This is a genomic window from Blautia sp. HCN-20427, from assembly GCF_037890365.1.
Classification (GTDB): domain Bacteria; phylum Bacillota; class Clostridia; order Lachnospirales; family Lachnospiraceae; genus Blautia.
On sequence record NZ_JBBKBX010000005.1, the window covers coordinates 1 to 115,343 of the forward strand.

The following is a 115,343-nucleotide window of genomic DNA, read 5'->3' on the forward strand; positions in this document are numbered from 1 at the left end:
CCTTTTCTGTCCTTTTCCCTTCTTGTTTTTAATTTTTTCCCAAGTATCAGCCGGGGCAGTCCCCCGTAAAGCTCTGCTTCTGCCAGGATTTCATAACCTGCTCCCTGCATATTCTTCAGGCTAAAGCGGTTATCCGGGTGCACGGTACAAAGACAATACCACTGACTTAAGTCCCCGCGCTTTTTCAATGCTTCTTCTGCCGCCTCAAGCATCTTCCTCTGCAGTCCGTTTCCACAGAAAACTTTCTTTACAGCCGCCGTATCCATGTATACCAGATGTTCCCGCTCTTGTTCAGAAAGGGCTGTATACTCTGCCATGTATTCTTCCTTTTCCTCAGGAAAGAGCACGGCAAAAAAGCCTGCCGCTTCCCGACTTTCCCGCTCTCTGGCCAGAATGACAAAACTGTTTCCCAGAAGCGCGTCTAACAGACAGGCTCTGTCTCCCGCTGCAAACCATTCCTTTTTCTGTACGTTTCGGGCAGCGTCTTCCATAATTTCCACCAGTTCCTCTATCTGCTCTGCCCCTGCCATTTCCATGACAAATTCCATTTTTCCGCCTTCCTCCTTGCTTTTTTCATCTGAAAATTATATGATACTTTTAGCTTTTCATCAAGAGAAGCCTGACTGTTTTTTCATTCAGGATTTACCGCACCGCAGCTATGCGGAGAAAAGGAGTTTTTATGGAAATCGAACGCAAATATCTGATTCATCAACTTCCCAAAGAACTGGAAACCTTTCCCTCCAGAAAAATCCAGCAAGCCTATCTCTGTGTCAATCCGGTTGTCCGTATTCGCAGACAGAACGACGATTATTATCTGACCTACAAAGGAAAAGGCATGATGGTACGGGAGGAATACAATCTCCCCCTGACCAAGGAAGCCTACCAGCATTTAAAAGAAAAGGCGGATGGCCTTGTGCTCTCCAAAACCAGGTATCTGCTTCCCCTTCCCAATGACCTGACCATTGAACTGGACGTTTTTGACGCTCCCTATGAAGGGCTTTGGCTGGCAGAGGTAGAATTTCCCACAGAAGACGAGGCAAATGCCTTTGTTCCCCCTGCCTGGTTCGGGGAAGATGTGACTTTCTCCTCTGCCTATCACAACAGCACCTTATCTTCAGGCAAAAAAAGGGGCTGACTTCAGCGGCTATCTGCTCCAGGCCGTATCCACGGAATGCGATCCGAATACAGCCTGGGCAGATAACTCACCAAACCACGTTTCACCAACGGCTTTACTTTGCCGCTTTCTCGGCGTATTCTGTCAGTACCAGTTCTTCATACGGCGCCGGCTGCTCCAGTTCCCCTGCGCTTTCCAGAATATCTTCCAGAAGTTCAAAACTCTCCTGTTCAAAAATAAGATTTTCTTTCCAGGTATCCTGTTCCTGATAACGCTTCACAATAGCCGTAATGGTTTCCAAATCGTTTTCTTCAAACTGAGGTTCAATCATAGCAGCAATTTCTTCCGGGGTATGAGAATTCACATAATCCATCCCCTTTTGCAGCGCCCGGACAAATCCCTGAATCAGCTCTGGATTCTCTTCAATATAACTCTCTTTTGCGCTGTAAGCCGTATAGGGCACATAACCGGATTCCACACCGCAGGACGCTACCACATAACCGGCTCCTTCCTGTTCCAACATGGTGGCCGAAGGTTCAAACTCCACGCTGAATTCCCCCTGTCCACCGGAAAAAGCCGCTGCCGTAGAGCCAAAGTCTATACTCCGGTCAATGTTCATATCTTTTTCGGGGTCCATACCTTTTTCTTTCAAAATATATTCAAAAACCATTTCCGGCATACCGCTTTTGCGTCCTCCCAGAATATCTTTTCCCTTTAAGTCCGTCCATTGAAAATCCGGCATTTCTTCTCTTGCCACAAGAAAATTTCCGGCTCTCTGGGTAAGCTGGGCAAAATTCATCACCTTGTCATTCGCCCCCTGCTGATACGCATAAATCGTTGCTTCAGAACCCATAAAACCAATATCAGCCTCTCCTGACAACAGTGCAGACATGACTTTATCAGCGCCGAAACCGGTTACCAGTTCCAGTTTAATGCCCTCTTCCACAAAATATCCCTCTTCGATGGCCACATACTGAGGCGCATAGAACACAGAATGAGCCACCTCATTTAATGTCACCTTTGTCAATTCTTCCTTTGTATCCTCTTTCCCGTTCTCCTTGTTTGTTCCGCAGCCTGTAAGTCCCATGCTCAGGCACAAAAGGGCTGCAAAAAGCATGCTTACTTTCTTTTTCATAATCTCTCCCCCAAAATTCAAAAATCCCGCAAAACCTGCCGTAGATTCTGCGGGTATACTATACTCTATGATACGGGGAAAGATTGGATACAAAGACTACAGTTTCGGCACCTTTTTTTCCTTTTCTTTCAAATATCTTTTTACGCCCTCCACATCCGTATAGGCAAAGTGACGCAGTTCATTTTCCGCAAGCTGTCCCAGTTCTTCCAGATCAGAACTTCCGGTAAAGGGACAGATTGGTTTCAAATCTTCTTCTGTCAATCCTAATTCCTCCATCTGTTCTTTGGTAATATACTGGCTCACCTCAATTTTGTTGCAGGCTTTGCAGTGGTACACCGTAAAAATCTCTCTGCTTATCATGTTTTCTTACTCCTTTTTTCTCACTTTTGGTTCTTTGTCTTATTTTAGTATATTTCCTTCTTTTTGTACAGACCGGAACCTTCAGAAAACAGGCTCTATTTTTTTCCGGGAAATCTCTTCTCCGGCAAAAAAAACTGTGCTAAAATAGAACAAATCCTGTATATTTTATCTCAGAAAGGAAGGGTTCTTTATGACATTAGGTTTTATCGGATGCGGTAATATGGCCTCCGCCATTATTTCCGGCATTCTGGAAAAAGAAATTGTAAAAAAAGAGGAAATTTTCGCCTCCACAAAATCCGAAGTTTCCGCCCAAAAAATCACGGACGCTCTGGGTATCTCCTGCTCCACGGATAATCTCGCAGTGGCAAAAAAAGCCGATTATCTCTTTCTCTGTATCAAACCCCAGTTCTGTGGGGATGTAGCGGAAGAAATCCGGGACTGCCTGCCTGACGGACAGGTTCTGATTTCCATTATCGCCGGAAAAAATCTGGACTGGCTGCAGGAAAAATTCGGAACAGACAAAAAAATCATCCGCACCATGCCCAACACCCCTGCTCTGGTGGGAGAAGGCATTACCGGCGTCTGCCCAAACCAGTTTGTATCCCCGGATGAAATCCGTCAGGTGCTGACCCTGCTGCGCTCTTTCGGACGTGCTGACGTAGTGACAGAACCGATTCTGGATGTTGTGGGGGCTGTCAGCGGAAGTTCTCCCGCTTTTGTCTTTCTGTTTATTGAAGCCCTTGCAGACGGGGCTGTAGCGGAAGGAATGCCCAGAAAACAGGCTTATGAATTTGCCTCTCAGGCTGTTCTTGGAAGTGCAAAAATGGTGTTGGAAACAGGAATCCATCCCGGCGCTTTGAAAGATATGGTATGCTCACCTGCCGGAACCACCATTGAAGGCGTAAACGTGCTGGAAAAGGAAGGCATGCGCAGTGCAGTCATGGACGCTGTACGGGCTTGTATTGCAAAGACAAAAAAGCTGTAAGACTGCAAAAAGGGGCTGCGCACTATAATTCGTGCGTCAGCCCTAAAATCAGATTGTGAACCAAGTCGCTATTCGCCAACAATTGCTGCCCCAATCTGGCTGTATATATTCTCTGCGTCCAGAATATGAAAGGGCTCTGTATCATGATTTCCCTCTGCACCGGCAGTCACCAGAATGTATTCCTGCCCTTCCACTTCAGCCAGACTGGCCAGGCACAGTCCTGCTGCAGAAGTAAATCCCGTTTTTCCACCTAAAATTTCGCCGTCTGTCACTTCCAGGCTGTCTTTTTTCTCATACATGGTACTTTCAAAGGTAATCCCTTCCGGGTACTCCTGGGTTGGAGCTGTGGTATAGGAACGAGTGGTAAAGACCTGATAAAAAGTCTCGTTCTTTAAAGCGTATTCCAGTAAAACCAGAATGTCCTGTACCGTAGAATAGTGATTCTCATCATGGAGACCTGAGGCATTGACAAAGTTCGTATTTGTCATTCCCAGCTCTTTTGCCTTCGCATTCATTTTTTGTACAAATCCCGCCTCATCCCCGGCTATTTCACAGGCCAGAGACATACAGCAGTCTGCGCCGGAGGGCAGCATTAACCCATACAGAAGGTCTCTTACCGAAACCGACTCTCCCGGCTTGAAGCCAGCCATAGAAGCCCCTCTTTCGTACAGGGCCAGTACCTCATCTACGGGAATCACAATACTTTTATCCAAATCCTCGAATTCTTCAATGGCTACCAACGCTGTCATAATTTTCGTCATAGAAGCCGGATAAATCCTCTCCTCCGGGCTTTTAGACGCCAGCACCTTCTGATTCTTCAAGTCTTTTACAATAGCCGCCTTACTGTAAATATTCATATCAATTTTTACATTCAGACGCTCTTCCAGTTTTCTCTTTTCCTCTGCTTTTCGTTCTTCCTCTTCCTGCTTTTTCTGCGCTTCTTCCCTTTCTATCCGCAGCTTTTCCTCCTGCCTCTGGTCATATTCCCGCTTTAGGGAAATGCCTCCGAATATGGCTGCAAAACCTGCCAGTGAGCAGGTACACACTATGGCCAATTTTCTTCTTAACTGCTTCTTTCGCTGTTCCTTCCTCATAATTCTCCGCCTCTTTTTTGTGCGAAAACACCCTTTCCACACAACCGTCTTGTGCAAAAAGGGCATTCTCCTAGTAAATAGCGAGAGGGGGATTCGAACCCTCGACACTACGGGTATGAACCGTATGCTCTAGCCAACTGAGCTATCTCGCCATGTTCTGTTCTTCTGTTTTTTGGCAAAAGAATGGGACCTATAGGGCTCGAACCTATGACCCTCTGCTTGTAAGGCAGATGCTCTCCCAGCTGAGCTAAGATCCCATTTGATTTTATGTCTTTCGACAAGTAGCGAGAGGGGGATTCGAACCCTCGACACTACGGGTATGAACCGTATGCTCTAGCCAACTGAGCTATCTCGCCATGTTTTGTTCTTTTGTCTTTTGGCAAAAGAATGGGACCTATAGGGCTCGAACCTATGACCCTCTGCTTGTAAGGCAGATGCTCTCCCAGCTGAGCTAAGATCCCGTTCCGTGTCAGCTGTATCGCTGACTGCTTTGCTATTATATACTGAAATTCCATGAATTGTCAATACCTTTTTTCAATTTTTTTCAAAAACTTCAATTTTTTTAAATTTATCCCCTTTTCAAGGGGCATTCCTTCGCCGGCAATCCGCAAGACTGCTGCATTTTCAGCCAATGTGTCTGTCTTTCGGATTGCCTTGTGAAGGCACAGCCCCGTATTTTTTATTCCTCCTCCCGCATTCTTTCCACCACGCTCTTCTTCTGGCTCTGACGGTAAGCGACCAGCAAAATTCCTCCTGCCACCAATGCAAACACCGGCAGCATTATCAGAAACGGAATGGCTGTATAGCGATAGGCAAAGCACATGATTACATTGTTTAGGGCACTGACAGCGAAATAGGCGATGATGCTTCCTGCTGTCACACTGATAACGCCCGAAATCAACAGATGATACCCACTCTCCCACAAGAGCATTTTCCGTACCTGTTCCTTTGTCATGCCAATGCTCTGCATGACGGCCAGCTCCTGCCGTCTGGACAAAATACCCGTCAGCATCGAATTGGCAAAATTCAGAATTCCGATTATGGCAATTGCGGCACAAAGCCCGTATCCCACCGCCGACACTCCGTCAATCATGCCGGAAAAGTCTGCTTTCACACTTTCTTTGGACAGATACCCCATGGACGTGTTCTCCTCTTCTGTATAGTATTTCAGATATCTGTCAAAAGCTTCTGCATTCTCTGACTCCACGGTATAAGATTTTGCAAACATGACGGCTTTGGGGCACTTCTTCATTTCTTCCAGCGGAAGAATGGTGGTAATGGCATTGATGGAATACGCATGGAGGTTCATACTGCCTGGAAGGGCTTCCACGATGGCCATAACCTCATACTCTTTTTGTTCCAGGTTGGTAAGACCAGACCCCAGTGCCTCTCCGTTTTCATCATATTCTATTTTCTGTTCTGTCCGAGAGGTGGGTGTCTGCAGCACAAGTTTATCTCCCGGCTCATAAAAGCTGTCGCCCTTTTCCGCATTGTCTGTGCAGACACTCTCCTGTAAAATCACATACTTTCCGCTTTTGAATTTTCCCAAATCAATGGTGCCTTTTATTGCTTTCAAATGTTTCAGCATGGATTCTGAATATCCATAGCGGTTCTCATTCAGAGCCATTTCTCCCCTGCCCATTTTTTCTTTATCTTCCTCTCTCGCTCTGTAATAAGAGCCTGTATCTATCTTTCCCTCTTTATCCAGCTTCCGGAATTCCTCCTGCCCTTTTTCGGACAAAAGATGTTCGGAATTCAAATACCAGAGTTCCGAAGCGCCTGTAATTCCCTGCTGACTGTCTGCCCCCTGCACATAAGCTTCATCAATCTGAAAGTCCATGACTCTGAGAGAAGCGCTGGTCCAGTTGGTATTTCCAATCATGTAATCTCCTGCTATCCGCTCCTCCAAATACTGTTCTATCCGAAAGCTGCCCAAAACCGTCATAACCAATTCCAGCAAAATCACGCTCAGAGAAATCGAGGTAATCACTAACACGGTTTTCTTTTTGTTTCTTCCCAGATTGGAAAAGGCCATTCTGGCAATTTGGGCACCCTTTTGGGACTTCTTGATTCGTTTTCGTTTCAGGCCGCCTTCCGTATAGCGCACTGCCTCTATAGGAGATACATTTCCTGCAATTTTTACTGGTTTGCGGCAGCTGACAAACACGGTCAGCAAAGAGAACACACCGCCGAACACCAGTATCCAAATGTTGAAATAAAAGCTGCCGCTGCCTGTGAATGTACTGATTTTTGCCAGCATGGGAAGCAAAAGTTGTCCCAGAAAATACCCCAGCATCACTCCTAAGGGAATCCCCACACCGCACAGCTTCCACACCTGCCGGTAGACCAGTTTCTGCAGCTGCTTTTTCGTAGTTCCAATGGTTTTCAACAGTCCGTAAAACCGGATGTCCCGGAGAATGGAAAGCTGAAAAATATTATAGATAATCAGGTATCCTGTCACCAGAATCAAAGAGAAAACTGCCGCAAACAGAACCATACTTTCCATATCCAGCTTCTCTGTTCTGGAAGTCATATAGGCCCAGTTGACCCCATAGCGAATGGTATCTGTACCGGACATTTTCGTCTCATTTTCCGGTGTATAGCCTGCCTCTTTGATAGCCCGGATAACCTTATCCTCAATATTTCCGGCATTGTGAAAATACAGATTGCCATTTACCAGTCCCTGCATATCTCCGGTTTTTTCATAATGTTTTAAAAAGTCTTTTTCTGTATAATTTCCCTTTACCTTTTCCCAGTATGCCTTTGAAATATAAAGTTCACTGGCATGGGAAATCTCGCTTCCTTCATACCAGCCGGAAAGAGTAAATTCCTGCTTCATGTTCTTATCCATAAAGGTATATTCAAGCGTTACCTTTTCGCCGACTCTGGCCGGGATTTTCAGTTCCTTCAGGGTAATGGTATCCATGAGAATCTCGTCTTCCTCCTCCGGATAAGTGCCTTCTTTTATCTTTACAAAAGCCCCCTCCAGCTCTTCTTTGCTTCCTGCCAGACGGATTTCCCCCTGCCTCTTTTTCAGGTTATCTGCTATTCCAAGAAAAATGTTCCAGGACGACGAATCCACCTCAGAAGACTGGGAAATCTTCTCATACTGTTCCATGGTCACGGCTTTTAAACCTGCGTGAAATCTTCCTCCTACCTCCTGCATGGTCTGCTCCTGCAGCATCTGCATCATGCCGAATCCCATGGAAAAAACGGCGGTAAACAAAAGGGTAGTCAGACAGATAGCCGCAACGGCGAAAAGGTTCCGCATACGGCTCTGCTTCATAGTTCTGATGGAAAGCTTCTGTATGATTTTTTTGTTGTTATTCCTCATAAATCCTCACCCCCGGATTTGACGATTTTGCCGTCCTCAATGCGGATAATCCGGTCACAAAGCTGGGCCAGGGTTTCAGAATGAGTAATCATGACGATGGTCTGGGAGAACCTGGAATTGGTCAGTTTTAAAAGACCCAGAACCTCTTGCGAGGTCTTCGAGTCCAGGTTTCCGGTCGGTTCATCGGCCAGCAAAATACTGGGTTTTGAAGCCAGCGCCCTGGCAATGGCCACCCTCTGCTGCTGCCCGCCGGAAAGCTGATTCGGCAGGCTGTAGCGCTTCTCTTCCATACCTAAGGTGCGGATAATTTCATCCACATACGCTTTATCCGGCTCCTCCCCATCCAGTTCTATGGGAAGTACGATATTCTCATACACATTGAGCACCGGCACCAGATTGTAGTTCTGGAATACAAAGCCGATGTTGCGCCTTCTGAAAATTGTAAGCTGGGTTTCATTCAGAGAAAAAATGTCCTTTCCGGCCACAAATACTTTCCCTTCTGTAGGATAATCCAGACCGCCCAGCATGTGAAGAAGGGTGCTTTTTCCCTATCCTGTCAAGTAATATCCAAAAAAAATATTGAATTTACACAAAAAGAAAGACTGCCTATTTCAGCAATCTTTCATAATAGTTTGAGTTAATCAGAATTACTCGTCTTTTAAAACAATTTTCTTCTCCACTCGATATTTAACCCCATCTTGAAAAACATAATTGTATTCCAGCTTCTGAATATCAAACCAGTCCGTAAAATATGTCAATTTAGGATAAGTATCCCATAAATATTCATCTATATAATCATATCCATCAGAACTGTACTCCATGTTTGGCCCACAAAAAAATACATAACTTTTTCCTCTCCCTACACTGCTATTAAAACATATTCCGTCATATCCTAGGCTTCTTATATATTCTGCTATAACCTGAGTTGCTACATATTCATAGGAATGATCTTCTTTTTTATCATCCACTGGAGAGGTTATCTCTTTAATAAATGCATCAAGAAAATTATTTATCCAACGTAAATCATGATCATATTCTTCGCTGAATATACTTTTGGTAGTAACAAAAGCAACTTGAGAAAAATCAATAATTGTCAATTCTTCTTTTAATACATATTCAGCAACCATTACTGTTGCATCTTTATATCGACATTCTTTATATGCCGTTTCTCTATCTGATGCAACATATAGATATGAAATACCTGCTGGACTCATTCTATTTGTTGTTGCATATTTAGGGGGTGCAGGAGCCATTTCTTTGTAAACCCCTGCATAATCCAGATCATGTAATTTCTCATCGTTCAATTTCCTTGCTCGATAATAAATCGTTCCTGCTTTTATAACAGTATCATATTCTAAAATATATGGTACTAATTCTTTTAAATAATCTCTTCTCTGGCAATCCTTATCTATATCAAAGAATCTATTATAGTATTTTGTAATATACTTGAAAAATTCCCATGTATAATACATTTTTGTTGCCTCAAGGCCATATAAATCATCTTTAAGTACCAAATTACAATTATCTATATCTTCAAATACATCTGATTCCCCTTGCTTTTTTTCTTCAAAACTTAACCCTGAATCTGAAAATATATCTTCCAATATAGTCGTATCTATAACAGCCTCGTTTAAAACATTTTCTTCTTCTACTAAAATATCTCTGATTGAATAAGGAGCTACACTCCTTCCTGTCCGATTGCAATATTGTTTCTCTTCTGAGTCCCAATACGCCCCTGTACCATTTTCTATATCTTCATACGCTTTTTTTAAACACTCTCGGATATAGGCTCCTATTTCTCCTGTAGAAATAATGTTTACTCCATTGGAATTACAATAATCACATTTTCCTACATTCCTCTCCGATAAGATATATTCTTTTAAATACTTATTAGAAAAACATTTTTCACAGCAATACCTCATATCGTTCCCCCGATATTCTTATAAATTTTATTTATATCTTATCAAATATTACTAATCATCACAATCTTATTTATTTCTACTATCCTTGTTCTCAATCTACCGCTGTTTCTGTTGCATTTGAAAGACAAATTTTCCTTTAATATCCTGTCCCTGCATTTCCATCTTTTTTATAAAGATGTGCTGCTGGCTGTCAGTTTCATATTGAATTGCCACACCAAGACCCTTCTTCATAAATGCGGCAACTCCCATATCTACAAAAACCTCCTGCCCTTCTTTCTTCTGAAAACTGATTTTAGGAAAAAACCCTGATAATTTTTCCATAACATACCGTTCCATTTTTTCCAAGCTCTCAAATGGCATAGCCTGTATCCTTTGTAATATCTCCTGCAAACGTTCCTCTCTCATAACACATTTGCAATGATCTACACCAAACACCATAGCAAGGCTGTATCCACAATCCCAGGATACATGTATCTGTCCGCCATCATCTACAAACTGTACAGTTCCTAAATCACCGGGGCTCAGTTTTACATACGGATCAGCTTCCATATCTTCCAACTCTACCCGACACCCCGGTGGGTACATATTTCTTAACACAATTCTTTCCGCATTACTTATCACTGTTTTCTTCCTTTCTCCAATCCGGCTACCGTCCCAAAGACTTCTCTGGAACATTTCCCTCCAACAAATACTCTCTTTCTTTATTCCATTCCAGCACCTTTTCCATAGCAGCTTCCAATTGGTCTTCTGTCGGTTCTCTTGTATAGGTTCTATATTCCTGAAAATATTCTTCCAAGGTGTTCTGCTGTATCTCCAGTTCCTCTTTATCATAACAATCCGGCTCTTCCAGATCCTTCAACTCCTGCAAGATTTCCCAGCATTCCAAAACACTGTCTATCTCCCGCATTTCAAGCAGATAAGATAAAAATGTTTCCTCTGGCATAATACTGAAATAGCACCGGTCAAACCATTGCTCAATATACATGCGTTCATCAGAACCATTGGTATGTGTACCACAAATCAAATCTGCAACAAAGTTTTCAAACAGTTCACCGATTGACAGCCCAACTTTTCCAGACTTCCTACAGAGTTCTTCTACTTCGTCTTGATATAACCTGATAGAAATGGTCCGCTGCAGGCTTTTTTCATAGGGCTCTATATCCTCCCCTGCCTCACAAAAATGCAGATGGGTATCCATATAAATGTCTTCCATATCGCAAAATCTCCGGCTCATTGCTACATAGTCTTTATTTTTCAAATCCCACTCCAGCCGGTAATGATGTTCTCTTGCGTGTTCTTCTAAGTCTTTTCTTATGATGTTTCTGGTCGCTTCCGGCAGTTCTGCAATAAAAATGCTTGTATCCGGAACCGCCAATACTCTTTCTTTTACCACATTTGTCCTCCCTGTTTGTAAGCATTCCTTGCCACTGGCTGATTCCCCAGTACATCCATATAGAGGATAATTCCCTGCGGGTCCAGATGTACGGTAATAAATTTCTGTATTTCCTGTAACAGATCATGATCAGAAAACCCAGCCTGACAGCCTATAAAATTCCTGATTTTTTCTACAATATCCTGTTTCCGGAACTCTTGCAATACCAGAATCGGAATCGTGTGCTGACCTCCCATAGCATCATAGGGCAACGCTTTCCGCAATTCTTCCAAGAGATACCTGTAATAATCAACTACCACCTGGTCTGTTTTCCACGCTTTTTCCTTACAATCCCGGAGTAAAAAATCATACTCTTTTTTTGCCTGTTCCATTTCTTTCAGAATTTCTACTGCTTCCACAGAACAATATCCTTTCTCTTCTATCAGTTCCATCAATTCTTCCATAGAATATGTTTCAAGATACATGGCTCTTCCCCCATCTTCTTTGCCAAATTTTCTCCTAATACAAAGAAGAGGAAGACACCGTAGCGTTTTCCTCCTCTTTTATGAAATCTTCTTCTCTACTGGAATCCAAGACAATAAGCTCTCCCGGTTCTTTCTTATCCTATTGCTTCCAGAAATTCGTCCCTGTATTTCCATACAATTTCAATATGTTCCGGATCATAAAAATTTATGACTTCAATCAGCTCATGCAGAACTTCATAAGACAGCTCTTCCAATCCCTTATATTTTACAAAAAGTTGCAGTCCCTCTGATTTCTCCTTTTGTTTTTTCTCCTCCCCTTTTAAAATTCTTGCTTCTATCTCCTGTATCTTTTGCTGATAAACTGCTGTCTTCTCCATACAGGTTTGTTTTCGTGCCAGGTAATCTTTCAAAGAAATCTGTTCTTCTGCATATTGTTCATACAGTTCCATTTTCTCCTGTTTACGAAGCGCCAGCTTCTTTTCATATTGCTTTTTCCGATATCGGAGTTTCGGAATATTCAAAGTCTGATTGGCTTTCTTTAACTGCTTTATGGTATCCTCTGCAAGGGCTACCTGCTGTCTTATCATAATTAGCACCAGTTCTTCCAACTCTTTCTGCTTATATTTCTTTGGATAACAGGAAGCATTGGGGGCTGTCGTAACACTTTTACAATAAATCGGCTTTTCTTTGTATTCTGTCCGTATCCGCATTTTCCGACCACAATGTCCGCAACGGATCAAACCTGAAAAAATATTCTCAGAAGACGGTGTCCGCCCATAATATTTTCTGTCCTTCTGTACCATGTCCTGGATCTTCTGAAGCTCCTGCTCCGTTACAATCGCTTCGTGTCCTCCTTTTACGCAAATCCAATCCTCTCTTGAAATATATCGGTACTCTCTTTTTGACGGAACCCTGGTTTCTGTTTTCCCTCTTACCGTCAGTCCTGCATAAACCGGATTAAACAAAATCAGCTTTACTAAATTTCCGTCCCAGAATTTCACAGATTTCTTTGCTTCCGGCGCCCAGCCTTTCCTTTGAAGGTATACGGTAGGTGTTTCAACTTCTTTTTTATTCAGGTCCCTGGCAATGTCTGCATAGGTCTTTCCTTCCAACCTTTGGTCGAAAATCCCCCTTACAACGGAAGCTGCCTCCATATCCAGATGAAGTTTTGTATGAACACCGTCATGGAAGCAATATCCGTATGTTGGGATTGAACCATGATATTGTCCCATTTCAGCCTGTTTCCTCATAACTTTTTTGATATTGTTGGAACAAATCTGGGGATAAATCCCATTGATCAGGTTCTTAAATTTAATCTCCGTATCCTTTCTTTCGGAAGGTTTCTGGCTGCTGTCATAAAAATCATTGATTGAAATGAAACGCACCCCAAGGAACGGAAATATTTTTTCGATATAGTTTTGTGTTTCTATGGTATCCCTTCCCAGGCGGCTCAAATCTTTGACAATGATACAGATCCGTTTTCTCCTGGTAATCAGCCCCATCATGCGCTTAAATTCCGGGCGGTCAAACGTTGTACCGCTGTAACCGTCATCTACAAAGAAGAAAAACTTTGCCCCTGCAAACTCCGGCTGGTTTTCTACAAAGTGCTGAATTAAAAGCCTTTGATTTTTAATGCTGTTGCTTTCCTCCATTTTTTCTTTATCATCTCTGGAAAGACGCAGATAAGCAAAAACAAAATCACACTGCATACGGAAGACCTCCTTCCATATTGTCTAGTTCTTTTTCCAGCTCCTTTTCAAATAAATCCCCAAACCAGAACACGATTTCCACATAGTCTTTGGAATATACCGTAATCTTTTCAATAAAGCGGTCCGCAATTCCTTTCTCTATCTTCTGAAATCTTTGGTACTTTAGAAGTTCCTCTGTCCAATCCATTCTTGCCTTCACCTGATCTAACAGGTGCTGTCCACGAAGCTGTATCTGCTTCATATTCTGCCTGGCTGCTTGCTGTTCTTCCTGATAGATTGATTTAATCTCCTGATATTCCTTGCAGTCCAACAGCCCGGTAGCATAATGCTCAAACAAGGTTTCCAGTTTTCTTCCATATTTCTCATACTTCTGTCTGGCATTTTTTATTTTTTCTGCTACCTCCTGCTCCAGCTTTTGATAAAACTCTGCACCATAGGTTTTCTTACTTTCTACAGCAAGCTGGATCTGGTAGCGGAGTGCTGCCTTGACTGCCTGATTGATGTAGATTTCATTCACCGTCCGGAAACATTCCGTATGATCTGTAAGGGAAAAGGAAGGGCATTTATAAACCATATATTTGTGTTTCTCATTACCTCCGCTCCTGCTTCTTCCAAGACGTCTTCCGCAATGCCCGCAGAAAATCCTTCCCTTAAAAGGGCCATCTGCCCCCTGTTTTTCTTTTGGGTTTGCAGCCCAGTTATCCAACGTATCTTTCCAGCGTTCCTTTGCAATTTCCTGTGCTTTCTCATAAATCGCCCGTTCCACAACTGCTTCCCAGGCATTTTCACACACTTCCCACTGCTCTTTTGGTATCATCTGAAGGGGAATATTCTGCGCAAGCATCTGTTTTGTTTTCCCATAAACAGCAGCACCTATATAAACGGGGTTCTGTAAAATCTTCCTGATACCGTCTGATCTCCATAACCGCCTTTTTTCCGGCTCCTTTCCCTGTTTCCTTTTCTGGTAGCTGTCCTCCGGTCCTAATACCTTTTTACCATTCAGTTCCCTTGCTATATCATAGCTTGACATTTCTTCAAACACATACCAGTAAAAAATCTGCCGGATTATTTCTGCTTCCTCTGGTTCCGGCACCAGCTTCTTACTGTTTTCCTCTGCTCTTTGGTATCCATAAGGAGGTCTGGAACCCCAAAACTCTCCCCGTTCCCTGGACAGCCGGTGCGCCTGTACCAGTTTCTCTGAAACTTCCCTGGCATAATAATCATTCATAAAGTGTTTCAAAATATTGGTGGTCCGGTCTTCTACACAAGCCGGGTTTGCACTGTCATATTCGTCCATAACGGAAACAAACCGGATATTTAAGGTTGGGAAAATCACATCAATCAAATCTACAGCATCTAAGGCGTCCCGTCCAAACCGGGCAAAATCCTTTACAATGATGCAGTCAACCTTTTTATTTGCCACATCTTCCATCAACTCTTCAAATGCGTCCCTTTGGAACGTTGTACCTGTCACACCATTATCTGCATAGACTTTTACCACCAGCATTTCCGGGTGTTTCTTTGCGTAGTCTTCACAGATCTGTTTTTGGATATAAATGGAATCCCTTCTGCCATGCCCTCCGTCCTTTTCGGAAAGCCTTACATAAATATAGGTTCTCAGATACTTAACTTCCGGCTTGCTGCTTTGTCTTCTCTGTCCTCTTTTGCTTACCTTAGGCACTTGCTTCCGCCCCCTTTCCTTTCAGGAAGGCTTCCACACGCTGATCCGGCTTTGCCCTGTTTACCGTTTCCAGCAGTCCCAATACCTTTTCAAATTCATCTTCAAACCAAAAATGAATGATAATACGCTTCTGCTCATATACCTCAATCCGTTTAACCAGATTTACCAGCATTAAGCGGTCCACTTCCGTCCGGTCCCGGTATTCCAGAAAATACTCCAGCCACTCCTGCTGTTTTTCAAGGGTTTCCTGCAAGTTTCGGATTTCCCTTTGCTGGCACTCCATTGCCTGCCGGATTTCCTCTAAAGACTGGTCATACTTTGCTTTGAAGGTTTCAAATTCTGTCCGGTCCAGGATTTCTTCTGCAAAACTGTCATACAGTTTTACTTTAATGTTTAAAATCCTCTGGCTCTCCTTTTCCAGCATCTCCAGTTTTTTGTCTTCTTCCAAAAGCCGCTGTCTTGGGATTGAGGCAGTTTTTACATACGCCAGTATCTCCTTCAGCTCTACCAGAACAGAAATATAATGCAGGATTGCTTCTGTCACAGCCCCTACCAGTTTTTTCTCACTGATACTATGGGAACTGCACTGCTTTTCATAAAGGGAAGTCGAACATACATAATAGTGGTGGACTTTATCCGGGCTTTTCAGCACCATGCTTTCTTTACAGTCCCCGCATTTTACCAGACCGGAAAGAAGCGCCAGCCCCTTTGCCCCTCTCATGGTATCCATGTTCATCAGGTTGCCCACCACTTCATATTGGTGTCTGTTGATAACCGGCTCAAAGGCATTTTCATACCGTATCCACTCAGCTTCCTCTTTGTGGATCACAACCTTTACTTTATGGTTTGGCGTTGTGGTTTTTCCCTGTATCAACACTCCGGTGTAGCGTTCATCAAGAAGGATACGGCGCACCATAGTTGGCATCCAGACCGGTTTTTCCGTCAGACGGAACCCTGTCTTTAATTTCTGTTTTAAATATACCTGCTTATACCGAAGGGGCGTCAAGATCCCACGCCGGTTTAATTCTTCGGATATATCCGTTAGGCTGCAGCCCTGCATTTTCATGTGGTAAATATCCCGTACAACCGAAGCTGCCACTTCGTCCATAACTAGCTTATGTTTATCCTCTTCGGATTTCAGATAACCATAAAAAGCAAAAGGCGCTACACACTGTCCGGCTGTCATTTTGACATACAAATGAGAACGCACACTTTTGGAAGTATCCGCAGGATAAAGGTCATTGATTAAACTTTTAAATCTCAGGGTAAGGAAATCACGATTTGGCGTGAGGCTGTCATAATTGTCATTGACAAGGATCAGGCGCACACCCATTTTCGGCAGGATACGTTCCACATACTGTAAAACACCGGAAAAGTCCCTTCCATAACGGGAAAGGTCTTTGACAATAATACAGTCTGCTTCCCCCTCTTCCAGCATACGCAGCATTTCCTGAAAACCGGGGCGGTTAAAGTTTGTGCCGGTATATCCATCATCTACACATTCTTTTACCACCTGAATTTCAGGGTGGCTCTTTAAGAAGCTATGGATTAGTATCCTCTGGTTTGATATGCTGTCGCTTTCCCTGTTATCACCATCTTCGTCAGAAAGGCGTAGGTAAACAACCGCACGATAGATTTTTTTAAGTATTTGATTCTTCATTGTATTCGCTCCTATCATTTAGATTCGTCAGCCGATTCCCTAAATGATAGAGGCTGCTGGGTCCTTGCCATCATCCTACCATAGTCCAGAAGGTTTGTCCACCCTGTAATCTGCCAACAATCCGCTTTCTTCCCTATCCCTGTCGTAGCTTTACCATTTCATCTGCACAAGGCTTTGCATGGCTTCCTCTATGGTACGGTTGGTAGAAGCAAACCCAATCTTTATGGTGATCCCTTTATATTTCAGAAAATAAGGGTTCTTTCCGGACTCCAGGATTTCCCGGACCTTCTCCGGTTTGCTTTTTTTTACATCAATCTTCAGTTTCTCTACATCTTGTATCTCTTTCGGGTCAATGTCCTCAAACGTCATTTCCCGCATCTTCAGCAGTTCTTCCCGCGAGAACATTATATCCCTTCCCTGGTACAGCAACTGCACAGATGCGCATCTAAGTCCTGCTCAAATTGTTCCTGTTTCTCCCAGGTGTGCATTAAATATTGTTTCAGTCTGGCATAATCTAAAATCCCATAACCGATACAGTCTATCTGCACCTGGAAAGCCTGGAGCAGTTCCATAGTCTGTAAAATTTCCTCCGGACAATAGGATAACCTGCTAAGCCCGGATACCACAATCACGTCAATCATGCCTTTTCCTGCAAGCACTGCCAGCCTCTGCCAGTTTTCTTTTTCTATGGAATTACCACACCCTACACCTTCCAGGATCGTAACTACATGGTATGTCTGCTGTTCACAGTAATGCAGGCTTTTTTCTTTTTCATAATACAAAAGCCCGGCACAGGGAATGGGAATATCCAGATACACTGCTGCACGCTGGGGAATATTCCTATTTTCTATCTCTTCTTTTCCTTTGCAGATCCATGTAGGAAACAGCATTCCTCCATGAAAGATCTCTTTATCTTCTGAAAACAGTTTCTGTAACCTCTCTCTCTTCATTGCTCTGCCTCCTCTTTCTTTGGCTCCTGTTTTCATTCCAGGGCTATAAAGAAACCGGCGTTTCCCCATAGCCCTAAAATGAACCCATTTTACACACCATACCGGCAGGGCCTTCCCTGCCAGCATGTTTTTTATTTTCTCACCCCGGTGTGAACGGGAGCATGTAGGACCGGCCCGGCTGGCCGCCTGACACCCTGCAGCACCCTTTCCCGCTGCAGCATGTCCCAGACGCTACCCTGGTTGCAGTGTTTTATGCAAAGGTATCATTATCATTCGGCTTTCAGACTGCCTGCCACCCACAGCCTATGTCCGGGCGCTGCTCACACTTTTCCTTCATCTTCTACGATTCCTTGTTTGATCCGCTTCTTTTCTGCCTTACCTGCTGTCAATGCGGACAAATGTATCTTCGCACAGCTCATGACCCTGCATCACACAAAATAGAATGTGCCGAAATGTTTTGTGTCCTTTAAGATATTTCTATATTTTAGCGTCAGAAATGACACGTTTGTTTCAAAAAAATATCACCATACCGATATTCAGTTTTCAAGGTTCTCTCCGGCTGAAAACATCAGCCTGCCAAAAGACACCATAACCCTGATGTGTTTTGGCAGACTGTTTTCTGTCTGCATTTCTCTTTATTTCTTTAACCGGATAATCATATCTGCCCAGAATTCTGTGTATGCCTGCCGCATTAACTCCAGAAGCCGGGCTTCGGTAATTCCTGTAATTACATTTTCTTCTTTCTTTTCCGGTTTTGGTTCCTGTACTTCCAGTGCTTCTTCCCGTATTTTCATCGTAAGCATGGATAAGGAAGGGGAATTGGCACAGTTAATAAAACCGATATAATGGTTCACCACATCATAATCACCTCTGCAGCTTCGGACAATATCAAACGCATGACGGATTGCCCGTTCTACCCTCTGTCCTGTCGTGCCATGTTGCTGGGCCACCTTAAAATACAGATATGTCGTTTTAATCTTGCTGTCTTCTTCCAGAAGCAAAACACCGTCTACGATATAACCAAATCCTTTTACATTGGCAGGCATTCCCATTTTAAATAATACTGCTTCCACCTTTTCTCTTGATAACATTTCCCTTTTCCTCCTCTATCTGTATTCTCACTTCCTGCTGTCTTGCTGATATTTCTTTAGCCCTTTCTTAATTCCCTCTATGGAATAAATCAAAAGGCTAGTTTCCCTTTCATCACAATCCTGTACCAGATACCAGATTTTTTCTTTCAGCATCATATCTTTTTTCGCTGTCCCCATGTGTATAAAGTGTTCTTTTATGGGAATATCCATAGCTTCCAACAGCCGGATATAGGTTTTCATACCCATAGCTCTGGCATGTGTTTCGATTTTGGCCAGATGGGATACAGAAATATCCGCTTTCTCTGCAAGCTGCTCCTGAGTCAGTCCCCTGGATTCCCGCAAGGCTTTTATAGCATCTGCTACAATATAAAGTTCATTCTGCATTCTTTTATCTCCTCGTTGATTACACGCTCTATTATAATTACAAATCCTTTCCCTGGTAATGGACTATGGAGGCAAGATTTCCCAGTTTCATTACCATTTCTTTCCTTTTTTGGTTTTAGAGATTTATTATATCTGAACGAGTTGAAAACGATTTTTGCACCATTTACGAAAAAGCACTGCATTATCTCTTCATTTAGACATAAAAAAGGAGAGAACGTCACATATCGACTCCTCTCCAATAGCTTCTATTCATCTAAGATATTTGCCAATACATAGGCTTACTTGTTTTTTTCTTTCCAGGAACCTCCGTATCTCTTTCACACTATCTAATATGGGAATGGACGGGGCAGACGGGCTGCATACTGGATCTTGACTGGACATTTCCAGTGCGTTAATAAATGCTTCTGCCTTTTTGGGGTCTTCAATCACAAGCTCTGTAAGGATACTTGATGTAGCCATATAGAAAGAACCTCTTTTCTATCTTAAAAAATTCTTTCGTAAGAAGATCCTGCAGTATTTTCTATACGCCAAGACCTGTACTCTCCATTTTTATTTATGTAATAAAGTTTGATCCAGCATGTTTTTAATTTCATCTGGAAGACCGTCTATCGTTGCATTTTCATCTAAAAACAGTAAATTTGTATATTTTTTCGCATCATTCGGCGCTGAAAAAATATGAGTTACTGTATATGCTGTTCTACTTTTAGAAAAGCAATCTTCATCTCGCAGCGATTCTACTACAAAGCAATCGCCCTTTTGCTGCCCCTTATCATCATACTCTTTATTTAAGCATAGAGTAAAATTAAGATCTGTTGTGCCAAACTTATAAGTTCTCGTGTCTGTAACAATCTCTTCCAGCATAAATCCTTCTGAGCCAGCCAGCATTGCAATCTGTCCGATATGCTTAATCTTACGCTTACACAATGAAAAAGGGTGCTGCGGTGTAAAAAATATCTGCGAAGCCTGAAGCATCTTTTTTGCTGCATAACTATAAAACTTTTTTGCTGAAAGGTTCGTGGCCACACCTGTCAAGTGCCTAAAATTGGCAGCTTTATAAAGCACCTCAATATATCTGCCTTCAAATACATATAGAAATCTTTTACCTACTAAATGCTTCCTATACAGATCAGCAGCCACTTTAATCTCCTGTACAATTTTCTCTCTATCCTGTTGTTTTCCCATCTATCTTTTCCCAATCATCACTATAGTATAAAAAAACAGCACTGGACAACTTTTTTGTTATCCAGCGCCCATAATCTTAAAAAGCGGTTTTATGCTGGCTGTCAGCCGCGACATCCTTCCGAATGTCTAAAATGTCGCCGGTATCATTGAGTCCCCGGCGCGGACTCACCGTATCTCCCTGGTGTGGGCGTAATACCCTTCCGAGTATCAAATAGTCCCAGTAATTACCCTGCCCGGGCACAGTACAGCTTTTACGTGCCGCTACACGAAACCTTTTGGCTTAATTATATTATATGCGATACCCTAAGAAATATCAATAGTTTCCACAAAAAATTGATTGGTTGTATCTTATTATAACCCGTTACTTACCGTTTCAATAAACGCTCCCTAGAAGCTGTATCCAATACTATTTTATGAAAATCCAGCATTGCGTGCTCTTGCATCAGTTTCTCACCAAGTTTCACAAGAGGATTGGTTTCCCATTCCGAATCAATTCCTGTTTGATGATAGTATCTTGCATAAGCAAATCCCTCAGCTACCGCATCTGAATTTTCAAATATTCCCACTATTGCATCTGTAAACTGTACAATGATTAAGCTCCCAAAAATCCCCTGCAATTCTTCCGCATTCGCATCATCATATTTCTCTACATCAAAAGACAAAGAGAAATCATACGTATTCTCTTTTCCGTCTTCTGTTTCATAAGAAATTGTTCCAAAAATATCTCCCTTGCCAGACGGAAGTTCGATTGACTCTGAAAGCTCTAATTTATATTCAATGTTATTGAACACTGTCGTTGCTTCAAACATTTGTGATATACAGGTACCTTCTTTTTCATAAATATCTTTCTGTAAAAAGGAAATAGGATTATACTCCATATTTTCCCATATCTGTTTTCCCTCCACTGTCCGTTTACACAAGGAATCTAAAAGCAACATCATTGTTTCCTGATCTATTTCTTCATATACGTTCATAGTCAGCCTCCTTTTTCTTTGGATAGTCCACAAAAGCTCTGTAAGAGTTTATCTCAATTTCTAGTTACAACGTGATATTTAGTCAAATGACGTATGTACGCGCTTTCTTATAGTTGCCAATATTATATGGCGTATCTCCCAAAAATTCAATCAGAATATAAAAACTTTTACTCACACTATCCTGCCTTTACATCTTTTTTAGTCTATACCCTACATTGATCAATGTTTCTATAATATCATGCCCCATCTTTTTTCGTATCTTCCATACTACGTGTTCCACTGTTTTGTACGGAATCTGATCATCATAATAATTACTCTCCCAGACCGAACAATAGATATTCTTCTTTGGAATAACCCAATTTGGCCTTTGGGCTAAAAGATACAGAACTTCAAATTCCCTGGGCGTTAAATCTATTTCCTTTCCTTCGTAAATAACCTGATAGGACATTGGATTTAACTGCAGTTTTCCATCGCCCAAAACTACATTCTCTTTATATTCTGGAAAAACATACTTCATCTGTATGCCTCCTCTTGATTTATAAATTTCTAACTGTTCCCATTCCAGAAAGAAATACCGAACGAAATATCCAACATCCGGCACTTTTTTAGTTATTTTTACTTTTTACATAATTTCTATCTCTGCCATCTTTTCTATAATTGTGAACTTCCTGAAAAATTAACTCTCATTTTCTAAAAATAGTTTATTTCAGCCGTTTACAGTGAATTTTATAAATTCCTCGTAGAGTTAATTAACTCTCAGAATTTTACTTTAAATCCGATGGAAACATTGAAAACACTCAGTTGTTTCAATCGAGCGTTAATTTTCACAGAAGTTCACAATAATATGAATATGCTTCTTACTTTTCAGATTAGATATGTTCCGTTTTATGCAAGCGCCTAATTTTAAAGTTGTGCATATCCACCGAATATTCATCCTATAAATAATTGTTGGGAAATGTTAGAACAGCAGCATTTCTCTCTATTTCCAAAAGGAGAGTAGGCATCATGCATTACCCTTTATTTTTTAGGTTCTCTTGATTATATAAATCTTGATATACACTACAATTTTTCAATAACTCTGCATGTGTTCCTATACCTACTATTTTACCCCCATCTAATACAATTATTTTATTAGCATCCTGTGCAATTTTTACTCTATGGGTTATATATATTGCTATCTTATTTTTACTCACCTCAAAAAAACTCTTAAAAATTTTGGTTTCTGCTGTTACATCTAATGCGGAACTAGGCTCATCCAACAAATATAAATCTGCATTTTTATAATAGGTTCTTGCTAACGCTATTTTCTGCCATTGACCACCTGATAATTGACCTCCTTCATCAAACCAATTTCCTAATCCTCTTTTTAGTTCGTATCCTCTTTCGGTTTTTAAAAAATCAACGTTTGCTTTGCACAATGAATTTTTAATTTTATTTTCATCGACTTCTGTACTAATATCTCCTATATAAACGTTCTCTTCCAATGTACCTTCATACTTTAAAAAATCTTGAAAAAGAACAGATATACAATTCCTGTAACTCTTTACATCAATATTCTCCAAATCAAGATTATTAACAAATAGCTTCCCACTAGTAGGTTTATATAACCCACATAAAATTTTAAATAAAGTGCTTTTCCCAGATCCATTTTTTCCTACAATTGCAATCTGTTCGTTTGATTTAATTTTTAAATTAATGGTAGATAGTGCCATTTTACATTGAGGATAATCGAAAGATACGTTTCTTAGTTCAATTGTCTTTATATTATCTACTTTTGTACCACCTAACGCATTCTCCCCTTCTTTTATTTCTAAAAAATCTTTTAGTAATTGTATATATAAATTTGCGTTATAAATAGAATAAACATTAGAGGCAATGCTATTTGTAGCATTTTGCATCATGGACACAGCATTTAAATATGACATAGTGGTTCCTATCATTTTTTTCCCTACGTAAGCCAAATATATTGCAATAATCATTATAATTATACAAACTATATCTTGTATAAACGAAATAATCATATTTAAAACAGCTCTGGTTTTTTCAATTTCATTGGCTTGTTTTATGAAAGTTTTGACTAAGCTACAATATTTATCCAGCAAATATTTTTTTAATCCATATGCTTTTACCTCTTTAAATGCTGTATCATGTGTAAGTAAATATGTATAATACCACGCTTTTCTTTCTTTTCCACTGCGCTCATATCTCATTAGAAATTCTTTATTACCAACATAAATTTGTCCTATAAACATTAATATTGACACAGCAATCATTATAATCACAAGAATTGGATTCCATGAAAGTAGTATCATTGCGGCTGAAAATAACGAAACTAAATTAGATGCTAAGCCTAATACCCCTTGCATGGTCTGATATGGTTTATTTCCAATTTCTTGTTCTAAACGATTTATCATATCATATGTTTCTGTTCTCTCTAACATTTCCAATGATAAATCCCCACATTTTTTCATAAGAATGTAATTTATTCCATAAACTAAATGATTGTTTAAATTGTTTAAATTATAGCTTGCTAAATTCTGTAAAAGCGATTCCGAGATAATTAGCCCGAAATATAAAATCAAAAGATACACCACATATTGATATGATTGTGTCTTGTTTTGTATTTCATTTAACAACTGTTGCATTACCAATAAGGACGAAACAGGAAGAATTCCATTTATTATAGACAAAATAAATGCCAGAATAAATTTTGCTTTACATATTTTACAAATTAATCTTATCGTATAATAAATCAAAAAAATATTCCTTTTTATTTTTTTTAGCATGATTTTTCTCCTATATAGTGAAGGCGTAGCACATATAGTACTACGCCTTCGTTTTTACTACCTCTTAGAGAGTACTAGAACGGAATGTAGCAACAGCATTTACTCTGTTACCTGTACGATACTCTCCTTCGCCACCACAGCCACAGCCACAATGAACACAACCATCATCATTGCCTCTGTAACCTGCATATCCATCAGTACACATGCATGCTCTCGGCTGCACTCCTGATCCAGGTGTTCTTCCAATTGGATTTACAAACTTCATAACGATTCCTCCTTTCTTTGTAATTTAAATACATCTATGTAAATATAAACGTATTTACCTTTGTTAATGAATTTCCATTTCATTATATTGTTCCAATTCGCTTGGATTTGCCTCCATTAATGCATGATATCGTCTTAAATTGTCTTCCAAATACTTTCTTTCGTTTCGACATGAATTATGTCGATATGAAAGATGTAATCCATTAGCATCGTAGCAATTAACATAACATAATGTACATAAATTAACTGCCCAACATTCTTTACAATACTCTTTTGCTTCTTCTATAAAGTCTTCAACATAAAGTTTCTTAATTTTTTCTTTATCAAATCCCTCATTCACATTGCCTAAACAAGGTATATTTCCTACTTTTTCACAATGTAAAAATTCACCTTTTGTAGTGACATAAATCCTTCTTTGTCCCGGCACGCAGCATCCATTCATTCCATACTGTTGAATAGGTGTTTCTGTCAACAAGCGTTTGTGTATAATCATCATTCCCTTATCCATATAACCATCCGTAAACAAAGTTTTTTCTGTATTATCTGGATTTGATTTATACACTTCTTCCCATTTCATTAAAGGTTCATAAAACTCTTCCATAAACCATCTATCTTCTTTTCCTTGCGGTAAAAAGTAATCACTCTCTGACGGTCCATGATCTACCGTTGCAGTCAAAATCATAACGTCTTTGGGAATCCATTCACTTTTTTCGATAAACTCCTGAATTTTTGTATACTGTTCAAGATAACCTGGTCCCGATACAACCATATTAAATCCAATCTTAGAACTCTTTCCTTCCTTATGGAATGCTTCAAATAGTTTTTTTGCTCCCATAACTGTTTTTTCAAAGCTACCTGTCCCATTAACCATAAGCCGATTTGCATCGTGCATTTCCTGAGGACCATCCAAGCTAATAATAATATTGAAATTATTTTTGGCAAAATACTCTGCGATCTTATCATTTACCAATGTTGCATTTGTAGTGATTGCAAAGGACATATCCTCGCCAAATAATTTTTTAGCATATTCAACTGCTCTTTCAATAAGTTCAAAATTTAGTAAAGGTTCTCCACCATAAAATCCAATGTGCCTATTTTCTGCATTTTGGGAATGCTCTTTTAAAAAATCAATAGCTTTTTTTGCAACATCCCATTTCATGTTTTCATGTCCGAACGCCCTGTATTCTGGATGAGAAGGATGATAAATACAATATTTGCAACGTAAATTACATTTTTCAGTAACTTCAAGAGTAACATTCTCAACCTTATTTTCAAGAATATCATCTAACTCTGTTACTGCATCACCTGTCAGCGTTTTTAATGGTGGAGCTTGTAAAATATGTTCATTTTCCATTGCCGACTTAATTTCTGAAATTGCATCCTCAAACTCACTTTTACTTAATTGAAGATTTTTAATATCTTCGACTGGCATTCCCTCCAATAAACTTTTCAGTACAATGTAAACGTTCGAATTTAATTTGGCAACTTTTCCAGTTCCTGTATCATAAAAATAATAATTTTTTTCTGTCTTAAAAACTTTACCCAAGCGCCCAATTCTTCCATTTTTTTCGATTTCAGATACCAGCGATTCTAAAGATATTTTTTTCTGCTCTTTCACTCTAAACACTCCTTTCATTTGGATTTTTTATTATGAACCGATTATATCAATAAATCCCCCAAAATATATTTTGATGTAACAATTTCGATACTTGATGTAATAAATCCTCTATACTTTATGAATATAGCCCTTTTTCCTTATATTTACATCTGGTGCCTACAATAAGTTCGAACTGTAAGAAATAAGAAAACAGGAATCTCAATCAATGCGGAAATTAATATAGTATACGGTGTCCAAAAACTCATTCCCCCAATATGTAGGTAATTAAAATTGATAAGTTGATACAGAAAATTATTTTGCATACCAAGTCCCGCAGATGGAAAAATAGCTGAAATCCAATTTACCCCTAATGCTGTGTAAGCAAAAGTCGGAATAAGGACTATGCCAATAGCAATCAACAATACCGTCAATGTATCTTTGCATTTTGCTGATAAAAAAAAAGTACAGTAAACACAAGCTAAAACAGATATCAACCCTACTAACGAAATAACAATCTGCATCTGTGCTAAGTCCCAGTTTGGCAAGTTAATAATAGAAAACAACATTTGAACAGAAGATTGTAAACAATTTGTTCCAAATGTGATATCTGAAATTGCTAAGTGCAGTGTAATACACATAGTATACACAACCATCACAATCATACTGGAAGCCAATATCTTTGTAATAGCTAATCTGGTACGACCATGCTTTGCACAACGCAAAATACTATCCGCGCCTGATTGATATTCACCAGAAAAAATAGGCGTGATAATGGAAACACATAAAATTGCCAAAATCATAATATAAAGCTCAACATAGTCAAACGCGTCTTTGGAATATCCTGCATAAAGTTGAAATGGCATATCGACTTTTTTATATTGTTCTAAGGCTTGTTGTTGTGCGGCCGGATGATTGCGTTGCTCATTCCTCATAACATCTGCCAGATGAGTTTCACATTTCTGATAATAATTTTGTGCAACATCTTCTGGATCAATATCCATAAGATCAGGTCCTATTCCAGTTAACGGATCAGCATATAGTTCTGGCAACGCTTTAAGCAATGGACGAATAGGTACAATCTGTTTAATACTGACAGAAAGCGGAAATGTGTCACTTTCCATAGGACCATATTCGTTTATCAAACTTTGATAAATTCTCAAAGCCTCACTCACTTTTTCTGGAGTAACTTCGCCATTTATAGCAGAATATAAATCACGCTTAAATTCGATTGCCTCCATACCATCAAGTTCTGTTTTTGTTCCATCTGGGTTTGGACGATTTATGGACTCAAAAGCAATCGGCAGATATGCCATAACAACAGACATAACCAGAGCCACAGCAATTAAGATAAGTGTGCGTCGTGATTTCAGGACACGCTTTACTTCTAAACAAAATAAACGCATATTATTTTTCCTCCCTTTCGACATCTTCTTGTGGAAACAACCATAAATACAAATCTTCCAAACGCGGCTCCGCAAGAATGGAACCCTCTACTTCGGAGTGCTCTGCAAGATAACGAATAGATATTTGATTATTGTCCTCGCCTCGCTGATTGATAATCCTCAGACGCATTTCATAGTCCATCATCTTATGAGCAGGAATCGCACAGCTCCATACTTTCCCCTCAATCTGTTTTACCAAATCGCTTGTTGTTCCCACATCAATAATCTTTCCAGCTTTCATAATCGCATTACGAGTTGCAATATATTCAATATCAGAAACAATATGCGTAGAAATCAACACAATACGGTCATGGGAAAATTCCGAAATGAAGTTTCTAAACCGTACTCTTTCTCCAGGGTCAAGTCCTGCTGTTGGCTCATCCATAACAAGAATTTTAGGGTCATTCAGCATGGCCTGTGCAATTCCTACACGACGTTTCATACCACCAGATAGTTGTGCAATTTTTTTTCGCTTCACATCAGAAAGGGTAAGAATATCCAACAGATAGTTGATTTTCTTTGTGGTTTCTCTGAGCGGCACATCCTTTAGTGCAGCAACATATTCCAGATAGTCTTTGACCGTAAAATCGCGGGAATAGCCAAAATCTTGTGGCAAAAAGCCAAAGATATTGCGATAATCTGCTCCCATTTTATGAATGTCTTTCCCATCCAAAGATATACGACCACTACTAGGTGTCATAATGTCTGCAAGTATTCGCATGAGAGTGGTTTTTCCAGCCCCATTTGCCCCCAATAATCCCCATACGCCAGTTGTTAATGTAAGGCTGACATCATCGACTGCAGTTTTATCTTTGAACTGTTTGCTGATGTGTTCAATCTTTAATTCCATAGGTGTACTCCTTTCTCTTAAACAAAAAACTGTCCTTGTTCAGTAACTATTGTACCGAACAAAAACAGTTTAATCTCAAAGATATGGAACAAAATCTCCTAAGAAATTCCTAAGATTTTACTTCTAAATGCCTAATCAGAAATGGGAAGCATAATCACAAAAGACACCATCTCATTTTCGCTAAACGCAGTAATGGTTCCACCATGTAATCGTATAATTTCCTCTGCAATCGACAGTCCTAATCCTGCACCGCCTGTATCAGAAAGGCGGGCTTCATCCAAGCGATTGAATTTTTCAAATATGCCAGAAATTTGTTCAGGTTCAATAGTCCGTCCATGATTTTCAAAGTTTATTTGAACGCTATTACCACAACGCTTTGCAGTTATAATAATCTCTGTATTAGGATAGCTGTATGCCGCTGCATTTTTCAAAAGATTACTAAAAACCCTTGCCAGCTTTTCCGGATCAGCATATACAACTAAATCATCATCAACCGTAAAAGCAGCCGAATTGCCTTTTGCAGATAAAGAGGGATATATTTCATCAACTACCTGTGCCAACAAACACTGTAAGTCTACCTTTTCTTTCTTTAACGAGACAGTGTGTGCATTATATTTTGTAATTTCAAACAATTCATTGATAAGCTTTTCAAGTCGTTCAGCCTTACTTAATGCAATTTGAACATATTTTTCTTTCTGTTTTTCAGGCATATCCGGTGCTTCGTGGAGTAAACTTAAATATCCAATCACTGTTGTTAGGGGAGTGCGTATATCGTGGGCCAGATACATAACAATTTCATTTTTCCTATCCTCAGCTTCTTTTGCTACCTGTTTGCTTAACAACACAGACCGTTTAATCTGGTTAAGTTGTTCCTCTAATTCTTTAAGGGGATCAGACAATGCTACAGGATGATCATTCTGCTCATAAACTGTCTGTGTTGCGGAAATAACTTCATCCAAATATCCCCATGGTTTTTTCCAGAAGTAATTAAATATACATACAAAACCAATGATTAGATAGAAAATAAAAATCATATCTATACGCCAGTATAGCCATGATAAAATTTTGCTATCGAATTTCGGAAAAATGAATTGTGCCAAAATTTCCAGTCCTATACCAGTTACAGTATATAAAAATAGTACTAAATATAATTGTACTCCAAGCCGCTTTTCCGTAGTAAGTTGCTTTTTTTTCATAAGCACGCCTCCAATCAATTTAAAAATAAAAGAAGTGCCAACAGACCGATTATGAAGGTGCTCACAATTACAGCAATAACCAAAAATAATTTATCTGCTTTTTCTCGACTTTTTAGCAATCGAGCCACAATAGAATATAAAGCAATACCCAAAAGACCGCCTGCTGTGTTAGTAATCAGGTCGGTAATATCAGAACTACCAATAGCAAGTATATACTGTGTAATTTCCAGCAATAGACTTATTCCAGCAATTATCAATAATTTCAAATAGGATTTGCTCTTAAACAAAAGCATTTGCAGATATATGCCCATTGGGACAAAAATCAATAAATTTTCAAGAACTTCTTTTATGTGAAAATCTACTCCAATCTCTTTATCGTAATAAAATGGAATAATATTTATCTTTCTTACAGTGTCTAAATCATTGATATTGAATTGCAGCTTAAATAATATTATCCAAACCAAAAGTGCCAGATAAATCAAAAAAAGAACTGACACCCCAAATTTTCGCTTTCTTTTCATGGGTTCTCCTTTCAGATTTTATAACCTACTCCCCAAATTGTTTTGATATATTTCGGGGTATCAGAAGTATCTTTTAATTTTTCACGCAAATGTCGGATATGCACTGTGATAGTGCTGCTATTTTTTGAATAATATTCCTCTTTCCATACTGCATGAAATAAATATTCAATGCTTACAACCGTCCCGGCATTTTCCAACAAAACATTAAGAATTGAAAACTCGGTCGGAGTCAGCGACACATTCTCACCATCCAATAGACATTCATGTGTCTGCACGTTCAATCGTAATTTATTGTATGAAAGTTCTGGCTTTATTCCTTCTTCACTTGTAACGGATGAATATTTTTTGTAGCGTCGTAGCTGGGCTTTTACTCTGGCAACCACTTCCAAAGGACGAAATGGCTTTGTCACATAATCATCGGCACCTAATGTAAGTCCAGTAATTTTATCTGTTTCCTCAATTTTGGCAGTTAGCATAATAATGGGGTAAGTATATTTTTCACGAATACGCTGACATAAGGAAAAACCATTTATATCCGGGAGCATAATATCAAGAATAGCAAGATCTATATCGCCCTTTTCAATACAAGGTATTGCATCTTTAGCACAGTAATATTTATAAACAATGTAATTTTCATTTTGCAAATAAACTTCCAGTAAATTTGCTATATCCTTCTCATCATCTATAACTAATATTTTTTCGCACATACCATCATCACCCTCTTTCCATAATTTGAATTATAACAAATTTCCTTTATTTATTCATTATGATTTTCATTAAAAACTATTAAGATTTTCATAAGAACTTTTATATATACAAACACTTCTGCCTTTTCGTGCTATTTAATTATAATCCTATTAAGAATTCTTGATATCGTTATATAAAGCTCTATTACTTACCAGATGTTTTTTGTACAAGTCAACATCTATCTTAATTTCCTCTATAATTTTTTCTCTATCTTGTTATCCCATGTCCATTATCTTTCAAAGCAATTTTATGCTGACTGTCAGCCGCGGCATCCTTCTAAAATTGATTTTTAAGCTAAAAGGTATAAAAGCAAGCTAAAGTTTTCCCTTTCTTTTCTCAATATTATGTGTTAGTGATTTCATGAGATGTCACAAGATTGCTCACATCAGTTGACGCTCGTTTGGTTAACTTTCTGTCACCAGTCAGTTAGGCAATACCGCCTGTTTCCAGGCGGTACCTGCTTTATGAAGTTACCATCCTAAGCATCTCGTGTTCCACAACGAACTTGATCATATAATCATCGATCAATCGTTTCTGATTTTGAAACGCATACATCAAAGCTTTTTCACAGACACGGTTGATCATCCGTGGGATTCCTGCAGATGCCTTATGGATCTCATCCAATGCCTTGGTTGTAAATATCTCTTGCTTACATCCTGTACAGTGCATATCGATGCGTTGACGGATGACTAACTGTTTCTTCACACGCTTTCCTTTTGTATGCTGATGGCAGTATACAGGTTAATTCAGAGACAGGCAAGTAAATCAGTTGTTTGATGATTCATGAGGTCAACAACAATTATGGTATCTTTGTATTCCGAAAAAATATTCTGCATCTTTTCCTCCCACAACAGTCTTTTCTATATTTCTGTACAGTTTTACCATTTTAAATAAAAAACGCGGAAACAATAATATTTTATCATTCCCGCTAATTTTTCTCTTTTTCAACTTTATACTTTATGATGCCGATACATTGTGATATAAAAACGGTCAACGCTGTCAACGCAATCAAGGATAAATATTTTTTCATACCTAAAGCTGTACAACAGCCAGCAGCAATGAAAATAGCTCCTAGTATTTTACCTGTTACTTTTCGGCAATGTTCCTTTTCTTCTTTTTTCAACTCATGGTTAATGTTTTCTACAGGAGAAAGTTTCCATATACAAATGGAACTGACCAAAATAATCCCCCAAGCCACAAACAGCTCTAATGGATATTTGTTATTAATTTGCAAAATCATAACTTGAACAGTAACAGAGCATATAAAACAAGCCTTAAAGCTATTCAGATGTACACCACCAGCATAGGTTCTTAAAAACATAAAAACACCTGTAGACACAAGGAATTCTGGGATTGTATGCAAGTATATCGCTATACTCATACAGACGAATAGGCAAATTAACATCTCTAATCCAATCTGAAATCCATATTGATATACTGCATACAATTCCTCTGAAACTGCACCGGCATCAATAACGTATCTTGTTATTTTTTCCGATAATCTTCCCATGAAATTAAAGTTTCTTCATTTTTTTCAATGCTTCTGGCATCTTTGGCTGATGATAAATATAACAGCAAGCACTGTCCGCTGACATTTTACCAAGTTTCAGAGATAAATTTGCTAATACTTTTGCTGGCTGATTTTTTAAATTTTTAGATTTCATAATTAAAATCTCCTTTCATTTGTTTACCAATACATTACTACAAAAAATCTCCCATTCGGTTCTCTTGTAAAAAAACCGAGTATTGATGTAATTTTTCCCAAAAAGGCAGCAAAAAAGAAGCAATGTTTCTCCGGTTCTTTCTCAACATTGCCTCTTTTTTGCTGATGTATGTTTTTTTATATACCAATTCCATAAAATCAGGTTCTCTATCTTTTTCTTATATTTTCGTGTGTTATCTATTGTTTCTATATAATCGTAAGCTCCTGCTTTCAGTATAGAAAAAATATCCTGTATTGATCCCCCTTCGCTAATAGCAAGAATAGGCGTTAAATGCCCCAAACTCCCTTTTATTTTTATAATAGCCGCAAATGCCCTTTCCCTCTCTATTATCTCTTTAGTAAAATGGAAAATCACAACATCTGCCGTTGGATATCTATTGTTTTCCAACTGTTGATAAGTACACCATTTTAATTGGTGTTTTTTCCCAATAATCCTTTCAGTACTGTTATACAGTTTCTCATCATCACTAAACAGCAATATTTTCACGCTATCCATATATCAGTCCCCATACCGCATACCAAATTTATCTTTCCATTTTACCATTCTTTCCTTTCTCATTATTTTTTATGTAATTATTTCGAGTGTTCATGTAATTATTCCTGCACATTACTATATAAGACTATCCGAATTTTAAATTTTCCTGGTTCTGAATCCTCTATTACCACTGATCCATGATATTTTGCTACTGCCCGATACACAGAGGCTAAACCTACTCCATGATTTTCTGCATCTGACTTTGTAGATTTCAAGCGGTTATCTCTTGTTTTTAACAGCTTCCCTTTATAACTATTGTCTACGAACAATAATAGATTATTTTTATCAAATTTCATTTTGACATTTATATATCTATTTTCTTCAACCTTCTCTGCTGCTTCCACTGCATTTTCCAGTAAATTTCCCAATATCAGACTCAGATCAGCTCCTTTAAAAGGCATTATCATCGGAATACAAATATCCGTTTTAAAAATTATTCTTTTGTTTTGGGCAGTTACATACCAATATCCAATAAGTGAATCAATCACAATATTCCCACTATTCGATATTGAGGCAATCACCATACCGCCCTCTCCCATAATTTCTTCAATAAAACCTGTCATTTTTTCATATTCTTTATTTTCTGCATAAGCAAGAATGGAAATAAGATTATTCTTCATATTGTGTTTTATATCCCGCAACTGCAACATTGAAAGTTCTCTTTCTTGCTGATGACGTTCGCATAATTCCAGTTGCTGTTCATATACTGCTGCCATTCTCCTTAACCGCAAATCATCAGCCAACTTCATATAGACATAAAATATCAATATGTTCATACCAAGTAAAATAAGTACAGTAAATGTAGAGTTTATACGAGTACGTCCATTATTATTTGCAAATCCAAGCATAAATATATTGTTCATGATATAAATGCTTCCTGTTGGGATCAACACAAGTAAAATACTGTATCTGACCGGCAATTCCTTAATATCATCATCTGTGAACACTTTCTTTAATGCAAGAATTACTGCATTAAAAAATATTTTTGAAACGAAAGAGCCTACTTGGCGAACTGCAGCATATTGAGGGCAGTATGTTAGCAAAATATAGTTGCACAGGGTTTCCATCAACATCCAAATCGCATTAAAGGTAATTACAAATACACCTTTGTTCCACCATCTACCTTCATAAGTCATCATAACTGCCAAAAACGTAAACATAATCGTCACAGCAATATTGATGTAGGCAGGAAAACTAATAATCGTTGTTATTCCAAATTGCCAAATCACGAACAGCGTTATACCGATCACCGACAAATACCTTTTTCTCTTACGAGCAAAAAATATATCGAAATAAAAAAAGAATAAATATACTGCCCAAAGGCAAAGCAATATATCTATCCCACACATTAATACCCTATTCGTCCACATAAAACGTATCCTCCATAGAACAATATTGTTCACTAATTATCTTTCTCCGGTCTTCACTGATTGAAATTTTTTGTCCATTATCCATTACTACAGAATCATAAGATTGTCCGGATATATGTTTATAATTCACCAGAAAAGACTGATGAACTCGCAAAAAAGAAATTTTACATGTTTTAAGGGTTTCTTCAATCTCATTAAGTTTTCCGTACAGTTCAAGGATTTCTTGTTCCGTTACAATAAATATTTTTCGTTTGTTGCTTTCAAAATATAAAATATCCTTGATTGGTACTTTATGATTCATACGTTGATAACTATAGCGAAAATAAAAATCTTCACTATTAATGTCTTCATATACCGACTTAAAGCACTTTTCCATTATTTTATCTGTTACAGGTTTTACAAGAAACTGAAACGGTCTTACCTCAAAGGATTCCCTCATATAACTTTCATGGCTCGTAACATAAATAATTCGCACATTTTTATCGTATGTTCTAATTCTTCTAGCTGCCGAAATACCATCTTCTTTATCCATTTCTATATCCAGATAAATAACATCATACCTCTCACCTGCTGCGATAGCATCTGCTAAACTCTTTCCATTCCAGAATACTTCTATTTCAGTATCAACAAAATTTCTTTTAGCTATATCCTGGAGAAGTCTTTCGATTTTTCCAGTTATTTGAATATCATCATCACAAATTGCTATATTTAACATTCACTCCACTCTCTTCTGCATGTTTGCTGATTTTTTCTTCTCACTCGTTTTTTTTACTATTTGTATAATTGACCAAATCATCTCCTGATCACATGGATCTAACTCTTTATACACTTCCACTAAATCGTAATATTCGTCTAGTACTTCGTTCATTTTCATCTGCCCATTCAAATCTCTTTTTACATCTGAAACTCCCAGCAAATAATCTGTTGTTACATTGAAGTAAGCAGCAATCTTTTTCAGAATATCTACTTTTATTAACGTAACATCTCTTTCGTACTTACTCAACATTTGCTGTGTTATCCCTAATTCTACTGCAAGGATTTCCTGTATTAACCCTCTTTTCTCACGTAATTGTTTAATACGACTTTCCATAATTGCCTACCTCTTAATCATGTTGTACTATCATGCTACCCTATTTCATTCATAGCGATACAAATAATAGAAGTAATCAATTACGCAAAATATGCAAAATACGAAGACGAGCAGTGCAATCGCACTGCTCAAATCTTATTCATGTAGCCATATAAATGATGTTGTTGCGGAATATATTTCCTGATAAATAATATCCGCCATTTCACTTTCAGAAGCTTCTTTATTTTTTTCTCCTATTTCTCTTCCCACTTCATTGTTATGTAAGTCCATATCTCTATGTGCTGTTTTTGGATATCCGTCTGATTCTGTTCCTGTAACATCTTTGTCTTCATGAGCAGTTGCAAATAACTCTGCTCTTTCTTTTCCTATTAAAACAGTCATTTCAGCATTCCAAATTCCATGACGAAAAGCATCACTTCTATTTCCTAAACCATTTGTCCCAAATTTTGCCTCTGTCTGCGAAGTAGCAATATTTTTTGCTTTATTTACCTTTAGGGCATCAAAAGGATAACGAATACATAGTTTCTTTTCTGAATCTGTAAGCGCATTCCAAATATCTATAATCCCCCTTTCCACATCTTGATGATTGGCTTCCAAAAAAGACATGAGCATTTCTTCTGAATAATCTGGGTGAGTGGCCTTAATGTTCTGGATTTCTGCAATCAATTTTTCAAAATCCCTTTCTTCTGCACCAATCAAATCACTTCTTTGCTGGTCATTTTCGCTTGCCATAACAGAGAATGGAAAAGCCATTATCACCACCAGCATTAGGCTGAATACTTTAAATAGTTTCTTCATAGAATATACCTCCGATCTCATATTATGATTATATTTTACCATATTTAATGTACTATCCCATCTACATGTAATTTTTTCGATTCCCTGTGTAATAATTCCCATAGAGGCATTTTCAAAAAAAAGAATGGCAGTATTAAACAACCGCCATTCCACTCTTCATATACTTTTTACCACAGTAAAATGCAACCAAACCTGTATCTTCCAAATTTACCCATTTTTAGCATTTTCTATCTTTATTTCACTTCTATTTTTACTGTTCCTGAAAAATCATTACCTACAATCCCGATATAATTACTGCCATCTGGTAATGTTATTGTATTTTCATAAGTACCTGTTGTTTTTATTAAAGTTTTAGGTTCATTGCTACCAGAAATAATGAATATTTCAGCTTCTCCTTTTGTTATTTCTAGGTTACAAAACAATTCAACCTGCTTCCCTGCCGCTCTTTCTATTGTTGTTCCTCCAAAAAGATATTCTGTATCAGAAAATTTTTTGTACTCTGCTTGATATGTCCCCGTATAATAATCTTCCCCATAATCTCTTTTCCCTTGCAGGTTTATATCATTGGTTAATTGTACTTCTCCCACCTTTTCGACTACTGCATTATATTTTTCCAACACCTCCTCTTTTGAACACCCAGACAATAACAAGCAAAACATTAGAATAAAGAAACAACTTTTTTTCACTTATAACCACCCTTTCTTTGGTTTGACTTTTTTTGTTTTTGTACGAGTTTTTTTGTTCTCCTTTTCTTTCATTGTTGCGACTAAAATTACAGAAATAGCGACAATAATTATCAAGCTACATAAACACAATGGAAAACTCCATTGTACGGATGTATCATAACTTCTATACCCAATTAATCCCAGACTTGCAGTAATAGGATATATATTAGCCAATGTCATATTTCCTGCTGCAAACATACCTCCATATCCATACACAAAAGCAACAATGACACCTATCATAAAGCCGCCTGATAGTCTGCTTGTTATAACAATAATTGGTAATACCGCTAGATACAAAAGTAAATTTTCCAATGTTATTTGTACTAGCCCTTGGATTACCAAATTTACTGTAAATCCAGGAAAACCAACTATACACTCTGCAATTAACGTAAATATCGTACAAATAAGCCCAAATAATATTGATAACATTGCACATACAATAAGTTTTCCTACCAACAACTTTTTAAATGAAATTGGAATGGTAATAATATTCTTCAAAACATCGTCTTTTTCTTCCCGCGATATAATATATCCAGCAATCAAAGCTATGCACATTGGGAAAATCATTGACATATTATTTTTGATTACCTGCTCTATTAAGTATCGAAAATCCCATACAGATCCATCATTAGCCATAGAAGTAAAAAGTGTCAATAGAACAGAGAGTAGCATAAGAGCTATCCCCGCCCATATAATATGATAACGTTTTAATTTCAATAATTCTGTTTTTACAATAGTCCTCAATTTTATTCCCCCCTTTTCTTGTACAAACAGTCAATTAATAGTATTGAAATTCCTGCCATAATCCCAAGAATTAATATTACTTGAAAAGTTGAAGGAATTAATCCATTCATTTGTACAAGGTTCATATTAATTCCATGTCTTTTCATATCTCCAGCACTCCAAAATGTTGTAAGCGGCGTAGGAAGTAACCATAATATTGTCTTTGGTAATGCATCGAAAAGTGCTGTTGCACTCATATTTAAAACGCTATAAAAAATACATAATAAAACAGAGAAAACATAAGTACGACTAAAAAATACCACTATAACAATCAATGGTAATGTTCCTGCGGTAATAAATATTCCTGTTTCAACCGCCAGAAATATTTTGTATCCTAAACCGTATACATCTAACGTAAACATACCAACCAGAACTGTTGCTACCGTTGATGCTATGCAAAATACAACGCCTATAATAAATAGCACTATAATTTTTGCTGTAACTACTTGCGTACTGGATAGTGGGATTGTTTTAATATTTTTAAATGTATCATTATCACGTTCAATAAAAAACAACATAGCAGCTACTACTCCGATAATACAGGGTAATAAAAATTGGATTCCATACCCCAATACCATATTAAATAGTCCGTCAAATGCGTCCGCTTTATCAATATATTGCTCCATCATAGCTGGTGTTGTCATTAAATAAGCCAATGGAAGCGGAAACATAAATGCAGCTAAAGTTACTAAAAGAATAAACTTTTTTCTTTTCAGTTTTTGAAATTCAACCTTAACTAATTTAAGCAATTCCTTCACCTCCGGTCACCCTTTTAAAATAATCTTCCAATGTTTCTTCGCATAAATGAACTTCTGTAATTTCCAATCCTTGCTTTACAAAAACATAAGTAATTTCTGATCTAGGGATTGTTGTATTATATAATTGAAGTCTATTTTTATCACATATTTGAAAATCATCACATTCAAATTCTTTTCTTAAAATTTCCGCTGCGCGCTGGCTATCCGATACCATAAAATTGACATAGCGACTATTTTTTTTCGCCAATTCTTTCATACTTTCTTCTTCAAGTAAAATTCCCTTATCAATAATCCCTATATCATCTGCCAGTAATTCTATCTCTGATAATATGTGACTAGAAATCAAAATAGTTTTTCCCTGAACATCACATAACTCTCTAATAAACGAACGTACCTCTGCAATACCTATAGGATCCAAACCATTAATAGGCTCATCTAATATCAGCAAATTGGGATTGTGCATAACTGCCAATGCAATGGCCAGTCGTTGTTTCATCCCAAGTGAATATTCCGCAAATAACTTTTTATCACGATAGGGCAAACCGACAACTTCCAAAGCATCTCTTACACACTTACTTTTATTTAATCCTCTAAGCTCCGCAAAAATACGAAGATTTTCAGTCCCAGTCAAATTAGGATAAAATCCTGGTGATTCTATTAAACTACCTATATGCGGTAAAATATCTTTACTATTGGTTTCCATACTTTTCCCAAATATTTTTATGTTTCCCGATGTCGGTTTTGTTAATCCTAACAGCATTTTCATTGTAGTCGTTTTTCCTGCTCCATTACGTCCCAACAGTCCATAAATTCTTCCTTTTTTCACATGCAAGTTCATTGCAGAAACACTCTTTTGCTCTCCATACTGTTTTGTTAAATTATTGGTTTGAATAATATATTCACTCATTTTTTTATACCTCCTTTTTTTATACTGTAATTATATACCAACTACATTGAGATTTCCTTGAAGTAACCTTGAGGTAACCTTGAGATTTTCCTCTTTCTCTATACTTCTTTTTCCACAAGATGTATAATAATTTAAACTATAAAATTTTAGGAGATAAAAATATATGTATGATAAATTTATACTTATCGTTGATGATGAACAAGAACTACTCACCCTTATTAAAACAATATTTGAAAGAGCAGGCTATACAAAAATAATGACCGCAACATCTGGAGAAATGGCTTTACAAATAATAAGAGAAACTCTACCTGACATGGTTATTCTTGATGTTATGTTACCTGGTATGGACGGATTTGAGGTATTGCAAGAAATCAGAGCCCTCAGTAAACTTCCGGTTCTTATGCTGACCGCCAAAGATGCAGCCGAAGATCGTTTTTCTGGTTTTGAATTGGGAGCAGATGATTATTTAATCAAACCATTTTTGCCTAAAGAACTATTGTTACGTGTTCAAGCTATTTTAAAAAGAAGTTATCCTACAGAGAAACGAATTATAGAATTAGAAAATTCTTTTATAGATATTGATAAGGCAGAAATACATCGTGAAAATAAAATTATTCCTTTGACTGCTAAAGAATACAATATATTATTAAAACTTGTAGATAATGCCAATCACATTGTAACAATAGGAACTCTTTGCCAAACTGCTTGTGGTGAAATGTGGCAAGGGTATGAAACTACCCTCATGACACACATTCGGCATCTTCGAGAAAAAATCGAAAAAAATCCTTCTTCTCCTGTTTCACTGCTAACAGTTAAGGGGCTAGGATATAAATTGCTAGTGAAAGGAGTAAAATAATGAAGCTTGCCAAGCGTTTTTTTAAAAAATATCTTCTTTCCACCCTTATTATATTGATTTTATTTTTTGTACTAAATATTATTTTAATATGTGGGACTTTACTCATGGCATGGAATAATTCTACTGATCCAGATATACCCGTCCAAACCATTAGCAAAAATATCACGCTCAATGTAGATGGAACAATTTCTTCTACTGATTATATAGAAAATATTCTAAAAAATAAAAGTGCCTGGGCGATGATTTTAAACGAACAAGGAAATGTCATTTGGGAAAAATTTTTACCCGAAGAATTGCCAAGAACCTATTCAAATTTACAAATAGCCAAGTTTAGTCGGTGGTACTTACAAGAATATCCTGTTTTTATCCAAGAACATTCTGCCGGCTTATTGGTTATCGGGTGCGAACCTAATAGTATAACAAAATACAATTTTTCAATAGATATTAATTATATTCACAGCCTAATAGTCGGTATCTTTTTAATGATTTGTTTTAATATATTACTGATATTTATATTATTCTGGCGTAATACACATAAAATAGAAAAATCTATAGTGCCAATCATTGACGGTATTGACTCTATTGCTCAGGGAAAACCCATTACCCTTTCAGAAACAGGTGAACTTTCAAGTATAAATGCTGAACTAAATAAGGCTGGAAAACATCTTCTACAAAAAGAACAGGCGCGTGCCGAATGGATTAATGGTGTTTCGCATGATGTCCGGACACCTCTTTCTATTATTTTGGGATATGCTTCTGAAATCGAAAAAAATGAAGATGCTTCGCAACCTGTACAACTACAAGCAAGTATAATTCGTAAACAAAGCGAAAAACTCCGTAGCCTAATCGCAGATTTAAATTTAACTTCAAGACTAGAATACTCTATGCAGCCTTTAATAAAAACCAGTTTTTCTCCTGTGGAAATTGCCCGCCAAGTAATCATTGGCTTTATGAATGGACCAATAGACAACAAATATTCTTTTGACTTTCATTCATCATCTGATACGATTCCAGTATTGATCAAAGGAGATACGGAACTTTTTTCAAGAATGCTAAGCAATCTAATTCAAAATTGTATTAATCATAATCCTCATGGTTGTGAAATAACAGTTGAAATTTTAAAAGAAAATGATACCTGTATTATTTCCGTCATTGATAATGGTGGCGGTATGACTTCTACACAAATAGAAAAAATGAATAGTGGTATTTTTCCTAATAATATGTACAATTCAAATGGGGAGTCTGTTCATGGATTTGGTCTAAAATTGGTTTACCAAATATTAACCGCCCATAACGGAAATATCAAATATGAAAATATACTTCCTCATGGCTTAAAGGTCATATTAGAGATACCTATTGAACATATTGATCCGTATGAAGAAAAGATCTCTTAAAAGAACAGGTGAAAGCCATTATCTGACTTTCACCTGTTCTTAATTATTTACACTATCATAATATGCGCCCTTTAACTGAAGTAGTTCCACATGTGTTCCGGATTCAATTATTTTTCCTTTTTCAACTACGTATATTGTATCAGCATCTTGTATGGCATTCAGTCTATGTGTAACTACAATCTGGGTAATATGTAGTTGTTTCAAATTATTACATATTCTTCGTTCTGTAAGAGGATCTAAGTTGCTTGTGGCTTCATCAAAAATAATAACTTCCGGTTTCAGTGCCAATGCTCTTGCTATAGCAATACGCTGTTTTTGTCCTCCTGAAATGTTCTGTCCATTTTCTCCCACAAATGTATTAAGTCCCAATGGGAATTTTTCTATATCATCTTTCAGTTCTACTAAATCTAAATAATGATATATTTCCTCATCTGTCAACGTATTTGTAATATCCACGTTTTCTCTAATTGTTCCATTCATTGCCATTGGAACCTGAGTAACTATGGCAAATATCCGATCTATATCCTCTTTGCATATTTGTTTTATATCTTCCCCGTTTACTAAAATTTGTCCTTGATAATGAGAAAAGACGTTCAATAATAATTTTGTAATTGTAGTCTTTCCACTTCCTGAACTTCCTACAAATGCTATCTTCTCCCCCTTTTTTAGCATCATACTAACATTCTCTACATCTGGCTTCGTGCTTCCATAGTAAGAAAATGTTACTTGCTGCATTTCCATAGACTCAAATGAATTAATATGCTGAGTACCATTTTTACGGTTAGATTTATAATTCATTAACTCTTTTAAACGAATCATTGTTTCCTTTAAAACATTAATTTGAGGTACCACCAAAGATAGAGTTTGAAATGGACCTGTAAAATATCCGGCAAGTGTGACAAAGGCTATTAACGTTCCTAATTCCAACCTATTATCACAAACCAAGTATCCTCCTATAACGTAAAGTATCAATGAAGAAGCTATTGAAAAAGCCCCCACCACCGACTCCATAATATCACTTATTTGTACACGCTCACGTAATCTCTTAATTAAATGCTTATAATCCTGTTTCAGACTATCACTCAGCATATTCTCTATTCTCATGCACCTTATTTGCTGGATATTAGTCAAAGTTTCTACCATTCGTGCCTGTAATGCACTCTGATCTGCAATATAATTTTTAACCTTTATTCTAGCTTTTTGATTTAAAATCATTACTATTGTTATCTGTATAACAGTCATTACTATTATAACTGCAAACAATGGTATTGACTGTGTTATCATCATTATTCCGCAAAAAACAGCAGTAACCACATCTATCACTGTTGAAATTAGAGCTGTTGATATAAATTCGTATATATCACTGACACTATTAAAGCGATTTTCAATATCTCCTGATGAATGGCTTTCAAAATAACTTAAATCAATATCAAATATTTTATTCAGCATTAAAAATATAGTATCTTTGTATATATTATTCTGTAAAATAAGTATTACCCTTTTTTTAGCTAAATTTGCAAGTAAATAACTTAATGCCACTGATAATATCAGTAACGCATATTTTACAAAATTGAAGCCTAATGTATCATACGTTATTTCATTGACTATTTTTTTTATAATGAGCGGTGGAATCAATATAATTCCCTGTGTAACCAACGTTAGAATACTTGCCAGAAATAATTTGCTTTTATTTATAGGTATAAGAAAAGACTCACGTTTCTCACGTTTATAATTCTTTTCTGTTGGTCGAACACATACAAGTACATCTAAAAAATTCTTTTTAATAGATGAATAATCAACCTTTTCTTTTCCTTTTAAAGGATCTAAAAGTATATATTTCCCATATTTTTTCTCCGCAACTACAACATAATGATTTTCTTTTGAACACATGATAATCGGTAAACATTTTATCAAATTTTCTTCGGTTTCGTAGTTTCCATACGCCTTGAATGAAAAATTATGTTCTTCCGTAATTTCTTTCATTTTTGCTAAAGACATACCATTTCTTCCAATACTTGTTGTAGCTTTTAATTCACTAATATCTATCTTATATTTATAATATTGGAAGATCATTGTCAATGCTGCTATACCACAGTCTGTTGTCCCCATCTGGCGAATCAATGGCACACTTTTTTTGTGCATAAATACACCTCCCTAGTATAATAAATTAGTATTGGAAATAATAAATTCTATTATTTCCAATACTATCATTTTAGACTTCCAGAGCAATTACACAAGGTAAATCTTTTTTTATATCTCGCAGCAAAGAATATCCCATGCCACATAGTCCTGTCATAAATCCTTGCAATTTATATCCATATAGATACGCATTATCGCAATCAAATACACCATTACATACATTCTCAGCAATAATATCACGAATATCTACATAATATTTTTCTATCTTTTTATCTGAATGGTCTTTTAAATATTCAAATAAAATTTCTGTATTACCTAAATTACCATGACATAGACAATTGTTTCCTAAAATTCCCTCTTTTAAAATTGTATTCACTGCTACTTTTATATCATTTTCTATCAAATCCGAATACCGCCCATTCAATATGACATTTACTTTAGATCGGCTAAGCAATATGCCTGCAGCGCCATGACACCAAGCAACGGTAAAACTTCCTCCATCAGATGCTTTTTCTCCTGCATATACCCTTTCGTCTTTCCAATTTCCTTTTTCTTTCACAAATAAAGAATTTTCAAATTTAATGCCATCGAGCAGTGATAATAAATACTCCTCTTTCTGAGTCACCTGCCATAGTTTTGCCAGTGCTAAAACTATTCCAGATGCTCCATGTGAAAATCCCGCTAACGGCGAAGTTCTTCCATCTCCATTCCATCCGCCTTTAATAGAGCCTTCCTTTTCCTGAGCATTTACTATTATATCTCCTGCTATTTCTGCCGAAGCGATATACTCTTTATTTCCGGTTAGCTGATACATATTGATCAATGTAATAACTGCGCCTGCATTACCATAGACAAGATCAAAACTGTTATCTCTGGTAATCGCTTTCTTTAATATTTTATAGTGCTTTTTTGCATAATCCAAATATTTTTCTTTATTTGTAATTTTATACAGTACCTCATAAGTGTACATTATAGACGCTTCTCCACCAAAGGCGCCACTGCTTTCATTTTCTATTCCCTCATTTCGTTCACACATCTCATCTGTGTATGTAAATAATTCCTTTTCAATCGCATTGCATATAATAAGGTACTCCTTTTGGGGATCAACAGTATACAATGCGTTAAAGAAAATTGCTAGCCCAGACATTCCTTCATATAAATAGGTACCAAGTGGTCTTATATCCCATGAGCAGTCATCTTCATTTCCTATTAGAGTAACACCAATCCAATTAACTTCTGTTCTATCTTTATTAAAAACAGCAGTTTTTATAAGAGAATCAGCCAATTTCTGAACAGCTTTTAACAGATGAGCCTTATTTTTTTCTCTGTGCGGAATCATTTTCATTTGTTGAAGCTCTATCTTTTTATCCTCAACCTGAAATTCGTTTATCTCTGTCAGAATAATATTCATGAACATTAATTGCCTTTTTAAATCATCTTCATCTAACAATACTATCTTTTTCTTTAAGTGTTCCAAACTGGTATATTCAAAATAGTCTTCGATTTTCTCACCTTCTGATCCGAAAAGAGATTTACCTGATGTATTGAGATAAAAATATGGAATGTCCATGTTTAACATGTCTTTTATCTCACATTTCACAACACCTTTATCTCCTTGTGTAGCTTCATACTGTTTAAATAAACTACACAAAAACATTTGTCTATCTCTTCCATCTTGCATAAAATCCGGATGAAAAGATGTGTGTAATAACATAGAATATCTTTGGGTATCCTGAACTAAATGGCGAATATTTAAATTACCAAACATATCGGCATATTCAAGAAACTTTTCTTTGTTCTCCAAAACATATTTATACGCATCTTCAAATCCTGCATTTATTTCTTTTAGATAATGAAATGCTGATACATTTTCTCCATCTAATTTAACAAGATTTTGATTTACTCCAGTTGTAGGATGTTCATATACAAATCTCATATTTGAAGTACATAAATCCGCTATTTTAGGAATAACTATAGGATATTCCTTTCCCTCACTACCTTTAATTGCACTCATATCTACGCCTTGGCCCAAATTTGAAAACCTATAGTGTGGCAATAAACCTGAGTATAATACTGACTCATGAAGGATATAATTTATTTCCTCCTTTGCAGAATTTGTTCTCCCTCTTCTACGGTTATCTAGTATAGTTTCTGCATCTATAATAATTGGATATTCTCCTGCGGCAATCACATTTTCTTCATGTAAATCATTTGTATTAAGAATATAACTACCGAAAATCAATATTCCAAATCTATAAAAATACCGTCTGATTTCATCCTCTGTTTTACAACTTTTATAATATACAAATTCCTCCCAACCATACTCCTGACAATCTAATATTTTTGGTTCATACATCTCATATTTACAACCAGCATTTATCTTTCCCAGAAAATCGAAATACACTTTTTCAATTTTTAATGAACGTGGTTTATACACAATTTTAGTGCCATTATCCAACTTAAGAATACTTACCCCATTCCCTTTTTTATGAGAATCCGAGATATTAGAACTTATTTCAACTACATTTTTAAATTCTAAACCTCCACAAAATTTATTCGCAATTTCATTTTTATCTTTATTAAGTCTTTCTAATAAAAGTACATAATAAGAAGATAAGTTTTCTACGGTTTCTGTAACTGAACGTAGTAAACATGGATATATATTGAAAAGCTCCTGTTTATACGATTTCTTACTTAAAAAATTATTATTATAATAATCGTATTCTTCCTCTGAATTTCTTCCATTCAGTTTTCCCGTCTTCTTACAAAGATACATTTCAAACATTAATATTCCAAGACTGATCTTCCCTAATCTCTCTAATAAGGTATTTGCGTATGTATCTATAATAGAATCCGTCAAAAAAAGACTTGTTCCATTTTTTAATATGTCTATTCCGTAATTGATTAAAGGTATAAAAAAATTATCAAATGCCAATTTTTCTCCTTTGAATCCGGAATAGTTATAATTGATTGGTTTTTCAAATAATTCTATTTTTACCTTTTCCATTTCTGACATCACGTGATTGTTTTCACATACATAATTTTCAGAATTTAAAACTTTTACTAAATCAATACCATAACATTTCTCAGCAACTCTTAATGTATCTTCTCCTAAAATCTTTTTCCAATATTCAAATATATCTTTTTTATTTTCTGCTTCTGATGTTGTATAACTTCTTTCTGTAAAATATGATGCTCTCTCAGTATTCATGTTCTTAAACACCCCATTCTGCTTTCCATTTCAACTCACAATTCGTATCTGTACTGCACAAACTTCAATTAACGCTTACCCTCTTTATCAACACCTGTGTTTATTTCTTAGGGCAGCAAGGTTTCAGCAAAGTACCAAAATAGCATTCTGCTGTACTTGTACATAAAACTCCGCCGGAATTTCTGGTTTCACCAGCTCCTGCTACAAATTTGTTTAAATCTGCTTCCTGCAGCTCCATCATAACGTTACCAGCTGGATTGCTAAAGTTTTCTTCTCTTGTAATAGGATTTCTCATTTCACTCATAATTATTTCTCCTTTCATAAATCAATTTTGTACAGTACAGATACTAATTCTAAATTGAAATGGTTGAATTATTTTCTTCTGTTCCTTACATTTTAGATAATACACCTTTTATTTCTTGAAATTTTATTCATGTAATAAAATCGACTGTCTATGTAATTTTTGTTAGAATATTAATAGTTTTGTTTTTTCACATCTTCCATATAAAAATATTACTGTCTACCAACGTAACCGTTCAAAACAAAAATCTTTTCTACAATGTCAAAAGCGGATATGCGCTAAATCGCATATCCGCTCCAAATTCTTTCAAACCGCAAATAATATTTCCCTATATATTCTCTGCAACTCTCATAATATTCAATTATCCCACCATATTTTTCGATATTTGCTAGGTGTCCTCCCATACTTCTGCTGAAACGCCTGGTTAAACGTCCATTGGCTTTCAAATCCGAATTCAAGATAAATATCCATAATCCTTTTATCTGTATTTTCCAGCAGATTGGAATAATAATGATGTAATATTCATCACCAAAAATGATTATCAAATTTCAACAAAAAGATGTAAATAATATCAAATACACCGTCTACCTTTTACCTCAATTTTTTTAATCAATCTTATTTCCGCTTACCAACATTTTCTTTTTTTAAAATTTTAGAAGTTTTTACAAGTGCTTCTATTAAAGTTAAACCTGTCAGAATTACAGCAACCCCCATCATAAATAATGTCCATGCTTTGCCCTTATCAAAGGTTACCAAAATAGCTATCACAGCTACAGGCATGTTTATATATCCTAAACTTGTTGCCCATTGAATAAAAAAGTTCGGCCAAAACTTTTTCTCTTCTTCCACTTCATTCACTGTTTTCACTTTTTTGGCGAAATAAAGCATACAGACTATAGATACAGCTATCAGTATTATTTTCCATACACAATTAACTTTCGTTTCCTCTGGTGGAAAAAAGGTATCTATCATGATAACTGCTATTCCAATGATAAATGCTATTTCACTATACAATCCTGAATAAGCGGAATCTTTCATGTCATTTACTTTTTTCTCTAAAGCAGTAATTACAGATTGGTGATACTGTTTTGCACTTTTCTTATTTCTGTTCATGTAATAAATCCTCCATTAATAATAACATACTATTTCATCTCAATTATATCTCCCAAAAACTATAACTTTTTCAACCGATACCCCACATTGACCAACGTTTCGATAATATCATGTCCCATCTTTTTTCTTATCTTCCATATCACATATTCTACTGTTCTGTATGGTATCTGATCATCATGATAATGAATACCCCATACAGAATGATAAATATTTGTCTTTGGCATTACCCAGTTTGGCTTTAAAGCCAGTAGATATAAAACTTCAAATTCCCTGGGTGTCAGGTCTATCTCCTTTCCTTCGTAGATAACCTGATAGGACATTGGATTTAACTGTAATTTCCCGTTGCCCAACACTACATTCTCTTTATATTCTGGAAAAACATACTTCATGTGTATGCCTCCTCTTGATTTGTAAATTCAACTTTTCTCATTCCAGAAAGAAATACTGGACGAAAACTCCCCGCCCAGCACTTCTTCAATTATCAGTTATTTTAATGCACTCTCTATATCCTCCGCTGCCTTTTCCATAATTTGAAGATACTCTCGGAGCTTTTCAGACTGGATATTTTCCTTTTCTGCAAGTGAATTGATCAGAAAACAACTTGTTTTTATGCAGCTTAGCGGATTTCGGATATTGCTCTGCAGTTCCGCCCGCATAGTACGATAATCATTTTCTATATCCAGTGTCCTTGTTACTGCCCTCTCACAAATATCCAGTAGTTGATTGATACACTCTGCCAACTCCTGCACCGGATTATTCAAATACCTGCACCTAACTCTTTGTTCCAAACATTGTTCAGAAAGAATACCATTCAAATCATTTAACAGCAGTCTACATTCTCTATCACATTCCATTTCTACAGTTCCATTCATGCGCGATAATCAATAATAGAAAATTCCTTTTTCTCAGGTCGGTATTTGTATATAAGATCATAGGCGCCATAATTTTCGTCTAAATCTTCACTTATGTAAAGAGCAGCTATCCCCAAACTTTTTGCTGCATGATAAGTAAGTATTGCAAGATCTGCCTTACTCTGCTCTTGCATTCTTTTGAATAAATCGAATATCACAACAACCTTTCTGCCTCCAGAAAAGGCACGCGCACAGATACATCTCATTTTTTCTCTATGATTAAGATCCGAAGGATATTTTTGTAATAAGTGGCCTATGTCAAAAGCCTTAACCAATTCCTCTATATTGGATTTATCTCCATCTAACAGACTTGGCATAGAAATGTTTTCTTCAACCGTCATAAATTCAATCAGCGGAAACTCTTCTGCCGCTATTCCAAACAAGCGCCTGTTTAAAAGAGAACGACTATTTTCGTCCAAATCAAGCCAGTCTTTATTACATACAAATATCTCTCCTGTTTTTGGTTTTTTATATCCGCAAAAGATTTCAAAAAGTATCCGTCCAAAATTTTCCCCACACATAAAATAGCAAACTTCTTTGGAATTTACCTCAATGTTTAAATTTTGTATATGGGCTTCCTCATCTGCCATATTTTCAACTAGAAATGGATACATAGTTTCTCTCCCTTTGTATTAAAAAGGCACTAGATAACAGAAAATTCTTACCTAGTGCCTTTTTCTAAACTGCCTTTGTCTGTATTTGCAAGTTTTACCACCAGCTAGTTACTACTGCTGTACAGTTATTGTATCCACTCTCCATACAATCGTGTAAACAGTCATCAGGATCACAGTACTGTACTTCAATTTCAAATATTTCTTCCTGTACTGTTCTTTTTAATTTCTCCATAATAACTCCTATCTCCAACCGGTAATAATCGCATCACAGTTATTGACCCCTGAGTGTATGCAATCATGCAGACAATCATCAGGATCACAATACTGTACTTCAATTTCAAATGTTTCTTCCTGTACCATTTTTTCTAATTCCTTCATAATGACTCTCCTTTATCTCCAACCGGTAATAATTGCATCACAGTTATTGACCCCTGAGTGTATGCAATCATGCAGACAATCATTAGGATCACAATACTGTACTTCGATTTCAAATGTTTCTTCCTGTACTACTTTTTCCATTTCCTTCATAATGGCCTCCTTCTACCTCCAACCGGTAATAATTGCATCACAGTTATTAGTTCCTGAGTGTATACAATCGTGCAGACAATCATCAGGATCACAATACTGTACTTCGATTTCAAATGTTTCTTCCTGTACTACTTTTTCCATTTCCTTCATAATGGCCTCCTTCTACCTCCAACCGGTAATAATTGCATCGCAGTTATTAGTTCCTGAGTGTATACAATCATGTAGGCACTCGTCTGGATCGCAATACTGCACTTCGATGTCGAATGTTTCTTCCTGTATTACTTGCTCTAAAATCCTCATACTCTTTCGCCTCCTTTCCAAGTAATTTTATATTTAATAAACTTAAATATCCTATCCCTCAATTCTAAGTTTTTCTACAATACTGCCTTTGCTAAATACCTTATATAATAATTTAGGTAAAAATATTGTTAGTATAACAATATTTCCACCTATAAGAATAGCTGGCCATATTACCATATCAAAATGCATAAACCATGTATCTTTACAAATCGGACCAATCAATAAAAATCCCGATACTAACGAACACACTAAGCCTAAAAGAGCTGCATAAACAGAATATAGCAGACTTTCTCCTGTTATCAAAACTTTAATCTGTTTTTTGCTCATTCCCACACTTTCCATTATGGCAAATTCTCTTCTCCGACTCAAAATATTTGCAATTGTTAAATTCAAAAAATTGATAAGACCTGAAATTCCAATAATACAACTAACAACAATTCCCACTGCATAAATTGTATTTTTCATACTTTCCATATCCTGTTTTATCAACTCAGCAGAATTAAATCCAACTTTTCCTTCAAAATTTTCAACGAATACTTCAATCTCCGATGAAATTTGTTTCATATTTTTTTCATCGACATTGAATGTATAATTCATGATTGTTGGATTTTGATATAAATCTACAAATGATTTTGAGGAAAGGTAGAACATCGGTGCATCTCCTCCAACAATATTTATACCTGTCGTCATATTAGGAGCCTCATATTCTGTCGGGCTAACATACGCATGTGCAATAACCGTATAAAGTTTTTCCTCACCATCAACAAAAGCCTTTATTTTATCACCTAAATTGCATTGAAATTCTCTCGTATCTTTTGAAGTACGTGAAACTGGCAATGCTTCTATCAAGAAATTCTCTTGCTCCATTTTATGAAAAATACTATTCTGCTCTATACCTGCAATAGAGTCTACTAAATTCATTCTCTGGTAAACATTTTCATCTATTCCATAGACATTACAAATTGGAAAATTATTATTTCCCAGTATTACACGCCCATTTTCTGTAGCTACCATCTTCACTCCATTTTCAGATATAATTTCATCTTGTATTGGTGCATTATAATCAAATGTAACGTTTAAATCATCTAATGTATTTTTATATATAATCCCTTCCGCATTAATTTTAAAGTTTGCCTTAATGCTATCTATTACTTGGGGTTCTAAACCATCACTATGTCGTGTATAACCTTTTAAATTATTAAATAGATTACCACTTCCGATTTCAATATCCGCAGCACTTTGTAATCCAACCCCTTTTTCTATACTAATACTATTTGCCAGAATAAAAACTGAATTAAAAAACACACAACATAATGCAATAGATATAACAATAAAAATACTTCTTTTTTTGTTTCTTCTAAAATTATCATTTGCCATTTTAATTATGCTAAATTTATGCGTTTTTTTCTTTTTCTTATTTTTTCTTATTCCCGTTTCCTTTATAGCTACCAATGGGGAAATTTTAGATATAGTACGTAATGGTTTACCAATACTTATTTTAACCGTTGCAATCGTAAATATCGTTGCCACAACAAAAATCAACGGATTTGGTGCTATTACTATTTCTGTTTTTAAATATTCACTTGCAATAGTATTCACTGTAAACGGTAAAATAGATTTACCGATAAAATACCCTGTAACTAAACCAACTGGTATTCCTAGCACAAGTAACCACAATGTCTGGATTTTAACAAGTAATGCAATCTGAGATTGTGTCGTACCAATAGTTTTAAGTAGTCCATAATTTTTTATATCCTGCATAGCTGAAATAGAATAAATATTATTAATAAGCAAGTAGCCTGCCAAAATAAATAAAACTATAAAGATAATCACTGCGCCAATCACAGAAAAATCCAATTGTGGATTTGTAATTGAATTCACTGCACCAGATACAACATCTTTTCCTTTTTGCTCGTTAAAACCTTCAATGATCTTATTTATTTGTTGCTCCACGTTCTTTTTAGATTCAAAAATCACCTCTGAGAAATACGTTCCAGCATATTCCATGTCCTCATCGTATGTATAGGGAAACAAAGATTCATTTTTATTCATAAACTCCTCTGACACTAGCAATACACTAACTTGTGAATTTCTAGCTTCCCACCATCCGGAAACTGTCATTTCATAAACATAATGCTCTTCTCTTAAATCAAATTCTATCCTGACCTTTTCTCCTACTTTGGGTGTTACTCCTAAACTTTCTAATGCTTTATCTGTAGTAGCAATTTCATTAGCCTTTTTCGGTGCTTTCCCATGCGTTGGCCTATTAAAAGTTAATTCTTGCTCTATTTGATCCATATAATCAATTTCAACATTATGATTCTTTGTATTACTTGCAAATCCTATCGGTCTTCGACAACCACTAACTTTTATGTTGCTATTTTCCTGCAACTGCTCAAACTCATTTTTTGTTAAATATCTTATATCTCCGTCTGCTTTACTTCCCTTTTGCATCTGCATAGTAGTCTGTATTGATTGATATGTTCCCGTACAGATTGTTAACATAGAAGTAAATAGCATAGTGGTTAGTATAATTGCCAAAATAGTAATTATATTTCGTGTTTTACTTTTTCCAAAATTCTTTTTTGCAAGATTAAAGATACACTTTTTATTTCTAGTCAAATACACCGCATTCCCTCCCATTATGCGTCTATAATTTTCCCGTCCTGAATTCTAATAATTCTATCCGCCATTTGAGCCAAATTCATATTATGCGTAATCATAACAATAGTCTGACAAAATCGCTGACTTGTTTGTTTCAATAAGCCCATTACTTCAAGACTTGATTGTGTGTCAAGATTTCCTGTCGGTTCGTCAGCCAAGATGATAGCCGGTTTTGTAATCAAAGCTCTGGCAATTGCAACCCTCTGTTGTTGCCCACCTGATAGATTTCCAGGAAGATTCTCCAATTTTTTATCAATGCCCAAAATTGTAACAATTTTGTTCAAAAAATCTTTATCTATATCATTTCCGTCTAATTCCACTGGAAAGACAATATTTTCATAAACATTTAATGTTGGAATTAAATTATAATTTTGAAAAACAAAGCCAATGTTCCTTCTGCGAAAAACCGTTAGTTCTTCTTCATTTAATTGTCCTATTTTTTTGCCTTTTACTAAAACACTCCCAGAAGTTGGTATGTCTAATCCACCAATCATATTTAATAATGTAGATTTTCCACTCCCTGAAGCGCCAACAATAGCAACAAATTCACCTTCTTCTATCTCTAAAGAAACCCCATCTAAAGCTTTTGTAATATATTCACCGGAATCATAATATTTTTTCAATTCCTTTGTTTCAAGTATAGTCATGCTATTACTTCCTCCATCCTAGAATTTTTAGTTTTTATAAATCCATAACCATATAGGGTTTAAGATTTCCTTTATATCCATAATCTCACCTTCCTATGCTATTGAAAAACTCCTCTATTTCTACAGAGTCAAAATAAAATTCTGTAATTTTTCCATTCGTAATTCGATATAATGCTGGAACACCTGCAATCAGCATATCTTCATAATTTGTAATAGAAGCATAGTCAATTTCCGGTGTCTGAATATCTGTATAAATATCTCCTACCTGTGACCCAGGAAAAGCAGGAATATCGTCTGGGGTAATGGTCACAAAATTAAAACGCATTCGCTTTCCGTAATCATTCTTCATATTTTGGTATTTTTCTTCCGATTCGCCCGGTAAAAATACCTTGTTTCCATCACTGTCCACATATCCTATCTTTTTGTTATATTTGGAGCGTGTTGCTGTCCAGTTATATTTTTGTAAAGGACGATTTTCTCTTAAAGCATAATCTACAAAATATACATTATCATTTTCTGCCGCAAAATTCAGCATTTTATCTTTTACCTGATTGCAAAACGGGCACTGAACCATATAAAAATAAACGTAGTAATCCTCCTGGTTCTGATTAAACATATCCTTCAAATTGATTTTCGTAACATTTTCGTATGGATCTTCCTCAGAAGCCACAATAGCAGCCTCTTCCCCTGTTGAATAAGCAAGAACACTCTCTGCATTTAAAGATACTGTCATCACTGTAGCCGCTGTTAATAAACCTACTGTTTTTAAAAGTCTTTTTCTATTCTTCATAACTAATTCCCCCATAATAATTTTTCTAAATGTCCTTTTTGTTTTTCACAAAACTTCTGGAAGATTTCCTCGTCGCTCTGCATTCCCAGAGTAAAATTGATACAAGAATGACAGAACAGATTCACATCACAATCCTTACATTTTTCCATTCTCCAAGGTCTTAACTTTTCCAATTCCTCTTTCCATGCCGGGTTCTCAATAATTTCTGTAATTGGTGTTTCCAGCAGATTTCCCATAAAAAGATTTTCCAAATTGCTAAGTGGAGCACAAGGATATACATCTCCGTTTTCACTGATATTTAACTCCTTTTTACCAGGCTGACATAATGCACATCTTAAATGCTGCTTTTCCAATTTTTCTATGTATTCCATTGGTGGAAGCAATTCTCTTTGGTTCTCTTCTCCTCTTCCTGAAGGAGCAAATCTTCGGATCAATGGTTTTACATCTAACTCTTCACATAATTTATAAAAATCCTGATCATGTCCATAGGTATATTTTGTTTCCAGCATGGAAACAGATACTTTTTCCATTCCAGCTTCTTTTAATTTTTTGATCCCAGCAATCACCCGGTCATAAATCCCTTCTCCTCGCACTTTTGTGCAGCTATAGGAATCAAAACCATCAAGACTGACGGAAACACCATCAACATTCTTTTTAATGATTTCCATAAGCCGGTCATTCAGCAGTAACGCATTTGTAGACAAGGTAATTGCACCTTTATAATTTGCCCTTAAATATTCCAGTATCTCGCAGAAATCAGGACGGATTAACGGTTCCCCACCTGTCAGGTTAATCTGTTCTGGATTTAAAACCAACACCTGAACAATCACCTTTTTCCAGTCTTCCGTATTCATGTGATCTACTTCTTCTATACAAGCAGACGCCACACAATGTTTACATCTTAGATTACACCTATTGGTCAAAGAAAGATATACGATCTGATACGGATAGGTTATCTCATTTTTCATCTGTTCTTGCGAAATATAAAAATGAATCCGGCACAGTTTCTGAAATAACTTATAGGCATTTTTCTTTACCACAGTATCTTCTTCCTCAATGGTAAAATCCCCATTGTTCTCTTCCAGATATTTTTCAAGATACTGAAAATAAGCCTCTGAGGTTTTTACAAATCCTCCGTTTCTGGTGTTACACAAAACAACTCTTTCTTCACGTACTAAAACTTTTGCATTTGGACTTCTCATATACATATCTGGTTCCCTCCTTTACAACTCAATGATAAAGTCTGCATTTTTTTCTGCATCCGCTTCATGCGAAAATAAAATAACAATGCTATTCTGTTTCAAGTGTTCTATAATATCATAAAATTCTTTTTTAGAAACACTATCCAGGTTTGATGTAGGTTCATCAAAAATATATACAGAACGTTCTCTACATACTGTCCGGATAATACCAATTTTCTGTGCCTGCCCACCTGAAACGCTTCCAGTATCAATAAGCTCCGACTCTAATGTACGCCCCATTTCTTCCAAATCTTTATAAAATGATAATAAAGAAATATATTTTTCTACCGGAATAGAATCATTAAGAGCAATATTATTTCTTATAGTGTCACGAAAAATCGGCGGCTTTTGAAAACAAATTCCTATTGTTTCTGTAAGTATTTCCCTGGAAAGATTAGTAATGCTTTTCCCATCTAACAATATAGTTCCTGAAAAGTCATTCCAGATTTTTAACAAGATACCAGCCAGTGTACTTTTTCCTGAACCATTTTTCCCTTTAATCAGATAAATAGAGCCCTTCTCAAGATACATATTCAAATTTTTTCTATATACTTTTACATCTTTATAACTGAAATTTACATCTTTTATTTCAATTTTTGATATATCCATTTGCTTCACCCCACAATCTCATTAATTCGGTCCATTGATACTTTTGCCTTTTGGAACTGTCCAATTACAAGCATGATTGAGGACAGCGGATTAAACATTCTTTGTGTGTACATAATAATCACTGTCAGCTCTCCAAACTGTACCTGTCCCTTAATCACCATAACACCACTGATTGCCAGTACAATCAAAAAAGTAGTGGTACTAATGAGCTGCGGTACTGAACGGTTATAGGCCATTAACATATTTTGCTTTAGGATTTCATTTCGCAAAGAAGTTTCGTTCCTGCAAAATTTGTCTATATAGTAATTTCTTCCATTTAACGCCAGATACTCATAAAGGTTGCTTACAAACTCCTTAATCAGACCATTTCCAACATCCATTTTTCCCATTACTTTTCTGGACTGGCTCATGATTTTTTTGTTGAAGAAAATCTGAATAGCAATAAGAATCGGATAAATCAAAAGCATAAACCAAAAGATAACCGGATTAATCTGTATCAGGATTACCGCTGTAATAATCACAGTCACAATTTGTATCAGCAAATCAGAAAGCATACGGGAAGAGAGCATCTCTATATTATTAACATCTGCATTCATGCTGGTCATAAACAGATTTGATTTCTTCTCTATTTCCTTCCCATCAACCTGAAACATTGCTTGTATCAACAATAACTTGATTTTAACAATAAAACCATTTGACATTTTGCAAAACAGATAACTCAATGCCAATGCTACTGTAATAGATACAAGCTGGCATATAGCCATATATGCAACATTGGTAATAACCGCTCCTGGATCTTTTGCCGGAACTGCCTTATCCAGAATATTGGTAATTAACTGAGGATAAATATAAGTCACTATGGCGTCCATAGCTACCAATATAATTCCAAACAGATAACCCCATTTATACTTTCGTATCTGCTCCAAAACAACATTCTTTTTCTTCATAACACATATTCCTTCTTAAATGTTCAACCAGATTATACAGGGTACAAGCATCACCTACTTTTATGGCATGATAATCCGGTTTCGTAATTTTCAATTCCCCATATATCCCGCTGATAAAATCATAAAAATTAAAGAAATTCACTCCTGTAATTTGGGAAAGAAATGGATACCTGCTGATTTCGCCAAGGGAAGATGTGCAGCCAAACTCTAACAATCTCCTGTGTATTTTTTCCAAAATCATCTGTCCCACTTCATCAGTCTGGAGCTTTCCTACACACTCTAAATCAATTTCTTCTAAAGGATCATCTGTCTTTTCCAGTATGTTTAATGCCTCCTGTACGCTTTTTATATTCGGTGCTGTTTGCATAGCTCTGGCCAGAATACCTGCCACATAAGCATTTCCCTTTGAAGTTCCCTTAAAAAAATTATATCGTCCGGATTTTCCTGCAACAAATATCGGTGAAATATCCGCCAGAACCTGAACGTTTGCCGCCCTGTCTACAAGAATTTTTTTCTTTGCATCTGGTAATAATTTCCCCACACCAATCACACTTTTATAAATTGCCGGTATGGTATTCTTTGCATTATTACATTCCGAAGTACAGATAATCTTTCCCTGTTTTTCCAAGTCATTACAAATGTCCCTCAATTCCTTTTCCATAGCAGGATCAAGAATTTGTGTTACGGAAAGGCTCAAACAGATGAGATCCACCTGTAGTTCCCTGCACTTTTTTAATGCGGCAAGCAGTAAAGAACTGGTCGTTTTTCCTAATTCATTTACAATTTTTATAGGATAAAATTGTGTCTGCTCTGCAAATTGTAAGATACAATCAATGCAGTTGGTTCCATGACCAAAAACATCATCAAAATTTCCCTCTTCAACAATTCCATTATCTTCTGCACTTTTTTGAAAAGAGAATCCCTGAATTACATGCTGCATAATTTCCTGATTTTGTGTATCTACACCGGAGTCTACAACTGCCACTTTAGGACTATACATGGAATCCCTCCAATATATATTTATACTTTTTATAAATCCGATAAACAATATCTCTTTCATTGCACTGGAAAGCAGAAACAGTGTAGTAATCTCCGGTATATGCTTTATTAATCAGTTTACATACCTGGCTGGAGCAATTCTGTTTAAATGTACAATCTCCACACCCTGTCACCGGAATTTCGTTAATCTTATGGAGAGCCTCCAGTTTTTCCGGTTGTAATCCTTTCCAAACATCTCCCAGCCAATAATCCACTTTATCCGCAGCTAATGCACATGGGTAAATTCCACCATCCGCAGATATATGGAATGTATTTGTTCCACCGTCACAGCCAGTACGTCTTCTGAAGGTTGCCTCTTTAATATTGAATAATAAATACTGTGCTGCTTTTTTATCTTTTTCTATCATGTATTCCATGATTTTTTCGTAGTTTTCATAATATATCTGCATATCTTGCTGGTTCCATGCAGCCCCGGCATCTAATGCAAAAGTTACTACTCCCATATCCATCTGATCCAGATAAATATAATTTTCAGCCATAGCCGGAAGGGTTTCCTTATTGACAGTCATTCTGACCCGGATGTATTCACCTTGCTCTTTTAAAAACTTTAAGGTTTCCACTACTTTATCAAAGGAAGACTCACCATTTGGATAAATACGGTTTGTATCATTTGTTTTCCTATTTCCATCAATGCTTACAGAAATCTGTACCTTACCCTTTATAAAATCATAAATATCCTTCTCAAACACTGTTCCATTTGTTGTCATTGTAAAAATAATATGACCATCATACCGTTCTTTTAAGGTTTTTATAATATACCGAATAACGTCAAAATTCAGTAATGGCTCACCACCATGTAAAGCCACATTAATCCGTTTTCCTGCAGCAACAGTTGCATCAAATTTATCAGTAAAATATTTAATTGTCTGTTCTGCTGTTTCCAATGTCATTGTTTTTGGCTGCTTATGTACATAGCAGTATTTACAAGCTAAATTGCATCTTTCAGTTACCCAAAATGTAATATTCATTTGGCTTTCCCCCTTTCTTATAGAATTAGTATACTTACAAAATCTTACCAAATTATTACGCTAGAAAAATATGTATAAATACAAAAGTGTCCCTGTAGGAAAATAAATCTGCTCCTAAACCAGAAAAAGATCCTTGCCTTTAAAACAAGAATCTTTTTCTGTAATTTTTCGTTCTTTACCAGATTGTTGTCATATAGGCATCACAGTTATTGACACCTTCATGTTTGCAATCGTGATAACAATCACTTGGATCACAATACTGCACTTCAACATCAAATACAACTTCCTGGATTTTTTTCTCCATTTTTTCCATATAGCATTCCTCCGTCTTACCAGATTGTTGTCATATAGGCATCGCAATTGTTAACGCCTTCACCGTAACAATCGTGATAACAATCACTTGGGTCACAATACTGCACTTCGACATCAAATACAACTTCCTGAACTCTCTTTTCTAAATCTTTCATGGTTACGTACCTCCTTACAATACTGAAGTGAAATGTGTGTTACAATGTCCAGGTGCTGTCAAACAATCATGGGCACAATCATCTGGATCGCAATACTGAACCTCTACATCAAAAGGTTCTTCCTGCATTTTCATTTCAAGTTCTAACATATTATCCGCCTCCTTTCGCTTATATTTTGGTTTATCAGCACTTTTATGCTGTAAATCATCTTATCTACAGATTTCTGAGGCGTTCTGTAATACTTCCTTTTTCCCAAAAATAAATCCCTGCCTCAGAAGCAATAACAGCTATTATTAAATACAACACTATGACGATGGCTGCCGGAAGTAATGTAAATTGGAAAGTAAAAAGCCAAATAGAAGAACAAATACCCATGACTGCTGTCATACCGATTAGTGTTGCAAGTATAAATCCACCAATTGCAGCATAAAAAACATATCCTACACTCTCCCTTATAATCAGTTCACGCAACTGTTTCTTTGTTGCACCTATACTTCTAAATGTTGCTAATTCTCGGTTTCGCACAATTAGGTTTGTAAAAATAATATTCACAAGATTTACAATTCCAATTACACCTAAAATTCCTCCGATTAAGACACATAAAATTCTAATCAGTGTTTTGTAGTTTTCGATTTCGGAGTGCCTTTGCTCTGTAGTTTCAAATCCTACATCAGCAAATTCTTGTGAAATCTGATTCAACATTCTTCGCACAGCAGGAGCATCTTTCTCATCTGCATCAAAAGAATAATTCACTAAATTACCTTTTCCATACAATTCTTTAAATAAACCTTCTCCTAAATAAAGCCAAGGACCTAAAATAGTATCATCACCAGTTACACTACTACCTGATATTTGCTCTGAATCTATTACCAAAATTTGAGATATTACTTCTACTTTTTTTAATGGTTTTCCGTTCTTATAAATCGTTACTGTTTCCCCAATATCCGGTGAATTTTCTAAATTATCACTGCTATAAGTACCTTTTGTAGTTTTGAAAACGGCAACTAAAATATAATCTCCACTTTTTAATTTTTCTTTAATGGTAACAATATTTTTTTCCCCATCTAAAATCTCCATTTTATCAACAAAATTTTCAGAAACACCGCACACATTACATAATGCTTTTTCGTCTTTTGATAATGTTACCTGTCCATAGTTTGTTATTGCTTCATTCGTAATTACTCCATCAACTTCTACATTGGGCATATATTCTTTTATTTCAACGCCTTCACTGCCCCATTCAAAACTTATGTCAGAATTATCTACTGTATTTTTATATAGTCTAGTAGCATTTCGGACTATAGAATTTTTCTCTACTTGCTCTATAGCTTCTTCATTCAATGCTGCCGAAGATCTAACATATCCAACACTCGGATTTAAAGTATCTTTAGATGCAATTAAATAATCCCTCCGCATTTGTGCATTAATATATTTTTCTTCATCAAAACTATTAGAGATAATCCACAAAGAGTTGACAAATATAATACTTAATATAAGAGAAGTAAACACTAAAATCGTTCTCTTTTTGTTTCTTTGCAAATTACTCTTTGCTATGTTCTTAATGGATCGAATATCCTTTTCTGCAGTTTTTTTCTTTATCTCTGTATATTTTGCTGTTTCAATTGCAGAATACTTTGCCGCTTTTTTGGAAGGTCTTCTCATGCTTAAAAATACTGTAATCAATACAAAGATAATTGTTAAAATAAAAATAGCTGGATGCACTGATTGTACAATGGTAATTTCTTCCTCACTATATTCCCAATTTTTCAGAATAACTGGTAACAAAAGTACACCTAGTCCATATCCCAGAAGCAAACCAACTGGAATACCTATAAGAGATAAAAGAAACATCTGTCTTCTCATTAATTGCTTAATCTGTTTACCTGTCATTCCAATCGTTTTCATTATTCCAAATTGCTGGATATCCTGCATAACACCTATATCAAAAATATTATAAATCAGCAAATATCCACATAAAACAAATAAAGCTGCGAAAAAGAATAGTGAAAGAATAGTTCCCGTATTTCCATCTTCTGAATATAATACATAGTTCACTGCTATGTGAATATATTCTCTTCCATTAGAATCCTCTGTTTGTCCTCCAAGGCTTTTCACATACGCTTTAAGGTTCTGCTCAATATCCTTTGTGTTCTTCATGCAAACGCTTGCATAATACGTTCCTGATACTTCTTTATCATCATCATAAGTATTCTCTGTCACTTCAGGATTATGTTCTAAAAATGCTTCTGATACAATTAAAAAATCGACCTTAGAATTACCCGTATACCAACCTGCCAATCGCATATCAAACTTATATTCCTGATTTCTCAGTGTAAAAGATACCGGAACATGACTTCCTATTTCTTTTTCTATCCCCAGTTCTTCCAATGCTTGCTCCGATAATAGCACTTCTTTCTCATCTTCCGGCATCTTCCCCTCTTCCAATGAAAGGTAATACGCTTCCATACCTGTTTTATCCAGATAGTCTATTTCAATAGGCCTCTTTGTTTCTCCTTCCAGAAATGCAATCGGAATCCTTCCTCCGACACTTTCAAATAAATCTGCGTCTTGAACTTTCTGAAACTGTTCTTTATTTAAATATCGAAGCTCTGCATCTGCTTTTAATCCTGAAAGTCTTAACTGTGTTTCCTGGATGGATTGCATACCGCCAAATCCAATTTCCAATACGGATGTAAATAAAATGGTAGTTAACGTAATCGCCAATACAAGAAGAAGATTTCTCTTCCTATGTACTTTCAAATTTCCCTGAACCATTTCTTTGATTATTTTCTTTTCATTACTCATACGATTTTACCATCTCTCATTCTTATAATCCTTGATGCCGTTTCTGCAATTTCTTTACTATGGGTTATCATGATAATCGTCTGATTGTAACGCTCCCCTGACTCCCTAAGCAGCCTAAGAACCTCTTCGCTTGATTCACTATCCAGGTTTCCTGTCGGCTCGTCTGCTAAGACAATATCCGGCTTCGTGATCATTGCCCTGGCAATGGCAACCCTCTGCTGCTGTCCACCTGATAAGGTGTTTGGTAAATTTTTCAGCTTATTTTTAATACCCAGGATTTCTACAATTTCTTCAAAATATACTTCATCAATTTTACTGTTTCCCAGATAAAGCGGTAACAATATATTACTTTTTACATTAAGTGTTTGAAGCAGGTTATAATTCTGAAATACAAATCCGATATGCTTTCTTCGATACACCGTCAGTTCTTCCGATTTCATTTTTGTTATATCTTTTCCATGTATCAGAACGCTTCCCTCTGTCGGATTATCCAATCCGCCCAGCATATTTAATAATGTTGTCTTGCCGCAGCCTGACGGTCCAACAACAGCTATGAACTCGCCTTCTTCAACAGAAAGATTGACATGATCTAATGCCTTTACACAAATCTCTCCATTACGGTAATACTTTTTTAAATCTGATGTTTTCACCAATTCCATGTTTCTCACCTCTCCTTGTTTTATTTCATCATAATATCTAGTTCTTACCCAATTATTACATTGCAAAAAATTTTCAAAGAAAAGAAGGAGACTCCCTACCTTAGTAAAAAGTTTCCTTCTATATAATTCACTAATTAAATTCCTGTTAATTAAAACATGGTTGTAAAATGATAATTGCAGTGATTTGCTGCATCTTGGCAATCAAGATAGCAATCATCTGGATTACAATACTGTACTTCTACATCAAACAATTCTTCCTGAATTCTTCCTGAATTCTTTTCTCCATTTTTTCCATATAACATTCCTCCGTCCTACCAGATCTCCATAATATGCGCATTGCAATAATTTGGTGCTGTTTGGCAATCATGCCAGCAATCATCTGGATCACAATACTGTACTTCTACATCAAAGTTTTCGTTCTGCATTTTCTTTTCCAGTTCTTTCATTGTCCCGTCCTCCTTTCCTTGATATTTTATGATTTTAAAGTGTGACGTCACCACAAATCATCTTATTTAGTAAATACCTACTTCCTTACCAAATTTGTAAATATACTTGCTTACTGTCTTTATTGCATTTTGAACGGACTGATTTCCGGCTGAGCTATAGGTATCTTTATTCTGTGCCAGTCCAGCCAATGCTTTAGCATCTTTTGCAGCACTATAAAGCATATCTCCTACTGCTGTATTCTCAGCACTACTATAAACATTTGTGCCAAAACTATTCCCTGCTATGGTATATTCTGTACGGTGTTTGTCCACATACTTTTCAAAATCTGAGTGATTACTATTTACTGCTGTCAGATTGGAAGCATGATGTGGCTCATTCAAATCTGATACATAATGTGTTCCCTTTCCTAAGTATTCCATAGCCTTATCTGTATATCCATCTTTATATGCTGCAACTGCACTTTGATAATAGGTTTCTGCTCTGGTTCGTGCTGTAGGATTTTTCTGTCCCATCCAGTTTTTTCCGGTATCTGGATCATAGAAATGTCCTGCAAACGTGCCATAATCTGTTTCATTTCCTAATACGTCCGGCCAATCTGTATATTCGCATATCACAGCAGCCTTTGTGTTTAATATACTGGCACCTTTATCGTTATTTAAAATCTTCAAGGCATTCGATACGATATACTGGTGTGTATGATCTACCCCGCCGCTGCTAAAGCGCTCATCCGGATTTTCTACATGCTCAATGGGTGCGCCTGGTCCGTAAATTTCATCTGAACCATTCGAAATATCAAGAACCTGTTGCGGTAAATCCTGGGATTCCGCTGCCGATACCGTCCATGATGGCGATACAGAAACACCTACCAAAACCATTGCCAAAAGTACCCCTAGTTTTTTACATTTCATATCTAGTACCTCCCATTTTTTCTTATCAGTATATCCGTAGATTCTTACCAAATTATTACAATTAGTGCATTTAAAAAAATATTTTATCTGAAAAAATCATTATTTACTTTTGCATTTTTTACAATTATAATACATCTTGAAAACCGTAAACGCTCTTTATGGTATAGAAAAACTTAGAAATTTAGAACAGAAGGAGTGGGAAACTATGCACCGTATCTTAATTATTGAAGATGATTTCTCCTTAAATAATACCCTGGCTTATAACTTGCGGACAGCGGGCTATACTGTTGACTCTGCATATAATGCAAAAGAAGCCTTTAAATATTTAAAACAGTATCATTACATTCTTCTGATTTTGGATATTAACCTTCCTGACGGAAATGGATTTGAATTATATTCAGAGTTGAAAGAAAAATCAAATGCCAGTATTATCTTTTTAACCGCAAATGATTTAGAAAATGACATAGTGAAAGGATTTGACCTGGGTGCTGATGACTATATTACAAAGCCTTTTTCACCTGTCGTCTTACAAAAGAAAATAGCTGTTTTAACAAAATATATCACAGAAAAACAAAAGGAAACCATATATGAAGACGGTAATCTCTGCATCAATTTCTCGCAAATGACTGCGACACTGGACAAAGTTCCCCTGGAATTATCCCCTTTGGAGTACCGTATTCTGCAATATTTTATTGTGAATAAAAAGCATATTTTAAAGCGGGATCAGCTTCTTGAGCATCTCTGGGATTTCTCCGAAAACTTTGTAGGTGATACTTCCCTAAATACTGCTATTAGCAGACTCCGAAAGAAAATCGAAGCCAGCGGGCATCGTTATATAAAAACAATCTATGGAACTGGATATATGTGGATAGGTGACTGATATGAAAAAAACATTTTCTTTAAAAAAAATATATATTATAGTTTCCCTGCTATTTCTATTGATATTTTCAGGAACCTGTATCATATTGCGTACACTTACATCAGATCCTAAAGTATTTTTACTTTTTACCGTTTTCACTTTCCTTCTGCTTATCTGTGTATTTATTCTCTTTTGTACGATTTTCCACAAGCTCACCTTGTTTACTCGTGAACTTCATAAAACATTGGACAGTATGATTGAAGGAACCTATTTTTCCCCTGATGAAAAGTATGACGAAACTTTACTATCACAGATCAATCATCATTTAGGAAGATTGTACAGTATATTGGAAAACACAAAAAACTCTGTAAATGCCGAAAAGGTACAGCTCCAGCAGCTAATTTCTGATATTTCTCATCAGTTAAAAACCCCCATGACTACGCTGTGCCTGACAGAGTCCGCTATGGAAAAAGCCATTACAAAACCGCAGGAACTAAAGACTTTATTTCACACAAATACCGCACATTTGAACAAGCTGGAATTTTTAATCTCTTCCCTTGTAAAAATATCCCGTTTGGAAACAGGTGTGATAAAACTATCCCCAAGTTATCAAACGATTGGTGACACCATTCTCATGGCTCTGGAAAATATCGTCTTAGCGGCTGATCAGAAGAACATTCAAATAACTTTTAATTATTCAGAAGACTTTAAGGCGTATCATGATCCCAAATGGACTTCCGAAGCGCTGTATAATATCCTGGATAATGCTGTAAAATACACGAATGAAAACGGACATATTTCCATAGAACTTTTTACCCTGGAAAACTATACCAAAATAGCAATCACTGATTCCGGTATCGGCATCAAAGAATCGGAAATCCCAAAACTTTTCCAACGCTTCTACCGTTCTCCTTCTGTCAAAAACTTTCCGGGAGTTGGTGTTGGGCTGCATCTGGCACAAGACATTATCAGCCGACAATATGGTTTTATCCATGTGCTTTCTACTCTTCATGTAGGCAGTACCTTTGAAGTTTGGCTTATCAACTCAGACTCTCCTAAATAAAGAAAAATGCCGCTACAGGTTTAGTATCACCCGTAACGGTATTTTTCTGTCTAATTTATAAATTTAGCAACATAATAATTTATTCTTTCCTTCTGCTCAAAATGCAGATAATGTCCCCCTTTTAACATTACCAATCTGTTTTCCTGATTATCACCTAACACACTTCTATGCAACTTCTCCCATCCTGGAAAAATTTCACAATTGTCTTTTGAAACAAAGTTTAGCACTGGCACTTCTTTCGGAAATTTCATGTTCCGCACTATCTTCAGATTATTTTCTACCTGTTTTAATTCATTCATTACAGTCTTGTTATAAGAAGTATCAAGGGAAAGTATCCGAAAAACTTCTAAGTCTTCCTGTGAATAAGAATAATTCTGGTCTGCATAGATAGCCTTTTCCGGATTTCCAATTGAAAATATCCGGCTAATTCCCAACACATTTTTTGTTTTACTTAAATAGGCCATCAGAAGATTTAATTTTGTTGTATCAAAGGGTTCATTCTCATTTTGCTTTGGTACAGAAGAATCTATCCCTATAAAACCACGAACTTCCTCTGGATAAGTATTAGCATAATACAGAGAATACAATCCGCTAATAGAATGAGCCATCAGATAATATCGGTGAACTCCAATCTCCTCTAAACAGGCATGTAATTCCTCTACGATATTCTCTATGCTTCTCTCTGTATCTGCGGGATCAGACAGTCCATAGCCAAAAGGCTCCACTGTAATCACTTTATATGTCTTTCCTAATTCCTCAGCTAAAGGTCTAAACTCTAATACCGGAGAAGGAGATCCCAGTCCTGGGAGTAACACAATAACGGGGGATTCTTCTGCTTGCAAACCAGCAATTTCCACAGTCATCTTTTTCCCATTGACTTTAACTGCATTGCCATAAGCTGCTTGTACCTTTGGTATTTCTCTCTTTTTACAAAAATAATTCCATGTGCTCCCCATGCAGCATAGAATCAGAATTACAATAGCCAACCACTTTATTATTTTAAATATTTTCCTTCTCATAATTTTAGAAACAAATTTCACCTCCCGTTACTTTCACTGTTTTAGATCCACTATTAGTTACATAGAATCTATAGTATCCACTAGACAGTATTGTAAATGATGTTTTATGGGAAGTTCCTGAACCGCTATACTTTTGGGTTCTACTTCCATTCTGATTGATATACCCCATCTTTACAGAGGAAGATACATTCAAGTTTACCCGAAAAGTAACAGTAGTACCTCCACTCACATAAAACATAGAACCATTGGAGTCATAAAAAGATACCGTTTTCCCACTTTCAATACTAATTTGCTGTAGTCCCATTCTATCCTCTATCTGATCTTTATATAAATCTTCTCTACAAATACTATAAGTTGTTATATTTCTTACATTATCGGCTGCTGAAACTGGCATAGCAACCAGGCAAATAAGCCCTAATATTCCCAAAAATATTCTTGTTTTTTTCATCTTTCACTTTCCCCTTTCTACAGTCAATATTCCTTGCGAAATCGTTACTCTGTCACTAGATACATTTTTTAAATATACACCATATTGTCCTGATTTAGGAATATCCAGGATTATCTTATTTTCTGTTTCTGATATAACCTTCTCATCTATCACCTCTCCATTAAAAATATATCCAATCTCTAATGTTCTTGCTTCACCTCTCTCATCACTATCAGACTGTATGAAATCTAATATAAAAACATCCCCTGTTTTCATATCCCAAGTATCTCCATCAAAATCTGTAAGGACAATCATGGTTCCGTTATCCAAATAACACTCTGGCACTGATCCGTTACGCTCTGTTTTTAATTCCATAATATATTTTGCAATAGGAATTCCATCTTTATATAAATTTTCTGGTAAAATGATGTCCGTTTCCACTTCCATTTGTATAGCTCCGCTGTTTTCCTTTTCATATAAAGCAAGTCCGTTCTGATTTTCTAAAACCACTTCCTCATTATTTTTGATTTCACCTGCAGATTTTAAAACTTCATGTGCCCCAACAGTGATTCCTCCAATTCCCATTGCCGCTGCCAAAACAGCTATATATCTCCTGCGATTTCTTTTGGCTTTGGTGTGACCTATCTCAAGAAAAACAATTTCTTTTATTCGCTTCTCACTTTCAATATTTTTATGTTGCATTTCATTTTCAAATAGCTCACAGGAATTATCAAACATTTCACTTATTTTAAACTTCACTGGCATCATATCCCTCCTCCAGAAGAATCCTTTTCAGAGTTTCTCTTCCTCTCCGCAGACGGGTCTTTACTGTTTGAGGATTCATTTTTAATGTTTCTGCAATCTCTTCTATTTTTTTATACCGATAATAATACATAATAAAAATTTTTCTATCCGTCTCTCTTAATTTCTCCAATGTTCTTCCAATGATCAACTGTTGCTCTTTCTGTAAAATCAAGTGCTCTACATCACCATCAATCAAAAGAATATCATCATTAAGTTCCAGAATTTCTCCACGATAAGCTCTTAACCAATCTTTCGCTTTATTTCTTGCAATCATTCCCAGATACGATTTGACACTGCTGTACTTTTTATAATTAATCCTTTCTGCTGTCAGCCATAGGGAAATAAAAGTATCTGCAACCACCTCCTCTATATCTTCCTTGGTACCTTTTTTATGCAGTAATTCCCAGACGATACATGTGATATAGGAACTATATAAATCAATGATTTTTCCCAATGCCCATTCATCTTTCCTCTTCAGTTTTCTCATTAAAATAATTTCATCCATTGTCCAAATCCCATCTGTCTGTTTTTTATCAATACGGAAAGGATTGGAGTTTGGTTTCGTTCTATTTCAAAATATTGAATAAAAAAAAGAATATCGCTTTTGCAACATTCTTTTTTTATTCTCTATATCACCGATTATAAGTGTCCTACTATTCTTTTATAATATAATTAAATGTCTTTAATTTCATTTACTACGTTTTTCCATCAAAACATAAAAATAAGATTGTAATTTCCCACTTTGGCTACTTTAATTTGTATTTTTTTCAAAAAACAACATAATTTTTACTATGAATTGTTTTTCCTCATTTATGCACTTTAGTGTACCATTATATTTTTCAACTGCATCTTTTACACTCGGAAGTCCCCAACCATGAAATTCTCTATTTTTCTTTGTTGTTGAAGGAAAATGTGCAAATGACTCTTTATTTTCTTCACACGCATTAGAAACCTTTATAAGTAAAAAGTGATTAATCCGGCGTATAGTCAACGAAATATTTCCAGGTATTTTCAATTTTTCAGAAGCTTCAATCGCATTATCCAATAAGTTTGCCAATATTGTGCACATATCATGTGGTTTAATATTGGTATTCTGCGGGAATTCCACATTCACATTACAGGTAATTCCTTTTTCCTTCATTTTTCCCAATTTACTATTAATCACTACGTCAACAACGTCTATTCCTGTCCAAGTAGTTTTCGATAATTGCATTATTGGGCGACTTATTTCTGTAATATAATTCTTTGCCTCCAACGTTTTTTCTTCATCTAAAAGCTGATATAATACATTCAAATGGTTATTTAAATCATGGTATAGCTTTGCATTACCTGTATAAATTTCATTAATAGTTTTATAATTTTCTTCGAGCAGTTCATTTCGCATTTCTGCAAAATCTAATTTCATTTTTTCTTCTTTGCTTTCTATTACAAAATAAACTGTAAAAAAAAGTAATGACCAAAGAGCTATAAATACAAACCACACACCTGCCATTGTATAATTAAATGCCTTAAGTGTTTGATTAACTAAGTATACAAATCCCAAAAATCCCGCACAGGATATAATTAAAATTGTATATACATAGTTCTTCTTCAATGAAAAAGAATATAAATATTTCTTTATCATAAAATACAGCAGTATCCATAAAAACTTTATAACACAAATCATTACTACACGTAAAATTCCTCTTGTAGAAACTAGCGCGGTAAATGTATCATAGCCACCATGAAAATTCGATACAAGAGTAAAAATCAAAAAGTCGAAACAGCTTAAACATAATACATAAAAACTTGCGATTGAAAATAGTTCTATATACTTTCTCCTGTAGATAATTTTAGCGGTAATACTCATATATAATACAAATAATATAATCGTAAAATAAGAAAATATTGATACATGATTGCAAATTTGTATTAATACAGTTCCTATTATTGCTAATTCTCTATCTAATATAAAGTTTTGCTTTCCTCGTTGCTTATATAACAAAATACTATATATTTTATATAATACAAATACTTCAACAGAACTTGCTAAAATTTCAATTCCATTATATACAATATTCATATCTGTTCACTCCAGAAGTCACTTAACTTCGTTTTTATTTGTTCCAGTTTTGCCTGGCTTGCTGGCAAACGAATTCCATTCTTCAGTTCTACAATTCCATCTTTTATTCCCATAATATGGGCTAGATTAACAATATCCCCACGATCAACATATACAAAATCATCAGATCGAAATTCTTTAAACACCTGTGTAAGACTCTTTCTTACCTTGGTCACTGAATTATCTAATAATGTTATTACAGAATTTTTTCCTTCTCTTTGAATATACAAAATCTTATGATAAGGTATTTTTTCTACTCTAGTTGGTGTTTTTATTGCATAAAATTCATCTGTCTGTATCTTTATCATATTGATAGCATCCTTCAACGCCTGTGGTAACCTAGAGCCTATTGAGTTTTTGGGTATATATCTAAAGATTGACAATTCAAATGCATCTACGGCATATTTTAAATGTGATGTAATAAATATGATTAGCACTTCCGGTAAATACCTTTTAACATATGCAGCTAAATTTATACCGTCTATATTAGGCATTTCAATGTCACTAAGGATTAGATCATAATATTTCCCTTCCTGAATATCATATTGTAAATTCTCACTCTGAGTATAAACCGTTATGTCTGCAAATTCGTTACTCTTTTTTAAAAATTCCATTACTTTTTTCTTTAATATTTCTACTGTTTTTTCGTTATCATCACATATAGCAATGTAAATCATGATACGCCTCCTTATGAGCAATCACTTTATTATAGCAGATTCTAGTGATTTGTTAAATCATAAATGTATAAAAAATTCCTCTCCTTAAATCATGGAAAAACATTTCTTTTTCATTTATTACCAATTCATACATGTCTTTTGTTACTGCGCATTTATAATAATAAATCCCTGTTTCATGTTGCTTTACTTTTGTTATAATATCTGCTACTACCTCATCTATTTTCATTTCTTGATGCGGAGATGCTGGCCACTTTTTTATCATAGATCGTACCTGAGTTTTATTCAATTTTACCTTTTTTGCAAAGTAAAATTTTTGGGGGAATTTTAACTCTCTTGTAGTTCCTAACTCTTTTAAAACAAGGTCAAAAACATCTTTCCCTTCTTCATACGGAAATCCCATTTCTAAATAAGCCTGTATATGCAAAATTGAAGTTTCTAAATACTTAATATTTTCTGTGTTTTGATAGTATTGATACAACTGAAAAACAGCATCAATAAATGTATCTTTTACGGACATATCTTTATATTGTACACTTCCTGCTGCTAATTTAATTGCTTCAATATATACTCCATTCTCTCTTATCTGCATTTCTATTCCTCCCTATATACTTCATTTAGCATAAAAGATGCCGGAATATCAACACTCTGGCATCTTTTATTTATATACATGTATTAACTTTACCTTATTTCAGACATTCCGGTAATTTAGGCTGATATGAAAGACAAACAGATGCACAATTTGCTCCCCATATTGCACAAGCTTCTATACACATAGCAAGAAATTTCATAGTCCTATAACTCCTTTCTTTGTATACAATAAAAATTTAGGTTTATCAGTAATCAGCATAAATACTGCTACCAAACAAATACTTAATACCATCATACCCATGATCTCTTTATCTACTACTGATAAAAATAATGCAGCAAAGACATTTATGTTCAAAATATTCCTAGCCATAATCTTACACCGACTTTTTTTATTTTCACCAATAGGCTGATTTTCATTAACCACCGGTGCATGGATAGCAATATAGTAACTACTTAATACTAGCAAAATCAACCATATTTCTAATGGAAGCTTTGTATAAATTATATTGTTAAAAAGTAATAAAAATAAATACGAAATGTTACTAATCAAAAAGCATCTAAAATATGTAACTGCATGATATCCACCCGTAAATACTCTCAATGGTGCAAACACCAATAGGAATATTACACCTAATTTAAATTCGTGTAATAAACCTGACACAATCAATATTGAACTTATTCCAATCATTGTTGACAAAATAATTTCTATGCCATAAGTATAAACAGCTTCTTTTCTCCTTTCCGAGCCATCTGCTATTCTTTTTGCAAGTTTACTGGACACTTTATTTAACACTTTTAATCCCTCCCTATGTCATGAATTATAGCAAAACCTTTTGCTTTTTTCTTATTATGTCCATAAATTCAGGGATTTTTGTCCACGAATTCTTTTTCGTCTTCTCCAGCGCATAACAAAAGGCACTAATCAGTGCCTTTTTCTGTATCATTCTTATATTTTTTTAAATCCTCTACCTTATCTAATCTTTCCCATGGTAAATCTAAATCTAATCTTCCAAAATGTCCATATGCTGACACCTGCTTATATATAGGCTGTCTTAAATCAAGCATTTTTATAATACCAGTAGGACTCAAGTCAAAATTATCTCTTATAATATGAATTAACATATCCTCTGGCAATTCACCTGTTCCAAATGTATAAATTCCTATTGAGATTGGCTTTGCTACACCAATCGCATATGAAAGTTGAATTTCACATTTATGTGCCAAATCTGCCGCTACAATATTTTTAGCAATATAACGAGCTGCATATGCTGCTGACCTATCTACTTTTGTACAATCCTTTCCAGAAAAAGCTCCTCCGCCATGATGAGCATATCCTCCATATGTGTCCACAATAATTTTCCGCCCTGTTAAACCACTATCACCATGCGGTCCACCAATTACAAAACGTCCCGTAGGATTTACGTAAAATTTGGTTTCAGAATCTACCATTCTCTGAGGTAAAACACAATCGAAGACATAATGTTTAATGTCTTTTTGTATCTGTTCCTGAGATATTTCAGGATCGTGCTGTGTAGACAAAACCACCGCTTCTAATCGTACAGGTTTCCCTTGCTCATTATACTCTACTGTAACCTGCGTTTTCCCATCTGGTCTAAGATAAGCAAGAGTTCCATTTTTGCGGACTTTCGCAAGCTGTCTAGCTAATTTATGAGCCAACGAAATAGCATACGGCATAAATTCATCTGTTTCATTCGTTGCATAACCGAACATCATCCCCTGATCACCGGCACCTAACATACTTTTTGCATTTTCGCACTCATTCTGCTCTTTTACTTCTAATGCTTCATTTACCCCCTGTGCAATATCCTTAGACTGCTCATCAATACATGTAATAACTCCACAGGTATCAGCATCAAATCCATATTTTCCCCTTGTGTATCCAATGTTACGAAGGGTTTCTCTAACAATCTGAGGAATATCAATATATGCTTGCGTTGTTATCTCCCCCATAACTAATACTAATCCTGTAGTTATACTGGTTTCGCAGGCAACACGACTCATTGGATCTTTTTCAATCAGTGCATCTAATATCGCATCGGAAATTGCATCACAAATTTTATCTGGATGTCCCTCGGTAACTGATTCTGATGTAAATAATATCTTTTCCATATTTTTCTCCTCCCTATTGTGATAACCATGAAAAAATCCCTAAAACGCCAAACATAATTATACCTCTAATAGCATCTTCTAATGTGGTAGCTACTTTGTCTTTTTTTATATTTGTTTTATTGAATAATGTAACAACTGCATAATATCCATCACTTTTTACTATTGGAATGAAATTCACCAGCACATTAGAAATCACCAAATAACAATACGGTAGCTGTTTTGGAAAAAATAATAGTACAAGCAATACATAAATACAATTCATAAAATTTCCAGCCAGATAAATTGCAATCCTTTTGTATTTAGAAACCATATAGCTATATGAAGTATCTACATAAAATGCAGGCCAAATAAACATAAATTTAAACCCTATTTTGACTCGACTTTTAGGATAAAATTTTTTCAAAAATAATACATGTCCAAGTTCATGAATAAATATATTTATTATTAAAACTAAAGTTGCTGGAAGAAAATTTACATCTATAATAGAATACGTTGTAGTTCTAAAATATAAATATAATGTCAGAAGAATCATGAAAATCATTCCCATCATATATAGTATATTATCTTTATCATTTTTTACGAACTCCAGTTTTTCCTTTCCGAACAGTGAATCAAATGTTGCATTATCCAATTTAAAGAAATTATTATTTTTTTCTACAATCGTAAAATCTCTTTTACTGTCCTGAGCTATGGTATATTCTTCATATTTAAATATTTTCAAAATATCCTTCTTCCTTCAGCAATCTTAAAAACCAATCATCTTTAAATAAAAATCCACATAACTCACACGGAGAAGTCAAACTCTGCGGATATTCTATATTCTTTTTCTTTAATAATTCCAAAAATGGTGTAAAACCTTCTGTATAGATTTTATGTAAAACCTTATTATAATCTATAGACTGAATGATTGCACTCAAGCTCTCTTCATGTAAATTTCCCATTAATAAAAGCGTATTTTCTACGACTTGTGAGCAACATGGATATACTTCTAACTTTGCATTAATCAATAATGTTCGATCTAAAAGTCCAATACAGCGCGCTTCATGTTTCTTCAAATCAATAACTTTTATAAACTGGGAATCAGAAAATATCTCTGCTGATCCGGTATTAATAACTGGTTGATATGCATAATTTGTCTTAAAGGCATGTTCCCCCATCTCATTGATAATATCACCTGGCTGAATACCATCTTTTAAGAAGCAACCAACAATTTCCGTACTTACCTCTAAATCATTTGCAATATCTACAATATTTAAGATATTCTGCAAATCAATAAATTCCTTATGAAATTGATCATAACTAAAGGAAATCATTTTTATCTTAGATTTATTTCTTTCAATAAAATTTCTTGCCTTATTGATGTCCTTTCCCCAGAATCCATTAGTTTTAATTGTAATTCCAACTTTTCTACCATAATCAAAATTAATTATATGCTCTACCAAATCAGGATATAGCATAGGTTCACCGCCAGTCACACCAATGAGATCTATAGACGGACATTCCTTAATATTTTTTAGAATCAAATCTAATTCCTCTATTGTAAGAGTTTTACCTCTTACAAGCCCTCTTGAGTCACAACACATTTTACATCTTGCATTACAATTTTCAGTTAATAAAATTCCACATCCTTTAAATTCCATTTTTTTCCCATCTCCTTCTAAAAATAAAAATTATACATAATACAGTAGCAAATAATGCTATTGAATATAAAATATTTTCTTGAATCATCAAATAATCGCTATTTCGTGTATTAAAGTACTGGTTAAACTTTATGAAAACAGGATTTGAAGCGTCATACCTAACCAAAAAGCTCAATTTGGGGTTAGCAATCGAAGCCACCATTGAAAATAACCAAAAAGCAAAATTTACTACATAGGCTCCAATAACACTTTTAAACAAAAATCCCCACATACTTGCCAATAATATTTCATAAATAATTGCACTTTCGAAGTAGAACAAAGTTGCCAAAGTATAAGAGAAATCCTGATACACAATACTTATACCTATAACTCCACCAAAAACAATAATACTCATCCAAGCTAATATCACCGCAATTTTTGTCAAAAAATAGCGAAGCCAATTGTATCCCATAAGTTTATAAAATAGGATATTTTTATTTTTGTAATCTGATACAAAAGACTGAATAATCAATACTGGAAAAATAAGCATTCCAAACTGTGTGATTACCGTATAAATGCTAACGTATAGCTCACTAATTGTCGGATTGGAAATCTTATCCAGACTTACAAGTAGTACATATCCTAGAACAAAACAGATTGCTACAGTAAGTAAATAAAATAAAAAAAAGTGATTTTTTATATTTTTTCTTATTTCCATATTATTCCCCCCTTATATACATAGCTACAATCTCGTCTTTAGAAGCAATTTCTGTAATTTCCAGATTGTTAATATAATAGTATTTCCCTTCCATATATTCTAAATCAGATAAATTATGTGTAATATTGATAATAACCGCTTCATGAGTTTTCTTATATTCCATAAGGAATTCATACAAATCTATAGAACTATTTTTATCCAAAGCATTTGTAAATTCATCTAATATAATCACTTTAGGGTCTGCTGATAAAAACGCCAATAATTTTATTTTTTGCTTCTGACCATCACTCATCTTCTTGATTTGCAAGTTTTTAGATACTTTATTTAATTTTAACAGGTCATATAAACCCATAATTTTCTGTGCTTCAAATTTCTTTTTTAATAATTTTATCACATCATCAAGAGTAAACTCTGCCGGAATATTACTACTGCTTCCAATAAGAATTGCCTCCTGATTTTCTTCAATTTTTCCCTCAAATTCTAACATTCCTACACATGTTTTAGCAAAACTTGATTTTCCAGCGCCATTGCTTCCTAAAATATGGTTTATATATTTCTTATCAAATGAAATGTTTACATTTTCAAGTAGCTTTTTTTTCCCTACTTTCAAACTATAATTAATCAGTTTCATTGCAGTATCCTTTCCAAATAGGTGTTTATAAAATATATGAAGCATTCTATAAACACCTATTTCTCATAAAATATGATAAGTCTACAAATCTCTCGTCTTTTTATATTTAGTGTCCTTTACTACCAACGACAGCTTTAAGGGTAGCGACAATGAAGTACCACATGCTGTTAATATTTTCCAGTTTTAAGGCCTCCATTTTCTGATCCATAACCTCTTTTTTTGTTTCGTTATTTTCTTTAAATTCATTAATTTTCATCTCTAATTCCTCCATTTTAAATCAATTTTTTTATTAGTGTCCCTTACTACCAACAACTGCCTTAAGAGTTGCAACAATGAAATACCACATACTATTGATATTTTCCAGCTTTAAGGCTTCCATCTTTTTCTCCATAACTTCCTTTTTATTTTCATTGTTTTCTTTAAAATCGTTAATTTTCATTTTTATACCCAACCTTTCTTCTTTTCACTAACTATTTTTTACACTTTACAGTGTTTTCAAAATTTCTATTCCCTTTTGCTTAATATATTTTTGTGGGACTTCTTGTTTTCTCTGAAACCATTGATGTATTTCTTACCTCCCTGTGTTTATTCCTAATCCATATGTATTAGATGTTTTGTAGTATAGCACTCAATACAAATAATAGTTATTTTTGTCCACCAAATATTATTTTTATGACCACAAAAAATGCCGCTACAGGTTTATCACCCGTAACGGCATTTTCCTTTATTTTATTCCGCTTTTTCTTCATTACCGGATTTTAAATATGTCATGACCTCTTCCACTGTTTTTCCGGAAGCAAGTAAGGCGCTAAAGATTTCATCTTTCTGTTTATCTTCAATCTTCTTCCTAAGTTCTTTTGCTTTCAAACGCAGTTCTTTTAATTCTGCCTCTGTTGTTTTAATCTCCTGCTCTGTCTTCATAAGCATTTCTTCAAGAGAAAGATTCTCTACTTTTTTACGTCTTGGCATACTGTTTCCTCCCATGCTGATATCTCCTTCATTCTACCATTATTGTTCCAAAAATACCAGTCTTTTTATGAATCGCTCCTATCTCCCTCTTCGCTGCTGTTTCTGGCTTTTGGCATATTCCATCTTTTTATTGTATTCGTCCATGATTGCACTTTCCAGATCTGCCTTAAATTCTGCATTGACTGCATGGGCAATATCCTCCCTCTCTCCTTTTGCAGAATTTTTCTGAGGCATACCTACAAAAGTTTTTCCGTTCCATGCCTGGATCACATGAAGCTGCTGGATTGCCAATACGTCCTGCAGACGAATGGCTACATCTGCCTTAAATGTATCGCTTCCCTGTACCGGATTTACACTCAGATTGTAATACAGCTCTTCCTCTCCCCAACAGCCCTTACAGTCTGTTTTCGTTTCTGTCATATTCTCATAGGCTTCCCTTACGGTATCCAACACTTCCTTTTGAAATTCCTTATCCGTAAACCGGAAAAAAGGAACATACTCCCCTGTTTCATAATCTCTGTAACGGGGCATATCGAGATACAGATTTCCCTTCGAGGACTCTTTAATTGCAAGGCTTTTCACACAGAAGGCCTCATCAAAGGTAATGGTAGCAAATCCTTTCAGGTTATTGATTTTTCCTTCTTCCTGTTTCAATTCCGGTTTATATACTCTGATATTATATTCCATATTGTGATCTCCTTTTCTACTCTATTTTTCGTTACCGAACTGCTGTCTGGCATGGAAGATTTTTAGTTTCCTCCTGCACTTCCACACACTCCTCCTGGTCCTTGATTTCCAGTTCTGCATCAATCTCCATCTGCCGGGTAATATTCTCTTTTAAAAGCTCCTCATACGGGAAGGGCTTTTCATATTCCTGCTTTGCATTTTTTATCTCATTTTCGCAGGTCTTAATTTCTTTTTGAACGTCCTCCACTGCTTTATCAAGGGCATTCAAGCGGTTTTCTATACGGACCATGTTACCGGAGTCACTGCTTTTTAACTCCACACTATACTCCTTCTCTCCCTGAAGGAACAAGATCGGTCCCAGCATATCATTTTGGACAGATACCTGAAACCCCTTATATATACCGACTTCGTGCCTGGTAAAAGCTGTTACCCCTTCTATAATCCCACGCAGAACTTCACCTGCTTCTTTGTGTTTTTCATAAACTTTTCCCTGCAGCGTGATTGCAAACCCCGGCTGTACTTCCATAGCCTGGTTCCTGCGCTCCAAATCCTTTTGAAGTAATTGCAGTTCTCCCTTCAGGCTTTGTATCCTTTTCGGATACTGGAAAGTGACCGCATCTTGCAGGGTAAACCGTTTCCCTTCATGTGCAGCTTTTAGAATTCTCAGACGTGCCACTTCATTATCTACTTGTATTTTTTCCATAATCAGGGGATTTTCAGAAGCTACCGCTTTAATCTCTGCAAAATTTAATACGGTTTCATCTATATCCTCACAGATCCTTGCCAGTTCCCGGCTGGTAAATACCTGGCTGATAAACCGCTGTTTTGTTTCTACAATGCCCCATAAATAAGCATCAAAAGAACCCTTTGTTACATAGCGGTAAATATTGACTTCCTCATTTTCATTCCCCTGGCGGATAATGCGCCCTTCCCGCTGTTCAATATCAGAAGGTTTCCAGGGGCAGTCGATATGATGAGCCGCCACCATTCTGGTCTGGATATTGGTTCCTACCCCCAGTTTTTCGGTACTTCCTATAATAATCCGTTTCCTTCCGGCTCTGACATCGGAAAACATACGGTCCCTCTGTTCATCTGTTTTTGCATCATGGATAAAACAGATTTCTTCCTCTGGAACACCTCTGGTAATCAGTTCCTGTTTTAAATAATCATAGACGGTAAACGCTTTCCCAGGTCCGGGTGTCCCAATATCCGAAAAAACAATCTGGGTTCCTTTCTGTTCCTGGGACTGTACATATTCCTGGTAAATGTTTTCTACTGCTTTATTCAGTTTGGAATCCGAATCTACCGGAGCATAACTGTCCAAAAGCCGGGGATCTGTACCCAAAAGCCTTGCTTCCCCGGTAATCCGGAGCATATTGTCGTCCTTTGGATCTACCACACCTCTATGGATTGCTTCTGCCCTTTCCACCATTTCCTGCATACGTTCTTTGACATAATCAGAGGCTTCCGATACTACAACCTTATATTTTCCGTCCTTTAATTCTGGCCGCTTAATATCTAGCATATCAGGCAGAATAATGTCTGCTACTTCTTTAAACAGGTGTATCAGTTCCGGCAGATTGATAAACTTATTAAACCTGGTCCGCATCCGGTAACCAGTACCTTCCGGTGCCAGTTCCAAAGAGCTGGTAACTTCCCCAAACACAGAAGCCCATGCATCAAAATGGTAAATCCCCTTTTCGTGAAGCCGCCTTTCCTGCAGATATAACTGCATCACATAAAGTTCCACCATTGAGTTTGACAGAGGGGTTCCCGTTGCCATAATGACGCCCCTTCCCTGATTTTTTTCGTTGATATACTGGATTTTCATACGCATATCCATAGCCCTCTGGGAACCGCTGGAACCCAGACCCGCAACATTGTTCATTTTCGTAAAAATTTCCAAGTTCTTGAACAGGTGCGCTTCATCTACAAATAAGGCATCTACGCCTGTTTCTTCAAAGTACATCACATCATCTTTGATTTCTTCATTGTTCAGTTCTTCGATTTTCTGCAACAGTTTTTTCTTTCTGCTTTCCATCTGCTTTATGGACCAGTTCTTTCCCTCTTCTTCCCTTGCCCGGTTAATGGCTTCTACCAGTTGCTCTGCCTGCTCTTCCATCATGGCTCTTTGCCGGTCAGGGGAAATGGCAATTCGTTGGAACTGAGTATGGCCAATAATAATACAGTCATAATCCCCTGTTGCCATTCTGGCAATCATACGCCTGCGGTTTTCCTTCTGAAAATCTTCTTTTCTGGTAATCAGGATCTTCGCATCTGGGTAGGCGCGCAAAAATTCTGCTCCCATCTGGAAGGTCAGGTGGTTCGGAACGGTAAGAAGGGGTTTCGTTGCCAGCCCCAGCCTCCTCATCTCCATACAGATGCAGATCATTTCCAGAGATTTACCAGCGCCTACCGTATGGGCAAGCAAGGTATTTCCTCCACACAGCAATGCCCTTGCCACAGCATTTTTCTGATAAGGACGCAGCTTTAGCAGAGGGTTCAGTCCCGGCAGTTTTAAATAAGAGCCATCATAGCTTCGTTGTCTGTCGCAGTTAAAGGTTTCATTGTAAAAATCCACATATTTTTTTCTGCGCTCCGGCTCCTTAAAAATCCAGTCCCGGAAGGCTTCTTTTATCTGCTCCGCCTTATCCCTGGCAAGCATGGTTTCCTTCCGATTAATCACATAACGCACCTTTTCCCCTTCCTGCACCCGGTCCCTTATGGTCACAATCCGGCTGTTTAACAGTTCCTCTATAATGCTGATCGCATCCATAAATCTTGTGCCATAGGTTTCCCTGGTACGAATGGTTCCTCCAAAAAAATTTCCCCTGTCAATATGGTAAGACATATCTGCATCTAAGCGCTCAATCTTGAGGGCATGGCCACTATGAGCGCAATAGTTTCTCTGGTTGCTCTCCGGGATTTCCAAAAGCTCATAGATAAACTGTTCGTAATCCTCATTTTCAATCCAGGTTGTTCCCAGTTTTACACTGATCTCAGGCGCTGTCAGTTCTTTTGGCTGTACCTTTTCCAGTGCTTCCACGTTGTCTACAAACAAGGGATTATTCTGCGCATAAATCCTAGCAGTACGGAGCTTCTGCCGCACATTGCCGCTTAAATACTCATCTGCGGTTTCCCACCCTGCATTGGGATCTTCTTCTTTTGCCAGTACCGGGTTCTGGTAGATTAACCCTTTTAATTCCTGGAGCATTTCTTTCCTGTTTCCCGGATAAAGAGAGAGCATATAGGGAATATCCACCCGGTTATATTCTGACAGACTGATATGCAATGCTTCCTGGGCATTTTCCACTTTGTCTATCACATCTCTGGGGCGTATGGTCCTTTTGTAAAAAATATCAGCTTTGGTTACATTTTTGTCCTCGTCAACCACTTCCAGGGAAGAAAGCAGGGGATAATCATTGTCCTGCCGGAACGCCATTTTATTTGTCCGGTCACAGAAATATCCATGCGTTTTCACAAAGGCATCATACAAACGGTTTAACTGTTCCTGTGCCTTTTTCAGTTCCTGGTCAGAACAATTTTCCTGCTGTATCTGTAAAATTTCACGCACCAGAAGGCGGATCTTATGCATGGCACGTATCCGACGCTTCACACTTTCCTTTACCTGGCTCCGGTATAAAGACTCCCCTTCCCGGTAATATACTTCGTCCTGTATCACCGTAAACGTATAATTAGGTATCTCTGGAGAAGCAACTAAGACGTCCTGCTCTTCCTTCTTTTTTTCTGCTATGCTTTCTTCATAACAGTTTTTAGGAAGCTCTCCAACTGCGTCCAAAATTCCTTTTTCCAGGTCAAAGTCTTCCGCTTCATTGACCAGGGCTGTATATTTGGAATCTTTCCCGAAAAACTGTTCAAACCAGACCATTTTCCCAAGCATCATTTCCGGGTGTTCCAGATAATACTCATTCACCGGCACCATGTCTTCTGTAAGCCCTGTATAAGTCCAGATCGGCTCCCCAATCGAAGGCTCTGCTTTTTTCTGAAAAAACAAAAGGTCACTGGTAACTGCGGTATTGGCGCTCTTTCCAAAAGAATCTGCCGGAAGCCGGACTGCCCCTAAAAGGTCTGCCTGTTCTGCCAGATTTTTTCTCACAGTGCTGTCATTTTTATCCAACGTTCCTTTTGAAGTTACCACTGCCAAAATGCCTCCTGGCCGAAGGAGGTCCAGGCTTTTCCGGATAAAATAATCATGGACTTTCAGCTTCATCTTTTTATATCGGGGATCATACAAGCGGAAGTCCCCAAAAGGCACGTTTCCCACAATCACATCAAAGCTGTTATCCTCAAATTCCGTTTTTTCAAATCCTTTGATCTGGATACTGGCTGAAGGGTGGAGCTTTTGTGCAATCCTTCCGCTTATGGCATCAATCTCCACACCATAAAGCTGGGATTTTTGCATATTTTCCGGAAGACCATGAAAAAAGTTTCCAATCCCCATAGCCGGTTCCAGAATTTTTCCCTTCTGGAATCCAAACTGCTCCAGGGCTTTATAAACACCCCGCACGACTTCCGGCGGCGTATAAAAAGAACTGTTGACACTGGCCCTTGCCTGGGCGTATTCTTCTGCGGTCAACAGTTCCTTCAATTCCTGATATTCTTTTTTCCACTCCGGGCGTTTACTGTTAAAAGCATTTGGCAACCCGCCCCACCCTACATACCCCGCAAGAATTTCCTGTTCTTCTTTTGTGGCATTTCTCTCTTCCTGCTCCAGTGTTTTTAAGATACGGATCGCCCGGATATTTTTCTGATACCGGCTTTTATCCCCACCGGTAAACTGAAGCCACCCTTCTGGGTAATAATAATCTCCGGCTTCTACCTTACCTTCTGTCTGGACAGAGGTTCTTCCTTCCTGCCAAAGCTCTTCTTTTTTAAGAATTTCGCTATATTCTTCCCATAATGCAGGAAACCAGGGAAGCAGACGGTACATATTCTTCTGCTGCTCTAAGGTTTCTGAATCTTCGGTATAGGCAATCTGGTCCTCCTCTGCCAGATGTGCAGTAAGCCCGCCAAACTGATCCCAGGAAAGTTCCTGCAGAAAATCTTGGCTTTCCGGCAGGGTGATCTTAATCCCATTTTCCTGAATACAAAGCTCATAGCTTCCATGTTCTGTCCGCACCAGATAATAAGGCTGGCCTTCCGGTACTTCCCGAAGCAAAAGCATCTTCAAAAAATGGTCTTTTTCTTCCGGTAGCTGATTAGTCGTATAGACCAGACAGAGCATTTTCTTTAAAATATCCGCCTGGATATTCTGTTTATAAAAGGCTATGCCAATCTCTTCTAATGGGATTGGTTCCTTTTCCTCAATCACTTCCTGCACTTTCTCTGGCTGTAAGGTTTCTTCCTCTGTTTCTTCCCCATTTTCTAAGGCTTCCTCCGATACAGATAACAAAGGAAGATAGGTCCCTTTTTCAATCCGTTTCCCAATTTCCAAAGAAACTTCGTCCCAGTACCAGAACGCCTCCTTCATGGAAGTTCCCTCACTCCAAAGAATATAAAAACCACTGGAACCGCTTTCTGCGGTCAGGATACCGTCTTTTGTATGGGCTTCTCTTTTTACATCTCCATACAATTCATAAAGATAGGCTTCCCGGTCTGTTTCCTCTGGATTGTTCCGGTAAAACTCATAAATTTTATATGGTATCTCCTGCCCTGTCATTTCCAGAAGGATTTTCTCTTTCTGCCAGTTTTCCGGCTGTGCAGGTTCTATCTCCCCAGACAGAAAAGGAACCGCCGAAGCAGTTCCTTTCTCTGTATCCTCTTCTGTTTTTTCCTGTTTTATCCGATCCTGGGGTGAATGATCTCCTCCATAACCTGTTTCTGCGCTTCCATGTCCGCCTGTATCCGAAGGTTGGTCATTTCCAACGTATTGTAAGGGTCGGTCCTGTCCTCTCTGGTCCAGGTCTTCAGAAGACTTTCTGCCAGTTTCTCGTGGTATTCCTCCGCTTCTGTCTGGATTTTCATAAGCCGCTCCATCAGTTTCCCGGACAGGAGCATCATTTCGTATTGTGCCTGGTCCGTTCTCTTCATTTCCTGTGCTGCGATCCTGCCGTAACGGTTCAGGGACGCCAGTATCTTCTCCTCGCTCATCACGCCCTCTAAGACTGGTATCTGTACGCCATTCATTTCCCTGTACTGGATTCCTGCGATCCCTTCCATAATACTGCCTCCTTTCAAGGTCTATGTTCTTCATGGTCCTTGCAATCTGTAACACAATCCGCCCAGATAAATGGGATACTAACCGTCCTGTCCGGTACAGAACCTCCTCATTCTCTGAAAAACCGCAGATAAAAGAAAAATCCAGGGTGTCATCTCGGATACCGCAGCGGCTTTCCACCGCATAACAGACACTGTTTACAAGAAACTCTGTAATCTGGTTTTCTTTTACCTCCTGTCCCTCTCCGGTAAGGACAGCCAGCTTCTGCAAGGATTTTAAAATTTCATATTCCTCTTCTATCATAAACCAAACAATTGTTCTTGTAAAGGCGTCTAAAGAATTTTTAAACTTTTTTTCCTGTTCGTAGATTTCCGGGAACAGCTCCCTTGCCAGCAGTCTGCGGTTTGTCCCATTCACCTGCCAGTTCCAGGGCCGGATTCCCTGTCCCTTTACATCTTGAATATCATAAACATGGGTAACTCCTTCCCCGAAAATTTTGGAAGGAAATACTGCAATTCCTTTACTTCCTCTGGCAACCGGCAAATCCATTTCCAGCCAGGCATCATATCCTGCAAGAACGGACGCATCTGGGCGCTGGGCATATACCATACAGGTATTTAAGAAGTCCAACTGATACAAGCGCCCCATGCAGGAAAGAAAATTTTTCCAGGAATCCTCCGACTCTGAAATCCAGTGTATGGTTTCCTCATACAGTTCCCGTACTTTTGTGATATGCTTCATCTGCTGTTCCTTCTTTCTTTTACAGGTACCAGTTCTTTTGCAGAAATATCACGATAGGAAAAATCATCTGCCCCCAGCACGATTTTTTCTGCATAATAATCTGCTTCTGCTTTTGCAGTTGCCTCCAGTTCATTCCTGCCCCGGTATCTTACTTTTTTCTCCAGGACTTCTGTTATGGTCACTTCATATTCTTTTTCGTCCATGCTTCTCCTTTCTTACTGCAAGCGGCTGGGTCTTCCATACAGCCCAATGTTCGACGGATTGAACGGGTCATTCACTACTCCACGTCTGCTGTTGGCTGCATGTACCATTCTGCCATTACCAACATAAATTGCCACATGGGAAATATTGCGGAACTGCCCATTCTGCTCATAAGAATAAAAAATCAGATCTCCCGGCTCCAGTTCGCCTTCTGTAACTTCCAACCCATGTGTTACCATAAATTCTCCCTGGGTAGAGGCAATCGCCGGAAGGGAAATGCCTACCTCCTGATACAACCGCTGTACCAGGGAACTGCAATCATAATATCCTTCCTCATACCGGTGTTCCTGACTGTATTTGCAGCCTACCTTCGTCAGTGCCAGATTTGCAACGTCACTTCCTACGCCAAAGGAAGGGATCTCATTTCGGAATTCCTCACTCATGACTTCCCTTAAAAGTTCTTCTTCTTTTTCGGTCAGCTTTCCAAGTGCAATATAGTCCTCATAATTCAGGTTCTTGACGTAGCAGCCCTTCTTTGTTACCGTAATCTCATTTTCGTCCCCATCTGCCAGAAACGCTTCAAAAGTCTGATGTCCCCAGGCAGACGCAGTTGCATGATCTGCACAGAAAACATCAAATTGTACCCCATACCGGTCAAATGCTCCGGTATCTTCTACGGTATATTCAATCCCGTTCATAATGATCCTGGTTCCCATAGGGACAAAGGGGTTTTGTGCATCTACTGCAATGGTATGGTCCGGTTTTGGCATGACACCGGAGGCTGTAGGTCCTCCTGCCCACTGTCCACAACAGATACTGCACTGGCAATAACCGCTGGTGACAACATTTCCCAGGCTTTCCCCTGCCTTTATGGTGGTGGTTATGGTCGTGTTTTCAAAACTGTTCATTTCATCAAAGATTTCCTTCAGCTTGTCCTTATGCCGCTGATCCATATCCACACCTATATCCCCGGTTCCATACTTCACCATATAAACCATTAAAGTATCATAGTAATTACTCACATAATTCCCGTTTTTCTCATGGAGATAGGTAACTGCCCCATCTTCCCCATTTTGTCCAAGTTTTGTATTAAAGTCCATGTAGTAACCGCTTAAAACTTCTCGGACGGTAGGGTTCTCCTCAGACGGATTTGGCATGAACGCACCAAGTGGCGAACAGTATAAGAGGAAAAAGATAATCACTACAGGGATTGCCACCACAAGAAGAATACTGAACAGCGGAGCCAAAAGCGCCCCGGCAAACTGGACCACCTTCAGCATAAACACAGAGGCTTTCATCTTTACAATATCTTTTGCCACCTGTGCCAAACTGTCCTGCTGCCCATTTCCGGTGAGCTTATTGATCATATACTGGATTTTTCTCTGCCGGACTGCCTGTTTTTTCTGTTTCTCCATCTGTTTCTTTTTCACTGTTCTTGTTTGTCTGTAAAACTGCTTATTGGTGATCTTCCCATCTGCCTGTTTTACCTTTAATTCCTGCTCTGCCTTTCTATAATTCCGATCCTTCCACAGCTTTTCTGCCGGTTTTGTTGCTGTCCCCATGACATAAAGGGAATCATTGACTTCCTCCCCGCCCTCTAACTGGGTCAATATAGCAGCCTCTCCCCGGCGTACCCCTTTTATGGCAGTCTGCTTCGCCAGGGAAGATTTTTTTGTTTCCGCCAGCTTTGCAGCCTGTTCCCTCCGATACTGTTCCTTCGCCTGGAAACCAGCAGAGGGCTGACTGTTTGGTGCTACCCCCTGTTTCATCTGATCCGGCTGTAAGGTTCCCGGTACAGATACGGTGCTTTTGGCCTTTCCATTTTGTTTTCTATCTTCTGCTGCTCCCCGGATTGCTGCCTCTTTCCCGGCTTGCTTTTTCTTTTCCTTTTGTTTTTCAAACAGCGCTTCTCTGCCCTGCTTCGGCTGTTTCCCTTTTTCTGCCCCTTCTTTTTTCTTTCTCTGCCCTAAAAGATCGGCCACCGGCTTAGAGGTAAAAGCAGCTTTCTTTTCCTTTGCAGATAAAATAGGATTTTTCTTATGCACCGTCACCTGGGCTTCTTTTTTTAATTTCAGCTCCGGCTCTTTTTCTTTTTTTTCCTTAATCTCCAAAGCAGTCCCCCTCTCCGGGGTTTAATTCTTCTGCCTGATACCAGAGCGCCTGAAACAGATACCCCTGTTCCTTTTCTCTGGGTGGTGGACCGTACTCCTTTTCCAATTCCTGAAAGGCTTCCATAAGGTTTCCGGAAAATTCCTGGTAATCATCTTCTGTCAGGATATATTTTTCACTGAACAGTACCTGCTCCAATTCCCCCACTTCTACCAAATGGTCTATGTCTTCCGGGGAAAGTGGCGGTCCCAGTCTGTCATAAGTCTTTTCTTTCAGGTAGGAAAACTGATAAAGTTCCGTCTGCTGCGGTAAAACCTTCTCCTTACTGCCATCAAAGAGCAAAAAAATAGCTTCCGCTTTTAAGAAAACGGAAACCTCAGCTTGCTCACCATATTTTAGTGCCTGCTCCTTAGAAGGAAACTCCAGCCAGTCCGGAATACGGATTTCCAGCATCCAGGCTTCATACTGCAGTCCAAAAGATAATTGATATTTTGCGATAATTCCTCCTCCCTTCCACTACAAATAGTCATAATAAATCTCATTGGTATCTTCATGAAAGGACAATTCATACTGTCCGGGGATACCAGGATCCTCCATCCACCAACGGAAAAAAGCATCTACATCTGACCATAAGCGGGAATTGCACTGCCTTCCTGCAGCTTTCCTTAACTCCAGCATTTTAGCAAAAGCCCGCCGGTAAGCCCTCTCATAGGTCGGGAAGATGCGGAACTCCCGGTATCTTTGTTTTCCTGCCATAGGACAGCCTACACAGCCAACCCAGTGAAATCCCATTTCGTAAAGAGGGTTCATGGGTATTTTCTCTGCCTGGATATACTCCCAGACCTGCTGGTCACTCCAGTCAACAATGGGATTGCATACGTGTTTGCCCCTTGACAGGCATGATTCAAAGAGTCGCCTGGTATCATCATTATCATTATTTAAAATAATGGCACGTTTTTTTCCATTTGGGACAAAGTTTTCATAAATCCCCCTGTTTTTCCTCCGCTTTCGGCTTTCTGCCCACCGGACACCTGTGGTGATAAAACGCCCAGCCCCACCATTTTCTTTTAGAACCTCACAACAATACCGGATAGTCCTGGTAGGAGGGATCATTTTCATGGGGATCAGGCTCCACATAGTTATCCGCTGCCCTTTATAGTAAGGTTTATTGATACTACAAGTTATACCGGCCTGTTCTGCCTTCTGAAACTGTTCCCTCACATAATAAATAGTCTGTGGGGCATCTGCAGTAGTCAGGTTGTGCATCAGTTCAAATGGCACGCCGGAACGCCGTACCAGTTCCCTGCATACGGCGCTGTCTTTTCCTCCACTGTCCGTCACTACCAAAGAAAGCCCATAATGTTGCAGGGACATCTGGCTGGCAGTGCGGATACGTTCTATTGCTGTTTTTTCTAAATCCAATTTTTTTCAGGAGGGAAGATATCTTTTACATGGCCAAAACTCCGCCTCCTTTCCTAATTTTATCTGCCGCCCCTTTTTGGCGGCTCATATCCATTTGCTGCATACGCTTCTACGGTCATACCGTATGACTCTGCTTCCTGTCGTATCTCTTCCATAACCTGTTCTTTGTATGATTTATCCGGACAGGCAGTTGCAAAATCCCGGATATCCGGCATACAAGGCAGCTCCTTCCCTGTATTTAATGCAATCCTGCTTTCCCGGATATAGGCAAGCATGGCTTCCTGATATGCTTTTCGTGATGCGTCCCCCTGCGTCAGTAAAGGGACTTTCTTTTCTATTTCCTGTTCTTCCAGAACCGCTGTTTCCAGTTTTTCCAGGTTGCAGAAATACTGAAGGGTAGGAAGCATCTCCTCCAGTACCCATCTCATTTGCTGTTGTTCATGTTCCCATTCTTCTGTTGTCCTGGCGGTCTGTTTCATAAGCTGCTGCCCTTCTTCTGTATGGAGATAATAATCTGCAAATGCTTTTACATGATCCAGCAGATTTCCTTCCCCGTCACCAAAATCCTGGCGCCCGGTATAAGACATGACTTCCCCCTCTGAGAGAAAACAGATTTCAAAATGTGTTTTGTAATAACCTGCCATATCTTTCTCTTCCACTGCCTGCCGATCCAGCTTTCCGAACAATTCTACCGCTTGATTTAATGGCATGGCTTCTTCCAATGGAATGTCCGGGTGTTCACTGATCCGCACATACACAAAGGGTTTCAAGTCCACCGGCGGAATAAGTTTTACCTGTTCCAGTGTTGTCTTTAGCTTGTCTGCCTGTTCTTTCAACTCTGATTTCTGCTCAAATATCTTGCTTCCCAGCCACCTGCTGTATTCCTCTTTTCCGTCTTGACATAAGGCTTTCCATATAATAGCTTCCTTATGTTCTGCTTCTTTCGGATAAAAGGTATGGTAAAAATCAGGGTCAAGATTTTTTTCCAGTTTAATCATTTCATCTGCAAAAACAGTAGCCTCCAAGGTTTTCTCTGTTAAAAGCCCTTTGGTATCAATGACTTTTGTTTCCGGAAGATAAGCACTCAGTTCCCTGGCAGCTATAAAAACCTCTGGGTATTGGTTTTGATCATAGATATCTCTCAAAAGATCCACATCCAACTCCCCGTTATAAACCAGGGAAAATTCCAATGGAATACCATCTTCTTCCTCCACATGAAGCCCAATTCCTTTTCCTGCATTCAACCTTTCAGAAGGAATACTCTGATAGATCTTTACTGCCTCTTCTGCACTGTGGATATCCTCCCTGTATTCTCCATAGCGGTTAAATTCCATACATTCTGCCACATAATACGTTGTCAAACGTCCGGTGGCATTCTCGCCCATCTCACCTTTTTCCACGTAGCAATACCTCCTTTTTATGCACAAAAAAAGCACTACCGTTTTTAGCGATAATGCTCTTTGTGTTACTTCTTATTTTCTTTTTAAATGATACAGCCATGCTCAATCAGCTTCTGCTGTCTGGTCGTTAAAATAGAATATTCAAGGCTTTCCCTGTCTTGATGCAAGTAAAAACAAACAGGTTCCCTTAATTTGCTCTTTTTCGGAACAAGCTCAAAGGCAAATTGCCCACTGTCAAACCGGGCACCATCAAAGTATCCCTGAATAAACCGTTCTTCCGTATTCCCACTATGTAGCAATTCATCAATCATTACTACACCGATATAGTGTTTTTCCCTTAGCGAAGCCTCAATCTCTGCAAGGTAATCAAAAGGAGGCTCGCTAGTCTTCATAACCACAAGAATATTTTCTTTTTCTTCACTTATCACAATCATATCAAAGTTATTCATCTAACTTACTCCTTTCTCCTAATTTCTAAATCACTTCATAATATTCATCAATAATCGCCAATGCTCTTTTAATCAAATCATGAGCACCTTTTATATCCAGCATCTTTGTAGTATCAATTGGTGCTGTAGGGTCATCCCAATGTTCTATTGGATGGCGATTGCTGTTATAAAACGTATAAATATTTCCAATATACTTTACCTGCTCAGGCTTTGCATTTCCATATCTCTCTGGTTTCAGCTTATATTTTACACCTATTTTATCAAACATATCAAAATGATTTTCTTTGATGTACTGCGCATTTGGTATAATACCACATTCTATTAATGCTATTTTTAATTGTGCTTCTACAACACGAATTGCCGGCTGAGCCAAATATGTTCCATCAAACATATCATCTGTGACCTTTAAATTATACACAGCCTGATGAAGAGATCTTTCCATTTTCTTAGACGGTAGCTTATCATAAGCATTTGGCATATAAAACTGAAATTCAGAGCGAACCTCGTCTTTATCTATGTTAAGATTATATGTGTCATTAAAAATTTTAGGAATTTCTTCTACTTCTATTAATTCAGTAATATATCCAATAATAGTAGAAAATAACACTTCTGGTCTTCCTTGCATTACTACTTTATTATGCTTTTGATAATGTGTCACAACTACTCTATCTTTACTTTTGTTACATTTTAAAGAAACTGCTTTTCCATGAGCAATCTTTTTTTCATCTATAATTAGATTGTCTTTTCCAATTTCATCAACAGCAAGTGCTATAACTGTTGACAAATCTTCATCTGAAATTCCCTCAACTGTAAACCAAAAATCGCCTCTTTTAACTTTAGGAATCCCATTACCTTCTGTTAAAGCAGCTTTGGCTAATTTATCTGCTTCTTCATTATAATGATCTCCAGAATGAGCTTTTACCTTTTGATAAGAAATTTTTAGAATATCTGATTTACTCTTCATAAAATTTGCATATTTCTGAGTAAGTGTATTCTTTGCCTTCCATTCTCCTTGAGCCCACTTTTCAATTCCTTCATAATCATAACGAAGTTCTAAGTTATGATAACCATTCTTAATTGCCCATTGTACTGCATACATAGCACCAAGCATTTCACCAGCAACATTTCTAATTGCTAAAGAGTCCGGTTCATTTCCATTTCCTGATTCTCTAATAGTTTCTCCTCTTGGTGTAAGAATAATACACCCAAAAGCATATTTTCCTATTTTCTCATCAAAACTACCATCTACATATACAACTAACTGGTTTGTTGTGTTCTCTTCTATATCTACTTTTTTAATTTCTTGTATCCTATTCTCTAAATAGTTTTTCGCTTCCTCTTCTGTTTCAAAACCTTTATACTCTGCTCCCGGATATCCACTTACCGACTCTTTACACTCATTCCATGAATAAAACAAACCGGTTTGCTTACCCTTTTTTACAGCATAAACTTTTTTCTTTGCCATGTATACTCCTTCAAGATTTGGGATTATAGCATAATACAACCTGTTCGTCAAGAATTTTATGTTTACACTTTGACGATATTTGTCTATTTAGCTACTTTTATTTTCTGTTTCTTATTTTATTATACATGTTCTGTCAAAACCAGTCAATGTATTTCACTGTTGCAATAATTAATGTACCTTCTCTTTCTCACTCTTTACATAAGGAAGAGATTGCTCTGCTGCTACTTCTTCCATTTGAAAGTATTCTGGCAGTATGTTTTCTTCCCTGAAACTAAAATACCGGTTCTCAGCCACCACGATATGATCCAACACCTCAATCCCCATAAGATTGCCGGCTTCTGCCAATCGCTTTGTCACTTCTATATCATGCCTGCTTGGTTCTGGATCACCGGAAGGGTGGTTATGTGCCAAAATGATACTGCTGGCATTGGATAAAATCGCAGATTTGAATACTTCTCTTGGGTGAACCAGTACACTATTTAACGTTCCCATACCTACTACGTTGACATTAATAACCTGGTTTTTTGTCCGAAGGTTTAAAATACAGAACATTTCCCGGTCACAATCTTTTAAAAAATCCTGAAAGAGTTCTGCCACATCACAGGGATTTTTTAATTCTTTACTACTGTATAGAGGAGGTTCTTCCACCAGGCGTATACTTACCACATCTATTTTATGTGTCTTCTCCATGTTCTTCCTTTCCAAAACAAATCTCCAGCATAATTCCCTCCGGCAGATTTTTTAAAAGTCTTTCCAACTGTTCTAAATTCATTTCTATTTGATATGTTTCAGCCATTCTGCCACCTTTCCCATGATATACAAAAAGAGTGCCTGATAAAAGAACTGCACTCTTTTTGTCCTATCCTTTTTCTACTTTACCGACTTATAATTTTTGCTGTTGCCTAATTTTTTCTCGTCTGTCATACCTTTTCCTTTACAGATAAAAGAAAAAGTTCCTTTCAGATTACATTACTCCTGCTTTGTCTGCAACGCCTTTTCGTGAAGGTTGGTATTGAAAAGCGCATACAGCGGATTGGCTTCTTTTTCCATACGGTTATCAAATGGAATACAGGTATTTCCATACTTAATGATCCCCGTACCGGAAGGAGAATTATCTACATATTTTAATTGTGCTTCTGGAATTCCTGCTGCAGTGGATAATTCCTGACTGTCTACATTGGACTGCTTTAACAGGGCAATAAACTCACTGTTCCCCAGCATGGTCATGGCTGTATAGTTCTGCAGCATATCAACCAAATTTTGGGTGATTCCTGTGCATAGTCCCCCTTGCTTCCTCACTTTTTTCCAGAGGCTGAACAAAAATTTCGCACTATACTCCCGGTCAAGAACCGTATGGAACTCATCTATATAAAGCCAGGTTGCCCTTCCTTTCTTTGCGTTTTCTGCAATCCTGGCACTGATATTTTCCAGCATGACCAGAGTGGAAATGGCTCCCAGCTCTTTCCCCAGGTCCCTGGTACCATAGACAATGAACCTTGCCTGTACATTCACATTGGTATGGTTATTGAAAATATTTAAAGAGCCATTTACAAACAGCTCCAACGATAAAGCAATGTCCTTTGCCTCTTCTTCTGGCTGCTCCAACAATAACTCATAAAATTCTGACATGGTAGGGATATGCTTTTCCCTTGCCTTTGCAATGTCGATATACAGCTTTCGTACACAACGGTCTATAATGGATTTATGGCGGCTGTTTAGATTATCCCCGTAACATTGTTCACACAGCCCCAGCATAAATTCCCCTTTATCTCGGATATATCCCTGGGAATCGTTTAAATCCAGCGCCCAGACATCCATCTCCAAAGGATTGATGTAATTCTTTGTATAGGTAGACAGGTTAATGATTGCCGCCTGGTTTCCCAGGGCTTCTGCAATATCAAAATATTCCAGTGTCGGATCGATACAGATAATATCATCATCTGTTCCTAAGAACACCTGCAGCATTTCCGACTTACTGAAATAGGATTTTCCGGAGCCGGGGACACCGAATACCATTCCATTTCCATTTGCCAGTTTTTTCCGGTTTCCAATGCAAAGGTTATGAGAAACCTGGTTAATGCCATAGCAGACGCCGGACTTTTCGTTTAATTCCTGTACATTAAAGGGAAGAAGGGCTGCAATATCCCTGGTGAGCATGGTCCGCATTGTGCTGATCTGCCGGTTTCCCACTGGAAGTATGGTATTCATAGCTTCCCTCTGCTGATAATAGTGGGTTTCAATCTGGCACATGCGTCCATTGCCGATATTTTTAATGGTTTCGGTTACACTGTCTAACTCCTTCTTGTCCTCTGCCATGATCAAGAAATTAACCCCTGTATAAAACAGGTTCTGGTCATTTTCCCGCACGTCGTCCATAAGATTTACAATCTTCTCCTTCTGGACTTTCTTGATATGAGAAATGTCACTGGAAAAGTCGTTATTTTTATTACGGACTCTCTGCTGCTTTAAAATATCATTTTCAATGCCCAGATATTTCTTCTGAAGAACCTTATTTGCCAGTTCTTTTGGTACTGGTACAATGCAGATTGTAGTGATGCTATGAACCGGAAGACTGGTAATCTCATTTAAAAAGGTATCCGATAAAGAAGACGGATATTTTTTAATGAATAATGCCCTGCATTTTTTCCGTTCCGTTTCAAAATAACCTGGGTAAAACTGCATATACCCTGGTGAAATATCATTTTTAGGATCACCGCCCTTTTTTAACGCCTGTCTGAAATCAAAGGAGAATTGTTCTTCTTCCCCTATACGGTAAAAATTGAAAAGTACCCGCAGCCGCTCTTCTGCATTTAATTCTTCAATGCAGGAACCAAGTTCTCCAAAGTTCTGTTTTAAGGTAGCTTCAAAAGTGGCAAAAAATGCTTTTGCCTGTTCGTAGGATTTCCGTTCTACACATACAGTCAGCAGTTTTTCCTGCTCAATCCCCTGCCTTCCATCTACAATGCGCTTTTCAATAATCTGATTATAACTTCCACGCAGCCAGTTAAAACCATCTCCTTTTTCCTGGAAAAGTACATGCTCCCGGAAATCCTGCATATTTTTATTCCGATTAAAAATGGTAATAAGAAAATATATATCAATGGCATTTACCGTCTTACAATACTGCTTTAAAATCCGCATCTGTTCTTCTGCACCTGCGGTTACATAGTTAATATCCAAAAAACGGTATGTCCTGGAATATATCCCCTTCCCTACTTCAAAAATGCCATTTTCTGCAATTCTCCCAATCCCCATGACTTCCTGAAGATATTTCGGGGATTTTACTGCTTTATCTGCTTTTTTTAACTGGTCAAACTTATCTGAAAAAATTGACAATCTCTAATTTCCTCCTTTCAGGCAGATGGGACCACAAACACAGCAGCTTCCATCTGCCGCTACATGTCTGTGTATCCCTCTCCTGAAATGGAGAGCAGGCGCTATTTCACGCCTTGATTGAATATTCTGGTCAACGGTACATCTTATACCACACCGCTGCTGCCGCACCAAGTACAATCATCACTACCGTTACAATTCCCATACGGATTGCCTTCTTTTTCACCACGTTGACATCACCACCTTTCTTCTCTTTTTTATGTTCCTTTTTCCTTTGCTGTACTTCCCGTTCTTCTTCCTGACGGGTTTCCATATAAATCTGTTTCAGTTCCTGCACCGATTCCGTAGAGCCATACACCAAAGGGCGGTTAAAAAAGGAAAAATAAATCATCTTCCCTGCAAACTGCCAGAATGTCAGCCCATGATAGTTATAAAACCCAGTCAGTGCCAGAGGTACAACAAAAGGGGTTGCCACATAACAGCTCAAAGTAATCCCGATTTTTTCATACAAAAGCAGGACAATCCCAGTTCCTACGCCCAATGCCAATGCCGAAAACAAAAACTGTTTTGCTGTAAGTCCTAGAACCAGGGATTCTTTATAATGCTGTAGGTCCTCACTTAATTCAATCTCCATACATAACCTCCTGTATCTGTTTTTTATCTGCTCTGTCTTCGCTCTTCCTGCATGGTTTTCTGTAATCCATGTTGATTGCAAAAGGCGGCAACCCCAGCCTGGTCAAACTTACGCAGCTCCTCCAGATGAAATTTCACCACCGCGTACTGCCCCATACCGGATTGTGCCTTCCAGGGAAGCAAAGTTCCCAGTCCATGCTCCTGAATAAATTGGATATTTTCCTTACTAAAATCACCGCTGATACAGGCAGTTCCAGGTTCCAGGCAATATCCGGGAAGGTTTACGGTCAAATCTGAAAACGGTTCCCACGCCCCATCTTCCTTACTATACAGTTCCACATAAAGGTTCTGGTTCATTGCGTAATAATCTACCCGCAATGCCAGTTCTTCGGTTTCATACGCCCATTGAAAATCTGCTGTTTTGATTTCCTTTTGAAATTCTGGATTTTTTACTTCTCCCCGTTCCTGGTATGCCTGCTCATAGGCTGCATATCCCTCCGGGTCCAATTTCTTTAAAGTTTCTTCCTGAAATTCAAACAGTGGATATTCCATACAACCAGAACAGCAAATTTCTTCTTTTAACTGTCCAAGCCCGTTTTTTTTGATAAATTCTACGATCTGCTCCAGATCATAGCCTGGGAGCAAAAAGGTCTGGTTCTTTTCCAGCGGAATTCCCATATCTGTGGTCAATTCAAAAAGTTTCCATATCTCTTCCTCTTTTTCCGTAAACACACAAACTTTGATGTTTTTATCAGCCGGATAAGTTGCAACTTCCAGCCAGACCTCATAGATCTCCCCATTGCCAAAATCCAGGCTGAGTTTTTCTTCCTGTTCCATTTACATATCCTCCCTTCTTACCGGCTCCTGCTCTTTGCAGACAGAAGCCTTTCTTTTCCCTTTTCAAAATATTCTTCATTAATTTCAATGCAGATTGCATTCCGTTCATTTAAAAGTGCTGCTTCCCCCAGGGAAAACGAACCTGCAAACTGATCCAGTACCCACTCCTTTTCTTCTGTTACAAATCCAAGGATCTGCTGCAAAAGTTGCACTGGTTTTTCTGCCTGATGAATACGGGAGTTTTTCCCTGGCGGTTCAATGTCAAAGACCGTTGGAAGCATTCCCCTGGCGCCTGACATATAGTGGGATATTCCTGGCTCCGCCTTATCCTTTTTCGCATCTGGGCGTAAATTCCTGGCTTTTCCTTTCGTAAAAAATGCAATCTCTTCCGTATTTTTAGATTTTCTTCCCGTATTGGCAACGAAATTTCCTTTTTTCCAGGCGACTTTTGCATAATATTCAAGTCCTGCTTCTTTCGCCATTTTTTTCATCTGATAGAGGTATTCATAATTTTCCCCATTTTCTTCCGGCATGAACTCTACCAGAAAACACCCTTTTTTCAACACCCGGTATTTTTCATCAAAGTCTTCCTGCGTATATTGAAAACATTCATAGGCGGCAAAATCCCGGTTTCCCCCTTTCAGGCTTTTTTTCAGGTCATAAGCATGGTCTGTAATAATGGCATCTATACTGTTATCTTTTAAAAAGCTCAAATCCCTGCCATTTCCCTGAACCAGCATACAAGTTACCTCTTCTCCGTCCTGTTCTTTGGTAACCGTATAGACTCCTTTGGCTATCCTGGAAAAAAGCCCCTTTTCTATTCCCTCATAAATTCTTGCCCGGATACTGGGTTCTTTTACCTCTTTTACCTGTTCTACACAAGCCACTGCTTCTTTAAGGCTGAAGCATTCTGCGTCCTGAAAATATTCAAATAGTGTCATCTGTATCCCTTTTTCCTGCACAATCCTTTCCTCCTACAATCCCAGTGCCCTGGAAGTCAGGTTCTGCGCTCCTTTTACAGTGCCTACCGTCAGCGCAACCGTAAAGGTCATTTCCCCCAAATAAATCAGGGTTTTGGCCCAGTCCTCATAATCTCCGGTAAAGGTCGGAAGTCCGGAGGAAATAAACTGGTTACACAAAAGAATTGCCAGCGCCATTGTGACTGCCTCAAAAACGACACTGATAAAATATTTCATATAGGCTACAAAGGTATTGCTAAGCCCCCGGTTTCCAGCCAGGGTACTGCTGGCAATCGCCCCAAAAGGTACAATTACCATAATTTTCAAAAAGCGGAAATAAACATTGTACAGCAGGAAGAAACCACAGATAATAACGATTAAAGACAGGAAAACAGCAAGTATCAGGAACACGATACTGGTTCCAAATCCCAAATCTTTGATCACTTCTGCCTGCGCCGGGTCAATGGATAACTCCACACTCTGGTTTTGCCCCAAATGCCCCACCAGGTTTCCACAGGAAGTAAACAGGGCTTTCATAATGGTAATGTTATAAGATACCAGCCACTGTGCAATGGCAACCCGGATAAACATACGGAGGATTGCTTCAAACCGGATTTCTTCCCGGATATCTACCGACTCTGCACAAAACCCAATGACGAAAAAAAGGACTACCAGGGCAGAGCCTATCCCAACAAAAAGGGGTTCAATCCCTTCAATGATCCCCCAGGGCCCGCCTCCTTTGAACCCGGTAGGGGACTGTCCTAAAAGTTCAAATACGAGGCTGACCTGGTTATTCCAAAATCCAAACACGATTTCCAAAAGTGCAAGGATCGCCTCTCCTAAATTAAACATCACTTCACCTCTCTTCTTATCTGCTTATCTCAAAAAGAAGAATGGTTTTAGCTAATTCCCAGGAAAGTAAGAACGGAGGAAATGGCTGCCATAATAAGCCCTGCAACAATTCCTTTAATGGCACTGTTCATAGAAGAACTGTCCTGCTGTTGGTAAGCCTGTGCAAATTCCATCACGTTTTTTGCCAGGATAATCACACCCACCGCACCGATAATACTGATCACCAGTGTCTTTAAATTCATAAGCGGCTGTGTTACGTCACTTACCCCGGAAGCCATGACAGTCTGGGGGAACAGGGAAACAGTGGCAGCGCTTACTGCCAGGACTCCCAGTAGAGATTTTTTCAAGCGGTTCTGTTTCTTTCTGATAACCTCTTTGATCTTCATATCTTTTTACTCCTTTTCATGTGATTAATACCGCATTACGCAAAAAGACAGATTTTTGAAAACCTGCCCTGCGTAATGCAAAAACTACAGGTTTCCAAAAATCTGCCTTCTTTAATCCGAGGCTGTTTCTTTTGTAAATTTTTTACGGATTTCCTTCATCTTTTCAGCACTGTTTTTTGTATCTGCCATTTGAAGGATTTTATCATACGAAATTCCAGCACCAATGGCAAGCATGATTTCTCCCAACTGTTCCTCATTATAAACATGGCTTTCCAATAATTCAGAAAGTTTTTCTTCCTCTGTCTGTACCGGTTTTTCCGTTTTCTTCGGCGGCCTCACCTCCTCTACCGTTCTCTTCTTCTGGTTCTCTTTCAGCTCTTCCTCCGAAAAAATCTTCTTAGGAATAGGCTCATAAGAAAAAATTTCATCAAAAGACAGTTCCACAATCTGAACATCTTCTCCCTGTTCCTTTTTCTTCTTATAATAATCCAGGGATTCTTCACTTAAAATCTGTACCGCCTGTTTTTGGGCAGCCATTCTGTCATGGATATAAGGCGCAGCCCCGCCATCTTCTGTTTCCGAAAATCTGGAGTGTGCAAAAGTATTGTATTTCTTATCAATAATAGGATCACAACCCCTGATTAACAAAATACACTCTGAGTTATCCAGCTTTCGGGTTTCGTCCGGTGTCAAAAGCTCACGCCCCAGCACATCATAATTCCGGGAACTGCTCCCTTGCCGGCCTTTGGTTTCCCCACTGCTTTTTTTATCAATGGTTCCTTTTCCCAGGGACTCACTGATATACTTATGCGTGGACTGTTCATTCCCACCAAGATATACCAGAGAATCACAATTACCCGGTATGGTTTCCCAGGTTTTCTCAAACAAAGCCTTGATCTGGGCAAGGTTTTGGATAAAAATGGTACATGAAATATTCCTGGAACGCATGGTACTAAGGAGGCTGCAGTAGTCATCTGGCAATGGCACGTTGGCAAATTCGTCCAGCATAAAATTGACGTTAATGGGAAGTTTTCCATTGTAATGGAAGTCTGCCTGGTAATACAATTCCTGGAAAATCTGGGAATAAAGCATACCAATTAAAAAGGCATAACTCTTATCCGAATCCGGCGTTACACAAAAAAGTGCAGTCTTCCGGTTTCTGTCCCCGTCAACACCAAGCCCAATCTCCTCAATCTCCATTTCATCATGATCCAGAATCCGCAAAATTTGTGGGTTCTGTAACAATCCCAGCCTTGCATTTGCGGAAATGATGATACTCCTTACCGTATCTCCGGCACCCCGGACCACTTTATTATACTGGATTAAAGCAGGGTGATTGCTTCCCTTTTTTCTCTCCAGTCTGCGGAAACGCCGGTCTAAATCAGAAGGGGAACCGTCTGCATGGACTTCCGCCTCATTCAAAAGCTGCAGAACCATACGGAAATTCCTTTTCTCCATTTCACACTCCTGCCACACATAAAGAAAAATGGCCTGCAAGTACAAAGACTCGGCTTTCTCCCAGAATGGATCACTGGGCTGTGCGTTTTTCGGTGTGGTATTATTGATCAGGTTGGTAACCAGTTTTACAATATCTGTTTCAGAGCGGATATAGCGGAATGGATTATATCCGTTAGACTGCTCCATTTCCACCAGGTTCAGCACCCGTATCCGGTATCCATGCGCTTTCAGCATACCTCCGCAGCATCTTAAAATCTCCCCTTTGGGATCTGTAATGATCTGGGAAGCCCTGCTTAACTGAAGGAGATTGGGTTTCACCATGAACAAGGTTTTTCCAGCGCCGCTTCCTCCGATTACCAGGACATTTAGGTTTCTCCTGGTCTTTCTGGTATTCATGGACAGCCTGACATTCTGGGATAAGATCAGGTTATTGTGTTCATCTTTATCCGCAAACTGCTTTGCCACTTTTTTCGGATCTGCAAAAACAGCGGTACCAAATTCCTGTCCCGGCATATAGTTTTTCCGGCTGGTGACATACATGACCATACCAATCACATATACAAAAATCCCCAAAATGATTGCTTTTAAGGAAGTTTCGTTCCAATAATTGGCAAACGGGGCTACCATCACCTGATCCAGACGGTTTAAAAAATAATTGATATCCTTTCCGGGCTGATAACACACGTTCAAGAGATAACCTCCATAGCCGGAAGCTATGCCACCAATAAGATACATGCCCCAGGACTGTTTCTTCTTTTTCTGAATTGCTCCGGTTCTCTACCTCCTTTGCCCCTGTATGGTTCTTCTCCCTGCTTCCAGGTTCTGTTGTGCCTTCCTGTAATTCTGCTCCCTTCTTCTGCGTATCTTTTCCTGCTCCTGTCTGGCGCGTTCCCTGTGTACCGGGTCATAGCTTTCCCTATATAAATCTTCCCCCGAAGTTTTTCTAAGAAAACGGTCCTCCAGGTCTAAAATTGCATACTCCTTCTTCTTTTCCAATCCTGCAAAAATCGTCTTATGGTCATTAATCCAGCTAATTTCCGATTTATCCAGCCAGATAAATTCATTCTTACGGTACGGAATCCTGGTTTTGATATGATGCTCTGTTTCTTCATATACCAGCTTCTGGTCTATGGTAATGGCATTCACACCTGGATTGTTCCGTTTCTCCTTTTGGATACGCCGAATGACCTGCATCTTTTCTTCTGTTTCCTGGCTGCTTCCAGTGCTGCGTCTTTTGGCTTCCTCTTCCCCAAACAACTGTTTCCACTGCTGGGAATCTACCAATTCTTCAACCTGTTCCGGTGTCCTGGTCAGTGTCACCGTACCTTCCTTCCCTTTCTCCAAAATCCCCTGTTCTTCCATGTAGCAGATAATCGGCCAGATCTGAAGCCAGGTCATATTCAGACGGGAACGGACATCACTGATCTTCTCCACCTGGTTTTTCGCCAGCTCCCGCGCAACCAGTTCACACTCCTTCGACTCCGGCAGGGCAGGCTTTTTTACTTCTTCTACCAACTGCTCTACCTTATCCGGCTCTGCATTTTCATAGTATTCATCTAACGTCCCAATATTGGAATGTTCAATTTTTGCCATCATGGACTGAATACGGGGCGCTGCCTGGGAATGGAACAAAATTTCACTCATACCGTCCTTCTCATTTAAATCCGGCAAAATGGAATATAAAATCCCATACTTATTTGCCAGGGCTTTTACCCGCTCCAGGTCTTTTGTTTCAAAACGGAAAACCTGTAAATCGCCTCCCATTTTCAGGAGCTTTTGTACAGAAGTTTTCCCTGACAGTTTTTCCTGATCCAGAACTTTTTTAAATACCGCACAAATATCTTTTACAAACTGCCAGCCTGTATTTCCCATTTTCAGAATGATTTCTGCGCCTTCAAAGGAAACTTTAATAATCTGCGCCGCATCTTGTATTTCACTCATGCTCTCCCTCCTATCCCATTGCCCTGTCCTTTTTTACTGGAACAGCCGCCTTTATTTTTCCTTCTGTAAGCATGGCTTCCAGGTCATACTGGATATTTTCCTGTTTTAAGAGAGCCTCCAGCATGTGGTTTGCTTTTTCCTTTTCATAGGTCATATATTGAAGCTGAAAAATATAATTCTCAATCTGCAAAATATTTTCCGGAACCTGAAAAAACGGTTCAAGGTAATGGGAAAGGATACGCTCTTTTTCTTCCTTTCCTGCATGAGGCGCCTGTAACTGCAAAATAATTTTTTCTACCTCTTCCATAGACTCCTTATGAAAAGCAATACGGTACAAATCCTGTTTCTGCTCCCTGGTAAGAAAGGGCTGTTCCTTTTCGGCAGCTTCCAAAAGGGAAAATGTTTTTACCACATGTTCAAGTTCTGCCATTTACACACCCGCCTTCCGTTTCCGCATCAAAAGGATAATTTCCCGCATTTTTTTCATTCTCTCCGGTGAAGGGCTGTTCTCCATCACCTGCAGGATTTCTGCATCTGCCAGCCCGCTTTCTACGCACTGGCGGATTTCTTCCAACTGCTCTGCGGACAGGTTATATTCCAGGATCTTCTCCACAACACTTTTCGGTACTTTTTTCCCAAGCATGGCAATCCCAAGCATCCGGCGCTTACTTTTTTGCAGCCCTTCTGCTGTTTGTATGCTTTTTTCTTCCAATACCACTTTTGTTTCCCTGGAAGCAGCTTCTGTCTTTTCCCTGTGTTTTTCTGCTTCTTTTTTCAGATCCTGAATTTCCTGCTCTTTCTTTGCCAGCTTTTCTTTTAATTCCTGTATGTTTTTATCTTTGTATTGCAGGTTCTCATACAGGTCTTTGATCTCCTGGTTTTTCTCTTCAACAACATGCTCCTTTACCAGAGAGGACAAGGCTGTAAAACGGTCATTGCTTTCCCGAAACTGCTGAATGGATTGTTCCATGATCCCCATAAGATTTTTCATATAAGAACGCATTTCTTCATCTTTCGGAACCTCTTTTTTTGCCTTTGACTCTTCCAGTTGTATCCGCATAGTCCGCATACGACTGGCCGGCAGTTCATTTCCGGCATAGGTTTTCACCTCTTCCAGATCCAGCCCGTTTTTTAAGCCCTCTACGATTTCCCGTACCTGGAACTGGTTATAATTTCCTTCACATAAAAAGTCGATTTCCCCAATCCCTTCCATAAGCCCTATGATGATTGCTTTCATCACCGGGGCTTCCTGGTTGCTCTTAACTACCTTCTGGATATCCGAAACAGGAAGACCAAAATCCAGCCCCATAGAAACTGCGTCTATCTGTTCCTCTTTTAAAACTTTCCGGCATTCTTCCAGATACCGTTGTCCTTCTACTGTCATTTACCCTCCTTTTCCTCTGCCCCTCGCAGACGGTTTCCTATTCTTTTCCTTCTGCTGTGCTTCCAACTTTTCTTTTTCTTCTGCTTTTTCACGCAGACGCTCTGCAATCCTTTTTTCTTTTAAGATTTTTTTCCGTTCGATCCGCAAACGCTCCTCTTTCTCAAAGAAATAAGCGTCTGTCTGTTCTGCCTCAGACAAGGAATATCCCATTTCTTTTAACTGCCCAAGAAGGTTTTGGTATGTCTGGTGGTCTTGAAAAAATTCCTGATACCCTTCCTGATAAAGTTCTGCTTCCATCTGTTTTTCCTGCAGCTTATTGAGAAGCAGAAGCATTTCCTCATAAGGAACCATTTCTTTTCGTAGCTGCTTTCTTGCCCTGCTGTTTTCCCAAAGCTGTTCCTTTGTTGCATCAGAAATGGCTTTCAACTGCGCCTTATCCTGTATGCGATAAGCTGCCAGAAAATCAAATTCCTCCTGCAATTTTTTCAATTCATGGATTGCTGCCCTGTATTTCCAGGTTTTAGAGTCTGCCATTGGTTTCCCCTGCCGGTACCTGCGAAGAAAACGTTCCTTCTGGTATCTGGTCAAATGCCGCTCCCGGTATGGGATAAACACATACGTCCATTCTACCGGTATCTCCTCTCCGGTCATTTCCGGGATTGGAAGGCGTCCAAAACGCTGCCGAAGCCTTTCCTCTGTATATTCTTCCCCTAGCTGGTCAAGCCGTCTTGCCCTTCCTGCTCCGGGTTCCCGAACAGAAAGGTGCTTTCTCCCCCGCAACTCATATCCCATGCTGAAAAGATTTTCAAGAAACTCCTCATAAGAACCTGCGTCCTGTAATGCCTGGTCCACATCTCTTCTGATCCGCCTGTCCCGTTCAGAAAGAGATTTTTCTTCCTGTCCTTTTTGTTTGCGTTTTTCCTTTACTTCTTCCAGCTCCAGCACAGATAAACCATGCTCCCTGCATATCCGGTTGGTCAGAGGCTGGATACTGTTTTCCCAATCCCCGTTTTTATAATCGTATTTATATCCCGTAGTACAGCGTACTGAATTAAAAATAATGTGCCCATGAATATGGTCCGTATCATTATGGACTGCATAAACCGCTTCAAAATCCTTCCCAAGAAATTCTGCCACAAACTCTCCTACCACTTGGAAGGCTTCTTCTTCCGAAACCTCATCTTCCTCAAACGAAAGAATGAAATGGTAGCCCTGCCTTTTATCCAGCTTTCCAAAATGACGTTTAGTATCTACCATCTGGGATAATGCCTGTTCAGGAATACAGTTATGTCCACAGACATAGCGGCCATGTTCTGTTTTCTCCGGGTTCATAATATAGCGAAGACCGTTTGCCAGATGTTTTGCCGGATAACCCGTTTTTGCCTGTTTCATGTGCAGGCACTTTGTAATTGCCATAACCTACAGCCTTTCCTGCACCTGGCTTACCAGTGTTTTTATCTGCTTCAAAAACACATACAGACGGTGTTTATCTTCCCTGGAATAAAGGGCGCTGTTATTGTTATGGGTAATCTGGTTGATGTTTACACCAATCCGGTTGATTTCCTGGTTCATGCGTTCCAGTTCCTTGCGGATTTCCGGGTAATCCCTGGGACGGTTGGTAATCAGCATACGAAGATACTGGGAATCAGAAAGCCCCATCTTTTCTGCCTGTTTTTGTAACTCTTCCAGCTCCCACCGATACAGCCGGATTTCTTTTCTACATTTCATTGTTTCTTTTTTCATGCTCCCCCTTTCCTTATCTTTATCACAGATTTCATCTACCGATTTCTACTTCAACGCTATCTGCTGTCAACTCCTAAGACCTGCTATCGGTCACTGTATAACTTCCCGGCGTCCGGACTGGCTATGCCAGTCCTCTGCAAGATACGGATTTTACCGTACAAAATCCCATCTTGTTAGGGGGCACCCCCTAATACCCCGGATAAAATAGATAGCACAACGCAGATACTGATAGCAGACCTGCGTTCCATATAGGGAAAAACCGATAGCAGTTCCAAACATCTGCTATCGGTTTTTCCACTTCCTACTTCTATTTCTGCTAACAAAACCCCAGTTCTGTTAGCAAATCTGCCAGCCTCCTGTGTCTGATGTGACAGCAGTTCTTCCATTCTGCTATCAACGCCTTTTGTACAGACTCCTTGCAAGCTGCTTCTTCTTCCGCAATTTCTCTCTTTCCAACAAGTATGGGAAGACTCTCTATGGACCATTTGCCGCTTTGGGTTTCTCTTATGAAATTATTGGTTTACCTGTTCTTCCAAACGCTCCAATGCCTTTTCAAAAGCTCCAATCCCACTGAAAAAGGAAGAAAGCCGGATATCCTCAAACAGATATGGCATGGCTTTGTATAGTTTCAGAAAAATATAGTACAGCACATCAACAACAATGGAATTTCCTGCCTGTTTGTAAAGCTGGCTGTTGCTTATGCCTGCTTCTTTTGCTTTCCAAAAATCCGCATCGGAAAAGCCCATAAGCCGGAAGCATTCTAAAGGTGTCAGCCTCCGGATACGGAACAAAGACTCTAAGCGGTGTATTCCATTTGATGTCGTAAGCGTAGGGCAGAGTTCCCCATGCTCCTGTACCCTTCCCCGTTTTTCCACAGACGGATAACTAAGATTTACAACACCATTTTCCAAACATTCCTCATAACCTTTCTGTGTCTTTTGACGTACCAGAATGATATTATCTTTTTGCACAGAAGTAAGGGTATGGCAGACTTCTTTTTCTCCCAGTTCCAAAGTCTGCACAATCCGGCCTTCCCGATCATACCTGCCCCGGATTGCTCCTGGACATTTTTCTACAATCTTTGGTTGGTCATGCCCTGCTAAAACCGCACCGCTGCTTCCTAAAGGGGAATAAATAACCCCGCTTGAACCATAGCCGGTATGAATATCTCCCACTTGAAGAATTTTGGGCTGCTGTCCGCCACCACCACAGGCAGTTACCGTAGGGCAGCACCCGTCTGGCAGATAAACCCGTCCAGTCTGTTCAAACACCCCTTTGATATTTCCGGCCCGTTTTACCCGGTTTTCCCGAAAAGCCTTCAGGCTTTTTTCGTCCGGCTCAAACAAAAGCGCTTTTCTCTCTTCCATATCTTCAATCAAGCGGCGTACTTTTTCCTGGGATAAGTAGTATTTTTCCTCTACCGTATCCTCCAGAATATCCATAAGGCACTGGAAGGACTCCAGCGGTTCCGGAAACTGGAATGTTCCATTATCCATTTCCTTCTGTATCAAAATCAGATATACCCGTTCCCTGTTCTGTGGTATTCCATAATGCTTTGCATTAAGAACACTCCAATAGGTGTGGTATCCGTATTCATGCAGTTCTTCTTCAAACAACCGGAATGTGGTATCCCGGAATTTTTTTCCTACAATATTTTTTACATTTTCGTAAATTCCCCATACTGGTTTGACACCCCGTATCATACGGAGCCACTCCACCAGAAGGGAAGAACGTGTTTTATCAATATCATGGGAACCACACATGCCGCAGGCGTCCCTTTTGGAATAATGTACCTGCAGAGGGTTATACTCATACCCGCAGCTTCGGCATTTCCAAACCGCACCTGCCTGCTTGCCTGCCAGGGAAAAATCCTGACAGGGGCTTCCGCCACAGATCATGTTAAACGGTTCAATCTCCCTTTCGTCCACTTTTGTAATATCTCCCAGATTCAATGTTTCACTTGTACCATGAATCGCACAATAACTCTTTGCTGCATATTTATCAAACTCACAAAAATTCACCAAACTATATTTCATTCCTCATATTTCATGAGGTGTAGCTACACATTTTACCTAGGATTACTCACTTATTTCCTCCTGTCTCCTAAATTTTTTATAGTCTTCATGAGAAATCCACAGCTACAAACGAAATATCCATCTGGCATTACCTTACAATCATAGAATCACCCCTTCCCGTATCCAGAGTTTATCCTTCTGTCAAAAATTCTGTTGGTCTGCACCACCTCCTTTCCTAACACTCCCACTTTCGGATTGGTTATTTCTTTCTCACCGCTCTTCTTTCCTGATGTTTGCCAGCACCCTGGACACATACGCCTGCTTGGGTATCCCCATGCGGTATCCCTGCCGCTCATAGCTCTCTTCGATAAACGCAACCCGTACACGTCCATGCAGTTTCCTCTTTCCTATCCACTGCACTACTTTTTCCATCTCCGCTTCGCATTCGTCGATCTCCCATTTTTTGAAACATTCCTCATCATAGCTATTTTCCAAAAGAATACCCTCCTATCTTGCCTGTGCTATCTGGTATGATACTATGTTCCTGTGTCCTACCATTTTTTCTATCTTTTGTATGTTTGTCCCTTTTGTTTCAGTAAGAAGCGGCCTTTCCTTTTCTACCAGGCTGGAAAGCTCTTGGTTTTCCTTTTTATACTGCAAAAAAGCATTATAGTCTTTTCCCATAGGTGGAAGACGTACAAAAACCTCATACTCCATAAGGGTATATTTTCTTGCCAATTTTTTTGCCGCTTGTCTTCCCGGCAGGTCATTATCCAAACAGAACTGTATCTTCCTGATATGAGAATAATCTTTTAAGAACTTTTCCAAAGGACCATCGGAAAGCATTCCAAGTACCAGGATATTGTTCTGATAATCTTCCCGCAGTTCCATATCGGACATGGCATCAATGGCCGCCTCATATACATAGAGCGTATCACTGTTTTGGTCTACCAGATTAACCCCATAAGTTTTGTCATTCCCCGTAACATCTCCTTTAAAGGGTTTTCCATATTTATCCAGGGTTCCCCTCTGGCTGGCAAAACGTGGGATACCTTCCGTATCTTTTCCCACAAAAACCAGGTTATGGTACGTTCCGCTCTCATACAAAATCCCCTTTTTTACCCAAAAATCAATCATCTGCTTTGACAGCTTCCGCTGTTTTATCAGATAGCCATATAACCGGCAGCTGGTTTCTGATTTTGAAGGAAGTACAAAAGGTTCTTTCGGTATGTCTTTTCTCTGTTTTGTTTCTTCTATTTTTTCAGCCTGTCTTTCCGGTTGAAATTTTTGCATGGTTTCAGTACGGATATATCCGGCAAACTCCAGCAGATATTTGACTGCCTCCACAAAATCCATGTTTCTGAAATATTCCAGAAAGTCAATGGTGCTGCCACCTACCCCCTGGCTAAACCGGCACCAGGAAGACCGGTTGAAGATCATCACAGAGTCCATACCCACTGCCTGATAGAACCTGCCTTTCCTTTTCAATGGAATCCCTATCTGCTCCGCCAAATCCACTAAATCCACTGCCTTTGCAATCTGAATTTCTTCAGCCGTAAATTTTCCCATACTGCACCTCTTCATATTTCATATCCAGATAATGTGCCATTTCCGGGTGCAGAGCTTCAAAAGCAGTCAGGTAGCGGAAACAGGAACTATACTCTCCCTGTCCGGTACAAAATTCCCGCAGGCTCTTTTTTGAATACTGGGCGGGCTGGTTACACCAACGACTTAGATTGATATACATTCCCTTATAAACCTCCGGCGCCCGTTCCCATGCGGCATAGCGCATCAAATAAGCCAGGCACTTATACCGCATCAAAATCTCAATCCGTATGAAAACGTCCCGAATATCCTTTGCCCAAAAATCTGCTTTCCAGGTTCCTTCCCAGTCATAGCCGCACAGTACATACAGCTTAATTTTCTGGTAAGAAACTGGGATCACTTCCCGCAAAAGTTCCAATTTTCTTACAATAAGTTCCTGATCTTTGATATGGTCAAAGGCAAAAATCATACCGTTATCCAATTTTCCAGATGCCAGAAGTTCCATCTGCCTTTTCTGCATAATCCTCAGATCCAGCCCCTGCCGGAATTGAAACCGCCTGCCTGTTTCCAGGACACTGGAAAAGATTTTTTCCCACCCTGCACAGGCAAAAAAGTTATCGTCCAAAAAGCATAACTTCTTTCTGGACGGGTCATAAAATTCTTCCAATGGGCTTGCTGGTGCTGCACCGGTGCTGTTTTTGTTTACACAGAAACTGCACTTCCGAAAACATCCCCTGGTGAGGAAATCAATGGAATACTCCGTATAAAATTGGAACTCTTTCTTCTTTTTCTCTCCTTCGCTATGTTCTTTTACCATCTGGTCATACAAATGATAGTCCGGTGTATGGTGTTCAATCGCTTCTGGAAGTACCGGTGCTTTATCGTAAAAAAATCCAGTCCCTCCATAAACGGTTGTTTCCCTCGTCAAAATATGTTCCGGCACAAAGGTATCCGTAAACACTTTTGATACATAGAGCCGGTCATATTCCCCTGCCTGGCTATAATCCAAAAGAAGCTCTGTTTCAAATCCCTGCTCCTTCCAATAAGCGGAAAGTTTCATACATGCCAAGTTAGGAAACCGGTGTCTTTTCCGGTATAAAAGATCTGCATCTATAATCCCTATCCTCAACGCCTGCTCCTTTCCATACGGGTAGTTCCGGTTTTCTTCTCCCCTTTGACTGCCTCTTTTCTTTCTTCCTTTTCCTTGCATTCTGCCGGGCAATATGATTTTCCATTTGCTTCCATGATTTCTGCAAATTCACAAATATGGAACACCCTTGCCCCTACCTGTGTGTGGTATTCATCAATATAGGTACAAACCCGTTCTTCCCTTTTTCCATCTGGATATACAATCTCTATGGAGTCCCCGTCTGCTATGCTGAACAGGGTATGATAATGGCTGTCAATAAACCGTATTCTTTTTTTCTCTTCCATGCTTCTCACCTCATATTGCCAAAGAAAGGACAGCCGCAGCCGCCCTTTCCCAAGTTTAAAAACTGATTTTTATTTTCTATGCCTTTTTATGTCTTTTTCTGTAATAAAGTAGGCCTGCTACCATACCTGCACTTACACCAAGAGCCAGCAAAGGCAGGAACCAGTTTGTATCATCACCCGTTTTTGGTCCTGGTTTTACGGTACCTGGTGTTTCTGGTATTTTTTTATTCTGGATCTCTTTTACCACTTCAATGACTGGTGTTTTATCATTCTGATAGGTAAATACGATTTCCCACTCTTCTTCCGTCTTCTCATATCCCTTTAAGGTGGCAGTTTCTTTCAGCACATAGGTGATCGGTTCTTTGAAAACACCATTTTCATAAGTTCCAATTGGAAGTAGTTCTGAAACTGCTTTTCCATCTTTTCCAGTCTTCAAACGTCCTACTTCTTTTCCGGTTTCCTTTTCCAGCAGAACAAATTCTACTCCCTCTAAAGCTGCTTTACTGTCTGTATCCGTTTTTACGATAACCAGTTGTCCCATAGCACGCTCATCTTCCATCTTCACTTTCTGAATTTCTCCCGTTTCTTCTACTGTAAACTCCACGTCATTGGCCACAATATATCCGTCAACTGCCGCCTCTTCGTGCAGGGTATAAGTGCCTACCGGAAGATACTCAATCAGGTGTTCTTCTCCTGTGGTCCAGGACTCTACCACTTCCCCGTCCTGATCCAGGATCTGCAGCTTCGCCCCTTCAATCTCCTTACCATCTGTAATATCTGTTTTAGAGATAGAAACCTTTGTATGGTCGTCCTCCATTTTCACTTTTTGTACGTCCCCTGTTTCTTCCACAACAAATTTCACATCTTCTGCCCGGACATATCCCTGTTCCGTAGGCGCCTGCTCTTCATGCAGTATATATTCCCCTGGTGCCAGTGCGTAGACTACATGAGCTTCTTTTTTTGACACCCACTCTTCTACCACTTTTCCTTCCTGATCCAGGATCTGCATTTTGGCCCCTTCAATTTCCTGTCCACCGGTTAAATCTACTTTCGTAAACTCCGTAATAGTAGGCTGATTAGAAATTTCTTCTGAAAAAGCGAGCAGTTCAAGGGTCTGGTCTGTATAAGACGCATCAAAGGAACACACCTCATCATTTGGCAGGTATCCCGGCTTATGCTCTACTTCCTGAATATAGTATTTTCCATGAGGAAGATCTGCCTGAAATACCAGCTTGCCCTCTTCATCTGTTGTTCCCAGTTCAATCAAGGCATCTTTTTCTACAACTACTTCCCCGGCAGCATTTTTGATATCCTCCTGCGCATACAGCCCGAATACCACTCCTTCCAGCGGTTTTCCGGTTTCTGCGTCTTTCTTCAGAAGACTCAGGGAAACTTTCTGTCGCTGATTGGTAAGTTCCATTGTTACATAATCCACTGCTACTTCCTGTCCCTTATATGCAATTTCAAATTCTTTTGCTTCCGGGTCAAGCACACAGTTCTGACCTGCCTTTTCTTCCACTACATAGTATTTTCCGATAGGAAGATTATTCAGGACTGCCTTTCCTTCTTTATCTGTTACCATACGGGCTACCAGGGCATCTTTTTCATATTTTACAATGCGGTTTCCTGCTTCGTCTTTCTGTCCGTCCGGGGTATAAATGGTTTTCTTTGCATGAATGGCAAATTCTGCACCTTCCATATTCCCTTCTTCATAGTCAAATTTATAACCTTTCTCTTTTTCCATGACTTCTTCCCCGGTGAAGAAACTGCTTACCTGATTTACGAAACCTACTACACCGTTTTTCATCTTCGTCAGGATCTTTTCTTCTACTTTAGAAGCACCAGAAAGTTTTTCTCCCTTTTTATGGATTGTAAGGCTTCCTACTGCTTCATCATTATACTGTTCAATGACAACAATAAATTTACCGGTTTCCTCTTCTACCTGGTGTACAGTATCAGAATTTACGGTAATAGTGATCGGCGCTTTCTTTGCCTCCTGGTATGTGCCTCCGTCTGCAACTTCATTCAGTGGAACTTCCTTTCCGTCTTTTAAGAGGGCATTTTCAAATCCTACCTGTACATAATTTTCCGGCGCTTCCACTTCTTCAATCCGGTAAGTGCCACATTTTAACTGCTCCGGTGTAATCAGGTATCCCTCTTCGTTGGTCCTGAACACAGATACCACTTCTTTTTTCGGATATCTTACGATCATTTCCACATATTTTTCTGCTTCCACATCATAAATCTTATAAGCTGCACTGTTATCCAGCACCGGCTTCTGCGTCTGGGCATCTTTTTTCACAATCTTGAAGTAATACTGCAAAGGACGGTCATCAAACACACGCCATACCTGGGGTTCCCGGCTGTCTTCTGAAATCTGTACGATAAATGGACGAATCCCTTTTAAATTTTCCGGAACTGTAGACTCAAACACCACATAGGTTCCATAAGGAAGTTCTGGACTCTTTAAATATCCTTTCTTATCTGTAAACAGCTCTGGTACCGTAATCTTTTTACCATTCTCCCAATAAGAAGCGGTTTCGTCTTTGCTGTAATCATAGGTGATAAAATCTTCCGGGGTATAATAAGAACCATTTCCCGGCTTCAAACTTCCATCTTTTACACCAGACAGCTCACTGATGAGGAATACCTTAAATCCAGCTCCTTCTACCAGTTCTGTTTCTGTCTGCTCCCCGTCTTCTGAGATCTTGATAAGCTGAAAGGCCTGTTTCTTTACAGTTTCCTTTACAGTTACTTCCCGGTGTACAATCTGTACCTCCTGTCCTTCATACGAAACCTCTACGGGATACTCTGTTTCATCTAACAGATACCCTTCTGCCGGCTCTATTTCTTTCACGAAATAATTTCCAAGATACAGGTTTTTGAAATCTACAGTTCCTTCACTGGAAATCGTACCCTGCGCTACAAGTTCCCCTTTTTTATGGACAATCCCATCTTTCTTATTGGGGTGTTCAATATCTTCTGCAGCATATAACCCATATTTTGCCCCTACTAAGGTTGCGTCACCCTGGGAAATAAATCCCTGGGAATCCTGATCAATCTTACTTACATGAACTTCTCCCCGTACTTCCTCATTTTTAAAATCATGAGAAAAAGTATATGTGTAGGTGCTGTCGTCTTTATATTCATAGAAGAAACGATACACCTCATCTGTCATATAATACTTATCCGGTGCCTGGATTTCTTTTACGCTGTAATGGAAATTCAAAGGAATATCCGCATGGAACACAGCCATTCCTTCCCTGTCGGAAACAGCACGTTCCACCAGGCTTCCCTTTTCTACAAGAACCTTTCCGTCTGCCGCTGTCAGGTCTTCTTCTGCATACAATCCAAACGTCGCACCCTCCAGGGTAACGTCATCATGTTTCGATTTTTTCACTACATTTACGGAAATCTCCGGTCTTGCATTGGTAAAAGTGGTTTCCCCCTGGGATAACTCTACA

118 protein-coding genes, 4 tRNA genes and 1 pseudogene (1 of these 123 running past the window's edge) are annotated in these 115,343 nt (G+C 38.0%); 6 read left to right on the top strand and 117 right to left on the bottom strand.

The annotated features are described in order from the left end of the window. On the bottom strand, positions 1–548 hold a 548-nt coding region (locus WKT17_RS04035; protein WP_340271863.1), incomplete at its 3' end, for a hypothetical protein. A gap of 131 nt (positions 549–679) precedes the next feature. Between WKT17_RS04035 and WKT17_RS04040 the strand changes: the two genes are divergently transcribed. Then, entirely contained in the window at positions 680–1,135 is a 456-nt protein-coding gene (locus WKT17_RS04040; protein ID WP_173747170.1) for a CYTH domain-containing protein, read from the top strand. 94 nt (positions 1,136–1,229) lie between these two features. Here WKT17_RS04040 and WKT17_RS04045 read toward each other — a convergent pair whose 3' ends face one another. Both WKT17_RS04045 and WKT17_RS04050 read right to left on the bottom strand, forming a co-directional pair. Then, positions 1,230–2,249 (bottom strand): ABC transporter substrate-binding protein, encoded by a 1,020-nt coding sequence (locus WKT17_RS04045; RefSeq protein WP_173747169.1) that lies wholly within the window; start codon positions 2,247–2,249, stop codon positions 1,230–1,232. Between the two features lie 96 nt (positions 2,250–2,345). Further along, the gene (locus tag WKT17_RS04050) at positions 2,346–2,609 is read right to left on the bottom strand and encodes a toxin PIN (protein WP_180211069.1); all 264 of its coding nucleotides are present in this window, start codon (positions 2,607–2,609) and stop codon (positions 2,346–2,348) included. A 190-nt stretch (positions 2,610–2,799) separates the two neighbouring features. Here WKT17_RS04050 and proC point away from each other — a divergent pair, with 190 nt between their 5' ends. Next, positions 2,800–3,594 (top strand): pyrroline-5-carboxylate reductase, encoded by a 795-nt coding sequence (gene proC, locus WKT17_RS04055; RefSeq protein WP_173747168.1) that lies wholly within the window; start codon positions 2,800–2,802, stop codon positions 3,592–3,594. A gap of 68 nt (positions 3,595–3,662) precedes the next feature. Here the strand turns inward: proC and WKT17_RS04060 are convergent, their stop codons facing one another. From WKT17_RS04060 to WKT17_RS04265, 42 genes and pseudogenes are all read right to left on the bottom strand, one after another. Further along, positions 3,663–4,688 carry a D-alanyl-D-alanine carboxypeptidase family protein gene (locus WKT17_RS04060; RefSeq protein WP_291683390.1) on the bottom strand — a complete coding sequence of 342 codons (1,026 nt, stop codon included), beginning with the start codon at positions 4,686–4,688 and terminating at the stop codon, positions 3,663–3,665. A 78-nt stretch (positions 4,689–4,766) separates the two neighbouring features. After that, positions 4,767–4,840 (bottom strand) — tRNA-Met (locus tag WKT17_RS04065). A 32-nt stretch (positions 4,841–4,872) separates the two neighbouring features. Further along, a tRNA-Val gene (locus WKT17_RS04070) sits at positions 4,873–4,945 on the bottom strand. 25 nt (positions 4,946–4,970) lie between these two features. Further along, a tRNA-Met gene (locus tag WKT17_RS04075) sits at positions 4,971–5,044 on the bottom strand. A 32-nt stretch (positions 5,045–5,076) separates the two neighbouring features. Beyond that, positions 5,077–5,149: transfer RNA gene (locus WKT17_RS04080), tRNA-Val, on the bottom strand. Between the two features lie 218 nt (positions 5,150–5,367). Further along, positions 5,368–8,022 carry an ABC transporter permease gene (locus WKT17_RS04085; protein WP_340271864.1) on the bottom strand — a complete coding sequence of 885 codons (2,655 nt, stop codon included), beginning with the start codon at positions 8,020–8,022 and terminating at the stop codon, positions 5,368–5,370. Further along, positions 8,019–8,570 (bottom strand): annotated as a pseudogene (locus tag WKT17_RS04090) (ABC transporter ATP-binding protein); the annotation flags it as partial. The pseudogene WKT17_RS04090 and the gene WKT17_RS04085, both read right to left, overlap by 4 nt. 99 nt (positions 8,571–8,669) lie before the next feature. Then, positions 8,670–9,944: an RES domain-containing protein gene (locus WKT17_RS04095; protein WP_055172460.1), complete on the bottom strand. Its 1,275-nt coding sequence runs from the start codon at positions 9,942–9,944 to the stop codon at positions 8,670–8,672. A gap of 96 nt (positions 9,945–10,040) precedes the next feature. Then, positions 10,041–10,565: a DUF4314 domain-containing protein gene (locus tag WKT17_RS16310; protein ID WP_445291964.1), complete on the bottom strand. Its 525-nt coding sequence runs from the start codon at positions 10,563–10,565 to the stop codon at positions 10,041–10,043. Between the two features lie 25 nt (positions 10,566–10,590). Next, positions 10,591–11,337: a hypothetical protein gene (locus WKT17_RS04105; protein WP_118752714.1), complete on the bottom strand. Its 747-nt coding sequence runs from the start codon at positions 11,335–11,337 to the stop codon at positions 10,591–10,593. Continuing rightward, a complete protein-coding gene (locus WKT17_RS04110; protein ID WP_117467675.1) occupies positions 11,331–11,801 on the bottom strand; it encodes a hypothetical protein in 471 nt (156 codons plus the stop codon). The genes WKT17_RS04105 and WKT17_RS04110 overlap by 7 nt, the downstream gene beginning before the upstream one ends. A 134-nt stretch (positions 11,802–11,935) precedes the next feature. Next, positions 11,936–13,510: a recombinase family protein gene (locus tag WKT17_RS04115; protein ID WP_118752715.1), complete on the bottom strand. Its 1,575-nt coding sequence runs from the start codon at positions 13,508–13,510 to the stop codon at positions 11,936–11,938. Then, positions 13,500–15,191, bottom strand: coding sequence for a recombinase family protein (locus WKT17_RS04120; protein ID WP_340271867.1), 1,692 nt, complete (start codon positions 15,189–15,191; stop codon positions 13,500–13,502). The genes WKT17_RS04115 and WKT17_RS04120 overlap by 11 nt, the downstream gene beginning before the upstream one ends. After that, a complete protein-coding gene (locus tag WKT17_RS04125; RefSeq protein ID WP_165853166.1) occupies positions 15,184–16,851 on the bottom strand; it encodes a recombinase family protein in 1,668 nt (555 codons plus the stop codon). The genes WKT17_RS04120 and WKT17_RS04125 overlap by 8 nt, the downstream gene beginning before the upstream one ends. A 150-nt stretch (positions 16,852–17,001) precedes the next feature. After that, positions 17,002–17,256, bottom strand: coding sequence for a DUF6870 family protein (locus tag WKT17_RS04130; protein ID WP_055172445.1), 255 nt, complete (start codon positions 17,254–17,256; stop codon positions 17,002–17,004). After that, positions 17,256–17,801, bottom strand: coding sequence for a recombinase family protein (locus WKT17_RS04135; protein ID WP_340271869.1), 546 nt, complete (start codon positions 17,799–17,801; stop codon positions 17,256–17,258). The genes WKT17_RS04130 and WKT17_RS04135 overlap by 1 nt, the downstream gene beginning before the upstream one ends. A gap of 635 nt (positions 17,802–18,436) precedes the next feature. Further along, the gene (locus WKT17_RS04140; protein ID WP_117843860.1) at positions 18,437–18,892 is read right to left on the bottom strand and encodes a sporulation initiation factor Spo0A C-terminal domain-containing protein; all 456 of its coding nucleotides are present in this window, start codon (positions 18,890–18,892) and stop codon (positions 18,437–18,439) included. Between the two features lie 27 nt (positions 18,893–18,919). Continuing rightward, on the bottom strand, positions 18,920–19,276 hold the full coding sequence (locus WKT17_RS04145) for a helix-turn-helix domain-containing protein (RefSeq protein ID WP_117467681.1): 357 nt from the start codon (positions 19,274–19,276) through the stop codon (positions 18,920–18,922). 249 nt (positions 19,277–19,525) lie between these two features. Beyond that, positions 19,526–19,735 carry a hypothetical protein gene (locus tag WKT17_RS04150; protein WP_117467683.1) on the bottom strand — a complete coding sequence of 70 codons (210 nt, stop codon included), beginning with the start codon at positions 19,733–19,735 and terminating at the stop codon, positions 19,526–19,528. Between the two features lie 90 nt (positions 19,736–19,825). Further along, complete coding sequence (locus WKT17_RS04155) at positions 19,826–20,458, bottom strand: PBECR4 domain-containing protein (protein WP_055056046.1); 633 nt, start codon at positions 20,456–20,458, stop codon at positions 19,826–19,828. Between the two features lie 365 nt (positions 20,459–20,823). Beyond that, entirely contained in the window at positions 20,824–21,432 is a 609-nt protein-coding gene (locus tag WKT17_RS04160) for a hypothetical protein (RefSeq protein WP_340271870.1), read from the bottom strand. A gap of 187 nt (positions 21,433–21,619) precedes the next feature. Further along, positions 21,620–21,949, bottom strand: a complete 330-nt coding sequence (locus tag WKT17_RS04165) for a winged helix-turn-helix domain-containing protein (protein ID WP_055056048.1) — start codon at positions 21,947–21,949, stop codon at positions 21,620–21,622. A gap of 493 nt (positions 21,950–22,442) precedes the next feature. Next, positions 22,443–24,218 carry an ABC transporter ATP-binding protein gene (locus WKT17_RS04170; RefSeq protein WP_055056049.1) on the bottom strand — a complete coding sequence of 592 codons (1,776 nt, stop codon included), beginning with the start codon at positions 24,216–24,218 and terminating at the stop codon, positions 22,443–22,445. 64 nt (positions 24,219–24,282) lie between these two features. Further along, entirely contained in the window at positions 24,283–24,483 is a 201-nt protein-coding gene (locus WKT17_RS04175; RefSeq protein WP_081019422.1) for an Apre_1838 family putative sactipeptide bacteriocin, read from the bottom strand. A gap of 63 nt (positions 24,484–24,546) precedes the next feature. After that, positions 24,547–26,100, bottom strand: coding sequence for a radical SAM protein (locus WKT17_RS04180; protein ID WP_227159163.1), 1,554 nt, complete (start codon positions 26,098–26,100; stop codon positions 24,547–24,549). Between the two features lie 143 nt (positions 26,101–26,243). Continuing rightward, the gene (locus WKT17_RS04185) at positions 26,244–27,482 is read right to left on the bottom strand and encodes an ABC transporter permease subunit (protein ID WP_055056051.1); all 1,239 of its coding nucleotides are present in this window, start codon (positions 27,480–27,482) and stop codon (positions 26,244–26,246) included. A 1-nt stretch (position 27,483) separates the two neighbouring features. Then, positions 27,484–28,371, bottom strand: coding sequence for an ABC transporter ATP-binding protein (locus WKT17_RS04190; protein WP_055056052.1), 888 nt, complete (start codon positions 28,369–28,371; stop codon positions 27,484–27,486). 131 nt (positions 28,372–28,502) lie between these two features. Further along, positions 28,503–29,567 carry a sensor histidine kinase gene (locus tag WKT17_RS04195; protein WP_117689888.1) on the bottom strand — a complete coding sequence of 355 codons (1,065 nt, stop codon included), beginning with the start codon at positions 29,565–29,567 and terminating at the stop codon, positions 28,503–28,505. Positions 29,568–29,581: 14 nt separating this feature from the next. After that, complete coding sequence (locus WKT17_RS04200) at positions 29,582–30,088, bottom strand: VanZ family protein (RefSeq protein ID WP_055056054.1); 507 nt, start codon at positions 30,086–30,088, stop codon at positions 29,582–29,584. An 11-nt stretch (positions 30,089–30,099) separates the two neighbouring features. Next, on the bottom strand, positions 30,100–30,795 hold the full coding sequence (gene vanR, locus WKT17_RS04205) for a VanR-ABDEGLN family response regulator transcription factor (protein ID WP_055056055.1): 696 nt from the start codon (positions 30,793–30,795) through the stop codon (positions 30,100–30,102). Between the two features lie 502 nt (positions 30,796–31,297). Continuing rightward, positions 31,298–31,540 (bottom strand): hypothetical protein, encoded by a 243-nt coding sequence (locus WKT17_RS04210; protein ID WP_055056056.1) that lies wholly within the window; start codon positions 31,538–31,540, stop codon positions 31,298–31,300. A 223-nt stretch (positions 31,541–31,763) separates the two neighbouring features. Continuing rightward, positions 31,764–32,345: an accessory gene regulator ArgB-like protein gene (locus WKT17_RS04215; protein ID WP_117689887.1), complete on the bottom strand. Its 582-nt coding sequence runs from the start codon at positions 32,343–32,345 to the stop codon at positions 31,764–31,766. 4 nt (positions 32,346–32,349) lie between these two features. Beyond that, the gene (locus WKT17_RS04220) at positions 32,350–32,499 is read right to left on the bottom strand and encodes a cyclic lactone autoinducer peptide (protein ID WP_081019423.1); all 150 of its coding nucleotides are present in this window, start codon (positions 32,497–32,499) and stop codon (positions 32,350–32,352) included. A gap of 141 nt (positions 32,500–32,640) precedes the next feature. Then, a complete protein-coding gene (locus tag WKT17_RS04225) occupies positions 32,641–33,054 on the bottom strand; it encodes a hypothetical protein (protein ID WP_026648511.1) in 414 nt (137 codons plus the stop codon). 98 nt (positions 33,055–33,152) lie between these two features. Further along, positions 33,153–34,463: a sensor histidine kinase gene (locus WKT17_RS04230; protein ID WP_117689886.1), complete on the bottom strand. Its 1,311-nt coding sequence runs from the start codon at positions 34,461–34,463 to the stop codon at positions 33,153–33,155. Continuing rightward, positions 34,450–35,178 carry a LytR/AlgR family response regulator transcription factor gene (locus WKT17_RS04235; RefSeq protein ID WP_026648513.1) on the bottom strand — a complete coding sequence of 243 codons (729 nt, stop codon included), beginning with the start codon at positions 35,176–35,178 and terminating at the stop codon, positions 34,450–34,452. The genes WKT17_RS04230 and WKT17_RS04235 overlap by 14 nt, the downstream gene beginning before the upstream one ends. Beyond that, positions 35,179–35,553, bottom strand: a complete 375-nt coding sequence (locus WKT17_RS04240) for a helix-turn-helix domain-containing protein (protein ID WP_055056059.1) — start codon at positions 35,551–35,553, stop codon at positions 35,179–35,181. Between the two features lie 135 nt (positions 35,554–35,688). After that, positions 35,689–36,351: a DUF6973 domain-containing protein gene (locus WKT17_RS04245; protein ID WP_117689885.1), complete on the bottom strand. Its 663-nt coding sequence runs from the start codon at positions 36,349–36,351 to the stop codon at positions 35,689–35,691. A gap of 233 nt (positions 36,352–36,584) precedes the next feature. Beyond that, a complete protein-coding gene (locus WKT17_RS04250; protein ID WP_117467776.1) occupies positions 36,585–37,010 on the bottom strand; it encodes a hypothetical protein in 426 nt (141 codons plus the stop codon). A 27-nt stretch (positions 37,011–37,037) separates the two neighbouring features. Next, a complete protein-coding gene (locus WKT17_RS04255; protein WP_117689884.1) occupies positions 37,038–37,820 on the bottom strand; it encodes an ABC transporter permease in 783 nt (260 codons plus the stop codon). 2 nt (positions 37,821–37,822) lie between these two features. Then, positions 37,823–38,608 (bottom strand): ABC transporter permease, encoded by a 786-nt coding sequence (locus WKT17_RS04260; protein ID WP_117689883.1) that lies wholly within the window; start codon positions 38,606–38,608, stop codon positions 37,823–37,825. Beyond that, positions 38,601–39,524 (bottom strand): ABC transporter ATP-binding protein, encoded by a 924-nt coding sequence (locus WKT17_RS04265; protein ID WP_055056064.1) that lies wholly within the window; start codon positions 39,522–39,524, stop codon positions 38,601–38,603. Before WKT17_RS04265 ends, WKT17_RS04260 begins: the two co-directional genes overlap by 8 nt. Positions 39,525–39,687: 163 nt before the next feature. Between WKT17_RS04265 and WKT17_RS04270 the strand changes: the two genes are divergently transcribed. Both WKT17_RS04270 and WKT17_RS04275 read left to right on the top strand, forming a co-directional pair. Continuing rightward, entirely contained in the window at positions 39,688–40,380 is a 693-nt protein-coding gene (locus WKT17_RS04270; RefSeq protein ID WP_055056065.1) for a response regulator transcription factor, read from the top strand. Next, on the top strand, positions 40,380–41,774 hold the full coding sequence (locus WKT17_RS04275) for a sensor histidine kinase (RefSeq protein WP_117689881.1): 1,395 nt from the start codon (positions 40,380–40,382) through the stop codon (positions 41,772–41,774). The genes WKT17_RS04270 and WKT17_RS04275 overlap by 1 nt, the downstream gene beginning before the upstream one ends. Before the next feature lie 39 nt (positions 41,775–41,813). Here the strand turns inward: WKT17_RS04275 and WKT17_RS04280 are convergent, their stop codons facing one another. The 27 genes from WKT17_RS04280 to WKT17_RS04410 form a co-directional block, all read right to left on the bottom strand. Beyond that, the gene (locus WKT17_RS04280; RefSeq protein WP_117689880.1) at positions 41,814–43,916 is read right to left on the bottom strand and encodes a peptidase domain-containing ABC transporter; all 2,103 of its coding nucleotides are present in this window, start codon (positions 43,914–43,916) and stop codon (positions 41,814–41,816) included. Between the two features lie 70 nt (positions 43,917–43,986). Then, positions 43,987–47,124 (bottom strand): type 2 lanthipeptide synthetase LanM family protein, encoded by a 3,138-nt coding sequence (locus WKT17_RS04285; protein ID WP_117738813.1) that lies wholly within the window; start codon positions 47,122–47,124, stop codon positions 43,987–43,989. A 100-nt stretch (positions 47,125–47,224) separates the two neighbouring features. Beyond that, positions 47,225–47,428, bottom strand: a complete 204-nt coding sequence (locus WKT17_RS04290; RefSeq protein ID WP_055056069.1) for a plantaricin C family lantibiotic — start codon at positions 47,426–47,428, stop codon at positions 47,225–47,227. 354 nt (positions 47,429–47,782) lie between these two features. Further along, positions 47,783–47,947: a helix-turn-helix domain-containing protein gene (locus WKT17_RS04295; RefSeq protein WP_117689878.1), complete on the bottom strand. Its 165-nt coding sequence runs from the start codon at positions 47,945–47,947 to the stop codon at positions 47,783–47,785. Positions 47,948–48,040: 93 nt separating this feature from the next. Then, a complete protein-coding gene (locus WKT17_RS04300; protein WP_117689877.1) occupies positions 48,041–48,538 on the bottom strand; it encodes a hypothetical protein in 498 nt (165 codons plus the stop codon). Positions 48,539–48,597: 59 nt separating this feature from the next. Then, entirely contained in the window at positions 48,598–48,927 is a 330-nt protein-coding gene (locus WKT17_RS04305) for a winged helix-turn-helix domain-containing protein (RefSeq protein ID WP_117689876.1), read from the bottom strand. 96 nt (positions 48,928–49,023) lie between these two features. Beyond that, complete coding sequence (locus tag WKT17_RS04310; protein ID WP_117689875.1) at positions 49,024–49,299, bottom strand: hypothetical protein; 276 nt, start codon at positions 49,297–49,299, stop codon at positions 49,024–49,026. Between the two features lie 107 nt (positions 49,300–49,406). Continuing rightward, positions 49,407–50,063: a hypothetical protein gene (locus WKT17_RS04315; RefSeq protein WP_117689874.1), complete on the bottom strand. Its 657-nt coding sequence runs from the start codon at positions 50,061–50,063 to the stop codon at positions 49,407–49,409. Between the two features lie 94 nt (positions 50,064–50,157). Next, on the bottom strand, positions 50,158–50,295 hold the full coding sequence (locus tag WKT17_RS04320; RefSeq protein ID WP_158555573.1) for a hypothetical protein: 138 nt from the start codon (positions 50,293–50,295) through the stop codon (positions 50,158–50,160). Between the two features lie 8 nt (positions 50,296–50,303). Beyond that, positions 50,304–50,441, bottom strand: a complete 138-nt coding sequence (locus tag WKT17_RS04325) for a hypothetical protein (RefSeq protein WP_158555574.1) — start codon at positions 50,439–50,441, stop codon at positions 50,304–50,306. 12 nt (positions 50,442–50,453) lie between these two features. Beyond that, complete coding sequence (locus WKT17_RS04330) at positions 50,454–50,591, bottom strand: hypothetical protein (RefSeq protein ID WP_158555575.1); 138 nt, start codon at positions 50,589–50,591, stop codon at positions 50,454–50,456. Between the two features lie 12 nt (positions 50,592–50,603). Beyond that, positions 50,604–50,732 carry a hypothetical protein gene (locus WKT17_RS04335; RefSeq protein WP_340271873.1) on the bottom strand — a complete coding sequence of 43 codons (129 nt, stop codon included), beginning with the start codon at positions 50,730–50,732 and terminating at the stop codon, positions 50,604–50,606. Between the two features lie 210 nt (positions 50,733–50,942). Then, positions 50,943–53,519 carry an ABC transporter permease gene (locus WKT17_RS04340; protein WP_158581115.1) on the bottom strand — a complete coding sequence of 859 codons (2,577 nt, stop codon included), beginning with the start codon at positions 53,517–53,519 and terminating at the stop codon, positions 50,943–50,945. A gap of 14 nt (positions 53,520–53,533) precedes the next feature. Then, complete coding sequence (locus WKT17_RS04345) at positions 53,534–54,202, bottom strand: ABC transporter ATP-binding protein (RefSeq protein WP_117689869.1); 669 nt, start codon at positions 54,200–54,202, stop codon at positions 53,534–53,536. 85 nt (positions 54,203–54,287) lie between these two features. Further along, complete coding sequence (locus WKT17_RS04350; RefSeq protein WP_117738816.1) at positions 54,288–54,992, bottom strand: hypothetical protein; 705 nt, start codon at positions 54,990–54,992, stop codon at positions 54,288–54,290. Positions 54,993–54,994: 2 nt separating this feature from the next. Then, positions 54,995–56,200, bottom strand: a complete 1,206-nt coding sequence (locus WKT17_RS04355; RefSeq protein WP_117689867.1) for a radical SAM/SPASM domain-containing protein — start codon at positions 56,198–56,200, stop codon at positions 54,995–54,997. A 15-nt stretch (positions 56,201–56,215) separates the two neighbouring features. After that, positions 56,216–56,842 carry an ABC transporter ATP-binding protein gene (locus WKT17_RS04360; RefSeq protein WP_147330228.1) on the bottom strand — a complete coding sequence of 209 codons (627 nt, stop codon included), beginning with the start codon at positions 56,840–56,842 and terminating at the stop codon, positions 56,216–56,218. A 5-nt stretch (positions 56,843–56,847) separates the two neighbouring features. Then, positions 56,848–57,789: an ABC transporter transmembrane domain-containing protein gene (locus WKT17_RS04365; protein ID WP_117738817.1), complete on the bottom strand. Its 942-nt coding sequence runs from the start codon at positions 57,787–57,789 to the stop codon at positions 56,848–56,850. Beyond that, positions 57,746–58,789 (bottom strand): S8 family serine peptidase, encoded by a 1,044-nt coding sequence (locus WKT17_RS04370; RefSeq protein ID WP_158581116.1) that lies wholly within the window; start codon positions 58,787–58,789, stop codon positions 57,746–57,748. Before WKT17_RS04370 ends, WKT17_RS04365 begins: the two co-directional genes overlap by 44 nt. Then, on the bottom strand, positions 58,782–59,816 hold the full coding sequence (locus WKT17_RS04375) for a radical SAM protein (protein ID WP_117738819.1): 1,035 nt from the start codon (positions 59,814–59,816) through the stop codon (positions 58,782–58,784). The genes WKT17_RS04370 and WKT17_RS04375 overlap by 8 nt, the downstream gene beginning before the upstream one ends. A gap of 175 nt (positions 59,817–59,991) precedes the next feature. After that, positions 59,992–60,129 (bottom strand): hypothetical protein, encoded by a 138-nt coding sequence (locus WKT17_RS04380; RefSeq protein ID WP_158581117.1) that lies wholly within the window; start codon positions 60,127–60,129, stop codon positions 59,992–59,994. Between the two features lie 16 nt (positions 60,130–60,145). After that, positions 60,146–60,283 carry a hypothetical protein gene (locus WKT17_RS04385; protein WP_158581118.1) on the bottom strand — a complete coding sequence of 46 codons (138 nt, stop codon included), beginning with the start codon at positions 60,281–60,283 and terminating at the stop codon, positions 60,146–60,148. A gap of 14 nt (positions 60,284–60,297) precedes the next feature. Further along, the gene (locus WKT17_RS04390; RefSeq protein ID WP_340271874.1) at positions 60,298–60,432 is read right to left on the bottom strand and encodes a hypothetical protein; all 135 of its coding nucleotides are present in this window, start codon (positions 60,430–60,432) and stop codon (positions 60,298–60,300) included. A gap of 64 nt (positions 60,433–60,496) precedes the next feature. After that, entirely contained in the window at positions 60,497–63,088 is a 2,592-nt protein-coding gene (locus tag WKT17_RS04395; RefSeq protein WP_118697759.1) for an ABC transporter permease, read from the bottom strand. Continuing rightward, a complete protein-coding gene (locus WKT17_RS04400; protein WP_117982747.1) occupies positions 63,085–63,747 on the bottom strand; it encodes an ABC transporter ATP-binding protein in 663 nt (220 codons plus the stop codon). Before WKT17_RS04400 ends, WKT17_RS04395 begins: the two co-directional genes overlap by 4 nt. 311 nt (positions 63,748–64,058) lie before the next feature. After that, on the bottom strand, positions 64,059–64,193 hold the full coding sequence (locus WKT17_RS04405) for a hypothetical protein (protein ID WP_264466054.1): 135 nt from the start codon (positions 64,191–64,193) through the stop codon (positions 64,059–64,061). A 66-nt stretch (positions 64,194–64,259) separates the two neighbouring features. Continuing rightward, positions 64,260–65,102, bottom strand: a complete 843-nt coding sequence (locus WKT17_RS04410; protein WP_117738822.1) for a zinc dependent phospholipase C family protein — start codon at positions 65,100–65,102, stop codon at positions 64,260–64,262. A 205-nt stretch (positions 65,103–65,307) separates the two neighbouring features. Between WKT17_RS04410 and WKT17_RS04415 the strand changes: the two genes are divergently transcribed. Beyond that, positions 65,308–65,982, top strand: a complete 675-nt coding sequence (locus WKT17_RS04415) for a response regulator transcription factor (protein ID WP_117738823.1) — start codon at positions 65,308–65,310, stop codon at positions 65,980–65,982. A gap of 1 nt (position 65,983) precedes the next feature. Next, positions 65,984–67,024 (top strand): sensor histidine kinase, encoded by a 1,041-nt coding sequence (locus tag WKT17_RS04420; protein WP_117738824.1) that lies wholly within the window; start codon positions 65,984–65,986, stop codon positions 67,022–67,024. 50 nt (positions 67,025–67,074) lie between these two features. Here the strand turns inward: WKT17_RS04420 and WKT17_RS04425 are convergent, their stop codons facing one another. From WKT17_RS04425 to WKT17_RS04645, 45 genes are all read right to left on the bottom strand, one after another. Beyond that, complete coding sequence (locus WKT17_RS04425) at positions 67,075–68,064, bottom strand: alpha/beta hydrolase (protein WP_243108934.1); 990 nt, start codon at positions 68,062–68,064, stop codon at positions 67,075–67,077. Continuing rightward, positions 68,048–68,491, bottom strand: coding sequence for a hypothetical protein (locus tag WKT17_RS04430; RefSeq protein WP_117738825.1), 444 nt, complete (start codon positions 68,489–68,491; stop codon positions 68,048–68,050). Before WKT17_RS04430 ends, WKT17_RS04425 begins: the two co-directional genes overlap by 17 nt. Positions 68,492–68,494: 3 nt before the next feature. Next, entirely contained in the window at positions 68,495–69,238 is a 744-nt protein-coding gene (locus WKT17_RS04435) for a hypothetical protein (protein ID WP_147330229.1), read from the bottom strand. Continuing rightward, positions 69,219–69,779, bottom strand: a complete 561-nt coding sequence (locus WKT17_RS04440) for an RNA polymerase sigma factor (RefSeq protein ID WP_116441993.1) — start codon at positions 69,777–69,779, stop codon at positions 69,219–69,221. The genes WKT17_RS04435 and WKT17_RS04440 overlap by 20 nt, the downstream gene beginning before the upstream one ends. A 246-nt stretch (positions 69,780–70,025) precedes the next feature. Beyond that, positions 70,026–71,336: a sensor histidine kinase gene (locus WKT17_RS04445; protein ID WP_117738827.1), complete on the bottom strand. Its 1,311-nt coding sequence runs from the start codon at positions 71,334–71,336 to the stop codon at positions 70,026–70,028. Further along, complete coding sequence (locus tag WKT17_RS04450; protein ID WP_117738828.1) at positions 71,333–72,052, bottom strand: LytR/AlgR family response regulator transcription factor; 720 nt, start codon at positions 72,050–72,052, stop codon at positions 71,333–71,335. The genes WKT17_RS04445 and WKT17_RS04450 overlap by 4 nt, the downstream gene beginning before the upstream one ends. A gap of 52 nt (positions 72,053–72,104) precedes the next feature. After that, the gene (locus WKT17_RS04455) at positions 72,105–72,641 is read right to left on the bottom strand and encodes a hypothetical protein (protein ID WP_117738829.1); all 537 of its coding nucleotides are present in this window, start codon (positions 72,639–72,641) and stop codon (positions 72,105–72,107) included. A 195-nt stretch (positions 72,642–72,836) separates the two neighbouring features. Further along, a complete protein-coding gene (locus tag WKT17_RS04460) occupies positions 72,837–73,433 on the bottom strand; it encodes an accessory gene regulator ArgB-like protein (protein ID WP_055056099.1) in 597 nt (198 codons plus the stop codon). A 125-nt stretch (positions 73,434–73,558) separates the two neighbouring features. Continuing rightward, a complete protein-coding gene (gene metK / locus WKT17_RS04465) occupies positions 73,559–74,770 on the bottom strand; it encodes a methionine adenosyltransferase (protein WP_340271876.1) in 1,212 nt (403 codons plus the stop codon). Positions 74,771–74,783: 13 nt separating this feature from the next. Further along, the gene (locus WKT17_RS04470; protein ID WP_055056101.1) at positions 74,784–75,491 is read right to left on the bottom strand and encodes a metalloprotease family protein; all 708 of its coding nucleotides are present in this window, start codon (positions 75,489–75,491) and stop codon (positions 74,784–74,786) included. Then, positions 75,478–76,410, bottom strand: coding sequence for a radical SAM protein (locus WKT17_RS04475; RefSeq protein ID WP_055056102.1), 933 nt, complete (start codon positions 76,408–76,410; stop codon positions 75,478–75,480). Before WKT17_RS04475 ends, WKT17_RS04470 begins: the two co-directional genes overlap by 14 nt. Beyond that, positions 76,400–77,107, bottom strand: coding sequence for a hypothetical protein (locus tag WKT17_RS04480; RefSeq protein WP_116441989.1), 708 nt, complete (start codon positions 77,105–77,107; stop codon positions 76,400–76,402). Before WKT17_RS04480 ends, WKT17_RS04475 begins: the two co-directional genes overlap by 11 nt. Before the next feature lies 1 nt (position 77,108). Then, on the bottom strand, positions 77,109–77,738 hold the full coding sequence (locus WKT17_RS04485) for an ATP-binding cassette domain-containing protein (protein ID WP_055221587.1): 630 nt from the start codon (positions 77,736–77,738) through the stop codon (positions 77,109–77,111). Between the two features lie 106 nt (positions 77,739–77,844). Continuing rightward, positions 77,845–77,994 carry a hypothetical protein gene (locus WKT17_RS04490; RefSeq protein WP_155512670.1) on the bottom strand — a complete coding sequence of 50 codons (150 nt, stop codon included), beginning with the start codon at positions 77,992–77,994 and terminating at the stop codon, positions 77,845–77,847. A 33-nt stretch (positions 77,995–78,027) separates the two neighbouring features. Next, the gene (locus tag WKT17_RS04495) at positions 78,028–78,177 is read right to left on the bottom strand and encodes a hypothetical protein (protein ID WP_155512671.1); all 150 of its coding nucleotides are present in this window, start codon (positions 78,175–78,177) and stop codon (positions 78,028–78,030) included. 290 nt (positions 78,178–78,467) lie between these two features. Then, positions 78,468–78,722 (bottom strand): flagellar export protein FliJ, encoded by a 255-nt coding sequence (locus WKT17_RS04500; RefSeq protein ID WP_227159868.1) that lies wholly within the window; start codon positions 78,720–78,722, stop codon positions 78,468–78,470. Positions 78,723–78,785: 63 nt separating this feature from the next. After that, positions 78,786–79,394 carry a septation protein SpoVG family protein gene (locus tag WKT17_RS04505; protein WP_055056105.1) on the bottom strand — a complete coding sequence of 203 codons (609 nt, stop codon included), beginning with the start codon at positions 79,392–79,394 and terminating at the stop codon, positions 78,786–78,788. A gap of 31 nt (positions 79,395–79,425) precedes the next feature. Next, positions 79,426–86,313, bottom strand: coding sequence for an N-6 DNA methylase (locus WKT17_RS04510; RefSeq protein ID WP_242999507.1), 6,888 nt, complete (start codon positions 86,311–86,313; stop codon positions 79,426–79,428). Beyond that, positions 86,310–86,516: a DpnD/PcfM family protein gene (locus WKT17_RS04515; protein ID WP_055056107.1), complete on the bottom strand. Its 207-nt coding sequence runs from the start codon at positions 86,514–86,516 to the stop codon at positions 86,310–86,312. The genes WKT17_RS04510 and WKT17_RS04515 overlap by 4 nt, the downstream gene beginning before the upstream one ends. A 12-nt stretch (positions 86,517–86,528) precedes the next feature. Next, a complete protein-coding gene (locus tag WKT17_RS04520; RefSeq protein WP_118697761.1) occupies positions 86,529–88,625 on the bottom strand; it encodes a C40 family peptidase in 2,097 nt (698 codons plus the stop codon). After that, positions 88,615–89,076: a hypothetical protein gene (locus WKT17_RS04525; RefSeq protein WP_118697762.1), complete on the bottom strand. Its 462-nt coding sequence runs from the start codon at positions 89,074–89,076 to the stop codon at positions 88,615–88,617. Before WKT17_RS04525 ends, WKT17_RS04520 begins: the two co-directional genes overlap by 11 nt. Before the next feature lie 63 nt (positions 89,077–89,139). Continuing rightward, positions 89,140–89,997, bottom strand: coding sequence for a phosphoadenosine phosphosulfate reductase family protein (locus WKT17_RS04530; protein WP_118697763.1), 858 nt, complete (start codon positions 89,995–89,997; stop codon positions 89,140–89,142). 107 nt (positions 89,998–90,104) lie between these two features. Beyond that, complete coding sequence (locus WKT17_RS04535) at positions 90,105–91,445, bottom strand: LPD25 domain-containing protein (RefSeq protein ID WP_117467690.1); 1,341 nt, start codon at positions 91,443–91,445, stop codon at positions 90,105–90,107. 83 nt (positions 91,446–91,528) lie between these two features. Then, positions 91,529–91,894, bottom strand: coding sequence for a type II toxin-antitoxin system RnlB family antitoxin (locus WKT17_RS04540; protein WP_021650936.1), 366 nt, complete (start codon positions 91,892–91,894; stop codon positions 91,529–91,531). A gap of 25 nt (positions 91,895–91,919) precedes the next feature. After that, the gene (locus WKT17_RS04545; protein ID WP_021650937.1) at positions 91,920–93,359 is read right to left on the bottom strand and encodes a ribonuclease H1 domain-containing protein; all 1,440 of its coding nucleotides are present in this window, start codon (positions 93,357–93,359) and stop codon (positions 91,920–91,922) included. A 168-nt stretch (positions 93,360–93,527) separates the two neighbouring features. Further along, a complete protein-coding gene (locus WKT17_RS04550) occupies positions 93,528–94,049 on the bottom strand; it encodes a JAB domain-containing protein (protein ID WP_055173282.1) in 522 nt (173 codons plus the stop codon). Beyond that, a complete protein-coding gene (locus tag WKT17_RS04555; RefSeq protein WP_255610470.1) occupies positions 94,033–94,155 on the bottom strand; it encodes a hypothetical protein in 123 nt (40 codons plus the stop codon). The genes WKT17_RS04550 and WKT17_RS04555 overlap by 17 nt, the downstream gene beginning before the upstream one ends. 173 nt (positions 94,156–94,328) lie before the next feature. Further along, positions 94,329–96,695 (bottom strand): VirB4-like conjugal transfer ATPase, CD1110 family, encoded by a 2,367-nt coding sequence (locus WKT17_RS04560; RefSeq protein WP_055173279.1) that lies wholly within the window; start codon positions 96,693–96,695, stop codon positions 94,329–94,331. A gap of 130 nt (positions 96,696–96,825) precedes the next feature. After that, on the bottom strand, positions 96,826–97,326 hold the full coding sequence (locus WKT17_RS04565) for a PrgI family protein (RefSeq protein ID WP_117689847.1): 501 nt from the start codon (positions 97,324–97,326) through the stop codon (positions 96,826–96,828). Between the two features lie 23 nt (positions 97,327–97,349). Beyond that, positions 97,350–98,162: a DUF4313 domain-containing protein gene (locus WKT17_RS04570; RefSeq protein ID WP_117689846.1), complete on the bottom strand. Its 813-nt coding sequence runs from the start codon at positions 98,160–98,162 to the stop codon at positions 97,350–97,352. Positions 98,163–98,179: 17 nt separating this feature from the next. Beyond that, entirely contained in the window at positions 98,180–99,124 is a 945-nt protein-coding gene (locus WKT17_RS04575; protein ID WP_233435077.1) for a DNA-methyltransferase, read from the bottom strand. A 12-nt stretch (positions 99,125–99,136) separates the two neighbouring features. Then, positions 99,137–99,973: a hypothetical protein gene (locus tag WKT17_RS04580; RefSeq protein ID WP_025577460.1), complete on the bottom strand. Its 837-nt coding sequence runs from the start codon at positions 99,971–99,973 to the stop codon at positions 99,137–99,139. A 47-nt stretch (positions 99,974–100,020) separates the two neighbouring features. Continuing rightward, complete coding sequence (locus WKT17_RS04585) at positions 100,021–100,359, bottom strand: hypothetical protein (RefSeq protein ID WP_021651237.1); 339 nt, start codon at positions 100,357–100,359, stop codon at positions 100,021–100,023. Between the two features lie 111 nt (positions 100,360–100,470). Further along, positions 100,471–102,552, bottom strand: a complete 2,082-nt coding sequence (locus WKT17_RS04590; RefSeq protein ID WP_178105376.1) for a VirD4-like conjugal transfer protein, CD1115 family — start codon at positions 102,550–102,552, stop codon at positions 100,471–100,473. 42 nt (positions 102,553–102,594) lie between these two features. Beyond that, the gene (locus WKT17_RS04595; RefSeq protein WP_117689844.1) at positions 102,595–103,758 is read right to left on the bottom strand and encodes a PcfB family protein; all 1,164 of its coding nucleotides are present in this window, start codon (positions 103,756–103,758) and stop codon (positions 102,595–102,597) included. Positions 103,759–103,768: 10 nt separating this feature from the next. Beyond that, positions 103,769–104,188 carry a hypothetical protein gene (locus tag WKT17_RS04600; protein ID WP_117688068.1) on the bottom strand — a complete coding sequence of 140 codons (420 nt, stop codon included), beginning with the start codon at positions 104,186–104,188 and terminating at the stop codon, positions 103,769–103,771. Beyond that, entirely contained in the window at positions 104,189–105,142 is a 954-nt protein-coding gene (locus WKT17_RS04605) for a hypothetical protein (protein ID WP_117688067.1), read from the bottom strand. It abuts the gene before it with no gap. Further along, positions 105,143–106,558: a relaxase/mobilization nuclease domain-containing protein gene (locus WKT17_RS04610; RefSeq protein WP_117689843.1), complete on the bottom strand. Its 1,416-nt coding sequence runs from the start codon at positions 106,556–106,558 to the stop codon at positions 105,143–105,145. It lies immediately after the preceding gene. 3 nt (positions 106,559–106,561) lie between these two features. Then, on the bottom strand, positions 106,562–106,885 hold the full coding sequence (locus tag WKT17_RS04615) for a plasmid mobilization protein (protein ID WP_072448023.1): 324 nt from the start codon (positions 106,883–106,885) through the stop codon (positions 106,562–106,564). Positions 106,886–107,397: 512 nt separating this feature from the next. Next, positions 107,398–108,921, bottom strand: a complete 1,524-nt coding sequence (dcm, locus tag WKT17_RS04620; RefSeq protein ID WP_117689842.1) for a DNA (cytosine-5-)-methyltransferase — start codon at positions 108,919–108,921, stop codon at positions 107,398–107,400. 249 nt (positions 108,922–109,170) lie between these two features. Further along, positions 109,171–109,395: a hypothetical protein gene (locus WKT17_RS04625; protein ID WP_025577443.1), complete on the bottom strand. Its 225-nt coding sequence runs from the start codon at positions 109,393–109,395 to the stop codon at positions 109,171–109,173. Between the two features lie 12 nt (positions 109,396–109,407). Further along, the gene (locus tag WKT17_RS04630; protein WP_158555582.1) at positions 109,408–110,469 is read right to left on the bottom strand and encodes a DUF3991 domain-containing protein; all 1,062 of its coding nucleotides are present in this window, start codon (positions 110,467–110,469) and stop codon (positions 109,408–109,410) included. Further along, the gene (locus tag WKT17_RS04635) at positions 110,450–111,505 is read right to left on the bottom strand and encodes a hypothetical protein (RefSeq protein WP_242999531.1); all 1,056 of its coding nucleotides are present in this window, start codon (positions 111,503–111,505) and stop codon (positions 110,450–110,452) included. The genes WKT17_RS04630 and WKT17_RS04635 overlap by 20 nt, the downstream gene beginning before the upstream one ends. A 65-nt stretch (positions 111,506–111,570) precedes the next feature. Further along, a complete protein-coding gene (locus WKT17_RS04640) occupies positions 111,571–111,879 on the bottom strand; it encodes a hypothetical protein (protein WP_116441961.1) in 309 nt (102 codons plus the stop codon). A gap of 76 nt (positions 111,880–111,955) precedes the next feature. Further along, positions 111,956–115,343 carry the 3' portion of a SpaA isopeptide-forming pilin-related protein gene (locus tag WKT17_RS04645; protein WP_340271879.1) on the bottom strand. 2,051 nt of this gene lie beyond the right edge of the window, so 3,388 of the gene's 5,439 nt are visible here — the last part of the coding sequence; the start codon falls outside the window, past its right edge; its stop codon occupies positions 111,956–111,958.

Coding starts and splice junctions, on each gene's coding strand:
- WKT17_RS04040 (WP_173747170.1), top strand. CDS start 680: ATGGAAATCGAACGCAAATATCTGATTCATCAACTTCCCAAAGAACTG.
- WKT17_RS04045 (WP_173747169.1), bottom strand. CDS start 2,249: ATGAAAAAGAAAGTAAGCATGCTTTTTGCAGCCCTTTTGTGCCTGAGC.
- WKT17_RS04050 (WP_180211069.1), bottom strand. CDS start 2,609: ATGATAAGCAGAGAGATTTTTACGGTGTACCACTGCAAAGCCTGCAAC.
- proC (WP_173747168.1), top strand. CDS start 2,800: ATGACATTAGGTTTTATCGGATGCGGTAATATGGCCTCCGCCATTATT.
- WKT17_RS04060 (WP_291683390.1), bottom strand. CDS start 4,688: ATGAGGAAGGAACAGCGAAAGAAGCAGTTAAGAAGAAAATTGGCCATA.
- WKT17_RS04085 (WP_340271864.1), bottom strand. CDS start 8,022: ATGAGGAATAACAACAAAAAAATCATACAGAAGCTTTCCATCAGAACT.
- WKT17_RS04095 (WP_055172460.1), bottom strand. CDS start 9,944: ATGAGGTATTGCTGTGAAAAATGTTTTTCTAATAAGTATTTAAAAGAA.
- WKT17_RS04110 (WP_117467675.1), bottom strand. CDS start 11,801: ATGTATCTTGAAACATATTCTATGGAAGAATTGATGGAACTGATAGAA.
- WKT17_RS04115 (WP_118752715.1), bottom strand. CDS start 13,510: ATGCAGTGTGATTTTGTTTTTGCTTATCTGCGTCTTTCCAGAGATGAT.
- WKT17_RS04125 (WP_165853166.1), bottom strand. CDS start 16,851: ATGAAGAATCAAATACTTAAAAAAATCTATCGTGCGGTTGTTTACCTA.
- WKT17_RS04130 (WP_055172445.1), bottom strand. CDS start 17,256: ATGTTCTCGCGGGAAGAACTGCTGAAGATGCGGGAAATGACGTTTGAG.
- WKT17_RS04135 (WP_340271869.1), bottom strand. CDS start 17,801: ATGAAGAGAGAGAGGTTACAGAAACTGTTTTCAGAAGATAAAGAGATC.
- WKT17_RS04140 (WP_117843860.1), bottom strand. CDS start 18,892: ATGTTATCAAGAGAAAAGGTGGAAGCAGTATTATTTAAAATGGGAATG.
- WKT17_RS04145 (WP_117467681.1), bottom strand. CDS start 19,276: ATGCAGAATGAACTTTATATTGTAGCAGATGCTATAAAAGCCTTGCGG.
- WKT17_RS04150 (WP_117467683.1), bottom strand. CDS start 19,735: ATGGCTACATCAAGTATCCTTACAGAGCTTGTGATTGAAGACCCCAAA.
- WKT17_RS04155 (WP_055056046.1), bottom strand. CDS start 20,458: ATGGGAAAACAACAGGATAGAGAGAAAATTGTACAGGAGATTAAAGTG.
- WKT17_RS04160 (WP_340271870.1), bottom strand. CDS start 21,432: ATGAACGTATATGAAGAAATAGATCAGGAAACAATGATGTTGCTTTTA.
- WKT17_RS04165 (WP_055056048.1), bottom strand. CDS start 21,949: ATGAAGTATGTTTTTCCAGAATATAAAGAGAATGTAGTTTTGGGCGAT.
- WKT17_RS04170 (WP_055056049.1), bottom strand. CDS start 24,218: ATGCTAAAAAAAATAAAAAGGAATATTTTTTTGATTTATTATACGATA.
- WKT17_RS04175 (WP_081019422.1), bottom strand. CDS start 24,483: ATGAAGTTTGTAAATCCAATTGGAAGAACACCTGGATCAGGAGTGCAG.
- WKT17_RS04185 (WP_055056051.1), bottom strand. CDS start 27,482: ATGCGTTTATTTTGTTTAGAAGTAAAGCGTGTCCTGAAATCACGACGC.
- WKT17_RS04190 (WP_055056052.1), bottom strand. CDS start 28,371: ATGGAATTAAAGATTGAACACATCAGCAAACAGTTCAAAGATAAAACT.
- WKT17_RS04195 (WP_117689888.1), bottom strand. CDS start 29,567: ATGAAAAAAAAGCAACTTACTACGGAAAAGCGGCTTGGAGTACAATTA.
- WKT17_RS04200 (WP_055056054.1), bottom strand. CDS start 30,088: ATGAAAAGAAAGCGAAAATTTGGGGTGTCAGTTCTTTTTTTGATTTAT.
- vanR (WP_055056055.1), bottom strand. CDS start 30,795: ATGTGCGAAAAAATATTAGTTATAGATGATGAGAAGGATATAGCAAAT.
- WKT17_RS04215 (WP_117689887.1), bottom strand. CDS start 32,345: ATGGGAAGATTATCGGAAAAAATAACAAGATACGTTATTGATGCCGGT.
- WKT17_RS04220 (WP_081019423.1), bottom strand. CDS start 32,499: ATGAAATCTAAAAATTTAAAAAATCAGCCAGCAAAAGTATTAGCAAAT.
- WKT17_RS04225 (WP_026648511.1), bottom strand. CDS start 33,054: ATGGATAGCGTGAAAATATTGCTGTTTAGTGATGATGAGAAACTGTAT.
- WKT17_RS04230 (WP_117689886.1), bottom strand. CDS start 34,463: ATGTGGACGAATAGGGTATTAATGTGTGGGATAGATATATTGCTTTGC.
- WKT17_RS04235 (WP_026648513.1), bottom strand. CDS start 35,178: ATGTTAAATATAGCAATTTGTGATGATGATATTCAAATAACTGGAAAA.
- WKT17_RS04240 (WP_055056059.1), bottom strand. CDS start 35,553: ATGGAAAGTCGTATTAAACAATTACGTGAGAAAAGAGGGTTAATACAG.
- WKT17_RS04245 (WP_117689885.1), bottom strand. CDS start 36,351: ATGAAGAAACTATTTAAAGTATTCAGCCTAATGCTGGTGGTGATAATG.
- WKT17_RS04250 (WP_117467776.1), bottom strand. CDS start 37,010: ATGTTTTGCTTGTTATTGTCTGGGTGTTCAAAAGAGGAGGTGTTGGAA.
- WKT17_RS04265 (WP_055056064.1), bottom strand. CDS start 39,524: ATGAGTGAATATATTATTCAAACCAATAATTTAACAAAACAGTATGGA.
- WKT17_RS04270 (WP_055056065.1), top strand. CDS start 39,688: ATGTATGATAAATTTATACTTATCGTTGATGATGAACAAGAACTACTC.
- WKT17_RS04275 (WP_117689881.1), top strand. CDS start 40,380: ATGAAGCTTGCCAAGCGTTTTTTTAAAAAATATCTTCTTTCCACCCTT.
- WKT17_RS04280 (WP_117689880.1), bottom strand. CDS start 43,916: ATGCACAAAAAAAGTGTGCCATTGATTCGCCAGATGGGGACAACAGAC.
- WKT17_RS04285 (WP_117738813.1), bottom strand. CDS start 47,124: ATGAATACTGAGAGAGCATCATATTTTACAGAAAGAAGTTATACAACA.
- WKT17_RS04290 (WP_055056069.1), bottom strand. CDS start 47,428: ATGAGTGAAATGAGAAATCCTATTACAAGAGAAGAAAACTTTAGCAAT.
- WKT17_RS04300 (WP_117689877.1), bottom strand. CDS start 48,538: ATGAACAGAAATAAGAAAAGTGCAAAACAGTATCACCAATCTGTAATT.
- WKT17_RS04305 (WP_117689876.1), bottom strand. CDS start 48,927: ATGAAGTATGTTTTTCCAGAATATAAAGAGAATGTAGTGTTGGGCAAC.
- WKT17_RS04315 (WP_117689874.1), bottom strand. CDS start 50,063: ATGTATCCATTTCTAGTTGAAAATATGGCAGATGAGGAAGCCCATATA.
- WKT17_RS04320 (WP_158555573.1), bottom strand. CDS start 50,295: ATGGAGAAATTAAAAAGAACAGTACAGGAAGAAATATTTGAAATTGAA.
- WKT17_RS04325 (WP_158555574.1), bottom strand. CDS start 50,441: ATGAAGGAATTAGAAAAAATGGTACAGGAAGAAACATTTGAAATTGAA.
- WKT17_RS04330 (WP_158555575.1), bottom strand. CDS start 50,591: ATGAAGGAAATGGAAAAAGTAGTACAGGAAGAAACATTTGAAATCGAA.
- WKT17_RS04335 (WP_340271873.1), bottom strand. CDS start 50,732: ATGGAAAAAGTAGTACAGGAAGAAACATTTGAAATCGAAGTACAGTAT.
- WKT17_RS04345 (WP_117689869.1), bottom strand. CDS start 54,202: ATGACTATACTTGAAACAAAGGAATTGAAAAAATATTATGATTCCGGT.
- WKT17_RS04350 (WP_117738816.1), bottom strand. CDS start 54,992: ATGAAGAATAGAAAAAGACTTTTAAAAACAGTAGGTTTATTAACAGCG.
- WKT17_RS04355 (WP_117689867.1), bottom strand. CDS start 56,200: ATGTATATGAGAAGTCCAAATGCAAAAGTTTTAGTACGTGAAGAAAGA.
- WKT17_RS04360 (WP_147330228.1), bottom strand. CDS start 56,842: ATGGATATATCAAAAATTGAAATAAAAGATGTAAATTTCAGTTATAAA.
- WKT17_RS04365 (WP_117738817.1), bottom strand. CDS start 57,789: ATGAAGAAAAAGAATGTTGTTTTGGAGCAGATACGAAAGTATAAATGG.
- WKT17_RS04370 (WP_158581116.1), bottom strand. CDS start 58,789: ATGTATAGTCCTAAAGTGGCAGTTGTAGACTCCGGTGTAGATACACAA.
- WKT17_RS04375 (WP_117738819.1), bottom strand. CDS start 59,816: ATGAATATTACATTTTGGGTAACTGAAAGATGCAATTTAGCTTGTAAA.
- WKT17_RS04380 (WP_158581117.1), bottom strand. CDS start 60,129: ATGGAAAAAATGGAGAAAAAAATCCAGGAAGTTGTATTTGATGTTGAA.
- WKT17_RS04385 (WP_158581118.1), bottom strand. CDS start 60,283: ATGAAAGATTTAGAAAAGAGAGTTCAGGAAGTTGTATTTGATGTCGAA.
- WKT17_RS04390 (WP_340271874.1), bottom strand. CDS start 60,432: ATGTTAGAACTTGAAATGAAAATGCAGGAAGAACCTTTTGATGTAGAG.
- WKT17_RS04395 (WP_118697759.1), bottom strand. CDS start 63,088: ATGAGTAATGAAAAGAAAATAATCAAAGAAATGGTTCAGGGAAATTTG.
- WKT17_RS04400 (WP_117982747.1), bottom strand. CDS start 63,747: ATGGAATTGGTGAAAACATCAGATTTAAAAAAGTATTACCGTAATGGA.
- WKT17_RS04405 (WP_264466054.1), bottom strand. CDS start 64,193: ATGAAAGAACTGGAAAAGAAAATGCAGAACGAAAACTTTGATGTAGAA.
- WKT17_RS04410 (WP_117738822.1), bottom strand. CDS start 65,102: ATGAAATGTAAAAAACTAGGGGTACTTTTGGCAATGGTTTTGGTAGGT.
- WKT17_RS04415 (WP_117738823.1), top strand. CDS start 65,308: ATGCACCGTATCTTAATTATTGAAGATGATTTCTCCTTAAATAATACC.
- WKT17_RS04420 (WP_117738824.1), top strand. CDS start 65,984: ATGAAAAAAACATTTTCTTTAAAAAAAATATATATTATAGTTTCCCTG.
- WKT17_RS04430 (WP_117738825.1), bottom strand. CDS start 68,491: ATGAAAAAAACAAGAATATTTTTGGGAATATTAGGGCTTATTTGCCTG.
- WKT17_RS04435 (WP_147330229.1), bottom strand. CDS start 69,238: ATGATGCCAGTGAAGTTTAAAATAAGTGAAATGTTTGATAATTCCTGT.
- WKT17_RS04440 (WP_116441993.1), bottom strand. CDS start 69,779: ATGGATGAAATTATTTTAATGAGAAAACTGAAGAGGAAAGATGAATGG.
- WKT17_RS04445 (WP_117738827.1), bottom strand. CDS start 71,336: ATGAATATTGTATATAATGGAATTGAAATTTTAGCAAGTTCTGTTGAA.
- WKT17_RS04450 (WP_117738828.1), bottom strand. CDS start 72,052: ATGATTTACATTGCTATATGTGATGATAACGAAAAAACAGTAGAAATA.
- WKT17_RS04455 (WP_117738829.1), bottom strand. CDS start 72,641: ATGCAGATAAGAGAGAATGGAGTATATATTGAAGCAATTAAATTAGCA.
- metK (WP_340271876.1), bottom strand. CDS start 74,770: ATGGAAAAGATATTATTTACATCAGAATCAGTTACCGAGGGACATCCA.
- WKT17_RS04475 (WP_055056102.1), bottom strand. CDS start 76,410: ATGGAATTTAAAGGATGTGGAATTTTATTAACTGAAAATTGTAATGCA.
- WKT17_RS04480 (WP_116441989.1), bottom strand. CDS start 77,107: ATGGAAATAAGAAAAAATATAAAAAATCACTTTTTTTTATTTTATTTA.
- WKT17_RS04485 (WP_055221587.1), bottom strand. CDS start 77,738: ATGAAACTGATTAATTATAGTTTGAAAGTAGGGAAAAAAAAGCTACTT.
- WKT17_RS04490 (WP_155512670.1), bottom strand. CDS start 77,994: ATGAAAATTAATGAATTTAAAGAAAATAACGAAACAAAAAAAGAGGTT.
- WKT17_RS04495 (WP_155512671.1), bottom strand. CDS start 78,177: ATGAAAATTAACGATTTTAAAGAAAACAATGAAAATAAAAAGGAAGTT.
- WKT17_RS04500 (WP_227159868.1), bottom strand. CDS start 78,722: ATGGGAGGAAACAGTATGCCAAGACGTAAAAAAGTAGAGAATCTTTCT.
- WKT17_RS04505 (WP_055056105.1), bottom strand. CDS start 79,394: ATGGAATATAATATCAGAGTATATAAACCGGAATTGAAACAGGAAGAA.
- WKT17_RS04510 (WP_242999507.1), bottom strand. CDS start 86,313: ATGAAGCATATCACAAAAGTACGGGAACTGTATGAGGAAACCATACAC.
- WKT17_RS04515 (WP_055056107.1), bottom strand. CDS start 86,516: ATGGACGAAAAAGAATATGAAGTGACCATAACAGAAGTCCTGGAGAAA.
- WKT17_RS04525 (WP_118697762.1), bottom strand. CDS start 89,076: ATGCTGGAAATCCGTATTCCGGACTGGCTGGAGTTTCCTTCTAAGGAG.
- WKT17_RS04530 (WP_118697763.1), bottom strand. CDS start 89,997: ATGTCCCTGCAACATTATGGGCTTTCTTTGGTAGTGACGGACAGTGGA.
- WKT17_RS04540 (WP_021650936.1), bottom strand. CDS start 91,894: ATGAATAACTTTGATATGATTGTGATAAGTGAAGAAAAAGAAAATATT.
- WKT17_RS04545 (WP_021650937.1), bottom strand. CDS start 93,359: ATGGCAAAGAAAAAAGTTTATGCTGTAAAAAAGGGTAAGCAAACCGGT.
- WKT17_RS04550 (WP_055173282.1), bottom strand. CDS start 94,049: ATGGAGAAGACACATAAAATAGATGTGGTAAGTATACGCCTGGTGGAA.
- WKT17_RS04555 (WP_255610470.1), bottom strand. CDS start 94,155: ATGGCTGAAACATATCAAATAGAAATGAATTTAGAACAGTTGGAAAGA.
- WKT17_RS04565 (WP_117689847.1), bottom strand. CDS start 97,326: ATGGAGATTGAATTAAGTGAGGACCTACAGCATTATAAAGAATCCCTG.
- WKT17_RS04570 (WP_117689846.1), bottom strand. CDS start 98,162: ATGGAACAGGAAGAAAAACTCAGCCTGGATTTTGGCAATGGGGAGATC.
- WKT17_RS04580 (WP_025577460.1), bottom strand. CDS start 99,973: ATGTTTAATTTAGGAGAGGCGATCCTTGCACTTTTGGAAATCGTGTTT.
- WKT17_RS04585 (WP_021651237.1), bottom strand. CDS start 100,359: ATGAAGATCAAAGAGGTTATCAGAAAGAAACAGAACCGCTTGAAAAAA.
- WKT17_RS04590 (WP_178105376.1), bottom strand. CDS start 102,552: ATGTATCTTATTGGTGGCATAGCTTCCGGCTATGGAGGTTATCTCTTG.
- WKT17_RS04595 (WP_117689844.1), bottom strand. CDS start 103,758: ATGAGTGAAATACAAGATGCGGCGCAGATTATTAAAGTTTCCTTTGAA.
- WKT17_RS04600 (WP_117688068.1), bottom strand. CDS start 104,188: ATGGCAGAACTTGAACATGTGGTAAAAACATTTTCCCTTTTGGAAGCT.
- WKT17_RS04605 (WP_117688067.1), bottom strand. CDS start 105,142: ATGACAGTAGAAGGACAACGGTATCTGGAAGAATGCCGGAAAGTTTTA.
- WKT17_RS04610 (WP_117689843.1), bottom strand. CDS start 106,558: ATGGCAATTACAAAGTGCCTGCACATGAAACAGGCAAAAACGGGTTAT.
- WKT17_RS04615 (WP_072448023.1), bottom strand. CDS start 106,885: ATGAAAAAAGAAACAATGAAATGTAGAAAAGAAATCCGGCTGTATCGG.
- dcm (WP_117689842.1), bottom strand. CDS start 108,921: ATGAAATATAGTTTGGTGAATTTTTGTGAGTTTGATAAATATGCAGCA.
- WKT17_RS04630 (WP_158555582.1), bottom strand. CDS start 110,469: ATGGGAAAATTTACGGCTGAAGAAATTCAGATTGCAAAGGCAGTGGAT.
- WKT17_RS04635 (WP_242999531.1), bottom strand. CDS start 111,505: ATGAAACTTTCCGCTTATTGGAAGGAGCAGGGATTTGAAACAGAGCTT.
- WKT17_RS04640 (WP_116441961.1), bottom strand. CDS start 111,879: ATGGAAGAGAAAAAAAGAATACGGTTTATTGACAGCCATTATCATACC.